At 69.7% G+C, this 112,376-nt stretch carries 110 protein-coding genes (1 of these 110 running past the window's edge); 69 read left to right on the forward strand and 41 right to left on the reverse strand.

The window, feature by feature from the left end; genetic code table 11:
* Positions 1-60: 60 nt before the first annotated feature.
* Together ASF71_RS00005 and ASF71_RS25630 are read left to right on the forward strand one after the other, a co-directional pair.
* Positions 61-1,110, forward strand: a 1,050-nt coding sequence (locus tag ASF71_RS00005) for a transposase (protein ID WP_235514054.1), incomplete at its 3' end; no start/stop codon positions are given.
* Between the two features lie 242 nt (positions 1,111-1,352).
* Positions 1,353-1,589 carry a transposase gene (locus ASF71_RS25630; RefSeq protein ID WP_056292992.1) on the forward strand — a complete coding sequence of 79 codons (237 nt, stop codon included), beginning with the start codon at positions 1,353-1,355 and terminating at the stop codon, positions 1,587-1,589.
* Between the two features lie 128 nt (positions 1,590-1,717).
* Here the strand turns inward: ASF71_RS25630 and ASF71_RS00015 are convergent, their stop codons facing one another.
* Both ASF71_RS00015 and ASF71_RS00020 read right to left on the reverse strand, forming a co-directional pair.
* Complete coding sequence (locus ASF71_RS00015) at positions 1,718-2,392, reverse strand: HAD family phosphatase (RefSeq protein ID WP_056292995.1); 675 nt, start codon at positions 2,390-2,392, stop codon at positions 1,718-1,720.
* Entirely contained in the window at positions 2,389-2,742 is a 354-nt protein-coding gene (locus ASF71_RS00020; protein WP_056294935.1) for a histidine triad nucleotide-binding protein, read from the reverse strand. The genes ASF71_RS00015 and ASF71_RS00020 overlap by 4 nt, the downstream gene beginning before the upstream one ends.
* 48 nt (positions 2,743-2,790) lie before the next feature.
* Between ASF71_RS00020 and ASF71_RS00025 the strand changes: the two genes are divergently transcribed.
* Both ASF71_RS00025 and ASF71_RS00030 read left to right on the forward strand, forming a co-directional pair.
* Entirely contained in the window at positions 2,791-3,792 is a 1,002-nt protein-coding gene (locus ASF71_RS00025) for an SDR family oxidoreductase (protein WP_056292997.1), read from the forward strand.
* Positions 3,793-3,997: 205 nt separating this feature from the next.
* Entirely contained in the window at positions 3,998-4,933 is a 936-nt protein-coding gene (locus tag ASF71_RS00030; protein ID WP_056293002.1) for a ferritin-like domain-containing protein, read from the forward strand.
* A gap of 67 nt (positions 4,934-5,000) precedes the next feature.
* Here the strand turns inward: ASF71_RS00030 and nadE are convergent, their stop codons facing one another.
* The 3 genes from nadE to ASF71_RS00045 form a co-directional block, all read right to left on the reverse strand.
* Positions 5,001-5,837 (reverse strand): ammonia-dependent NAD(+) synthetase, encoded by an 837-nt coding sequence (gene nadE / locus ASF71_RS00035; protein WP_056293006.1) that lies wholly within the window; start codon positions 5,835-5,837, stop codon positions 5,001-5,003.
* A gap of 31 nt (positions 5,838-5,868) precedes the next feature.
* The gene (locus tag ASF71_RS00040) at positions 5,869-6,603 is read right to left on the reverse strand and encodes a hypothetical protein (RefSeq protein ID WP_235514055.1); all 735 of its coding nucleotides are present in this window, start codon (positions 6,601-6,603) and stop codon (positions 5,869-5,871) included.
* 65 nt (positions 6,604-6,668) lie between these two features.
* The gene (locus tag ASF71_RS00045) at positions 6,669-6,872 is read right to left on the reverse strand and encodes a helix-turn-helix domain-containing protein (protein WP_056293009.1); all 204 of its coding nucleotides are present in this window, start codon (positions 6,870-6,872) and stop codon (positions 6,669-6,671) included.
* Between the two features lie 238 nt (positions 6,873-7,110).
* Here ASF71_RS00045 and ASF71_RS00050 point away from each other — a divergent pair, with 238 nt between their 5' ends.
* On the forward strand, positions 7,111-7,884 hold the full coding sequence (locus ASF71_RS00050) for a DUF554 domain-containing protein (protein ID WP_056294940.1): 774 nt from the start codon (positions 7,111-7,113) through the stop codon (positions 7,882-7,884).
* A 154-nt stretch (positions 7,885-8,038) separates the two neighbouring features.
* Positions 8,039-9,322 (forward strand): DUF4384 domain-containing protein, encoded by a 1,284-nt coding sequence (locus ASF71_RS00055; protein WP_056293013.1) that lies wholly within the window; start codon positions 8,039-8,041, stop codon positions 9,320-9,322.
* A gap of 207 nt (positions 9,323-9,529) precedes the next feature.
* Here the strand turns inward: ASF71_RS00055 and nspC are convergent, their stop codons facing one another.
* The 5 genes from nspC to ASF71_RS00080 form a co-directional block, all read right to left on the reverse strand.
* Complete coding sequence (gene nspC, locus ASF71_RS00060) at positions 9,530-10,750, reverse strand: carboxynorspermidine decarboxylase (protein ID WP_056293015.1); 1,221 nt, start codon at positions 10,748-10,750, stop codon at positions 9,530-9,532.
* A gap of 134 nt (positions 10,751-10,884) precedes the next feature.
* Positions 10,885-12,489: a catalase gene (locus ASF71_RS00065; protein ID WP_056293018.1), complete on the reverse strand. Its 1,605-nt coding sequence runs from the start codon at positions 12,487-12,489 to the stop codon at positions 10,885-10,887.
* Positions 12,490-12,763: 274 nt separating this feature from the next.
* Positions 12,764-13,117: a hypothetical protein gene (locus tag ASF71_RS00070; RefSeq protein ID WP_056293022.1), complete on the reverse strand. Its 354-nt coding sequence runs from the start codon at positions 13,115-13,117 to the stop codon at positions 12,764-12,766.
* Positions 13,118-13,157: 40 nt separating this feature from the next.
* Entirely contained in the window at positions 13,158-14,015 is an 858-nt protein-coding gene (locus ASF71_RS00075; RefSeq protein ID WP_056293025.1) for an SDR family oxidoreductase, read from the reverse strand.
* A gap of 72 nt (positions 14,016-14,087) precedes the next feature.
* A complete protein-coding gene (locus tag ASF71_RS00080; protein WP_056293030.1) occupies positions 14,088-14,516 on the reverse strand; it encodes an Rrf2 family transcriptional regulator in 429 nt (142 codons plus the stop codon).
* A 99-nt stretch (positions 14,517-14,615) separates the two neighbouring features.
* Between ASF71_RS00080 and ASF71_RS00085 the strand changes: the two genes are divergently transcribed.
* The 7 genes from ASF71_RS00085 (at position 14,616) to ASF71_RS00115 (ending at position 20,887) form a co-directional block, all read left to right on the forward strand.
* Positions 14,616-15,833 carry a saccharopine dehydrogenase family protein gene (locus ASF71_RS00085; protein ID WP_056293034.1) on the forward strand — a complete coding sequence of 406 codons (1,218 nt, stop codon included), beginning with the start codon at positions 14,616-14,618 and terminating at the stop codon, positions 15,831-15,833.
* Positions 15,834-15,992: 159 nt separating this feature from the next.
* On the forward strand, positions 15,993-16,865 hold the full coding sequence (locus ASF71_RS00090; protein ID WP_056294943.1) for a glycerophosphodiester phosphodiesterase: 873 nt from the start codon (positions 15,993-15,995) through the stop codon (positions 16,863-16,865).
* On the forward strand, positions 16,862-17,437 hold the full coding sequence (locus tag ASF71_RS00095; protein ID WP_056293036.1) for a DUF1572 family protein: 576 nt from the start codon (positions 16,862-16,864) through the stop codon (positions 17,435-17,437). Before ASF71_RS00090 ends, ASF71_RS00095 begins: the two co-directional genes overlap by 4 nt.
* 49 nt (positions 17,438-17,486) lie before the next feature.
* Positions 17,487-17,933: a hypothetical protein gene (locus ASF71_RS00100; RefSeq protein WP_235514056.1), complete on the forward strand. Its 447-nt coding sequence runs from the start codon at positions 17,487-17,489 to the stop codon at positions 17,931-17,933.
* Positions 17,934-18,102: 169 nt separating this feature from the next.
* On the forward strand, positions 18,103-19,428 hold the full coding sequence (gene aroA, locus ASF71_RS00105; protein WP_056293043.1) for a 3-phosphoshikimate 1-carboxyvinyltransferase: 1,326 nt from the start codon (positions 18,103-18,105) through the stop codon (positions 19,426-19,428).
* An 84-nt stretch (positions 19,429-19,512) separates the two neighbouring features.
* Positions 19,513-19,743 carry a hypothetical protein gene (locus ASF71_RS00110; RefSeq protein WP_056293045.1) on the forward strand — a complete coding sequence of 77 codons (231 nt, stop codon included), beginning with the start codon at positions 19,513-19,515 and terminating at the stop codon, positions 19,741-19,743.
* A 52-nt stretch (positions 19,744-19,795) separates the two neighbouring features.
* Positions 19,796-20,887, forward strand: coding sequence for a sorbosone dehydrogenase family protein (locus tag ASF71_RS00115; protein WP_056293048.1), 1,092 nt, complete (start codon positions 19,796-19,798; stop codon positions 20,885-20,887).
* Between the two features lie 23 nt (positions 20,888-20,910).
* On the opposite strand, the gene ASF71_RS00120 is transcribed toward ASF71_RS00115, so the two are convergent.
* Positions 20,911-21,300: an Hsp20/alpha crystallin family protein gene (locus tag ASF71_RS00120; RefSeq protein WP_056293051.1), complete on the reverse strand. Its 390-nt coding sequence runs from the start codon at positions 21,298-21,300 to the stop codon at positions 20,911-20,913.
* A gap of 48 nt (positions 21,301-21,348) precedes the next feature.
* Between ASF71_RS00120 and miaA the strand changes: the two genes are divergently transcribed.
* The 3 genes from miaA (at position 21,349) to ASF71_RS22205 (ending at position 24,051) form a co-directional block, all read left to right on the forward strand.
* Positions 21,349-22,287: a tRNA (adenosine(37)-N6)-dimethylallyltransferase MiaA gene (gene miaA, locus ASF71_RS00125; RefSeq protein WP_056293054.1), complete on the forward strand. Its 939-nt coding sequence runs from the start codon at positions 21,349-21,351 to the stop codon at positions 22,285-22,287.
* A gap of 176 nt (positions 22,288-22,463) precedes the next feature.
* Positions 22,464-23,705 carry a glucose-1-phosphate adenylyltransferase gene (glgC, locus tag ASF71_RS00130; RefSeq protein WP_056294947.1) on the forward strand — a complete coding sequence of 414 codons (1,242 nt, stop codon included), beginning with the start codon at positions 22,464-22,466 and terminating at the stop codon, positions 23,703-23,705.
* 172 nt (positions 23,706-23,877) lie between these two features.
* Entirely contained in the window at positions 23,878-24,051 is a 174-nt protein-coding gene (locus ASF71_RS22205; RefSeq protein ID WP_082505255.1) for a DUF1540 domain-containing protein, read from the forward strand.
* 116 nt (positions 24,052-24,167) lie between these two features.
* Here the strand turns inward: ASF71_RS22205 and ASF71_RS00135 are convergent, their stop codons facing one another.
* Complete coding sequence (locus ASF71_RS00135; protein ID WP_056293058.1) at positions 24,168-25,814, reverse strand: methylmalonyl-CoA mutase family protein; 1,647 nt, start codon at positions 25,812-25,814, stop codon at positions 24,168-24,170.
* Between the two features lie 121 nt (positions 25,815-25,935).
* On the opposite strand from ASF71_RS00135, the gene ASF71_RS00140 reads away from it, so the two are divergent.
* The 3 genes from ASF71_RS00140 (at position 25,936) to ASF71_RS00150 (ending at position 29,226) form a co-directional block, all read left to right on the forward strand.
* On the forward strand, positions 25,936-26,403 hold the full coding sequence (locus ASF71_RS00140; RefSeq protein ID WP_082505257.1) for a phospholipase A2: 468 nt from the start codon (positions 25,936-25,938) through the stop codon (positions 26,401-26,403).
* 65 nt (positions 26,404-26,468) lie between these two features.
* Positions 26,469-27,725, forward strand: coding sequence for an aspartate aminotransferase family protein (locus ASF71_RS00145; RefSeq protein ID WP_056293064.1), 1,257 nt, complete (start codon positions 26,469-26,471; stop codon positions 27,723-27,725).
* 94 nt (positions 27,726-27,819) lie between these two features.
* A complete protein-coding gene (locus tag ASF71_RS00150) occupies positions 27,820-29,226 on the forward strand; it encodes an MATE family efflux transporter (RefSeq protein ID WP_056293068.1) in 1,407 nt (468 codons plus the stop codon).
* 78 nt (positions 29,227-29,304) lie between these two features.
* Here the strand turns inward: ASF71_RS00150 and ASF71_RS00155 are convergent, their stop codons facing one another.
* The 8 genes from ASF71_RS00155 to ASF71_RS00190 form a co-directional block, all read right to left on the reverse strand.
* Positions 29,305-30,186 (reverse strand): alpha/beta fold hydrolase, encoded by an 882-nt coding sequence (locus tag ASF71_RS00155; RefSeq protein WP_056293071.1) that lies wholly within the window; start codon positions 30,184-30,186, stop codon positions 29,305-29,307.
* Between the two features lie 190 nt (positions 30,187-30,376).
* Complete coding sequence (locus ASF71_RS00160; protein WP_056293075.1) at positions 30,377-31,147, reverse strand: ABC transporter ATP-binding protein; 771 nt, start codon at positions 31,145-31,147, stop codon at positions 30,377-30,379.
* Positions 31,144-31,980 carry an ABC transporter permease gene (locus tag ASF71_RS00165; RefSeq protein ID WP_056293079.1) on the reverse strand — a complete coding sequence of 279 codons (837 nt, stop codon included), beginning with the start codon at positions 31,978-31,980 and terminating at the stop codon, positions 31,144-31,146. The genes ASF71_RS00160 and ASF71_RS00165 overlap by 4 nt, the downstream gene beginning before the upstream one ends.
* Position 31,981: 1 nt before the next feature.
* Positions 31,982-32,926, reverse strand: coding sequence for an ABC transporter substrate-binding protein (locus tag ASF71_RS00170; RefSeq protein WP_056293082.1), 945 nt, complete (start codon positions 32,924-32,926; stop codon positions 31,982-31,984).
* A 134-nt stretch (positions 32,927-33,060) separates the two neighbouring features.
* Positions 33,061-34,227 carry a sulfate adenylyltransferase gene (sat, locus tag ASF71_RS00175; protein ID WP_056293084.1) on the reverse strand — a complete coding sequence of 389 codons (1,167 nt, stop codon included), beginning with the start codon at positions 34,225-34,227 and terminating at the stop codon, positions 33,061-33,063.
* Positions 34,228-34,317: 90 nt separating this feature from the next.
* Positions 34,318-35,025: a phosphoadenylyl-sulfate reductase gene (locus ASF71_RS00180; protein WP_056294949.1), complete on the reverse strand. Its 708-nt coding sequence runs from the start codon at positions 35,023-35,025 to the stop codon at positions 34,318-34,320.
* A gap of 29 nt (positions 35,026-35,054) precedes the next feature.
* Positions 35,055-35,594, reverse strand: a complete 540-nt coding sequence (cysC, locus tag ASF71_RS00185) for an adenylyl-sulfate kinase (protein ID WP_056293087.1) — start codon at positions 35,592-35,594, stop codon at positions 35,055-35,057.
* A complete protein-coding gene (locus ASF71_RS00190; RefSeq protein ID WP_056293092.1) occupies positions 35,591-37,168 on the reverse strand; it encodes a nitrite/sulfite reductase in 1,578 nt (525 codons plus the stop codon). The genes cysC and ASF71_RS00190 overlap by 4 nt, the downstream gene beginning before the upstream one ends.
* A gap of 300 nt (positions 37,169-37,468) precedes the next feature.
* On the opposite strand from ASF71_RS00190, the gene ASF71_RS00195 reads away from it, so the two are divergent.
* Positions 37,469-38,893 (forward strand): YdgA family protein, encoded by a 1,425-nt coding sequence (locus ASF71_RS00195; RefSeq protein WP_056293096.1) that lies wholly within the window; start codon positions 37,469-37,471, stop codon positions 38,891-38,893.
* 38 nt (positions 38,894-38,931) lie between these two features.
* Here ASF71_RS00195 and ASF71_RS00200 read toward each other — a convergent pair whose 3' ends face one another.
* The gene (locus ASF71_RS00200) at positions 38,932-39,399 is read right to left on the reverse strand and encodes an RrF2 family transcriptional regulator (protein ID WP_056293099.1); all 468 of its coding nucleotides are present in this window, start codon (positions 39,397-39,399) and stop codon (positions 38,932-38,934) included.
* Between the two features lie 61 nt (positions 39,400-39,460).
* The gene (locus tag ASF71_RS00205) at positions 39,461-40,315 is read right to left on the reverse strand and encodes a DUF1028 domain-containing protein (protein ID WP_056293102.1); all 855 of its coding nucleotides are present in this window, start codon (positions 40,313-40,315) and stop codon (positions 39,461-39,463) included.
* A gap of 52 nt (positions 40,316-40,367) precedes the next feature.
* On the opposite strand from ASF71_RS00205, the gene pyrF reads away from it, so the two are divergent.
* A complete protein-coding gene (gene pyrF, locus ASF71_RS00210; RefSeq protein ID WP_056293105.1) occupies positions 40,368-41,180 on the forward strand; it encodes an orotidine-5'-phosphate decarboxylase in 813 nt (270 codons plus the stop codon).
* Between the two features lie 37 nt (positions 41,181-41,217).
* On the opposite strand, the gene ASF71_RS00215 is transcribed toward pyrF, so the two are convergent.
* From ASF71_RS00215 to truD, 5 genes are all read right to left on the reverse strand, one after another.
* Entirely contained in the window at positions 41,218-41,868 is a 651-nt protein-coding gene (locus ASF71_RS00215) for a GDSL-type esterase/lipase family protein (RefSeq protein ID WP_162243066.1), read from the reverse strand.
* 464 nt (positions 41,869-42,332) lie between these two features.
* A complete protein-coding gene (locus ASF71_RS00220; RefSeq protein ID WP_235514110.1) occupies positions 42,333-43,928 on the reverse strand; it encodes a helix-turn-helix domain-containing protein in 1,596 nt (531 codons plus the stop codon).
* A 189-nt stretch (positions 43,929-44,117) separates the two neighbouring features.
* A complete protein-coding gene (locus tag ASF71_RS00225) occupies positions 44,118-44,594 on the reverse strand; it encodes a DUF3293 domain-containing protein (protein ID WP_056293113.1) in 477 nt (158 codons plus the stop codon).
* A 7-nt stretch (positions 44,595-44,601) separates the two neighbouring features.
* Positions 44,602-44,976 (reverse strand): hypothetical protein, encoded by a 375-nt coding sequence (locus tag ASF71_RS00230; RefSeq protein ID WP_056293115.1) that lies wholly within the window; start codon positions 44,974-44,976, stop codon positions 44,602-44,604.
* Entirely contained in the window at positions 44,973-46,076 is a 1,104-nt protein-coding gene (truD, locus tag ASF71_RS00235; protein ID WP_156372524.1) for a tRNA pseudouridine(13) synthase TruD, read from the reverse strand. Before truD ends, ASF71_RS00230 begins: the two co-directional genes overlap by 4 nt.
* A gap of 99 nt (positions 46,077-46,175) precedes the next feature.
* Between truD and ASF71_RS00240 the strand changes: the two genes are divergently transcribed.
* From ASF71_RS00240 to ASF71_RS00285, 10 genes are all read left to right on the forward strand, one after another.
* On the forward strand, positions 46,176-46,415 hold the full coding sequence (locus ASF71_RS00240; protein WP_056293121.1) for a KH domain-containing protein: 240 nt from the start codon (positions 46,176-46,178) through the stop codon (positions 46,413-46,415).
* Positions 46,412-47,008 carry a ribosome maturation factor RimM gene (gene rimM, locus ASF71_RS00245; protein ID WP_056293124.1) on the forward strand — a complete coding sequence of 199 codons (597 nt, stop codon included), beginning with the start codon at positions 46,412-46,414 and terminating at the stop codon, positions 47,006-47,008. The genes ASF71_RS00240 and rimM overlap by 4 nt, the downstream gene beginning before the upstream one ends.
* A 7-nt stretch (positions 47,009-47,015) precedes the next feature.
* Positions 47,016-47,852 carry a tRNA (guanosine(37)-N1)-methyltransferase TrmD gene (trmD, locus tag ASF71_RS00250; RefSeq protein ID WP_056293127.1) on the forward strand — a complete coding sequence of 279 codons (837 nt, stop codon included), beginning with the start codon at positions 47,016-47,018 and terminating at the stop codon, positions 47,850-47,852.
* 188 nt (positions 47,853-48,040) lie between these two features.
* Entirely contained in the window at positions 48,041-48,637 is a 597-nt protein-coding gene (locus ASF71_RS00255; protein ID WP_056293130.1) for an LON peptidase substrate-binding domain-containing protein, read from the forward strand.
* An 81-nt stretch (positions 48,638-48,718) separates the two neighbouring features.
* Positions 48,719-48,943 (forward strand): preprotein translocase subunit SecG, encoded by a 225-nt coding sequence (gene secG / locus ASF71_RS00260; protein ID WP_056294954.1) that lies wholly within the window; start codon positions 48,719-48,721, stop codon positions 48,941-48,943.
* A 403-nt stretch (positions 48,944-49,346) separates the two neighbouring features.
* On the forward strand, positions 49,347-51,104 hold the full coding sequence (locus ASF71_RS00265; protein ID WP_056293132.1) for an ABC transporter substrate-binding protein: 1,758 nt from the start codon (positions 49,347-49,349) through the stop codon (positions 51,102-51,104).
* Between the two features lie 115 nt (positions 51,105-51,219).
* Entirely contained in the window at positions 51,220-52,200 is a 981-nt protein-coding gene (locus ASF71_RS00270; protein WP_056293136.1) for an ABC transporter permease, read from the forward strand.
* Positions 52,197-53,315 carry an ABC transporter permease gene (locus ASF71_RS00275; protein WP_056293139.1) on the forward strand — a complete coding sequence of 373 codons (1,119 nt, stop codon included), beginning with the start codon at positions 52,197-52,199 and terminating at the stop codon, positions 53,313-53,315. Before ASF71_RS00270 ends, ASF71_RS00275 begins: the two co-directional genes overlap by 4 nt.
* 155 nt (positions 53,316-53,470) lie before the next feature.
* Positions 53,471-54,520 carry an ABC transporter ATP-binding protein gene (locus ASF71_RS00280; RefSeq protein WP_056293142.1) on the forward strand — a complete coding sequence of 350 codons (1,050 nt, stop codon included), beginning with the start codon at positions 53,471-53,473 and terminating at the stop codon, positions 54,518-54,520.
* Entirely contained in the window at positions 54,517-55,548 is a 1,032-nt protein-coding gene (locus ASF71_RS00285; protein ID WP_056293144.1) for an ABC transporter ATP-binding protein, read from the forward strand. Before ASF71_RS00280 ends, ASF71_RS00285 begins: the two co-directional genes overlap by 4 nt.
* 133 nt (positions 55,549-55,681) lie before the next feature.
* Here ASF71_RS00285 and ASF71_RS00290 read toward each other — a convergent pair whose 3' ends face one another.
* A complete protein-coding gene (locus ASF71_RS00290) occupies positions 55,682-55,930 on the reverse strand; it encodes a hypothetical protein (protein WP_056293147.1) in 249 nt (82 codons plus the stop codon).
* A 321-nt stretch (positions 55,931-56,251) separates the two neighbouring features.
* On the opposite strand from ASF71_RS00290, the gene icd reads away from it, so the two are divergent.
* From icd to ASF71_RS00340, 10 genes are all read left to right on the forward strand, one after another.
* A complete protein-coding gene (icd, locus tag ASF71_RS00295; protein ID WP_056293150.1) occupies positions 56,252-57,511 on the forward strand; it encodes an NADP-dependent isocitrate dehydrogenase in 1,260 nt (419 codons plus the stop codon).
* 78 nt (positions 57,512-57,589) lie between these two features.
* Entirely contained in the window at positions 57,590-57,883 is a 294-nt protein-coding gene (locus tag ASF71_RS00300) for a hypothetical protein (RefSeq protein WP_056293153.1), read from the forward strand.
* Entirely contained in the window at positions 57,880-58,644 is a 765-nt protein-coding gene (locus ASF71_RS00305) for a class I SAM-dependent methyltransferase (protein WP_056293156.1), read from the forward strand. The genes ASF71_RS00300 and ASF71_RS00305 overlap by 4 nt, the downstream gene beginning before the upstream one ends.
* Before the next feature lie 100 nt (positions 58,645-58,744).
* Complete coding sequence (locus ASF71_RS00310) at positions 58,745-59,218, forward strand: hypothetical protein (protein ID WP_056293158.1); 474 nt, start codon at positions 58,745-58,747, stop codon at positions 59,216-59,218.
* Between the two features lie 64 nt (positions 59,219-59,282).
* A complete protein-coding gene (locus ASF71_RS00315) occupies positions 59,283-59,996 on the forward strand; it encodes an SDR family oxidoreductase (protein ID WP_056293164.1) in 714 nt (237 codons plus the stop codon).
* Between the two features lie 99 nt (positions 59,997-60,095).
* A complete protein-coding gene (gene smpB / locus ASF71_RS00320) occupies positions 60,096-60,518 on the forward strand; it encodes an SsrA-binding protein SmpB (RefSeq protein WP_369814938.1) in 423 nt (140 codons plus the stop codon).
* A gap of 11 nt (positions 60,519-60,529) precedes the next feature.
* Positions 60,530-61,903, forward strand: coding sequence for an N-acetylmuramoyl-L-alanine amidase (locus ASF71_RS00325; protein WP_056293171.1), 1,374 nt, complete (start codon positions 60,530-60,532; stop codon positions 61,901-61,903).
* A gap of 5 nt (positions 61,904-61,908) precedes the next feature.
* A complete protein-coding gene (locus tag ASF71_RS00330; protein WP_056294957.1) occupies positions 61,909-62,457 on the forward strand; it encodes a GerMN domain-containing protein in 549 nt (182 codons plus the stop codon).
* A 16-nt stretch (positions 62,458-62,473) separates the two neighbouring features.
* On the forward strand, positions 62,474-65,767 hold the full coding sequence (locus ASF71_RS00335; protein ID WP_056293175.1) for a chromosome segregation SMC family protein: 3,294 nt from the start codon (positions 62,474-62,476) through the stop codon (positions 65,765-65,767).
* Positions 65,768-65,918: 151 nt separating this feature from the next.
* Positions 65,919-67,379, forward strand: a complete 1,461-nt coding sequence (locus ASF71_RS00340; protein ID WP_056293178.1) for an alpha-amylase family glycosyl hydrolase — start codon at positions 65,919-65,921, stop codon at positions 67,377-67,379.
* 81 nt (positions 67,380-67,460) lie between these two features.
* Here ASF71_RS00340 and ASF71_RS00345 read toward each other — a convergent pair whose 3' ends face one another.
* On the reverse strand, positions 67,461-68,528 hold the full coding sequence (locus ASF71_RS00345; protein ID WP_056294960.1) for a peptidylprolyl isomerase: 1,068 nt from the start codon (positions 68,526-68,528) through the stop codon (positions 67,461-67,463).
* A gap of 213 nt (positions 68,529-68,741) precedes the next feature.
* On the opposite strand from ASF71_RS00345, the gene ASF71_RS00350 reads away from it, so the two are divergent.
* Entirely contained in the window at positions 68,742-69,815 is a 1,074-nt protein-coding gene (locus ASF71_RS00350) for a peptidoglycan bridge formation glycyltransferase FemA/FemB family protein (protein ID WP_056293180.1), read from the forward strand.
* Between the two features lie 42 nt (positions 69,816-69,857).
* Positions 69,858-70,301 (forward strand): hypothetical protein, encoded by a 444-nt coding sequence (locus ASF71_RS00355; RefSeq protein WP_056293183.1) that lies wholly within the window; start codon positions 69,858-69,860, stop codon positions 70,299-70,301.
* A 302-nt stretch (positions 70,302-70,603) separates the two neighbouring features.
* Here ASF71_RS00355 and ASF71_RS00360 read toward each other — a convergent pair whose 3' ends face one another.
* On the reverse strand, positions 70,604-71,593 hold the full coding sequence (locus ASF71_RS00360) for an NADPH:quinone oxidoreductase family protein (RefSeq protein WP_056294963.1): 990 nt from the start codon (positions 71,591-71,593) through the stop codon (positions 70,604-70,606).
* Positions 71,594-71,736: 143 nt separating this feature from the next.
* On the opposite strand from ASF71_RS00360, the gene ASF71_RS00365 reads away from it, so the two are divergent.
* The 6 genes from ASF71_RS00365 to ASF71_RS00390 all read left to right on the forward strand — a co-directional run bounded on the left by ASF71_RS00365 (position 71,737) and on the right by ASF71_RS00390 (position 80,453).
* Positions 71,737-73,815, forward strand: a complete 2,079-nt coding sequence (locus tag ASF71_RS00365) for a 3-hydroxyacyl-CoA dehydrogenase NAD-binding domain-containing protein (RefSeq protein ID WP_056293185.1) — start codon at positions 71,737-71,739, stop codon at positions 73,813-73,815.
* Between the two features lie 91 nt (positions 73,816-73,906).
* On the forward strand, positions 73,907-74,395 hold the full coding sequence (locus tag ASF71_RS00370; RefSeq protein ID WP_056293188.1) for a hypothetical protein: 489 nt from the start codon (positions 73,907-73,909) through the stop codon (positions 74,393-74,395).
* Positions 74,396-74,451: 56 nt separating this feature from the next.
* Complete coding sequence (locus ASF71_RS00375; protein ID WP_056293194.1) at positions 74,452-75,120, forward strand: response regulator transcription factor; 669 nt, start codon at positions 74,452-74,454, stop codon at positions 75,118-75,120.
* Between the two features lie 16 nt (positions 75,121-75,136).
* Complete coding sequence (locus ASF71_RS00380; protein WP_235514057.1) at positions 75,137-76,444, forward strand: HAMP domain-containing sensor histidine kinase; 1,308 nt, start codon at positions 75,137-75,139, stop codon at positions 76,442-76,444.
* A gap of 166 nt (positions 76,445-76,610) precedes the next feature.
* Positions 76,611-79,991: a glycosyltransferase gene (locus ASF71_RS00385; RefSeq protein ID WP_056293197.1), complete on the forward strand. Its 3,381-nt coding sequence runs from the start codon at positions 76,611-76,613 to the stop codon at positions 79,989-79,991.
* A 144-nt stretch (positions 79,992-80,135) separates the two neighbouring features.
* Positions 80,136-80,453 carry a helix-hairpin-helix domain-containing protein gene (locus tag ASF71_RS00390; RefSeq protein ID WP_056293200.1) on the forward strand — a complete coding sequence of 106 codons (318 nt, stop codon included), beginning with the start codon at positions 80,136-80,138 and terminating at the stop codon, positions 80,451-80,453.
* 72 nt (positions 80,454-80,525) lie between these two features.
* On the opposite strand, the gene ASF71_RS00395 is transcribed toward ASF71_RS00390, so the two are convergent.
* Positions 80,526-81,869 (reverse strand): glycosyltransferase family 2 protein, encoded by a 1,344-nt coding sequence (locus ASF71_RS00395; protein WP_056293203.1) that lies wholly within the window; start codon positions 81,867-81,869, stop codon positions 80,526-80,528.
* Between the two features lie 125 nt (positions 81,870-81,994).
* On the opposite strand from ASF71_RS00395, the gene ASF71_RS00400 reads away from it, so the two are divergent.
* Both ASF71_RS00400 and ASF71_RS00405 read left to right on the forward strand, forming a co-directional pair.
* Positions 81,995-82,366, forward strand: a complete 372-nt coding sequence (locus ASF71_RS00400; protein WP_056293206.1) for a hypothetical protein — start codon at positions 81,995-81,997, stop codon at positions 82,364-82,366.
* A 113-nt stretch (positions 82,367-82,479) separates the two neighbouring features.
* Positions 82,480-83,661 carry an acetyl-CoA C-acyltransferase gene (locus tag ASF71_RS00405; RefSeq protein WP_056293210.1) on the forward strand — a complete coding sequence of 394 codons (1,182 nt, stop codon included), beginning with the start codon at positions 82,480-82,482 and terminating at the stop codon, positions 83,659-83,661.
* A 71-nt stretch (positions 83,662-83,732) separates the two neighbouring features.
* Here ASF71_RS00405 and ASF71_RS00410 read toward each other — a convergent pair whose 3' ends face one another.
* The 3 genes from ASF71_RS00410 to ASF71_RS00420 form a co-directional block, all read right to left on the reverse strand.
* On the reverse strand, positions 83,733-84,446 hold the full coding sequence (locus ASF71_RS00410) for a 2-phosphosulfolactate phosphatase (protein ID WP_056293213.1): 714 nt from the start codon (positions 84,444-84,446) through the stop codon (positions 83,733-83,735).
* Entirely contained in the window at positions 84,443-85,156 is a 714-nt protein-coding gene (rpe, locus tag ASF71_RS00415) for a ribulose-phosphate 3-epimerase (RefSeq protein WP_369814939.1), read from the reverse strand. The genes ASF71_RS00410 and rpe overlap by 4 nt, the downstream gene beginning before the upstream one ends.
* Before the next feature lie 75 nt (positions 85,157-85,231).
* Entirely contained in the window at positions 85,232-85,879 is a 648-nt protein-coding gene (locus tag ASF71_RS00420) for a YbhB/YbcL family Raf kinase inhibitor-like protein (RefSeq protein WP_082505261.1), read from the reverse strand.
* 157 nt (positions 85,880-86,036) lie between these two features.
* Between ASF71_RS00420 and ASF71_RS00425 the strand changes: the two genes are divergently transcribed.
* The 3 genes from ASF71_RS00425 (at position 86,037) to ASF71_RS00435 (ending at position 89,541) form a co-directional block, all read left to right on the forward strand.
* Entirely contained in the window at positions 86,037-86,486 is a 450-nt protein-coding gene (locus tag ASF71_RS00425; RefSeq protein WP_056293216.1) for a PPC domain-containing DNA-binding protein, read from the forward strand.
* A gap of 308 nt (positions 86,487-86,794) precedes the next feature.
* Positions 86,795-88,951: a methylmalonyl-CoA mutase gene (gene scpA, locus ASF71_RS00430; protein WP_056293219.1), complete on the forward strand. Its 2,157-nt coding sequence runs from the start codon at positions 86,795-86,797 to the stop codon at positions 88,949-88,951.
* Positions 88,952-89,001: 50 nt separating this feature from the next.
* Entirely contained in the window at positions 89,002-89,541 is a 540-nt protein-coding gene (locus ASF71_RS00435; protein WP_235514058.1) for a gluconokinase, read from the forward strand.
* Between the two features lie 28 nt (positions 89,542-89,569).
* Here ASF71_RS00435 and ASF71_RS00440 read toward each other — a convergent pair whose 3' ends face one another.
* Positions 89,570-90,343, reverse strand: a complete 774-nt coding sequence (locus tag ASF71_RS00440; protein WP_235514059.1) for a YkgJ family cysteine cluster protein — start codon at positions 90,341-90,343, stop codon at positions 89,570-89,572.
* Positions 90,344-90,379: 36 nt separating this feature from the next.
* Between ASF71_RS00440 and ASF71_RS00445 the strand changes: the two genes are divergently transcribed.
* From ASF71_RS00445 to ASF71_RS00470, 6 genes are all read left to right on the forward strand, one after another.
* Positions 90,380-91,411, forward strand: coding sequence for an HD-GYP domain-containing protein (locus ASF71_RS00445; RefSeq protein WP_056293224.1), 1,032 nt, complete (start codon positions 90,380-90,382; stop codon positions 91,409-91,411).
* A gap of 40 nt (positions 91,412-91,451) precedes the next feature.
* On the forward strand, positions 91,452-92,312 hold the full coding sequence (locus ASF71_RS00450; protein WP_056293229.1) for a phosphotransferase: 861 nt from the start codon (positions 91,452-91,454) through the stop codon (positions 92,310-92,312).
* 75 nt (positions 92,313-92,387) lie between these two features.
* Positions 92,388-93,011: a uracil phosphoribosyltransferase gene (upp, locus tag ASF71_RS00455; protein WP_056293232.1), complete on the forward strand. Its 624-nt coding sequence runs from the start codon at positions 92,388-92,390 to the stop codon at positions 93,009-93,011.
* Between the two features lie 68 nt (positions 93,012-93,079).
* Positions 93,080-94,228, forward strand: coding sequence for an MraY family glycosyltransferase (locus tag ASF71_RS00460; protein ID WP_056293235.1), 1,149 nt, complete (start codon positions 93,080-93,082; stop codon positions 94,226-94,228).
* 2 nt (positions 94,229-94,230) lie between these two features.
* The gene (wecB, locus tag ASF71_RS00465; protein WP_056293238.1) at positions 94,231-95,367 is read left to right on the forward strand and encodes a non-hydrolyzing UDP-N-acetylglucosamine 2-epimerase; all 1,137 of its coding nucleotides are present in this window, start codon (positions 94,231-94,233) and stop codon (positions 95,365-95,367) included.
* 40 nt (positions 95,368-95,407) lie between these two features.
* On the forward strand, positions 95,408-96,340 hold the full coding sequence (locus tag ASF71_RS00470; RefSeq protein ID WP_056294978.1) for a diacylglycerol kinase family protein: 933 nt from the start codon (positions 95,408-95,410) through the stop codon (positions 96,338-96,340).
* A gap of 45 nt (positions 96,341-96,385) precedes the next feature.
* On the opposite strand, the gene ASF71_RS00475 is transcribed toward ASF71_RS00470, so the two are convergent.
* A complete protein-coding gene (locus tag ASF71_RS00475) occupies positions 96,386-97,108 on the reverse strand; it encodes a hypothetical protein (RefSeq protein WP_056293241.1) in 723 nt (240 codons plus the stop codon).
* Positions 97,109-97,282: 174 nt separating this feature from the next.
* Here ASF71_RS00475 and ASF71_RS00480 point away from each other — a divergent pair, with 174 nt between their 5' ends.
* The 4 genes from ASF71_RS00480 to ASF71_RS00495 are packed head-to-tail and all read left to right on the forward strand — an operon-like array spanning position 97,283 to position 101,531.
* On the forward strand, positions 97,283-100,285 hold the full coding sequence (locus ASF71_RS00480; RefSeq protein ID WP_056293244.1) for a hypothetical protein: 3,003 nt from the start codon (positions 97,283-97,285) through the stop codon (positions 100,283-100,285).
* Positions 100,286-100,345: 60 nt separating this feature from the next.
* Entirely contained in the window at positions 100,346-100,744 is a 399-nt protein-coding gene (locus tag ASF71_RS00485; RefSeq protein ID WP_056293247.1) for a DUF3208 domain-containing protein, read from the forward strand.
* Positions 100,741-100,938 (forward strand): hypothetical protein, encoded by a 198-nt coding sequence (locus ASF71_RS00490; protein ID WP_056293251.1) that lies wholly within the window; start codon positions 100,741-100,743, stop codon positions 100,936-100,938. The genes ASF71_RS00485 and ASF71_RS00490 overlap by 4 nt, the downstream gene beginning before the upstream one ends.
* A gap of 20 nt (positions 100,939-100,958) precedes the next feature.
* Positions 100,959-101,531 (forward strand): transcriptional regulator, encoded by a 573-nt coding sequence (locus tag ASF71_RS00495; RefSeq protein ID WP_235514060.1) that lies wholly within the window; start codon positions 100,959-100,961, stop codon positions 101,529-101,531.
* A 145-nt stretch (positions 101,532-101,676) separates the two neighbouring features.
* On the opposite strand, the gene ASF71_RS00500 is transcribed toward ASF71_RS00495, so the two are convergent.
* From ASF71_RS00500 to aspS, 5 genes are all read right to left on the reverse strand, one after another.
* Positions 101,677-102,852, reverse strand: coding sequence for a class I SAM-dependent rRNA methyltransferase (locus ASF71_RS00500; RefSeq protein ID WP_056293257.1), 1,176 nt, complete (start codon positions 102,850-102,852; stop codon positions 101,677-101,679).
* A gap of 353 nt (positions 102,853-103,205) precedes the next feature.
* Positions 103,206-104,810, reverse strand: coding sequence for a phosphoenolpyruvate carboxykinase (ATP) (pckA, locus tag ASF71_RS00505; RefSeq protein WP_056293260.1), 1,605 nt, complete (start codon positions 104,808-104,810; stop codon positions 103,206-103,208).
* Between the two features lie 211 nt (positions 104,811-105,021).
* The gene (locus tag ASF71_RS00510; RefSeq protein ID WP_056293263.1) at positions 105,022-105,762 is read right to left on the reverse strand and encodes a S9 family peptidase; all 741 of its coding nucleotides are present in this window, start codon (positions 105,760-105,762) and stop codon (positions 105,022-105,024) included.
* Positions 105,763-105,877: 115 nt separating this feature from the next.
* On the reverse strand, positions 105,878-107,002 hold the full coding sequence (locus ASF71_RS00515) for a diguanylate cyclase (RefSeq protein WP_082505263.1): 1,125 nt from the start codon (positions 107,000-107,002) through the stop codon (positions 105,878-105,880).
* 58 nt (positions 107,003-107,060) lie between these two features.
* Entirely contained in the window at positions 107,061-108,377 is a 1,317-nt protein-coding gene (aspS, locus tag ASF71_RS00520; protein WP_056293270.1) for an aspartate--tRNA(Asn) ligase, read from the reverse strand.
* Between the two features lie 286 nt (positions 108,378-108,663).
* Here aspS and ASF71_RS00525 point away from each other — a divergent pair, with 286 nt between their 5' ends.
* From ASF71_RS00525 to ASF71_RS00545, 5 genes are all read left to right on the forward strand, one after another.
* Positions 108,664-109,701, forward strand: a complete 1,038-nt coding sequence (locus tag ASF71_RS00525) for a 3'(2'),5'-bisphosphate nucleotidase CysQ (RefSeq protein ID WP_056293272.1) — start codon at positions 108,664-108,666, stop codon at positions 109,699-109,701.
* Positions 109,701-110,282 (forward strand): GNAT family N-acetyltransferase, encoded by a 582-nt coding sequence (locus ASF71_RS00530; protein WP_056293275.1) that lies wholly within the window; start codon positions 109,701-109,703, stop codon positions 110,280-110,282. The genes ASF71_RS00525 and ASF71_RS00530 overlap by 1 nt, the downstream gene beginning before the upstream one ends.
* A 36-nt stretch (positions 110,283-110,318) precedes the next feature.
* Positions 110,319-111,236 carry a D-isomer specific 2-hydroxyacid dehydrogenase family protein gene (locus ASF71_RS00535; RefSeq protein ID WP_056293279.1) on the forward strand — a complete coding sequence of 306 codons (918 nt, stop codon included), beginning with the start codon at positions 110,319-110,321 and terminating at the stop codon, positions 111,234-111,236.
* A 79-nt stretch (positions 111,237-111,315) separates the two neighbouring features.
* On the forward strand, positions 111,316-112,200 hold the full coding sequence (locus ASF71_RS00540) for an NAD(P)-dependent oxidoreductase (RefSeq protein WP_056293283.1): 885 nt from the start codon (positions 111,316-111,318) through the stop codon (positions 112,198-112,200).
* Positions 112,197-112,376 carry the 5' portion of a DegV family protein gene (locus ASF71_RS00545; protein WP_056293286.1) on the forward strand. Its footprint extends 696 nt past the window's final position, so only the first 180 of its 876 coding nucleotides appear in the window; the start codon lies at positions 112,197-112,199; its stop codon lies beyond the right edge, outside the window. Before ASF71_RS00540 ends, ASF71_RS00545 begins: the two co-directional genes overlap by 4 nt.

A 112,376-nucleotide genomic window follows, 5' to 3' on the forward strand; every position in this document is an offset into this window, starting at 1 on the left:
GTATCTGATTAGCGACACCGCGAGCCGGACGGCCCCGTCACGTTCGCTAGGATGAGCAGCATGGCCGCCCCACTGACGGAACAGGATCTCTACGAGATCATCCGCAAGCAGGCCGAGCAGATCGAGCAGCTCCAGAAGCGCATCGAGCAGTTGGAGCGTCAGCAACGCAAGTACGCCGCTCCTCACAGCCGGGGGAGTCGGAAGGCCGACCCGAAGACCGCAGGTCGCCGCGCCGGGGAAGGCGTCTTCACGTACAMACGTCCTCCTGCTCGGGAGCAGGAGGACATCGTCATCGACGTCCCAACGCCCAATACCTGCATGGCCTGTGGCTACACAGGCGAGTTGATCTTCACGCGTCACGACCGCGCCTGGATCAGYGATCTGCCCGCTCAGACCGTGCAGATCACGGCGTACCACGTGCCCGTGATGGCCTGCCCGCACTGCGGGCAGGCCGTGCGTGGCGCGCATCCCGACCTTGGGCCCGACCAACGTGGGGCGACGGCCCACCGGTGTGGTCCCCGACTGGTGGCCACCATCCAGGCGTTGCACCATGAGGTCGGTCTCCCACAGCGTCGCATTCCACGGGTGCTGGGGTTGACCACTGGCCTCCAGGTGTCTCAGGGGGCGATAACCCAGGCCGCCCAGCGCCTGGCACGTGACGGAAGTCCACTGGCGATGCACATCGCGTCGCTGGAACAGGAGCTGCGCGCAGCTCCTTACGTTCACCACGACGACACGGGCTGGCGAATGAACGCGACTCAGGCTTGGGTGAGCACCTTTCGCTCGGCCGAGACGGTGCTGTTCCGAGCCAATCTTCAGCACACCAACGTCGAGCTGCGTGCGGTCCTTGGCGACGCCTTCCGCGGAGTTCTGGTGTGCGACCGCTTCAAGGTGTACGACAGTTCCACCCTGGCAGGGGTCGGGCAGCAAAAATGCCTGGCCCACGTCCTGCGGAACGCCCAGATGGCGAGTGAGCAGGCTCAGGGGAAGCGGGGACGAGGCCGGGAGTATGGGCAGCGCCTGGCCGAGGTGTGCCGAGCGTTGATGGCGCTGCATGCCCAGCACCGTCGTGGGGGATGCAACCGGGACGAATATCGACAGCAGGGTGAGNGGGCAGCGCCTGGCCGAGGTGTGCCGAGCGTTGATGGCGCTGCATGCCCAGCACCGTCGTGGGGGATGCAACCGGGACGAATATCGACAGCAGGGTGAGKSMCTCACCCTGCGCCTGGACACGCTCTTGAACAGGCAGCCACTGAAGACCCCGGGGAACGAACGTCTGCGATTGGGGTTGCTGAAACAGCACCGGCAGGGCGCCACTGAAGACCCCGGGGAACGAACGTCTGCGATTGGGGTTGCTGAAACAGCACCGGCAGGGCCGGTTGCTGCGCTTCCTGGTGGACCCGGATATCCCGCCGACGAACAACGCGGCGGAACGCAGCCTGCGGTCGGTGGTGATCGCGCGCAAGGTCTCGCAGTGCAGCAAGAACGCCCTGGGCGCGCAGACGTACATGCGCATCAAGTCGACGGTGGAGACCGCGCGGTTGCGCGGTCAGGACCCCGTTGATGTCCTGATCAGCCTGCGTCGCTAATCACGTACGCAGACGTACATGCGCATCAAGTCGACGGTGGAGACCGCGCGGTTGCGCGGTCAGGACCCCGTTGATGTCCTGATCAGCCTGCGTCGCTAATCACGTACGAAAAAACCTTTGGACTGGTCCTAACCGAGGCCCAGGGCTCCGCGCAGCTCGGTGTGCGAGGCCAGCGTGCGCGTGGCCCCGGCGCTCCGCAGCCCCGCCGCCGTGTCGGGGTGGACATGCCCCCCGGCCAGCAGACCCCAGACGGCAGCGCCCGCTGCCGCGCCTGCCGCCGCGCCGGGCGCGCTGTCCTCGACGACCAGGCAGCGGGCCGGGTCCATGCCCAGCGCCGCCGCCGCGTGGAGGTACAGGTCCGGCAGGGGCTTGCCGCGCCCGCCCACGTCGGCCGGGCTGAAGGCGTACGGGACCAGATCGGCCAGGCCCGCTGCTCCCAGTTTGAGGTGCAGCCGCTCCTGGGCGCTGTTGCTCGCCACCGCCAGCGGCACGCCCGCCGCGTGCAGGCGCTCCAGGGTCAGCCGGGCGCCCTCGATGGCCTGCACGGCGCCCAGCGCCTCGTTCAGCCGCCCGCCCAGCCGATCCTGAAAGTCTGTGGGGGCGGCCCAGCCGTAGGCGAGGCGCAGTTCGTCGAGGACCGGCCCGAAGGTGCGCCCCACCGTGCGGGCGGCGACCTCGGGGGCGGGCAGGTCCAGGCCGTGCTCGCGCAGCACCTCGTGCCACAGTCCGCCGATGAGGCCCTCGCTGTCGATCAGGACACCGTCGAGGTCGAACAGGACCGCTCCGAAGGGAAAGGCGCTCAAAGGTCGCCCCCGGGGCCGCCGTCCCAGCCGGCCAGGATGTGGATGTGGGTGTGGAATACGACCTGCCCGCCGCCGGCGCCGCAGTTGGCGACGAGGCGGTAGTCGGGGGCCTGCTGCCGGGCGATCTCGGTCGCCTTGAGCCACAGCCGGCCCATCTCGCCGGGGTCGGTGATCTCGTCCACGCGGGTGGTCACGCGCTTGGGAATGACGAGCAGGTGAATGGGCGCCTTGGGGGCGATGTCGCGGATGGCGATGTAGTCCGCGTCCTCGTAGACCACGTCGCTCGGCAGCTCGCGGCGAATGATGCGTTCGAAGAGGGTGGGTGGGCGGCCTTGGGCCAGGTTGTCCATGTCTTCACTGTAGGGCGGCGCGTGGGCGCGAGCGGGCACACTCGGTCTATGCGAGTGCCCCGACGAGTGATGCTTCTGGCTGCCGCCGCCGCCCTGGCCGCGCGCCGGACCGTGCAGGCCCCCTACGAGCTGACCGGCCGCAGCGTGCTCATTACGGGCGGGTCCCGTGGCCTGGGCCTGGCACTGGCCCGCGAGTTCGCCGCGCGCGGCGCCCGCCTGACCCTGACCGCCCGCGACGCGGCCGAGCTCGAGCGCGCCGCCGGCGACCTGCGTGCGCGCGGCGCCCAGGTGCATACGGTGGTGGCTGACGTGACCGACGCCGCCGACCTGAACCGCCTCGTCGAGGAGACGGCGCGGGTGTACGGCGGCCTCGACGTATTGGTGAACAACGCTGGCCTCATCCAGACCGGGCCGCTGGAGAACATGACCGAAGGAGACTTCCGCGACATCATGGAGGTCAACGCCTTCGCGCCGCTGCGCCTCACGCGCTGCGCCCTGCCGCTGCTGCGCGCGCGCCGGGGCCGGGTGCTCATCGTGTCGTCAGTGGGGGGCAAGGTCGCCGTGCCGCATCTGGCGCCATACTCCATGAGCAAGTTCGCCTCGGCGGGGCTGGGTCAGGCACTGCGTGCCGAACTTGCCCGCGACGGCGTGGGGGTGACCACCGTTCTGCCGGGGCTGATGCGTACTGGCAGCGCGCGTAACGCCCAGGTCAAGGGACAGCACCGCAAGGAATACGCCCTGTTCGCCACGCTCGACAACCTGCCGGTGCTATCACTGGACGCGGCCGAGGCGGCGCGGCGTACCGTGAACGCCCTTGTGCGAGGTGACGCCGAGGCCATGATCGGCGGCCCCGCCCAGGTGCTGCGCTACGCCCAGGCCCTTGCCCCGCAGCTCACGGCCGACCTGCTGGCCCTGGGTACCCGCTTTCTGCCGGGCCCGACCACCAGCGACCGCGCCGTACCGGGCCGCGAGGTCGAGAGTCCCGTGACGCGCCGCAACCGCATCAAACGTGAGGCCGAGGCCGAGTTCAACGAGGGCGGCCCACTCTAGGATTCGGAGCCGGGTTTCCAGGCGGGCGGGGGAGTCATCCAATCCCGCCTGCCTTGCTTATAGGTGGGTGAACAAGGAAGGGCGCGGTACGGAGACACGTCTCCTACGCCGCCTCACATTCTCCCGCAGGGCGTTTTGCCGGGTACGGTCCGTTCGGGGCCGGCTCAGGGGAACCGTCTGCCCATTGTTCAAGGAGCCAAGGACCATGACCGATCTCAAGAACGCTCAGCCCGCCGAACACCTGACCGACACCACCACCGACGCCGTCCTGAACCGCCGCGCCGCTCTGGGCCTGCTGGGCAAGGTCGGCCTGGGGGCGGCGCTGGGCACGGCTGCCCTGGGCAGCGGCGCGCTCGCGGCTCCGGCCAAGAATATCGACGGCGACGTGCTGAACTTCGCGCTGAACCTCGAATACCTCGAAGCGGCCTTCTACCTCGCGGCTGTGGGCCGGGTGGACGAACTGCGCGCCATCGGCGGCGCCGCCGAGATCCGGCTGCCCGCGAACCTCGACCGCATGCGCGGCATGCAGTTCAAGAACAGCAACGTCGAGGCCCTGGCCCGCGACATCGCCGACGACGAACTGGCGCACGTGAAGTTCCTATACGGCGCGCTGGGCAAGGCGGCGGCTCCCCGCCCCGTGCTCGACCTCTCGGGCGCTTTCGACGCGGCCGGGCGTGCGGCGAGCGGCGGTAAGATCGTGGGCTTCAACCCGTACGCCAACGACCTGTTCTTCCTGCACGGCGCCTTCATCTTCGAGGACGTGGGCGTGACCGCCTACAACGGCGCGGCCACCCTGATCACCAACCCCGCCTATCTCCAGGCGGCAGCGGGCATCCTGGCAGTCGAGGCCTACCACGGCGGCGTGGTGCGCGGCATGCTCTACGAGCAGCGTCAGGTGACGGCGGCGGCCGGGCTGTACGTCGGTCAGGTCATCGACGCCATCAGCGCTCTGCGCGGCAAGGTCGGCGGCGGCAAGGACGCGGGTCTTTCGGACGCGCGCGGCGCCGTCTTCGCGCCTGCCGACCGCAACGCCGTGGCCTACCCGCGCACCACCCGCGAGGTGCTCAACATCGTCTACCTGGCCCCCGGCGCCAGCAAGGGCGGGTTCTACCCCAACGGCCTGAACGGCTCGATCAGGTAAGATCCACTGAACCGAGGGGAAGGGACGGCCAGGGGGTCGTCCCTTTCCCTGCTGTAGGGGATGGCGTCTAGCTGCGCTGCCACCAGGTCTCGAAGGGCGTGACCGGCGTGGCGCGTTTGTGACGGGTGTTCAGATAGAAGCGCTCTAGCGTGGCGGCGGCCTGGACCGGGACCTCACGGCCCTCCAGGTAGTCGTCGATCTGGGCGTAGGTCAGGCCCAGCGCCACCTCGTCGGGGAGGCCGGGGCGGTCGTCTTCGAGGTCGGCGGTGGGCACCTTGCGCCAGGTGCTTTCGGGGGCCCCCAGGTAGCGCAGCAGGGCCGCGCCCTGGCGCTTGGTCAGGCCGGTCAGGGGGGTCAGGTCCACGCCGCCGTCGCCGTACTTGGTGAAAAAGCCCGTCACAGCCTCGGCGGCGTGGTCGGTGCCCACGACCAGCAACCCTTCCTGTCCGGCCAGGGCGTACTGCGCCGCCATGCGTTCACGGGCCTTGAGGTTGCCGCGCACGAAATCGCGCAGCGGCGCGCCCAGTGCAGCCTCAGCGGCGCGCACGCCCGCGTCGGCCGCTTCCTTGATGTTCACGGCCACCGAGCGGTCGGGACGGATGAAGTCCAGCGCCACCTGGGCGTCGGCCTCGTCGGCCTGCACGCCGTAGGGCAGGCGCACGGCCAGGAAGGTCGCCTCTCCGCCGCTGGTCCGCACTTCCTCTGCAGCAAGTTGGCACAGCCGCCCGGCGAGGGTGCTGTCCTGCCCCCCGCTGATGCCCAGCACAAAGCCGCGCGCCGGGGTCGAGCGCAGATACGCGGTCAGGAAGGCGACCCGGCGCTCCACCTCGGTGGCCGGGTCAATGTCGGGCTGCACCTGTAATTCGCGCCGGATTTCGTCACGCAGAAGGGTGGACACGGTCATGCGCGGAGTATGCCACGCCTGCCCGGCGCCCTCAGGTGCGGGGCAGGAAGGCCCACCACAGCGGCGACAAGTCACCGGCCGCCGCCTGGGCATGGGCGTCCTCGGGGCAGTTCAGGGCCAACAGCGCCAGGACCCGTGCCGGGCTGCCGGGGGAGCTGCGGTCCAGTGCCTTCGCAGCGGTGCGTTGTCCCTTCGGGCCCCCCTGCGCGTGTGCCAGCACCGCGAGCAGGTGCGCGTCGGCCGCCTGACCCCCGATCTCGGCCACCTTGAGGCCCTCGGCCAGAGCGCGCAGCGCGGCGAAGCGTTCGCCCACCTGCACGAGCGCCTCGCCGCGCAGGGTGACGGCGACCATGAGCGCGCCGGCGTCTCCTTCCTGCCGGGCGAGATGCAGGGCGGTCTCCGTCGCCGCTCCGGCTTCCGGACCCCTGCCTAGGGGGTCAGCTCCCAGAAAACGCTGCCAGTGGGCGCGGGCCCGCAGCGCCGCGTGGCGCGCAGAGGCCCCCTGGGAAGCGTCCAGCTCGGCCAGGGCGGACCCCGCCTCGCCCAGTCGCAGCCACGCGGCGGCGCGCACGAGGGGACCGTTTCCCCAGGCCAACACCTGCTGGGGCCGCCCCAGTCGCAACGCCAGTTCGGCCGCCTCGGCGCGCTCGTGGGGCAGGGGAGACAGGGCCTCCAGCGCCTGCCGGGCCCCGAGTTCATCGGGACCAGTCAAAGCGGCGCGGCAGGCGGCCAGGGTGTGGGAGGCGCTGGGGGCGGAATGAACCACGCCCGGCAGCATAAGGCGGCCAGGGCCGGGTGGTGGGGAGGGACGGTTGGTGGCGTACCCGGGTTCTACGCGCTCAAGGGGAGTTCCAGGCCCAGGAAGCGCCACAGGGCGCGGCGCGGCACACGCAGGCCGCTCGGATGCTCGACGGCGCTCAGGCGGCCGTCTCTGATCCAGCGGCGCACAGTGCGCTCGTGGGTACTCGTGAATTCGGCCACCTCACTGACCTTGAGCAGCGTGGGCATATTGCGGAACTGATCGGCTAGGGTCACGTCACACCTCCAAAAAGCGCGCGGGGCCGCCACACGGCAGCCCCCACACGGAGTTTCAGATTTTCGCGGTCGGTCTCGCGCCCCTCACCACACACGCCGCCGAGAGGGGGCGCGTATTCACGGAGACAGGGAAGTCGCTTCAACTTGCGCGGAGTGTAACACGGGCACCGTCAGGCGCCCGTCAAGCCTAAACGTTGCCCTACGGGGGCCTCACGCCATGCTCTACAGTCGGCCGAGCATGTCCCTTCTCTCGCAACTGTCCGGTACGTTGATCAACGTCGCCGCCGTGCTGGCGGGCACCCTGGCCGGGCTGCTGGTCGGCGGCCGCCTGCCCGAGCGCACGCAGCGCACGCTGCTCCAGACCCTGAGTCTCGTGACGGTCTATATCGCGCTGGACATGGCCGGCAGCCTGAACCGGGTGAGTGGCGGCAGTGTGCCGGGGGTGATCATCGCCCTGATCGGCCTCGCAGCGGGGGCCATCGTGGGCGAGGCGCTGAAGATTGAGGAGGGCCTGGAGAGGCTGGGCGAGGTCCTGCGCCGCCGCTTCCGGGGCGGGGGCCGCTTCACCGAGGGGTTCGTGGCCGCCAGCCTCCTGTTCTGTATCGGGCCGCTGACGATCATCGGGGGGATTCAGAACGGCCTGACTGGCGACTCGTCGGGCTATGTCCTGAAAAGTACCCTCGACGGCATCGCGGCGCTGGCCCTCTCGGGGGCCTACGGCATCGGCGTCGGTTTCAGCGCCCTGACCATTCTGGTGATCCAGGGGGGCATCAGCCTCGCGGCGGGGGGATTCGCGGCTGGACTGCTGGGCGGAGCCGACCCGGCCATTCTCAAGACGAACCCCTACGTGCTGCTGGTCACGGGGGTGGGTGGCCTGACCATCGTGGGCATCAGCTGGAACCTCATGCTGGCCGGCTTGGGGTTCGAGGACCGCCGCGTGCGGGTGGGTAGTCTGCTGCCGGCGCTGCTCATCGCCCCGGCGCTGCTGTGGTTCCTGAGCCGTTTTTTCTGAACCCCCACGCCGGGCCACACGGCGCATCAGTGGCCGGTCAGGCCGGGTTCATCCGGGCACCATCTGGCGGCCGCTTTCTTTAATTGCTCTTGAGAAGCCGCGCCTGCACGCCAAAATTCAGTTCTTCGTCAGCTTGAGGGCCTAGCGTGACCCCATGAACAAAGTCCTCACCGTGACGGCCCTGCTGGGCCTGAGCAGCGCCGCCTTCGCTGCCCCGCGCATCAGCGCCCAGAGCATCATCGTGAACCCGGCCTCGACGGGGCCGCAGGTGCGCGTGTGGGTCAACCGTGATCCCGACGGGAACGGCAACCCGGTGTACCGCAAGGGTGAGGCGTTCCGGGTGGGCGTGCGGACCTCGCAGGACGCCTACGTGTACCTGTTCAACGTGAACGCCGACGGCCAGATCGACCTGTTCTTTCCCAACGGGTACGAGGCGGGCGACAACGGGCGGAGCAATTTCGTCAAGGCGAACACCAACCGCGTCTTTCCTGGAGCGGGCGCCGACTACTCGCTGAGCGTGGGCGGCCCGAACGGCCAGGACAAGCTGCTGGCGCTGGCGAGCACCCGCGAACTGAACCTCGACGACATCGCCCGCTTTGCCGGCGAGCAGGGCTTCGCACAGGTTCGCTTCCAGGGGCAGGACAACCTCGCCCGCGCCCTGAGCACCCTCGTGACCCCGCTGCCCGGCGACGCCTGGGGCACCGACGTGGCGCTGTTCCGCGTGGGCAACGGCGGCAACGCGAACGCGGGCGGCACCACCGCTACTGGCACCATTACCGAGACGCCCAACACGGTCACGCCCGTCCCCGCGCCGTCCACGCAGCCGGCCCAGCCCGTCACCCAGCCGGTGCCTACGCCGCAGCCCACCGCGCGCATCCAGCCGGGGCAGCGCCAGGACGGCACCTTCGATGGGGCGATGGTCGAGGCCTACGCCCGCCTGCAGGGTGAAAAGAGCCTGGGCAACGCCACGACCTACGCCGTGCCCTGGAGCGACGGCTGGTGGCAGAAGTTTGCCGGCGTCGGTGCCTACGGTCAGGCCGCCTTGCTGCACGCCAACGGGTCGAGCCGCAGCTACGCGGTTCACGGGCGCCTGTTGGAGCGTTACCTCGCCCTGGCGAACGCCGAGAACGGCGCGACCCGCCCGCCCAGCCGCCTGGGCTGGGCTGCCGGCGACGAGAAGGTCATTCCGCGTAACCCCTACGGCACGACCGGCCTATACGGCTTTTTCCAGAACGGAGCGCTGTACGGCACCGAGAAGTTCGGCACCTTCTGGCTCCAGGGCGCGGTGCTCAAGACCTATCAGGGGTTGGGCGGCTCGGGCAGCTTCCTGGGCTTCCCCACCCGTGACCAGTACCAGATCGGCGGAGCCTGGGCGGCCGACTTCGAGGGCGGCACCGTCCGCACCGTGAACGGCGTGCCCAAGGTGTACCGCAAGTAAGCCGTAGCCGGCTGGAGGGTCGTCCACTTTCTAGCTGGGCGGAGCAAGTGGGCAGTTCCCGCCCCTCTCCCTCCGACTTCCCTGCTGGGGGCACAGGCTCCCACCTCTCCCGCTGCCGGCCCGCATTGTGCGCGGGCCGGCCGGGTCAAGAATTGCGGGCGCCCTGGCCGGAAAGTGGCCAGGGCGCCCGCCTGCTGTGCCGGAGCCTCAGCTCAGCTTGGCCTTGAACTCCTCGTAACCGAAGGTCTTGACGCGCTCGTAGTGGCCGCCTGTGTGCAGGATGCCGATGTCAGGGTGCTTGACGCCGTTGAAGAAGGTCGTCTTGACCATCGTGTAATGGATCATGTCGTCAAAGACCACGCGGTCCCCGATGCCCAGTTCCTGTTCGAAGACGTACTCGCCCACCACGTCGCCCGCCAGACAGGTCGTGCCGCCAATGATGTAGGCGTGGCCCGGCGGGGTGTCCACGGCCTCACGGTGGTCGTCCTGCGGCGGGTCGCCCGCGCCCAGAATCCGGGGGCGGTAGGGCATCTCCAGCACGTCGGGCATGTGGGCCGAGACCGACACGTCGAGCAGCGCCGCGTTCTTGACGTTGTGGACCACGTCCAGCACGCTGCTCACCAGCCAGCCGGTCTGCCAGCCGAAGGCGCTGCCGGGTTCCAGGATCACGTGGACATCCCACTTCTCGCGGAAGGCCCGGACCACCCGGATCAGGCGCGCGGTGTCGTAGCCCTCGCGGGTCATGAGGTGCCCGCCGCCGAAGTTGACCCACTTCATGCGGCCCAGGAATTCGCCGAAGTTGCGCTCGACGACCTCCAGCGTACGCTCCAGCGTGTCGGAGTCCTTCTCGCACAGGGTATGGAAGTGCAGGCCGTCCACGCCGTCGAGCAGGTCCTCGCGGAATTCGCGGCGCGTCACGCCCAGGCGCGAGAAGGGGCCGGCAGGGTTGTACAGGTCGGTCTCGACCTCGGCGTACTCGGGGTTGATGCGGATGCCCACGTGCACCACCTTGCCTGCCGTCCGCGCGGCCTGCACCTGCGGCCGGAACCGTTCCCACTGGGAGAACGAATTGAACACGAGGTGGTCGGCCAGCTCCAGAATCGGCCCGAAGTCCTCGTCGCTATAGGCCGGGGCGTAGACGTGGACCTCGCCCTGCATCTCCTCCTTGGCGAGGCGGGCCTCGTTCAGGCTGCTGGCGGTCGCGCCAGTGATGCCGTACTCGCGCAGCCACCCGAAGGCGCTCCACATCGAAAAGCCCTTGAACGCCACGATGATCTGCGCGCCGCTCTCACGCTGCACCTGCGAGATCAGGGCGAGGTTGCGCCGCAGCCGCGACTCGTCGAGTACGAAGGCGGGGCTGGGAATGGCGGCCCAGTCCACCTCGCTCACGGGGGTCACGTCGGGCAGCCGGAAATCGGAGACAGTCACGCCACACAGCCTAGCGGGTTATGGGGCCTGCGGGAAAAGGCCGCGCCTACAGTCGGGCGGGGTAGCCCAGCCTACCGGGAAGGGCGGCGCAAGGTCCGCAGACCTTGCGCCGCCCTGTCTGGAAAGTCAAGCGTTCAGTCGTCCGCGCCGACCGCGTCGCGCTGGGGCCGCAGCGTACCGCCCGCCGCATTGGTGTGCTTCTCGGTCAGGATGGTCCTGAGCTCCGGCTCGGCGGTGAATTCGGGCTTCTTGAGGCTAACGCGCACACCCGCGCCGAGACGGGCATCCACCTTGTCGAGCAGCCCGAGGTACCGCTGCTGGATAAATTCAGGCGCGCCGCCGAGGTGCCGGGCGAAGTTGTCGTACATACGCCCCTGCTCGGCCTCGTCCAGTAGGCGGAACAGTTCGCCGGGCTGCGCGAAGTAGTCCTCGTCGGTCCCCGGCCAGTCGTAGCGCGCCGCGTCGCCGCCCAGGCGCAGGGCAGGCTCGGTAGGTCGCTGGTCGTCCTGCACCGGGCCGCCGAAGGAGTTGGGCTCGTACACCGGCTGACCGCCCTGGTTCAGGTCGAAGTGCGTCTGGCCGTCCTTGTGGTAGGTGTGGACCGGCGAGACGGCGTGGTTGACCGGCAGGGCCGCGTAGTTCACGCCAATGCGGTAGCGGTGGGCGTCGGCGTAGCTCATCAGGCGGGCCTGGAGCATCTTGTCGGGGCTGAACCCGAAGCCGCGCGGCGCGTTGCTCGGCTCGAAGGCCGACTGCTCAATCTGCGCGAAGAAGTTCGTCGGGTTCTCGTTCAGCTCGAACTCGCCCACTTCCATCAGAGGGTAGTCGGCGTGCGGCCACGTCTTCGTGAGGTCGAAGGGATGGATGTGGTACGTCTCGGCGTCGGCCTCGGGCATGACCTGAATGCTGACCTTCCACTTCGGGTAATCGCCGTTCTCGATGGCCGTGAACAGGTCCTGGCGGTGGAAGTCGGGGTTCTTGCCCGCGATCTCGGTCGCCTCGTCCTCGGTCAGGTTCTGGACGCCCTGCTGGGTATGGAAGTGCCACTTGACGTAGTAGCGCTCGCCCGCGTCGTTCCACAGGCTGTAGGTGTGGCTGCTGTAGCCGTTTATGTGGCGGTAGCTGCGCGGAATGCCGCGGTCGCCGAACATGTACACGACCTGATGCATGCTCTCGGGGCTCAGGCTCCAGAAGTCGAACATCATCGTCTCGCTGCGGCGGTCGGTCACGGGATGGCGCTTCTGCGAGTGGATGAAGTCCTGGAACTTGATGCCGTCCCGCACGAAGAACACCGGCGTGTTGTTGCCGACCATGTCCCAGTTGCCTTCCTCGGTATAGAACTTCAGCGAGAAGCCGCGCGGATCGCGCACCGTGTCGGCGAACCCCTGCTCGCCCGCCACCGTCGAGAAGCGCGCCAGCATGCGGCACTGCTTACCTACCTCGCTGAACAGTGCGGCGTTGGTGTACTTGCGGATGTCAGCCGTCACCGTAAAGGTGCCGAAGGCCCCGCTGCCCTTGGCGTGCACCACGCGCTCGGGCACGCGCTCGCGGTTGAAGATCGCCATCCGCTCAAGCAGGTGGTGGTCCTGTAGAAGCACCGGACCACGCGGCCCGGCCGTCACCGAGTTCTGGTTGTTGGCGACCGGATTGCCCGCGCTGTTGGTGAGGGTGGTGCTGCTGGACTTGGGGGCCTGCATGTCGCCGGGTTCGCTGGGTTTGAAGACTTTTTCGCTGCTCATGGGGCTGCTCCTTGAAGAGGAAGGGAGGATGGGCTCTTACCTAACCTACCGGTCAGCAGTTTTCGCCCCGTGAGAAGGAGCTTTACGGATGCCCCTACGAAGGTCCCGCTTTTCTCACGCCTTCCTGGAAAAAGCTCCCCGAGTCTTCATCTCCGGGAGGAGGGCCGTTTCAGGGCATGCTGGTGTCTTTTTAGAGTGTCCGTTCTGCCTGAACTACACCCCGCTGCTCAGAAAGCGAGTACGGCGAAACGGGCCCGGACCGGCGCACGGCTGCTCAGCGGGGCACGCGGTATTGCCGGCCGCTGCCGGTCGACAGCACGACCGCCACCTGACCGCCGCGCACCTCGGCCACGCAGCTCTGGACGCTGCCAGGAGCGCTCCGGGCCGGCAGCACCTGAGCACAGGGCACGTCGTAGGACACGCCCGTCTGGGGCGGCGCCTGGAGGGCGGCCGTGTAGACCGCCTGACCGTAGTCGCGCACCTGCCGCCCGCCCCAGGCCACATACGCGGTGGCCGCGCTCACGAGCGTGACGAAGCCCAGCAGAATCATCCAGAAGGTGCGGGCGGAGCGTGCCCGTTCCTCGGGGGTCACTTCACGGGGGGGCAGCTTGGGTTTCAGACCGGTCACGTGCCCCAGCCTAGAGCACGGCTGGGGCACGCGGCCGGGTTCAGTTGCCGAGTTGCGCGGCCACGCCCTGGGCCAGCGTGGTCGTGGGACGGCCGATCAGGTTGCGCAGGTCACTGCTGCTGGTCGCCAGTTCGCCGCGCTTGACGCCGCCGTCGCTGCTAGCGAGCATCTGCGCGACGGGGGTCGGTAGGCCAAAGCCTTCCAGGGTCTTTTCGTATTCGGCCTCGGGCAGGTCGTGGTAGGCCACGTCCTTGCCGCCTTGGCGCCCGATCTCGGCGGCTAGTTCGGCGAGCGTGAAGCCCTCGTCGCCGCCCAGTTCGTAGGTCTTGCCGGCGTGGCCCTCCGTGCTCAGGACGGCGGCGGCGGCCTCGGCGTAGTCGCGGCGCGCGGCGGCGTTGATCCGGCCCTCGCCGGCCGCGCCCAGCACCGCGCCCGCGCCCAGTGACTGCGCCGCGTTGTAGTTCTCCAGGTACCAGCCGTTGCGCAGCAGCACGTAGGGCACGCCGCTGGCCTTCAGGATCGCCTCGGTCGCCTGGTGGTCGGCGGCCAGCGACATCCGCGCCGTGTCGGCCCCCAGCAGGCTGGTGTAGGCCAGCAGCTCCACGCCCGCCGCCTTCGCGGCCTTGATCACGGTGCGGTGCTGCCCGGCGCGGTCCTCCATGCTGCTGCTGCTGATGAGCAGGAGGCGGTCCACGCCCGCGAGGGCCTGCGCCCAGCCCTCAGGCTGCGTGTAGTCGGCCTGGCGCACGTCCACGCCCTGTGCGGCGAGCGCCTGCGCCTTCTGCGGGTCGCGGACGACGGCGACGATGTCGCCCGCCCGGACGCCCCGGTCCAGCAGGGCCTGCACGGTGAGGTGGCCGAGGTGGCCGGTGGCGGCGGTAACAGCGATCTTGGTCATGGGGAACTCCTGGGCCGCGTGGGGCGGCGGGGAATGGTGTAGAGAAAAGATCTACACCTGGGCGAAAAAAAGTCAGGCGGGAGAGGGCATCTGTTCTATGCGGGTCTGGAGGTCGCCCAGCACGCCTTCGAGGGTATGCGCCGCGAGTTCGGCCTCCAGGGCATCCTGCGCCCGGCGCGAGGTCACGTCGAGCACCGCCTGGATGTTCGCGCCTACCGGACAGGCGATATTCGGCCGGGGGTGGTGCTTGAGCATCTGCTCGGGGGCATTCACGGCGCGGTACACGTCGAGCAGCGTGATGTCGCGCGGGGGACGGGCGAGCCGGGCCCCCGGCACCCCGCGGCGCGTCTCCAGCAATCCGGCGCGGCGCAGCAGACCTGTCACGGTCCGGATCACGACCGGGTGCACGCCCACGCTGCCGGCCAGTTCCTCCGAACTGGACGCGGGCTGGGAGTCGAGCAGCGACAGGATATGCACGGCGACGGCGTACTGGTGATTCACGGGGAGGCCTCCTGACCTGTCATCAATTTAGTGACACCTGAGCGGCGTGTCAAGTCCCGGCTGACGGTCTCCGGGGGCGGGTCGGGTAGACTGCCCCCCATGAGCAAGGTCATCATCATCGGGGCGGGCGGCGTGGCGAACGTCGTCGCCAAGAAGTGCGCGCAGAACGACTCGGTCTTCACCGAGGTCCTGATCGCCACCCGCACGGTCAGCAAGGCCGACAAGATCGTGGCCGAAATCCACGAACACATGCCGAACAGCAGGGCCGTCTTCACGACCGCCACGGTGGACGCCGACAACGTGCCCGAACTCGTCAAGCTCATCCAGGGCTTCGGTCCCGAACTCGTCATCAACGTGGCGCTGCCCTACCAGGACCTCACGATCATGGACGCCTGTCTGGAAACCGGCGTGCACTACCTCGACACCGCCAACTACGAACCCAAGGATGTGGCGAAGTTCGAGTACTCGTGGCAGTGGGCCTATCAGGACCGTTTCCGCGAGAAGGGCCTGACGGCGCTGCTGGGCTGCGGGTTCGACCCCGGCGCCACGCAGGCCTTCACCGCCCACCACGCCAAGCACCACTTCAAGGAAATCCACTACCTCGACATCGTGGACTGCAACAACGGCGACCACGGCAAGGCGTTCGCCACCAACTTCAACCCCGAGATCAACATCCGCGAGATCACCGCGAACGGGCGGTACTGGGAAAATGGCGAGTGGGTCGAGACGCGTCCCCTCGAAATCTCGCAGGACATCTACTACCCCAAGGTCGCTACGCGCAGGAGCTACGTGCTGTACCACGAGGAGCTCGAATCGCTCGTCAAGCACTTCCCGACCATCAAGCGCGCGCGCTTCTGGATGACCTTCGGTGAGGCGTACATCAAGCACCTCAGCGTCCTCGAGGGCATCGGCATGACGAGCATCGAGCCCATCGAGTTCCGGGGCCAGCAGGTCGCGCCCATCGAGTTCCTCAAGGCCGTGCTGCCCGCGCCCGAGTCGCTCGCTGAGAACTACACCGGCCAGACCTGTATCGGCGTGCAGGCCAAGGGCATCGGCCACGACGGCGAGGAGAAGGTCCACTTCGTCTACAACGTCAAGGACCACGCCGAGTGCTACCGCGAGGTTCAGGCGCAGGGCGTCTCGTACACCACCGGCGTGCCCGCCATGATCGGCGCGATGCTCATGCTGCAGGGCAAGTGGCTGCAGCCGGGCGTCTGGAACGTCGAGCAGCTCGACCCCGATCCCTTTATCGCCGCCATGAACACCTGGGGCCTGCCGGTGGACGAACTGGCCGGGATCGAACTCGTCAAGGCCTGAGGCCGGGTGACGGGGGGCGCCGGGGCGAAGGCCTGCGGCGCCCCCCGTCTGCCCGGTGGGAAGGGCGCTGCGGGCTTCCGGGTCGGGGCCGGGTCCCTGCGCCCGAAGTCTCACGGGGTGCCTGTTGCGCTGCTGACCGCCACGCGCCACAGTGGGGCCATGCGTCCATTCCTGCGCGTGGCCCTGCTGGGCCTGGGCACGTTGCTGGCCGGCTGCTCGGCGCCGAAACCGGAGGCGGCGGTCAATCCCTATCTCCGTGCGCGGCCCCTGAACATCGCCCACCAGGGCGGCGAGGCCCTGTGGCCCAGCAACACCCTGCTGGCCTACCGCAACGCCGCCGCGCTGGGCGTGGACATGATCGAGACCGACATGCACGCCACCCGTGACGGCGCGCTGGTCCTCTCGCACGACGAGATGCTGGACCGCCTGACCGACCGCGCTGGCCGTATCGCCGACCTGACCCTGGCGCAGGTGCGGGAAGCCGACGCGGGCTACCGCCTGACGCCCGCCGGGGCCAGCGGGTTTCCCTTCCGGGGCCAGGGCGTGCGCGTGGCGACGGTGGACGAACTGCTGGAGGACGTGTCCCCCCTGCCACTGACCATCGAGATCAAGCAGGTGTCACCCAGCCTCGCCGCTCCGCTGTGCCAGAAGCTGCGGAACGCCGGAGCCATGCGGCGGGTCATTGTGGCGAGTTTCAGCGACGAGGCCCTCAACGGGTTCCGCACCGAGTGCCCCGGGGTCGTGACGAGCATGACCGAGCGCGAGTTGCGGCCCCTGGTCCTGCTGAGCAAGGTGGGCCTGTCGCGCCTCGCCCGCGCGCCCGGACAGGTCGCGCAGGTGCCGGTGCGCGGCGGCGGAATCACAGTGGTCACGCCCGCCTTCGTGCGCGCCATGCACGCACGCGGCGTGGCGGTACAGGTCTGGACCATCGACGACCCGGCCGAGATGCGCCGGCTGGTGGGGCTGGGCGTGGACGGCATCATCACCAACCGGCCCGACCTGCTCAAAGCGGTGCTGGAGGAGACGAAATGAGTGAACTGGGGACAAGTGATGTAGGCGAGCTGTACCTGCAGGACGTGCGCGCGCGGATGCGCGGAGTCAAGGCGCTGGGGGAGGGGGCGCTCGCGCAACTGCGCGCCGACGAGTGGCACACCCCGCTGGCCCCGGAGGGCAACTCGGCGGCGGTGCTCGTCACGCATCTGGCGGGCAACATGCACTCGCGCTGGGGAGCGCTGCGCGGCGGGTACGCGCCGGGCGCTGAGGGCGAGACGCCGGGGCGCGACCGCGACGCCGAGTTCGCCGAGGGCCAGGACATGCCCGCCGAACTGCACGCGCTCTGGGAAGCGGGCTGGGCCACCTTTCTGGACGTGCTCGACGCCCTGACGCCCGGCGACCTCTCGCGTGAACTGACCATCCGGGGTGAGGCCCATAGCGTCCTGGCAGCCATTCAGCGGCAGGTGGCGCATTACAGCGGGCACGTCTACCAGCTCATCTTCCTCGTCAAGACACTGCGCGGTCAGGACTGGCAGACCCTGAGCATCGCGCGTGGCGGTTCGGCGGCCTACAACGCAGGGATGACTGAGGGGCAGGAGTCTGCGCGGTAGGTGGGGAGCAGGTCTGCTGCTCCTCCTCCTGAGCAGCTGCGCGCCGCAGGTGTGGAGTGCGCCCGGCTGGACGGTCAACCTGGGCGACCCGCCGGAAACCAGCGTCACGGTGCGGCTCGTCTCGCCGCGCGAGTACGGCGTCTGCTCACCCCGGCTCTCGGGCTGCGCGGTGCCGGTCGGGCATGTCTGCCTCGTGATGCTGGACCGCGCCGCCTTCCTGAACGGCACGCCCCGCCAGCGCACGCTGCTGCTGGCCCACGAGGTCGGGCACTGCCTGGACGCCTCGCGGCTGGAGTACACCCACGGCGATTTCCGGGACGAGGGCCGCGTCTACAGCGCCTACCACGCCTCGCCGGTCGAGGGCTTCGCGGAAGCCTACGCCCACGCCTACCTCGCGCGCTGCGGACCCAACGCCGCGCCGCTGGGCTGGGGCCAGGGGCCGCCTTGCGTGCTTCCCGACCCACACGGGGTCCGGCCGGACCGCTTGCTGCGCTGATGCCGAATCCGGGTTGTCCTCGGTAGGCTCCGATGCCTCGTCCAGCTGGCCGAGGGATGCAGACGGAGGCGGCGCGCGGCTGGCCGCGCCGAAGCAGAAGCTGGACGCCGCCTGCCCCCGCTAAGCAGCCCGGCGCGCCCCGGTGGCTGCGCGCGCTAGCCTCCAGCCCATGAGTACGGACGGCCTGCCGGAGACTTTCGATGTGCTGGTGCACCCGGTACGCGAGCTGAGGGGCGAGCTGCGCGCCCAGCCCAGCAAGAACTACACCACCCGCTACCTGCTGGCGGCGGCCCTCGCCCCGGGCGAGACCCGCGTGGTGGGCGTCGCCACCAGCGAGGACGCCCAGGCGATGCTGCGCTGCCTCGCGGACTGGGGGGCAGGGATCACCCATGTCGGGGAAGACGTGGTCGTGCGGGGCTTCGGAGACTCGCCCCGGTCCGGCGTCACCCTGAACCCCGGCAACGCGGGCGCGGTGGCGCGGTTCCTGATGGGCGTAGCGGCCCTGACCACCGGCACCACCTTCGTCACCGACTATCCCGACTCGCTCGGTCGGCGACCCCAGGGCGACCTGCTCGAAGCCCTGTCGCGGCTGGGCGCGCGGGTCGAGAGCGAGGGCGGTCGCCTGCCCCTGTCCATCGCGGGCCCGGTGCGCGGCGGTGCCGTGGAGGTAAGTGCCGAGCGCAGCAGCCAGTACGCCTCCGCCCTGATGTTCCTGGCCCCACTGCTGCCCGGCGGCCTCGACCTGCACCTGACCGGCGATATCAAGAGCCACGCGCCGCTGCGCCAGACTCTCGGCACGCTGGAGGCCTTCGGGGTGCGCGCCACGGCGAACGAGGATCTGAGCCGCGTCTCCATTCCGGGCAACCAGACCTACCGGCCGGGGCGGGTCCTCGTGCCCGGCGACTACCCTGGCTCAGCGGCGATTCTCGCGGCGGCGGCGCTGCTGCCCGGCGAGGTGCGGCTCTCGAACCTGCGCGAACACGATCTCCAGGGCGAGCGTGAGGCGCTGGACGTGCTGCGGGCAATGGGCGCCGACCTCACCCGCGCGGGAGACGCGGTCACGGTGCGCGGCGGGCGGCCCCTGCACGCGGTGACGCGCGACGGCGACGGCTTCACCGACGCGGTGCAGGCCCTGAGCGCCGCCGCCGCTCTCGCCGGGGGCACGACCACCTGGGAGAATGTGGCGACCCTGCGTCTCAAGGAGTGCGACCGCATCAGCGATACCCGGCGCGAGTTGCAGCGTCTGGGCCTGGAGATCTCCGAGACGGCCGACAGCCTGAGCATCACAGGCGCGCCCCGGCTGGCCGGCGGGATCACGGCCGACGGCCACGGCGACCACCGCATGATCATGCTGCTAACCCTCCTGGGCCTGAAAGCCGACGCGCCCCTGCGGATCACCGGCGCGCACCACATCCGCAAGAGCTACCCGCAGTTTTTCGGGCACCTGGAGACGCTGGGGGCACGGTTCGACTACCTGCCGGCCGAGCGCCACTGAGTCGGCCGGCAGCGGCCTGGAACAGGGAGGCGGATGCGCAAACTCTAGGGGCAACTCCGGGGCCAGCAGCCCCGGAGTCTGGGTATGTTCTCCTCCGAAGACGCGCCCCTGACCTCTGGACAGAAGTTCGCGCTGTTGCTGGCGACCTGTGTCTGTCCGCCGCTGCTGCTCGCCTGGGGGCTGGCGACCCTGTGGTTCGGGCAGACGCACCCCCAGCGGGCGCGGGGGTTCGGGTGGGTGGGCCTCACCTTCCTTCAGGGCGTGCTGCTCGTGGCGGTCGTCGGCGTCTCGATTTCGCTGCTGCTGAGCCGCTGAGTCTTTACCCGCTTCCCGGCCCCCTCTCACCGCTGCGTGATCAGATGGGAGGATGCGAAAACTGCTGTGGATGGCGGCCGCCCTGGCGGCTTCGGGTCTGGGCGTGGCGAGTGCCCAGACTCCCGACCTCAAGGTTCCGGACGGCTTCAAGGTGTCCCTGTACGCCGAGGGACTCTCGCAGCCTCGGTTCATGGCGGTGGCCCCCAACGGCGACATCTTCCTGAGTGAGCCGCGCTCGGGCGCCGTACTCGTGCTGGCCGACCGTAACAAGGACGGCCGGGCCGACGGCAAGGTGACCTTCGCCTCGGGCCTGAATCAGCCGCACGGGCTGGCCTTCCACAATGGGTATCTGTACGTCGCCAATACCGACGGCGTGGTGCGCTTCGCCTACAAGACCGGCGATACCAAGGCAACGGGCAGCGCCCAGAAACTCGTGAGCCTGCCGGGCGGCGGCGGCCACTCGACGCGCACGGTCGAATTCGGCCCCGACGGCAGGATGTACGTGGCGACCGGGAGCACCTGCAATGTGTGCGAGGAGAGCGACCCCAAGCGCGCCGCAGTGTGGGTCTACGACGCCGACGGCAAGAACGGCAAGGCCTACGCCACGGGCCTGCGCAACCCCGTGGGCATCGAGTGGAACGGGGGTACCCTGTACGCCACCAACAACGGCCGCGACCAGCTCGGCGACAACATCCCGCCCGAGGGCTTCTACAAGCTCAAGGCCGGGGGGTTCTACGGCTGGCCCTACTGCTACACCACGCAGGCCGGACAGCCGCAGGTGTGGGATAAGGACTTCGGGCGCAAGACTGCCGCTGCGTGTGCGGGCGCCACCCCCGCCTTCGCGCTCACCACCGCGCACTCGGCGCCGCTGGGGCTGGCCTTCTACGACGGCAAGTCTTTCCCGACCGCCTACCGGGGCCAGATGTTCGTCGCGCTGCACGGCAGCTGGAACCGCAGTACCAAGAGTGGTTTCAAGGTGGTGCAGGTCGACCCCCAGAGCGGCAAGGTCAGCGACTTTCTGACCGGCTTCCTGAGCGGTCAGAACACCCTCGGCCGTCCGGTGGACCTCGTGGTGGCCCCCGACGGCGCCCTGCTGATCACCGACGACGGCGCGGGCCGCGTCTGGCGGGTGCAGGCGCAGTAGACCGCGGGAGAGGGAACCGGCCGTCAGTCTTCGGCCTCGCTACGCACGTCTATCGTCGGATAGCGCTTCTCGAAGCGCACCGTCAGGACACCGCTGGCGAGGCTGGCCTGGCCGCTCTGGGGCAGCACTTCCTCGGGAAAGGTCAGGGTGAGGCTGAATGAGCCGCCCGGCCGATCCCCGGAAATCAGTCTGGTCAGGGGCTCGCGCTCGCCGGACACCGTGACGTCCCGGCCCTCCTCGCTCAGGGTCAGGGTCTCGGGGGTCACGCCCGGCACGTCCACCCACAGTTCGAGGTGGGTGCCCGCGTCGCACCAGTCGGCGGCCGGTACCCAGCGTCCCCCCCGGCTCAGCGTCTCGACCTCCTCGCGCAGGGTCATGAGGTGTTGCAGCCTGGACAGCACGGGCTTGTTCATGCTCCCACCGTAGCACTGCCCCGCCGCCAGCGGGCACAATGCGCTGGCGTGCCTCCGCTTCCTTCTACTCCCATTCCCGTTCTGACTGCGCCCACCGCCTCGGGCAAGACGGCGCTGGCGCTGGCCCTGGCCCAGGAAAGCGCCGCCGCTGGCTGGCCGGTCGAGATCGTCGCCGCCGACGCCTTCACGGTGTACCGGGGCCTGGACATCGGCACGGCCAAGCCGGACGCGGCCGAACGCGCCGCCGTGCCGCATCACCTCCTGGATGTGGCTGACGTGACCGAGGACTACAGCGTGGCGGCCTACGCCCGCGCCGCCGAGAGCGCCGTCGCCGACATCCTGGCGCGCGGCGCGCAGCCCATAGTGGTGGGCGGGACCGGGTTCTACCTCACGGCCCTCACGCGCGGCCTGCCCCTGACGCCTCCCGCCGACGTGGGGGCCCGCGCCGTGGTCGAGGCCGAGCTGGAAGCGCGCGGCCTAGACGCCCTGCTGGCCGACATCGCTGCCGAGAATCCGGGCGAGGCGGCGCGGATGGAACGCAACCCCCGCCGCGTGGTGCGCGCCCTGGAGATCCGGCGCCGCACGGGGAGGTATCCCGGTGAGTTCGGGCACGCGCCGCCGGCTTTCTCTTACCGGGTCCTGGCCTTTTCGCCCCCCGAACCCGAGCTGCTAGAGCGGGTCGAATCTCGGACCCGCGCCATGCTCGCGGGCGGCTGGCCGGAGGAGGCTCTCTGGCTCGCCGCGCAGGTAGACCCGCAGCGTGAGCCGCGCCCGACCGCGTGGCAGGCGCTCGGCTACCGCGAGGCCTTCGCCGTGGCCCGCGGTGAACTGCGCCCCGAGGAAGCGGCCGCCCGCATCGTGCTCGCCACGCGACAGTACACCCGGCGCCAGCTCACCTGGACCCGCCGTCAACTCGGAGCCGAAGTGCTCTCGCCTGCCGGGGTAGAGGCGCACCTGCGGGCTGCCCTGGGGCTCGGAGCACGTTAGACGGACGGCGTCAAGACTGGCAAATTTAAACAGGGCTTAAATGTTTTGCGGAGGCGTCAGAGTAGAGTAAGCGGGAACAAGCCCGTTTCTACACGCCGTTGCCCGGTCCGGAGGCTTGGCCTCCCAGGTCCTGGTTCGGCGGTGTGTTCTCTCTTCTTTTTCCGGAGGTCTTTCAGATGAAACCACGTGTCCTCGGCATGATTCTCGCGGGTGGTCAGGGGTCGCGCCTCGCCCCGCTGACCCAGAAGCGCAGCAAGCCCGCCGTTCCCTTTGGCAGCAAGTACCGCATCATCGACTTCGCCATCAACAACTTCATCAACAGCGGCGTGTTCTCGGTCTATGTCCTGACGCAGTACAAGGCCCAGAGCCTCACCGAGCACATCCAGCGCGGCTGGCGTTTCGGCACCTTCCTCAGCGACTACTTCATCACGCTCGTGCCCGCGCAGATGTACCGCTACGAGGAACTCGGCGCGGTGTGGTACCGCGGCACCGCCGACGCCGTGTACCAGAACATGCATCTCATCGAAAACTACGACGCCGACTACGTGGCCGTGTTTTCGGGGGACCATATTTACAAGATGAACGTCGAGCACATGCTCGAAAAGCACATCGAGTCGCGCGCCGATATCAGCATCGCCGCCTATCCCATGCCGCGCAACGAGGCGCACCGCTTCGGCGTGATGCAGGTGGACACGCGCGGCCGCGTCACTGAGTTTCTGGAGAAGGTCAAGGACCCGCCCGGCGTTCCCGGCGACCCCGACACCAGCCTGACGAGCATGGGCAACTACATCTTCTCGCGCCGCGCGCTCGAGGAACTCCTCGAAGCGAGCATCAGTGGCCAGGAAGACGGCTTCGACTTCGGGCACAACGTGATTCCGCGCGCCCTGGCCGACGGCTATCACGTGCAGGCCTACGATTTCCACCGCAACCCCATTCCGGGGCAGACCGGCGCGAACCTGTACTGGCGCGACGTGGGCACGCTCGACGCCTATTTTGAGGCGAGCATGGACCTCGTGAGCGTCAATCCCGAGTTCGATATCTACAACCCGCAGTGGCCGCTGCGCACGAGCAGCGAGTTCTCGCCGCCCGCCAAGTTCGTTCACGAGAGCGACGGCCGCAAGGGCCAGGCGTTCAACTCGATCATGGCCGGGGGCACCATCATCAGTGGGGGGACTGTGCGTGACTCAGTGCTGGGGCGTAACGTCCGCACGCACTCGTACTCGCTCGTCGAAAACTGCGTGATCTTCGATGACGTGGAGGTGGGGCGCCACTCGCACCTGCGCCGCGTGATCGTGGACAAGGACGTGACCATTCCGCCCGGCACGACCATCGGCCTGAATCCCGAGCAGGACCTGGACCGGGGCTTCACCATCACCGAGAACGGTGTGGTCGTGGTTCCCAAGAGCTACGTGTTCTGAGGTCGGCGACAAGATCGGAGTGGTGAGAAAAAGAGGACCGTCATCTCAGGACGGTCCTCCTTTTTGCCAAAGCTGTAGACCTGAGTATGCCGGTATGTTTAAGTAGACCACTCGGAATACATGACGGAGCGGCCTACTTTCAAGAGAACGCAGGCCATTTAGAGTGACAGGCATGAACGACACGACGACCGTTTCCCGCTGCGACGCCACCACCTGCCGCTTCAACAGCGAGATGAAGTGCACGGCCGGCCAGATCGAAGTGAGCCTGAGCGCCCAGCAGGCGCAGTGCCTGACCTTCAGCCCGGCCGACGACGCCCAGGGCCAGCGCCCCGCCGCCCAGCAGTAAGGTCACGGTACCACAGCGAAAACCCCTTTGGGACAACTCGGAGGGGCTTTCGCTGTGGCTGGACTGAAAGCAGAAGTGGCCGAGAGGGCGCGCTCTGCCTCCAGACGGGTCTCCACCTAGATCAGCACCGGCTCGGTGTATTCGCCGTAGACGGTTTTCAGGATGTCCATCTGCTCGCCCAGGGTGCAGTAGGCATGGGCGCACTCCAGGAAGGCGGGCATGGAATTGGCACCCGTGACGGCGGTGCTCCGCAGGTCGGCCAGGGCGGCCTCGGCACGTTTCGGGTCACGCTCACGCCGCACCTGAGCCAGCCGCGCGGCCTGCAGGGCCTCAACCTGCGGGTCAATATTCTGGATGGGCACGCTGACCGGGTCCTGCACGAAGTCGTTGACGCCCACGATGATGCGTTCGCCGCGCTCGACCTCACGCTGGTAACGGTAGGCGGCCTCGGCCATCTCCAGCTGGAAAAAGCCGCTCTCGATCCCAGCTTCGACTCCGCCCAGCGCGCGAATCTGCTCGATGTACCCCAGCGCGGCGGCCTCAATGTCGTTCGTCAGCTTCTCGACGTAGTAGCTGCCGGCCAGCGGGTCTACCACGCCGGCCACGCCCGTCTCGTAGGCGATGATCTGCTGGGTGCGCAGCGCGATGGTCGCGGCTTCCTCTGTGGGCAGGGCCAGCGCCTCGTCGAAGGAGTCGGTGTGCAGGCTCTGGGTGCCGCCCAGTACGGCGGCGAGGGCCTGAATCGCCACCCGCGCGATGTTGTTCAGCGGCTGCTGCGCCGGCAGCGACACCCCGGCGGTCTGCGAGTGGGTACGCAGCATCAGGCTGCGGGGGTTCTTCGCGCCGTAGCGGTCCCGCATCTGCCGCGCCCAGATGCGGCGGGCGGCGCGCATCTTGGCGATTTCCTCGAAGAAGTCGTTGTGGATGTCCCAGAAAAAAGAGATGCGCGGCGCGAACTCGTCGATGTTCAGCCCGCGCTCCAGCGCCTTTTCGACATAGTGGAAGCCGTCGGCCAGCGTGAAGGCCAGTTCCTGCACGCCGGTCGCCCCCGCCTCGCGGATGTGGTAGCCGCTCACCGAGATGAAGTTCCACTTCGGCAGCACCTTGGGCCCCCACTCGAAGGTATCGATGACGAGTTTCACGCTGGGCGCAGGGGGGTAGATGAACTCTTTTTGCGCGATGAATTCCTTCAGGATGTCGTTCTGGATGGTGCCGCCGACCTGACCCAGATCCTTGCCCTGCTTCTGCGCGTTGGCGATGTACATGGCCCAGATGGCGTTGGCCGGGCTGTTGATGGTCATGGACGTCGTGACGGTCGTCGGGTCGATGCCCGCGAACAGCAATTCCATATCCGCGAGGCTGCTCACCGCCACGCCGCACTTGCCGACCTCACCGCGCGAGAAGGGGTGGTCCGAGTCGTACCCCATCAGGGTCGGCAGGTCGAAGGCGGTCGAGAGGCCCGTCTGGCCCGCGCTCAGCAGCGCGTGAAAGCGGGCGTTCGTCTGCTCAGCGCTGCCGAAGCCCGCGAACATCCGCATGGTCCACAGCTTGCCCCGGTACACCGAGGGCTGCACGCCGCGCGTATACGGAAACTCGCCGGGGTAACCCAGTTCTCGCCCGGCGTCCCAGTCCTCCAGGTCGTCGGCGGTGTAGATCGGCTCCGGGTCCATGTCGGACAGGTTGGTGAAGTTGTACTTGCGCTCGGGGAACTTCTGGGCGGCGGGCTGGTAGACGCTGCTCAGCCACTCGTTCTTGGTCTTCATGGGTGGGCCTCCGGTGGGGGAGAAGAAAAACAAACGCTCGTTAGGTTGACCACAGGGTAGCAGACGGGACCGGCTGCCTTTCCGGGGCGCTCCCGTCCGGCGGCGAGCCTAGACTGGCCCCGTGTCTGTGCCTCGCCTTCTGGTCTGCGCCGCCGTTACCGTGCTCGGCCTAGTGGCCTGCGCGCCGCGCCTCGACGTGCCGCCTGCTCCGGAAGTGTCGGCGCGACTGGCCTATATCGGACGGGTGGCCTGGGGCGAGGTCGCTGCCTACGACGCCGAGTACGCCGCGCAGGCCGGGGCGCCGTTCGCCGGGCTGGACTGGTCGCGCAACGGGTGCAGCGCGCCCACCGGGCTGGGCCTGGGCTACCGCGAGCTGTTCCGGCCCGCGTGCAACGTCCACGACTTCGCCTACCGCAACCTGGGACGCGAGGCCCGCACAGCGGACAACCGGCTGCGCAGCGACGCGGCTTTATTACGCAACCTCCAGACCATCTGCCGTTCGTTGGCCCGCGCGCAGCGTCCGGGCTGCCTTGCTGCAGCGTCGGCCTATGTGCGGGCGGTGAGGTGGCGCGGCGATGAGCGCTTCTGAGGACGGGTCCGCCGGACTGGACACCGGCCTGCCCCGGCCCGCCGTTAGCCCCTACACTGAAGTCCATGACGACCCAACCGCAGCAGAGCAAGTGGCTCGAGGCCGAACAGAAGTACGACAGCGGTGTGTACAACAAGCACCAGGTCGTGATGGTGCGGGCCAAGGGCGCGACCGTCTGGGACGAAACGGGCCGCGAGTACATCGACTGCGTGGCTGGATACGGTGTGGCGAACATCGGGCACGGGCACCCGGACGTGGTCAAGGCCATCAAGGACCAGGCCGACCGCCTCATCGTGATGCCGCAGACGCTGCCCAACGACAAGCGCGCCGAGTTCCTGACCGAGCTGGTCGGCGTGCTGCCGCAGGGCCTGGAGCGCGTGTTCCTGTGCAACTCGGGTACCGAGGCGATGGAGGCGGCCAAGAAGTTCGCCATCACCGGCACCGGCCGCAAACGCTTTGTGAGCATGAAGCGCGGCTTCTCGGGCCGCTCGCTGGGCGCGCTCGCCTTCACCTGGGAGCCCAAGTACCGTGAGCCCTTCGGCGACGCCGTGGACAACCGCAACGTGGACTTCATCACCTACGGCGACATCGAACAGCTCCGCGCTGCCGTGACCGATGAAACGGCCGCCGTCATCCTCGAACCCGTGCAGGGCGAGGGCGGCGTGCGACCAGCCAGCATCGAGTTCATGCAGGAAGCCCGCCGCATCACGAAGGAAAAGGGCGCCCTCCTGATCCTCGACGAGATCCAGACCGGCTTTTGCCGCACCGGCAAGATGTTCGCCTGCGAGCACTCGGGCGTGATCCCCGACGCCATGACGCTCGCCAAGGCGATGGCGGGCGGGCTGCCTGTCGGCGCGCTGGCGATGACGGCCGAGGTGGCCGACCGCATGCCGGCCGGCGGCCACGGCACCACCTTCGGCGGCAATCCCATGACGATGGCGGCCGGGGTCGCGGCCATCCGCGCTATGAAGCGCGAGCAGATGGCCGAGCAGGCCCGCGAAAAGGGCGCGTACTTCATGGAGAAGCTGCGCGCCATCGGCTCGCCCAAAATCCGCGAGGTGCGTGGACTGGGCCTGATGATCGGCGTCGAGCTCAAGGAAAAGAGCGCGCCCTACATCGCCGCTCTGGAACACGAGGAGAGCGTGCTGACCCTCCAGGCCACGCCGCTGGTCGTGCGCTTCCTGCCGCCCGTGACCATCAGCAAGGAGCAGATCGATCAGGTGATCGCCGCCTTTGCGCGCGTGCTGGAAAGCGTCAATCCGCGTGAGGGGCGCGTGGCCGAGCTGGCCGCCGAGATCAAGGAAGACAAGCAGACCGAGTAGAGGATGGGGGTCAGGTCGGGGGCCGCTGCCTGGGCCGGCCTGACCCCGCCAAACGGCTGACGTCAGCGCAGCGCACCGGGTGTAGCCTGAGACAATGTCTGCGCCTCCCCTCACCAGCCTGCCTTCTGAATCGATTCACCCCTCGCCCAGACGTGAGATCGCGTCCATTGCCGTCCCTGTGAGCCTGGAAATGGTCATCCAGCTTCTGCTCACCTTCATCAATCAGATCATCGTGGGCACTCTGGGGGCCGTCGCGGTGGCGTCGGTGGGTCTGTCGGGCAGCCTGACCTTCCTGTTCTTCGTGACGCTCGGGGCACTCGGCTCGGGCACCAGCATCCTGGTTGCGCGGCGTACGGGTGCGGGCGACCAGGCCGGGGTCGACCACACCCTGACCGTCACGCTGCTCTCTTCGGTGGTGTTGGCGGTCCTCGTCTCGGTGCCGGTCATCCTGGGAGCAGGCACGCTGCTGCATCTCGCGGGCGGCGCTGAGGACGTTACACAGGCTGCCACTCCCTACATGCAGGTCGCCATGCTGGCCCTCGTGCCAGGGATGCTGGGCTGGATCTTCAGCGGAGCGCTGCGCTCGCTGGGGCACGCCCGCACCCCCCTGATCGCCACGAGTATCTCAGTGGTCGTCGAATGCGTGGTCGCGGTCGGACTCGTCTTCGGAACCGGTCCCTTTCCGGAGCTGGGTGTGGTGGGGGCCGCGTGGGCACTGGTGGTTGCCAATACCCTCAAGGCCGCCATCCTCGCCTATCAGATCTACGGGCCGCGACGACTCGCCTCGCTGAGGTTCCCGGCCCGCCCCGACTGGGGCCGGATCGCCCGCCCGCTGCTGGCCCTCTCGGCGCCGCTGGCCTTCACCGAGTTCGTCTGGAGCCTCGGGGGATTCATGTACGCCGCCGTGTTCGCGCGGGTGGGCACCGTGGCCCTGGCGGCCAGCCAGATCGTGCAGACCCTGGAGGGCATCTTCGTGGTCGGGTCATTTGGCCTGATGAGCGCGGCGACCGTCCTCATCGGGCGCTCGCTCGGCGCGGGGGACGCTCCCGGCGCGCAGCTGTGGCTCCGGCGCATTTCACGTGCCGGCTTGGCGACCGGACTGGGCTTCGGGCTGCTCTTCGCACTCAGCGCTTTGCTGCTGCCGGTCCTGTTTCCCCGTGTGGGGACCAGCGTGCAGGAGATTGCGGTGCTGGGCATCCTCATCAACGCGGCCACGCAGGTCTTCAAGGTGCGCAACATGATCGTGGGCGGCGGCGTGCTGCCCAGCGCGGGGGACGGTAAGGGCGTCATCACGGGAGACGTGGTCGGGGCCTTCGTGGTAGGGCTGCCGCTCGCCATCGGGCTGGGACTGTACAGCCCGATGGGCGTCTGGGGGGTGTTCCTGGCGCGCGGCCTGGAGGAGATCGTCAAAGTGCTGATCTTCGAATGGCGCCACCGCCGCGTGAACTGGCCGCGCTTGGCCGAGGAGCAGCGCGGACGTGAGGTCGTGGCCGCCCACTGAGCTGGGTGCCCTTGAAGGGACAAACAGAGAAAGGCGGGGGCGCAATGGCCCCGCCTTTCTCTGTTTGTCCGTGGCGGCTCAGCGTACCGTGCGCAGCCACTCGACCATCGCGGCGTTCGCGGCGGCGGCCTTCTCGAAAACGGCGGCGTGACCCGCACCCGGAATCAGGGCCAGTTGGCTACCCGCAATGCCCTTCTGCATCTTCATGGCGAGTTCAGTGGGTGTCACGTTGTCCTCGACCCCGAAGACGAGCAGGGTGGGCACCTTGATAGTCGGCAGGACGGGGTTGGCGTCGGGGCGGGCGGCCAGGGCGTTGCCGCCGCCGATCGCGCCGTTCAGACTCGCTCCCTTGACGATGTTTGACAGGTGCGTGACCTGGTTGGGCATCTTCATGCGGCTCTCGCCGGTGAGCATCCGGGGCAGCAGACCGGGGACGAGGCTGGCGACGCCCATCTGCTCGGCCTGCTGGGCGTTGCCGCGCCAAGTGGCCGCCTCGGCGACGCCGGCCGGGTCGGCAGTCGTGTCGATGAAGATGAGGCCCCTAAAGCGTTCGGGGGCCATCTTGTACATCTGGAGCAGGGTCATGCCCCCCATGCTCATGCCGCCGACGACCGCCTTGTCGATCTTCAGGGCGTCCATGAAGCCCACCATCGTCATCGCGTAATTCTCGATGCTGGCCTCGCGGCTGGGCGCCTTGCTCATGCCGAAGCCAGGCAGATCCACCGTGATCACGCGGTAGCCGGGAATGTTGCGGTTGTTCTTGAACAGCTCGCCGCTCAGCGGGTAGCCGTGAATGAGCAGCAGAGGCTGGCCCTGGCCCTGGGCTTTGTAAAAGACGGTCGCGCCGTTCACGCTGACGGTGCCCCGGTCGGGGAAGGTGGAGGACATCTGGGCCTGGGTGCCCCCGGCAAGGGCGGTGGACAGCAGCAGGGTGGACAGCATAGGAAGCGTTTTGTTCATGGGTAAAACCTCTCTTCGTTGAAGTGAAGGGAGTCTAGAACGCCTTCTGTGCGGTGCTTCCCTCTCCCAAGATGAGGTAGGGAGGGGCTGTGCAAAGTCCTAAGACCCCCTGTGATCCAGTTCGGGCCAGGGGGCATAGTGGAAACGGACGGCCGGATTCATATCCGCCGCCCGCCGGAGAACCGGGGCTTCAGTCCAGCGTGGCGCGCAGGGCCCCCACGGTCAGGTCGCGTGCCGGGGCGTCGAGGGCCACCTGACCGTCCTTGAGGGCCACCACCCGTTGCCCGAGGTGCAGGGCTTCTTCGAGCTGGTGGGTCACGAAGACCACCGTCACCTTCTGCGACCACCAGATGCCGAGCAGTTCGTCGGCCAGGGTGGTGCGCGTCTGTACATCCAGCGCGCTGAAGGGCTCGTCGAGCAGCAGCAGGCCCGGCTGCACGGCCAGCGCGCGGGCGATGCTCACGCGCTGACGCTGGCCCCCTGAGAGCTCGTGGACGCGACGGGTGGCGTAGTCGCCCAGGCCCACCAGTCGCAGCGCGTTCTCGATCCGGGTCTGGCGTTCGGGGCCGCGCAGGCGCTGGCTGTCGAGGCCGAACGCCACGTTACCGGTCACGGTCAGCCAGGGAAACAGCGCCGCTTCCTGCTGCACCAGGGTCAGCCGGGGGTCGGGGCCGTTGACGACCCGCTCGCCCAGCAGAATCTGGCCCTCCTGCGGCCGCAGGAAGCCCGCGAGCAGGGAGAGCAGCGTGCTCTTGCCGCTGCCCGACGGCCCCACCACACACAGGAACTCGCCCCGCTGCACCTGCAGGTGCAGTGGCCCGATGCCCGCCGCGCCCTGGCCGTCCCGGCGCTGGCCGTAGCGGTAGGTCACACCGTCGAGGGTCAGGCTGGTGCCCTGGCCTTGGCGCGGCGCGGCGGTGGGAACCACGTTGGAGGTCGGTTCGGGGGCCACGGCCGTCATTGTGTCACCTCCAGGCCGTAGTCGCGCCGCACCCGGCCCTCGACAGTGCGCAGCACGGCGTCGAACAGACCGCCGATCAATCCGATGATGATGATGGTCGCCAGGACGAGCGCCACATTGGCGGTGTTGCGCCCGACCTCGAGCTGCGAACCCAGGCTCTGCACGCCCGCGATGAGCAACTCGCCCCCCACCAGCGCGCGCCACGCAAAGCTCCAGCTCGTGCGCAGGCCGGTCAGGATATTGGGCACCGAGGCGGGCAGCAGCACCCGCAGGGTCAGCCCGGCCCCCCGCGCGCCCAGCGTTCGTCCGGCGACCCGCAGCGCAGGCGGAACATTGAGCAGCGCGCCCGATACGGCCAGCGCGATGGGAATGAACGCCTCCAGAATCACCACGAACAGGACAGCCTTCTCGTTGAGACCCAGGAACAGGATGGCGAAAGGAACGAAGGCAATGCTCGGCACGCTCTGAAGGCCGGTCAGGTAGGCCCCGAGCGTGGCCCGCAGCGGCAGCCAAGCGCCCATCAGAAGGCCGATGACGCCGCCCAGCAGCAGCCCCGCCGCGTAGCCGGTCAGGACCCGGCGCAGGCTGCCGCCGATGGCCGAGAGCAGCTTGCCGTCCTGCGGTCCGGTGCCCCACAGGCCGTAGCTGATCTCGGTCCACACGGCGCGTGGGCTGGGAAAGACGTAGGAGGGATAGAGCTTCAGGATGTCGGTCGCGAGCCACCATAGGCCCACGATGATGGCTAGGCCGATCAACTGCCACGCAATGACCTGCGCGCGGCCGGGACCACGGCGTCCTGGCCGCGAGAGGTCGGATTGAACACGGAACGTCACGTTACTTCCGGAAGAACGGCGTGAGATCGGGCGCGCTACGGGCGTATCCGGCTTCCACGTTCAGCGCCGAATATTCCTTCATGGCCTCGGGGTCGAGCGCAGTCGTGAACCGGGTACGCGCGAAGGCCCGCTGCAATACCCGCAGGTCGAGTTTCGCGCCGGTCAGCTTCTGGAGTTTGGCGTTCACGACCGTCTGCGCGGCGGCCGGCGACTTGGTCAGGTAGCTCACGGCGTCGGTGTGGGCCTTCAGGAACGCCGCCACCAGGGCCGGGTTGGCCTGAGCGAACTTGGCGTTCACGATCACGATAGCGGTCGGGTAGCGGCCGTCGCGCCACACGGTCTTCTCGGTACCAATCACGCGGTGGCCCTGGGCTTCGAGAGCCGCGCCCCAGGGCTCGGGCACGAGGGCGGCGTCCACCCGCTTGCCGGCGAAGGCCGCGATCACGTCGGTCGGGGGAATAGGCGTGATGGTCACGCTGCCGCCATCGGTCTTGGACTTGAGGCCTGACTCGTTTAGGATGTGCCGCAGACTGATGTCCTGCGTGTTGCCCAGGCTGGGGACGGCCACGTTCTTGCCCGCGAGGTCCTTGTACGTCTTGACCGTGCTGTCCTTGCGGGCGACGAGCACCGCGCCGGCTTCGGCCGCGCCGGCCAGGAACTGTACGGGCATACCGCGGCCCGCCGCGCTGATGGCCGGCCCCGGCCCGACATACGCGATGTCGATCTGGCCGGCGGCGAAGGCCTCGGTCAGGGTGGTGCCCGAGACGAACTCGCGCGGATCAAGTTTCACGTTGCCCAGTGCCTTCTGAAAGGTGCCGCGTTCGAGTCCCACCAGGGCGGGGGCGTGGGTCAGGTTGGGAAAGAAGCCGAGGCGGACGGTGGTTGCGGCCTGGGCCGAGGCGGCGGAGGCGGTCAGGGCAAGCAGCAGGAAAAGAGTCCGGTTCATGGGGTCCTCCATATCAAAAGAAATCAAGGTCACAAAGTGGCGAGGATAGGCCATCTTCCTCGCCAGCAGAGTGAGAGTCGTGATGTGAAGGTCAAGACCACCTGAACAGTGCGGGGACCAGGCCGGGGACGCGCTCAGTCGTGCGCGGTGTAGGCCCGGCGCAGCACCTCGGCGACGGGGGGACGGGTGAATTCGGGGGGCAGATTCTCGCCGGCGCGCAGCTTCTCGCGGACCTTGGTGCCGCTCAGGACGAGGTGATGGGAGGCGTCGTGTGGGCAGGTACGCGGGCTAACGAGCTGCCCGCAGGTCTGGCAGTAGAAGGTGTGCTCGAACTTGAGAATCTGAATCCCCAGTTCTTCTTTCGTGAAGGCTCCGAAGATGTCCTGGGCGTCGTAGGTGCCGTAGTAGCTGCCCACTCCCGCATGGTCGCGGCCCACGATGAAGTGCGTGGCGCCGTAATTGCGCCGCGACAGGGCGTGCACGACCGCCTCACGCGGTCCGGCGTAGCGCATGGCGGCCGGATACACGCTCAGGAGGGTCCGGGCCTGGGGGTAGTAGCCGCTCAGCAGGACCTCGTAGGCCTCCACGCGCGTTTCGGCGGGCACGTCGTCACCCTTGGTGGTGCCGACCAGCGGATGCAGCAGCAGGCCGTCCACGAGTTCCAGCGCGACCTTGTGCAGGTATTCGTGCGCGCGGTGGATGGGGTTGCGGGTCTGGAAGGCCACCGTTGAGCGCCAGCCGCGCGCCTCGATCACGGCGCGGACCTCGGCTGGAGTGCGGTGATGACGCGGAAACTGGCCGCGGGGCACCGTGAGCAGCGTGACCGGTCCGGCTAGGTTCACGTCTCCCTGGGCATACAGCGCCGCCACGCCCGGGTGCGCCGCATCCTCGGTGCGGTAGACCTCGCGGGCTTCGTACGCCTTGCGCGCTGCGTATTTCTCCTGCACCTCGATCAGCCCGACCGCCTCACCGCCGCGCGTCACGACCACCGTGCCGCTCAGGTTCCCGGCCTGTCCGGCGTCCACGGGCAGCGTGATCGGCAGGCTCCAAGGCGTGCCGTCCGCCAGACGCAGATGCTCAATGACCGACAGATAGTCCGCCTCGCCCAGAAAGCCTGTCAGCGGCGAATAGGCCCCCGTCGCCAGCATTTCCAGGTCGGCGTGCGTGCGGTCGCCGATCTCCAGGTGGGGCCGCCCGGCGAACTCGGCGGGGTCGGCGTGCCGGACGCCCTGGACGAGCGTGCCGCCCAGCGGCGCGGGCAGAAGAAGAGGAGCAGCAGCGGGCGTGGTTAGGATGGTCATGGTGGAATCCTCGAAATGTGACGGAGATTAATCTCGATGAAAAAGGTCAACTATTGCGGCCAAAAAAAGAGCTGGGGCAGGGGGCGGCGTCTAGAGCCTGCCCTCGCCGGCCCACAGGCCACACTCGGTCTTGCCCTGACCGGCCCAGCGGCCCGCGCGGGCGTCCTCGCCAGGACGCACGGCCCGCGTACACGGCCAGCACCCCACGCTGAGAAACCCGTCGAAGTACAGCGGATTGACCGGCAGGTCATGCTCGGTGGCGTAGGCCTCCAGCCGCTCACGCGTCCAGTGGGCCAGCGGGTTGACCTTGACGCGCGCGCCGGATTCGACGAACGGGATATCCGCACGGGTGCTCGCCTGATCGCGGCTGCGGGCGTTGAGCACCGCCGAGGGCGCGCGGTCTTTCAGATACCGCTGGAGGGGCGCGACCTTGCGGGCGGCGCAGCAGGCGTCGGGGTCGCTGGCATACAGCGACGGACCGGTCTGGCCGTCGTCAGGGCTGGCCCCCGCGTTCAGGGTCACGAACTTGAGTTCGGGGTAGCGCGCGGCGAGGCGGTCACGGGTCGCCAGCGTCTCGGCGAAGTGGTAACCCGTGTCGACGAACACCACCTCGCCCCGGTAGCCTGCGCGCACCGCGAGGTCGAGCAGCACCACGCCGTTGAGGTTGAACGCACTGGGCATGAGCAGGTCGGGATGCGCCGCCAGCGCCCAGCGGATGACCGCGAGAGGATCGGTCTGGGGGGAGAAGTCATTCGGACGACTCTGGGCCGGGTCGGGCGTCACCTGCCCGGCAGCCAGGGGCCGGTGGGGCCCGGAGTGCGTGGCGGTCACGCGCCCACCACCTCGCGGTCCAGACGCGCGAGCAGCTGCCGCAGGCCTTCGTGCACACTGATCTGGTCGGTGCGCAGGTGCAGGTCCGGCGCGGTCGGGGCCTCGTAGGGATCGCTGACGCCCGTGAAGTGCGTAATCTCGCCGCGGGTGGCCTTCAGGTACAGGCCCTTCACGTCGCGTTCGGTCACGACCTCCAGCGGAGCGTCCACGAAGACCTCCAGGGCGTTCGGCAGGTCGGCCAGAACTTCGCGCCGGGTGTCGGCGTAGGGGCTGATGGCGCTGACCAGCACAGTCACGCCGTGCCGGGCGAGCAGTCCGGCCACGAAGGCGATGCGCCGCACGTTGGTGTCACGGTCGGCCTTGGAAAAGCCCAGGCCTTTGCTCAGGTTCTCGCGCACGGCGTCGCCGTCGAGCAGTTCTGCGGCCTCGCCCCGTGCCAGCAGTTCGGCGTACAGGGCGCTGGCGAGCGTACTCTTGCCCGCGCCCGAGAGCCCGGTGAACCAGACCACGCGGCCCTCCTGCCGGGCCGCGCTCACGCGGTCACCAGAGTCCGGTCGGCGGCCAGTACGGTGTCGGGCAGAAAGCGCTCCTGGCCCACGCGATCGGCGTACTCGACGAAGCTCTCGCCCGCTTCCTTGTGGGCCTTGAAGTCGCCCAGCACGCGGTCGGTGTACTCGGTGAGGCGCTCGGCAGGCACGACGCCGCGCAGCTTGGTGCCGGTGCGCTGCGCCTGACCGATGCTGCCTGCGAGATGCACGTTGTAGACCTCGTCCTCGGTGCCGGTTTCCTTGTTGGTGCGGTTGGCGCCCATGAACCCCAGATCGGCCACCTGATAGCGCGTGCAGGCGTTGGAGCACCCCGTCAGGTTGATGACGAACGGCACGTCGAGGTCGCTGTGCAGCGGCTCGAGGACGTCGATCATGCCTGCCACACGCGCCTTGGTCTCGGTCAGGGCCAAGCGGCAGAACTGTGTGCCGGTGCAGGCGATGGTCGTGCCACGCAGCGTGGCCTTGGGGGCCAGTTCCAGCCGCTCCAGCTCGGCCACTAGGGCGTCCAGATGCTCGGTCGGCACGTTGGGAATCATCATGTTCTGGAAGGCAGTGGTACGCAGCATTCCGTTGCCGTACTTCTCCGACAGGTCGGCCAGGGCGCGGGCCTTGTCGGGGTTGATGCGCCCGACGGTCGTGGTCAGGACGACGTAGTTCAGGCCGTCCTTCTGCGGATTCACGCCCAGCACGTCGCTGCCGCCAAAGCGGGCCACCGGGGCCGGGGGACCGTCGCGCAACTGGCGGCCCAGGTACTCGGTCTCGACGATCTCGCGGAACTTCTCGACGCCGAGGTCCTTGATCAGGAACTTCAGGCGGCTCTTCTTGCGGTTCTGGCGGTAGCCGTGGTCACGGTAGGCGCCGGCGATCGCGCGGCCCACCTCGACCACCTCGCCGGGGGTCAGGAACACGCCCAGGCGTTTGGCGAGGTGCGCGACCGCGCCCAGGCCGCCGCCCACCCACACGTCGAAACCGACCTCGCCGTTCACCTCATGGGCCAGGAAGCCAATGTCGTTGATGAGGTGGATGCCCTCGAGTTCTGGCGTCCCCGTGATGCTGATCTTGAATTTGCGCGGCAGGTCCTCGAAGTCGCGGTTGCCGCTCAGCGTGCCTTCCATCGCGGCGGCGATGGGGCGCACATCGATGCGCTCACGGGCGTCGAGGCCGGCGAGCGGCGAGGCGATCACGGCGCGCACGGTGTCGCCGCACGCGCCCCGGGTGTGCAGGCCCACAGTCTGCAGCCGGTCCAGGATCGCGGGGATGTTCTCGATCCGCAGCCAGTGGAACTGGAAGGCCTGGCGGTCGGTCACGTCCAGCAGCCCGCGCCCGAAGTCCTCGGCGATCCCGGCCACCACGCGCAGGGTAGCGGCGCTCAACTCGGCGGTCGGCACCTTGACGCGCATCATCAGAAAGCCGTCTTCCTGGGGGCGCTGGGGGTACACGCCCGCCCATTTCAGCAGATCGAGCTTCTCGGGGTCGATGGCCCCGGCCGCCGCGTACTGCGGAATGAGGTCGAAGATCTCGAAAGGGGGGAGCTCTTTTTTCAGGGTTTCGATATCGGACATGGGATCGCCTCCGGCGCGGAAGATCGGGGTGCGGGGTGCTGCGGTGTTAGGACAGGGGAAGGCGGCGACAGCGCGGACACGGAGCGGGGGCGGGCGCAATCATTGACCAGAAAGGTAAACTATTCGATCCCTGCACACAAGGGCGCAGCCCTCCATAGCGACCGTCCACAGGGGTGATTGTCTGGATAAGCGGCGCGGCGAAGCCCCCCACAGATGACGGAACTTTCCTGACGCCGGAGCCGTACCCTGGGTCGAAACGTTCTCACTTGCCGTTCATCCCTGCCCCAGGAGGCCAACCAGATGACCCAGCCCAACCCGATCCGCACCCGTAAGGCCGCCGCCGCGCGCCGCCGCCGTTCTCCGTGGCCCGCCCTCGCGGTGGGGGCCGTACTCGTGGTCGGGGCCTATGCCGGGGCCACCGCCGTCTTCTCGGGCCGCGCGCAGGGCATCACCCAGGAGTTCGGCCGGGGGCTGGCCTCGCAGGTGAACGCCTCGGGCGTGGCCACCCTGCGCGAGACCGGCTACAGCAAGGGCCTGACCGACAGCACCCAGACCATGACCCTGACCCTGACCCTCAAGGAAACGGAGTCGGACGCGGGTAAACCCCTGACCCTGCTCATCATCAACCACATCCGGCATGGGCCGCTGCCGGGATTGCAGGGGGTGGGGCAGGCGACCGTGGACACCACCTTCCGCTTTGGCGATGCTGCGATGCAGGCCGAATACGACAGGCTGTTTCCCGGAGAAAAACCGGCCATTCATACCCTGGTGGGGCTGGCGGGCGGCACCGAGAGCCGCGTCAGCGTGCCGCAGGGCCAGACCACCCAGGACGGCCAGACGGTCGCCTGGAAGGCGCTGGGCGGCACGGTCCAGGTCAGCGGCAGTCGCGTGAGCACCGACATGAGCTGGCCCGGCCTGACCTCGGCGGGGCCGGAGGGCAAGACGGACTTCAGCGGGTTCAAGCTCTCGGGCACCACGCTGCGCAGCGGCCCGGACGACCAGCTCGGCACGGGCGACATGGCCTTCACGGCCGAGCGCCTCAGCTTTTCGGGCGAGGGGCAGGAGGTCTCGCTCGGCGGCCTGAAGGTGTCGTCCCAGGCCACCCAGAGCGGCAACTTCTACGACTCTGTGGTGAAGTACGGCGTCGCCGAGGTCAAGCTGGCCGGAACCGGCCTGAAAGCCGACCTCAAAAACGTGCAGCTCGACCTCGGGCTGCGCCACCTCGACCGCGCGGCGTTGCAGCGGCTCCTCGCCGTGTCCCGCGAGGCCCAGGGCAGCGCGGGGGCTGCGGATACGCCCAGCCTGACCGAGACCCAGAGCAAGGAGCTGGAGGCAGCCGGGCTGGCGCTACTGCGCGGCAATCCGAAGCTCACGCTCGACCGCCTGAGCGTCACCCAGCCGTCCGGCGAGATCGTGTTCACCGGCGAGGCCTCGGCCCAGCGGCTGGCCGACCGGCTCGCGCAGGGGGGTGCCGAGGACCTGCGGAGGATGGCGGCGGTGCCCGCCGCGCTGCTGGGCCTGCTCGACATCCGCCTCGAAGGCCGCGCGCCCCGGCAGGCCCTGGAAGATCTCGCGGGTCTGGGGGGTGGGGCGGGCGACCTGACCGGGAACATTGAGGCCCTGGTCGGCAACGGTTATGTCCGGGAGGAGGGAGGCCAGCTCTCGGCCGAGCTGAACCTCACGGACGGGCGGCTCACGCTTAATGGGCAGGCGCTGGGCGAGTAGGCGAATGGGACTGGGGCGCCGCAGCGGGCGCGGGCTGCCTACGCGCCCGGCTTGAGCAGGTGCCCCAGGCAGTGGCCGTAGCCCACGCCCTGCCGGGCGTCTTGCACGAGGTCGTCCACGCTGAACTCCTGGAGGACCGCCAGCATCGCGTCGCGCATCCGGGTATAGACGGTGGCGCGGACGTGGCAGCGGCCCTCCTCGGGGCAGGCCTCGTGCCAGTTCAGACTGATGCACGACAGCGGCGCTACGGGGCCGTCGATGGCCCGCACGACCTCACACAGCGAGATGAGCTGCGGCCTGCGCGAAAGCGCATAGCCCCCGCCAATGCCCTTCTTGCTCTTGACGACGCCCTTGGCCGAGAGCGCCGCGAGAATCCGCACGAGGTAGGGCCGGTGGATGCCGGTCGCCTCACTGATCTCCTCGCTGGCGATCCAGCGCCCGGCCTCCTGCAGCCCCAGGAAACCCAGCGCCTGAAAGGCGTACACGTCGGTGGCGGAAAGGCGCATGGGCTGAGTTTAGTGCAGGGGGCGTATGAGACGCCAACTGGCCCCGGGGCCAGCAGCGGCGCTACCGGCCGAACTTTTCCTGGAGATAGGCCAGGGCGGCCGGGTCCACCTCGCCGCCCGGCACCCAGCGTTCCTCCAGGTTCTCGGTGCCGTACAGCGCCCAGGCCGCCGCCTCGGTCTCGGCGTTCCAGGCGCCGCCGGGCAGCGTCGCGGCGTAGCCCCCGCGAACCAGCAGGGCGCGCAGCCAGCCCAGTTCGTCCGGCGTGAGGGGACGGGTCGTCTCCGGGCGGCCGAACAGGAGCTCGTGGATGCCCAGCAGCCGCTCCAGCTCGGCGCAGGGATCGGCGTGGTCGTCCGCGCGCAGATTGACCCAGTCGTCGTTCAGGCCGCTGTAGCCGCGCCCCGGCCCGGCGCACAGCAGCGCGGCCGACTGCCGTCCACGCCGGTCGCCGCCCGCCGCGTCGCCTGCCCGCAGCGCCGCGAGGAGCCGGCGGGGGAGAGGCTGGCCCTGCGCGCCCTCCCACGCGGCGAGCATGGCGTCCACGACCTCCGGCCCGGTCAGGATGTTGCCCTGAATCGCCACATCGGCGCGCGCCAGGCCCCCGGCCCAGGCGTGGCAGCGCTGGCCGGTGTGGGTCACAGCCCGGCCGTCCGCCGCCACCAGCCCGAACTGCCGCTGCTCGAAGCCGGTGTCCTGCGCGCCGAAGGTCGCGGCGACCTCCTGGGGCGAACGGCCCGACGCGAGCAGATGCAGGCCGTCCGGGCCGTAGTTCGGGTTCACGTAGCTCTGGGTCGCCACCGCGCCTACACCCACACGCACGAAGGGCACGAGTGCACCGACCGCCAGAAACTTGCTGGCGACCGCCACGCCCAGGTCGCCGGTCAGGGGATCACGGCCCACGATGGAAAAGGTCATGGCCGCAAGGTAGCAGCGCCCGGGCGGCGCGCACCGTGTTAGCCTCGCGCCGATGACTTTCGCCCAGGCCGTGACCGACCGCACCCGCCGCCTCCAGACTCGGCTCTGCGTGGGCCTCGACCCCCGCCTGTCGGAGTACCGCGACCTGGGCGCGCTGCGCACGCATACCCTCGACGTGCTGGAGGCGGCCGCGCCCTTCGCTGCGTGCGTCAAGCCGCAGCTCGCCTTTTTCGAGGCGCTGGGACTGCCGGGTTTCACGCTGCTGGAGGAGGTCTGTGCCCAGGCACGCACGCTGGGACTACCGGTCCTGCTCGATGGCAAGCGCGGCGACATCGGCACGACGGCCGCGGCCTACGCCCAGGGCTGGCTTGCCGGACCGCACGCCGGGGACGCCCTGACGGTCAATCCCTTCCTGGGGTTCGCCACCCTGACGCCCTTCGTCGAGGCCGCGCGGGCGAACGGCGGGGCCATCTTCGTCCTCGTCAAGACGAGTAACCCCGACCAGGCCGACGTGCAGGGCGGAGGCATCAGCGAGCGCGTGGCCGCCGAGATCGCCCGGCTGAACGCCCAGGACACCGGGCTGGGCGACGGCGACTACGCCGCCGTAGGGGCTGTGGTCGGGGCGACGCACCCGGGCGATCTTGCCCGCTTCCGCGACGCGATGCCGCGCGCGCTGCTCCTGCTGCCGGGTCTGGGCGCGCAGGGCGCGCAGGCGGCCGAGCTGGCCCCCGCCTTCCACCGGGGGGGCACCGGCGCGCTGGCGAGCGCGAGCCGCGCCGTGCAGTACGCCTCGGGACTGGACGTGACGGCCAGCCGGGAAGCGGCGCGGACGCTGCGTGACGAGCTGAACGCCGCGCTGGCCTGAAGGGGCGCTACCGAAAAGGGGAATCTGGCCGCCAGGATCAGCTTGTTTCCTGGTTGTTCTTCCGGAGCAGGAGGGCCCGCTCCAGCTGCGCTGGGTACGTCTCGTCCGAGTCGTCTGCCGCCGTCCGGAGCGGTACACCATAGGTCAGGCTGTCGCCGAGACAGACCACTCCCCTGGGCAGCTCTGGGGGCATCACCTGCAGGAAGGTCTGGGCGAGCAGGCGATTGCCCAATGCGGTCAGGTGTAACCCGTCGGTACTCATAGCCGGAGTTGGGCCTCCTGCTGCGTCGAGTGCCTGTGCGAAGTCGGCGACAGCCACCTGCCGTTCCCGGGCCACGGAGAGCAGCGCCAGGTTGTACCGGTCGATCAGATCATTCGGCGCCTCCTGCGGCTCGTTCGTCTGGTGCTGCGCCCTCAGCCGTTCCGTGTCGACATGGAGGACCGTAGCCACGACAGGCACAATGCCGTGTGCAAGAGCCTGATCGACCATCCAGGCCATATTCGCTGCGTAGTCGTCCAGGGAAACGAACGCGCCCGGATTCAGAGCGTCGTTGCCACCGAAATACAGCAGCAGCACCGAGGGCCGGACTTCCAGCACGGCAGACCTGAAACGGGCGCGCCCGTCTGAGCTGTTCTGGCCTGGGATGCCGGCGTTGATTACCTGTGGACCAGCCAACCGTGGCGACATCATCCGCATTGTCCCGTGCACTGACACAGCCCCGTGGGGGGGAAAGCGATGGATTCGGCCAGTAGAGGTCGACTGGACCGGTGATGCAGAGGGTCAACTTTCATTGAGGCTCTACCTAGGGAGGAAATGAGTGTAGACACTAAGGTTAGGCGCCTAAGACTCCGAGCGGCTGTGGTCATGTGTCCAGACTAGAGGGCCGGTTTCGCCGCACACTTGTAAAAACACGACAAGCCGACCCAGGCCTGTTTGCCACCGTAGCTCAATGATCTTCGACGAAAGTCCTGCGTGATTCCCTGATGGGCGCAGCTCTTCACTATCGGTTGGCTGAAACGGTTCTGGCGCGTGGCAACACACAAGGATAAGAGACGCCGTCATGACAAAAGCGTGGCTCGAAGGAACAATAGCAATGACGTGGATCCGTCGATAGAGTTCTTCCGAGAGTTTTATGACCGTGAGCACACGCCCTAGTTCAGCTCGTAATAGGCGTCGCGCGTGCCGTTGCCGCGCTTGACCAGCAGGCCGTCCTGCACCAGACGCCGAAGCACGCGCCAGGCCTGCTGGGTCTTGAGTCCACAGGTGTCGCGCAGTTCGGCGTTGCGCACCTGCCCGCGCTCGCGTGCCAGCGTCAGCGCGACCGCGCGGATCTCGGCGGTCGTCAGTGCGGAGGGGTCGGGGGTGGGCGCCGGGCGCCGGGGCTTTTCGGGAAGAGGCGCGGTGCTCTGAGCCGCTGGGGCCGGCTCGGGTGACGCAGGGGCACTGTGGGCCGGTGCCGGCTGACCCAGGGGTACCCTGCCCAGCGCCGCGCAGACCTCCGCCGTCAGGTGGTAGGCGATGCCGCGCCCCGGTCCCGCGCGGACGATCAGGCCGTGCTCCTCCATGCTGCGCAGCAGCCGGGGCGTGCGGTCCTCGGGCAGTTGCAGGGCGCGGGACAGGTGGGCGCGGGTCGCTTCGCCCTCGCGCGCCAGCAGGCTGAGCACGATGAGCATGTCCAGCGAGAGGGTCTGCATCTCTTCTTGCTTGCGCGACACGAAGCGCACGAATTCGGCGTCGAAGCCGGGGCTGTGCAGGGTCAGGGTCACCGCGTCGGGGTAGGTCAGGAACTCGGGCGGTTCCTTGCCGTGGCGCAGCATCAGGCTGAACATCTTGTCCACACCGACCCCGGCGCGCTCGACCAGCCCTAGGCGAGCCAGTACCTCGGCCAGCAGGGGATTTCGCCGCTTGGGCTGGTGGCGTAGGATGTTGCCCGGCGTGATGCCGCCTGTCAGCCCACCCGGATTCATGATCTCCAGCCGGTCGGGATAGTGGTGCACGTGCACCACGTCGCGCAGCGTGTAGTCGCGGTGCGTCAGGGCATTGAGCAGCGCCTCGCGGTACACCGCTTCGTCCTGGTCCCAGACCTCGATACGGAACAGGCCCACCTGCACGGGCGTGAAGCGGTTGCGTGCCTGGATGAGCTCCGCAAGCCGCGTGAGCAGTGCCGGGATGGGCCGCAGCAGGTCTTCACGGAACTGGAACTCCACGTCGGCGGTCGCGTGGTGGTAGAAGCAGACCTCTGACTGGGGCACGTGGGCCCGCAGCGCCGCCGGGGTGCCCGCCAGCAAAATCCCCGCCAGCGTGGGCCGCAACGCTCCGCCACTGGGCACGAGCAGCCCCAGTTCGCGCAGAAAGTCGAGGTCCGGCAGGTTCGCCGCGCCCTGGCGCCGCCCCAGCGAGCGCAGCCGCGCCACCTCGGCCGGGTCGAGGTCGGCCAGCGAGGCGTCGGGGGGCACAACCGCCGTGTAGTCCTGGTCGGCCACCGGCTCGCTCTCGGCGGGCGTGACCGGCACGAGGTGCGCGCCGTCCCAGGCAATGACCGCGCCGTCGGGGGCGGCCAGAACATAGGGCGCCTGCGGCACGAACACGGCCAGCACCCGCGCGCCGCCCGGCAGGCGGTGATGTTGCACGTTCACGGTCAGGCGTCCCCCCGAGAGCTCGAAGATGGCGTGCGTGACCATCAGGGGATGCAGCTCGCCTGCGTCGCCGTGGCGCCCGCCTGCCCGGCCCGCGCCGCCCTCCAGCATGTCCACGCCCACAAGGACCGTTCCGCCGCGCGCGTTCGCCAGCCCAACCGCGTACCGCGCCAGTTCCTGCGGGGTCACGTTCAGGGGCAGGTGCACGCAGTTCGGTCCCGGCGGCGGCAGCACGCCCAGCGGCGAGATCGCGTCCGGGGCGGGGGGCGTGGGGGGAAAATCGAACGTCACAATCGGGCACTATACCCGGTCCAGGTTGTCCGGCACCGGCCATAGGGGAACGGTCCAGCACCGGTCTTCCGCGGCCGGGCCATCCGTGCCTGGCCAGACGAGCGCCGCCCGCGCTCCCTGCCCCCATAGCGCCGCCGCCTGCTCAAATTCAGCTGCCCAGTCGCGGGCCTGGGTCCAGGACGCGCCGAGAACGATCAGACTCGGCTCGGCCCACTCGCCCTCACCGTTGACGCCATGCAGGAAGGCTTGCCCTTCCCAAATCACCCGCAGTTCCAGCCGCCGCTGATCGGTCTCGTTGGCGGCGCGGTCCCGCTGCGCCGCCCCTGGATTCCAGGCGGTCAGAATGGCCCAGGTTTCGCCGCCCTGCGCCCAGCTTGGCGGCGCGGCGCCCACGGCGGTCCGGCTCAGGCCAAGGCGCTCCCGGGCGGTGCCGTAGCTGGCCGCCAGAAAGACGGCGCGCAGTTCGTCCCGCCGCTCCGTGCTCATGGCCAGCTCAGGGCCGACTGACGACCGCCTGGGCCACGACCACGCCCTGATTCTGGAACTTCAGGGTCACGCTGACCTTCTGTCCCGCCTGGAACTGTCCGGCCAGGGCCACGCGGTAGGCCGAGTCGCCACTCAGGACGAGCAGGCCCTGCACCGGTACGCTGGTCACGACCGTACACAGCGGCGAGCAGCGCATCAGCCGTGCGCGGCCGGGGCCGGCCCACACGCCGGTCAGGGCGTCGCTGCGGGCGGCCGAGACCCGGCCCTCCAGGACCGCGCCACCGTAGGACGAGCGCAGGCTCAACTGGGTTTCGGGCGCCTGGAACGCCAGGGCGAGGCTGGACAGCAGCGACGCGAGTGCGCCCAGAGTGCGTTTTCTCATGACTCCTCCTGATCGGTGGTGGCCCCGTCGGCAGCGCCTTCGTCGGCCGGGCTGCCCGGCGTGTCCTCCAGGGCCGTGAAGTCCACGTCCGACTTCATGATCTCGCGCAGCACGCTCGTCGCGAAACTGCCCTTCGGGAGGGTAAACGCCACCACGAAACCGTCCTCGGTGGCCTCCACCGCCGCGTCCTCGGGAAAGACCCGCGTGAAGCGGCGGTCCCCCAGGCGCGACTGGAAGGCCGCCGGAGTCAACCCGAAGGAGGCCAGGGCCTCGGCTTCCAGTTCGCCTGCGTCCTGGGTCAGGGGCCGCGCCTTGCGGCCGAGGAGGGTGCCTGTCGCGCTGATCTCTCCGGCGGCGGCGCGCAGGGACTCGGCCGCCGCGTCCTCAACCAGAAAGACGCCGCCCGTCGCGTGCTTCTTCGCCATGTCGCCGGCCAGCACCGCCGCGAAGATGCCGCGTTCCAGCCGCAGGCTCAGGGCGGCATTGAACACCGCGCTCTGTACGCTGCTCGTCAGGAAGCGGCGCACGCGCGGGTCACGCAGCGCGGATTCGCCGCGCAGCACCCGCAACCCCTCCTCGGCGTTCAGGCCCCCCAGCCCGAAACGCTGCGGCCCGAAATAGTTCGGCACGCCGCCCTCCACCAGGGTGCGCAGCGTGGCCTCGGCCGCCGGGGCCTGCCCGGCCGCGTCCCGCACCCGCACCACGAACCGGTTGCCGCGCAGGTGGCCCATCCCCAGTTTGTTGCCGTGCCGGATGGTCTCCAGAATCTGCACGCCGTCCAGCGCGAAGGTGCCCAGGCGCGCCTCGTGCTTGGCGGGTACGCTCAGCCACTGGGTCGTGACCGCGTGCCGGTCCTTGAGCCCCGCGACCCCCACGTCGCGGTCACGCAGGCCGAGCTGCGTACACAGCTCACGCACGACGTGGGCGGTGGTGTGCCCGGTTTTTTCGACATGTAAGTAGAGGTGCGATCCCTCGCCCGAGAAGGCGTAGGCCGGCACTTCCTCGACCCGGAAGTCCTGCGGCTCCCGGCGCAGCGTGCCGCCGGTTCCCGGTCCCTCGCTCCGCTGCCCGAGGGCGGCCCAGTTGAACACTAAACTCACGATTAAGGCACCATACCGCCGATGCATTGGCCCAGGGTGAGAGCCGGGGCCCGCCCCCCGGTCGCCCGGCCGGGTCACGTCTCTACTACAATGCGCGCCATGAAAAGCGATCCGGCCGAATTGACCCTCTTTCTGGCGCAGTGCGTGGTGGACCAGCCCTCACTCGTGCGCGTGAGCCGGCGTGGGCCGACGGTCGTCGTGCGTGTCGGTCCTGGCGAGGAAGGCCGGCTGATCGGTCGTCAGGGCCGTGTGATCCAGGCGATCCGCACGCTGGTCCGCAGCGCCTCCGACCCCCGCGAGCGGCTGAACGTGGACCTCGACGCGCCGCGCAAGGCGTGAGCCGCCCCGGTGCTCGGGCGCCCGGTGAGGGCCCGGCCGACTCCACCCGTCTGGGCCACCTGCTCGGGCCGCACGGCGTTCAGGGGGGCGTCAAGCTGTACGTGCTGGGCGACCCCGCACAGGTCATGGCCCTGACACGGGTCTACGTGACCGGGCGCGGTTGGCTGCGGCTGCGGCGCACCGACGCCCTGGCTCCCGGCGTGGTGCTCCACCTCGCGGGGTTCGCGACCCGTGAGGACGCCGAAGCGGTACGCGGCGCCGAGGTCTACGCTGCCGACGCCGAACTGCCCGCGCTGGAGGAGGGGAGTTATTACTACCATGACCTGCGCGGCCTGCCCCTCGTGGCCCCGGACGGGGAGGTGCTGGGTGAGGTCCGTGACGTGTTCGACGGCGGACATCAGGACCTGCTGGTAGTCACGCACCCCGGCGGCGAGGCCTTCTTACCCCTCCAGGCGCCGTATGTGCTGATCGAGAACGCCGAGGGCCGTCCCGTGCGGGTACGGCTGGCCGAGGACGCTCCGGAGGGCCTGCTGGGCGATCCCGAAGAGAGTGGGCTGGGGGCCGGGGAAGCGGCTCCGGAGCGGGAGGCCTGAAGGGGCCATGCTCACCTTCTCCTTTCTGACCCTGTTTCCCGAACTGCTCGCGCCCTTCGCCTCGGAGGCCATCGTCGGAAAGGCGCGAGCACGGGGCCTGATCGACGTGAACCTCGTGCAGATGCGCGACTTCTCGGAAAACCGGCATCTCAAGGTGGACGACACGCCTTACGGCGGCGGCGCAGGCATGGTGATCCGTGTGGACGTGGCCGCGCGGGCGCTGGAGTCACTCTCGGTCCACCCGGACCGTCCGCCCCCCGACGAGGTCATCCTGTTCAGCCCGGCGGGCGAGCGCTTCACGCAGGCGGTGGCCGAGGAACTGGCCAGCAAGTCACACCTCGCTTTCCTGTGCGGCCGTTATGAGGGTTTCGATGCGCGCACCGAGGGTCTCGTGACCCGCGAGCTGAGCATCGGGGACTTTGTGATGATGGGCGGCGAGGCGGCGGCGGCCTGCGTCCTCGAGGCCGTCTCGCGCCTCGTGCCGGGCGTGCTGGGCGATGAGGCCTCGCATCAGGCCGATTCCTTTTCCAGCGGCCTGCTCGACTACCCCGAGTACACCCGCCCACCCGAATGGCGGGGCCAGGACGTGCCCGAAGTGCTGCGCGGCGGCAACCACGCGGCCGTGGCGGCATGGCGGCGCTCCCAGGCCCTGGCGCGCACGCTGGCGCGCCGCCCCGACCTGTTGCCTGCCGCAGGACTGACGCCGCAGGACAGCGCCGCACTGCTGGCTCTGGGTGCGTCGCCCACCGACCTACAGACGTGGGGCGCACCGAATCCTCCGGCATCCAGAAAACCCAGGCGTCACCGCTCTGCACAGGCACAGACCGGCGCCGACCCCGAATGAACGCGTGAGCGTCTGGTCACCGCCGGGCTGCCCGCGCCGGGGTCGCTGAAGCGCCGATCTAAAGGACTGGCCTTCATGAATCTGTACGAACAGATACAGTTCGACCGGTCAGAAGGTATCTTTTGGGGCAGTGTCCCTGTGGCGCAGGCGAGATGCTGAGTCCGGCGCCCAGGAGATCGCCTACATCCATGTCTGTTCCTCTGTTTCCTCTACCGAACGTCGTCCTGTTTCCGGATCAGCGCCTACCGCTCTATATCTTCGAGCCGCGTTACCGGGAGCTGCTCAGGCGTGTGCAGGAAACCGGTGAACCCTTCGGTGTCGTGCGGATCCTGCGGCCCGGCGCAGCGCAGGGTGAGGCACTGACGGGCCGGGTCTCTCCTGTAGGGACGTTGGCGCATCTACGCTGGGCCGAGACGCATGACGACGGCACGAGTTCGGTCGAGGTCGAGGGCGGCGAGCGCTTCCGGGTGCGGTCTTTCGACACGTCTCAGAGCTATCTGGCCGCCGATATCGAAGCGTGGCCGCTGGAACAGCCGGCGGCCGACTCGCAGGCCATATCCGGCGACAGCGTGCGTCTGCTCGCAGGACTGATGCGCGTCTACCCGCAGGAGGCCGAACTCATCCGCGAACATGCTCCGGCGGGCGCCCTGCGACTAGCAAGTTATGCGGCTGCCCTGCTGCCCCTGAGTGCCGAACAGCGGGAAGAGGCCCTCGAAGCTCTCAATCTCAGGGCGCGTATCGCGGCTCTGCTCGCGGCGTTGCCCCCGGCCCCCGAGCTGAACTGAGCCGGAACGTTCGTGTATACTGCCGCCTCGAAGAGGTGCCCAGTGTTCGACTACCGGGGCGCCGCGAGGTCTGAGATGAGTGTGATCCTGACGATTTTTCTGGTGCTGTTCGCCCTGGTGTGCGTGGGGCTGGTCTTTTTCGTCCTGCTTCAGGTTCCCCGGCAGGCGGGTCTCTCGGCCAGCATGGCTTCCGGTGGTTCACTGCTGGGCGGGCGCGGCGTCGAAGGCGGCCTTGTGCGCCTGACGAGCGTGGCCGGCGCCCTGTTCATGCTGTTGGCCTTCCTGATCGGGCTCGTCTCGCGCTGAGGCGCTGGGCCGGACTGTAAACCAGACAAAGAGGGCCGCCCAACGGGTGAGAGGTTGCCTACCCAGGGTGAGGGTGGTCATTTTTTGTTACTTGCTCTCTTGGTTTGTACAGCACAGATTTGAAAGCGCATCACGAAGTCAAGGCGCGCTTCGCTACAGGGGGCGCCTTTCACATTGTTACTGACAACCCTTTCAAGACGCAGATGTAAAGTCTGCGTCTGCTTTGCTGTTGATCTGACAGCTGTGTATAAAGATGCGCCCTCATGCTTGGGCTATACGCTTGACCACACATAAGCAAAAACCTATATTGACATTGCTGGAAATCCCCAACACCTATACGCTGTGACGCTGGCCGCGAGTCAGGCCGTCGCCGTATTTCCAGATCCCACCCCGGAGGTTTCGAATGAAAAAAGCCCTGTTCCTCGCGCTCGCCCTGAGCGCCGGTAGCTCGCTCGCCGCACCCTTCGTTCTGCCTGCTGCCTGGATGGCCGAAAACCCCTCGCAGGCCAAGGCTGGCGGCGAAGTCCGGACCTACTCGCTCAGCGACTACAAGACGCTGAACCCGTTCACCAGCTCGGAAGCCGACAGCCTCCCGACCCTGATGGCCTCGGTGGGACTGTTCACCCAGGATCCCAGCACCGACAAGTTCATTCCCTATATGGCCGACGCCATGCCGGTCGTGAGCAACAACAACAAGCGGTTCGTCATCAAGATCCGCCAGGGCATGAAGTTCAGTGACGGTCAGGCCATCACGGCCGACGACTTCATCACGACCTTCAAGATCCACACCGACGACAAGGTCGGCAGCAACTCCTACGACTCCTACTTCATCAACGGCAAGCCGATCACCCTGAAGAAGCTCGACAACTACACCCTTCAGTTTGACTTCCCGCAGGCCAGCGCCAGCGCCTACAGCCGTATGGGCGGCTTGACCCCCTGGCCCGACCATGTGTTCGGTCCGGTCTACAAGAGCAAGGGCGCCGAAGGCATCAAGGCGATGTGGAGCGTCAGCGCGAATCCCTCGACCATCGTCTCGCCTGGTCCCTGGGTCATCAGCAGCTACCAAGCCGGCCAGCGCGCCGTCCTGAAGAAGAACACCTACTTCGGTGAGTGGGCCAAGGACGGGGCCGGTAAGCCCCTGCCCTACCTCGACACCATGAGCATCCGTCTGCTCAAGGACCTGAACGCCGGCCTGGCCGCCTACCTCGCAGGTCAGACCGACACCTTCGCAGCCAGCAAGGCCGATGACCTCGCGCAGATCAAGCGCGCCATTGACGGCGGCAACCTCAAGGCCAACCTCGTGCCCAACGTCAGCCCCAACGCGACGAGCAGCTGGATCGTGTTCAACTGGAACAAGTCCGGCGACGTGGCCAAGCAGAAGATCTTCCGTGACGTGCGCTTCCGTCAGGCCATGAGCCACATCGCCAACCGTCAGGCCATGATCCAGCTCGCGCTGGGCGGCCTCGGCAGCGAGGTGTACACGGGCGTGTACCCGGTGTTCAAGAACTACCAGTTCGACAGCACCCCCAAGTACAAGTACGATCTGGCGGCCGCCACCAAGCTGCTCGCGCAGATGGGCTTTTCCAAGAAGAACGCTCAAGGCTACCTGACCAACAGTGCTGGGCAGGTGCTGGAATTCAACATGGCGACCAACGCAGGCAATACCGTGCGCGAGCAGCTCGGCCGCATCTTCACTGACGAGGCCAAGAAGGTCGGCGTGAAGGTCAACTTCACCCCCATCGACTTCAACAACCTCGTGGACCAGCTCAACTCCAAGGGCGCCAACCGGCCCTTCGACGCGATCCTGCTGGGCCTCTCGGGCGGCGACAACATCTGGCCCTACGGCAGCAACGTGGTGCCCTGTGGCGGCAACCTGCACTCGTTCAACGTGCCCAGCGACGGCAAGTGCCTCACGCCCCAGGAAAGCCTGATGACCAAGCTGTACTTCCAGGGTGACCAGACCCTCGACGACGACGCCCGCCGCAAGATCGGTGAGCAGCTCTCGAAGGCCGAGGCGCAGAACCAGGGCTTCATCTACCTCGTGGGCACGAACTACCACGTTACGTACAGCAGCCGTCTGGGCGGCGAGTACAAGCGCAACCTGTGGGACGCCTACAACCAGGCGCGACCCTACGCCCACCTGACGACCTACATCAAGTAAGCGTCCACCAGCCTAGGGTTGCTGCGCGCAGCCTGAGTTCCGGGGCGGCTTCATCACGAGGCTGCCCCGCCTGCTTGGACCACAGACCGGCCCACAGGAAAGGAGACTTCCCGCCTTGATCAACTTTCTGCTCCGGCGTCTGCTGAACGCCGTTCCGACCCTGCTGCTCTCCAGCATCCTGGTCTTTTTCATCATTCAGCTCGCTCCGGGCGACTTCCTGACCCCGGCGAGACTAAACCCCAACATTTCTGCCGAGCGCATCGCCGACCTGCAACGCAACCTGGGTCTCGACCGCCCGGTCGTCGTGCAGTATTGGCTCTGGCTGACCAACATGCTGAAGGGTGACTTCGGCCTGTCCTTCGCCTACCAGCAGCCTGTGCTGGACGTAGCGTGGCCGCGCATTGTCAACTCTCTGTATCTCGTGCTGCCCTACTTCGTGCTGTACTACCTGATTTCCATTCCCCTGGGGGTCTACGGCGCGCTGCGTCAGAATTCCTTCGGTGACAAGGCGCTCAACGTCGTGATGTACATCCTGCTCGGCTTTCCGAGCTTCTTCCTAGCGCTGCTGGTCATCTTCGGTCTGCTGCAACTGCGCTACAAGACCGGGTGGGACATTCCGATCAATGGCCTGACCAGCGACAACTACACGTCTCTGAACCCACTGGGCAAGTTTCTGGACATCGCCAAGCATGTCGCTGTCCCGGCCCTGGTGCTGGCGATTGGTGACGCGGCGGGCCTGACCCGTGTGATCCGGGGCCAGATGCTCGAGTACATGAGGGCGGATTTTGTGCGCACAGCGCGCTCCAAGGGCGTCAGCGAGTTCTCGACCGTCTACCGCCACACCCTGCGCAACGCCTTGGTGCCTATCGTGGCGGGCATCGGTGGACTGCTGCCGGCGGCCATCAGCGGCGCGGGCTTCATCGAAGTGGTGTTTGCCTACCCCGGGATCACGCCCATGATCCTGGACGCCATCAATACCCAGGACCTATTCCTGATTGCCGGATTCACCATGCTGACCGTCTTTCTCCTCATCATCGGGAACGCCCTCAGCGACATTCTGCTGAGCGTCGTAGATCCCCGGATCAGGTACGCATGAGCGCCCCTGCCCTCAAAGTCCAGCGGCCCCCCGCCCAGTCCCAGTTCTCCGTGGCGTGGCGGCAGTTCCGCAAGAACTCGTTGGCCCGCTTCGGCGGCTTCGTCCTCATCCTGCTGTATCTCACGGCCCTGTTCGCAGGTTTCCTGGCCCCCGACGGCCTATCGAACTACAGCACGACCAACCTCACGCCCTACCACCCACCGACCCCTATCCATATCCGGACCGAGCAGGGATTTACGCGGCCGTTCGTGTACCAGTACACCCAGCAGCTCAACCCGGACACCTTCGTCAACGAGTACCGCCCGACGGCTGAGCGCTGCCCGCTGTACCTGGGAGTACGCGGCGATAGTTACCGCATCCTGGGCCTTATTCCCAGCTCGCTGCACCTGTTCGGCACGGGCAGCGACACTTGCAAGGTCTATCTGTTCGGCGGCGACTCGCTGGGCCGCGACCTGTTCTCGCGCACGCTGTATGCCGGGCAGATCTCGCTGACCATCGGCGTGCTGTCGGTGCTGCTCTCGACCCTCATCGGGATGCTGATGGGCGCGATGTCGGCCTACTTCGGCGGCTGGGTGGACAATGTCATCCAGCGCCTGATCGAAGTGATCGCCTCGATTCCCTACCTCTTTCTGGTCATCCTGCTGCGTTCCATCTTTCCGCAGAACGTCAACCCGATCCTGGCCCTGTACATCATCCTGGGCATCCTGGCGTTCATCAGCTGGGGTGGGCTGGCGCGTGTGGTGCGTGGGCAGCTCCTGAGCGTGCGTGAACAGGACTACGTGGCGGCAGCCACATCGCTGGGCGCCAGCAACAGCCGCATCATGTGGCGTCACATGCTGCCTTCGATGACCACCTACCTCATCGTGGGTCTGAGCCTCTCGATTCCGGCGACCATCCTGCTCGAGTCGGGCCTGAGCTTCGTGGGTATCGGCGCGGTCGAGCCTTACTCCTCTTGGGGCAGCCTGCTGAACAAGGCGCAGGAAGGCGGCTTCGCCAGCATCACCCAACGGCCCTGGGTGCTGATCCCCGGCTTCTTCATCGTGCTGACCGTGATGTGCTATCAGCTCCTCGGCGACGGCCTGCGCGACGCTTTCGACCCGCGCAAGCGCCAGTAGCTCTAGGCACCGCAGGCCTCCTGGAAGGGGGAGGGCCTGTGGTGGCAGGGGCGCTCTCCCATTGCGGGACACTTGGCCCCCTGCTCCAGGGCTCCGTCCAGACAGGGTTGTATGATGACCTACATGTTTCAACAGGGAATAGACAAGGGAGAACAATGACCCACCAGAACGACGTTCTGCTCGCCGTCAACAATCTCAAGACGTACTTCAACACCGACGACGGTGTGGTCAAGAGTGTCGACGGCGTGACCTTCCACATCAAGAAGGGCGAGACCCTGGCCGTCGTGGGCGAGTCGGGTTCGGGCAAGAGCGTGACCAGTCTCAGCGTCATGCGCCTGATCCCCATGCCCCCCGGCAAGATCGTGGAAGGCGAGATCCTGTTCACCGGTAAGGACGGCACCCAGAAGAACTTGGTGACGATCTCCGAAGCCGAGATGCGCAAGATCCGCGGCAACGACATTTCCATGATCTTTCAGGAGCCGATGACCAGCCTCAACCCGGTGTACACCGTGGGCGACCAGATCGCCGAGGCGGTCATGCTGCACCAGAACAAGAACCGCAAGGACGCGATGGGTGTGGCGACCGACATGCTGCGCTTCGTGGGCATTCCGGCTCCCGAAAAGCGCGTGAACGAGTATCCCCACCAGCTCTCGGGCGGGATGCGTCAGCGCGTGATGATCGCCATGGCCCTGTCGTGCAACCCGGCCCTGCTCATCGCCGACGAGCCGACCACCGCACTTGACGTGACCATTCAGGCGCAGATTCTGGACCTCATGCGCAAGCTTCAGACCGATATCGGCATGAGTATCCTGTTCATCACGCACAACCTGGGTGTGGTGGCCGAGATGGCCGACCGCGTCGTCGTGATGTACGGCGGCCGCGTGGTCGAGGAAGGCGACGTGGTCGAGATCTTCAAGGCCCCGCGTCACCCCTATACCATGGGCCTGCTCAACAGCATCCCGCGTCCCGGCGGCGAGCACGAGTACGTGGCCGGCCAGCCCAAAAAGCGCCTGGAAGCCATTCCCGGCAACGTCCCCAACCCGCTCAACCTGCCGCCCGGCTGTTCCTTCGAGCCGCGCTGTAAGTTCGCCGTTCCCGAGTGCAGTCAGGCTGTGCCGCCCCTGGAAGATACGGGAGGCGGACATACGGCCCGCTGCATCCGCTGGCGCGAGTTTGAAACCGTACAGCAGGAGGTGTCCGCATGACCGCCACGACCACCCAGAACACGCAGCCGCGCAACCGCAGCGACATCGCCGCCTCCGGACAGACGCTGCTCGACGTGCAGAACCTGGAAAAGTTCTTTCCCATCCGGGGCGGGCTCATGTCGCGCGTGGTGGGCAACGTCAAGGCCGTCAACGACATCACCTTCAGCGTCAAGCGCGGTGAGGTCGTCGGCTTGGTCGGCGAGTCGGGGTCGGGCAAGACGACCGCCGGGCGCGCCATCCTGCGCCTGATCGAGCCGACGGGCGGCCAGGTGATCTTCAACGGCACCGACATCACCAAGCTGAGCAAGAGCCAGATGCGCGATTACCGCCGGGAGATGCAGATCATCTTCCAGGACCCCTTCGCGTCGCTCAACCCGCGCATGACGGTCTCGGACATCATCGGTGAGGCCATGCAGATCCATAACCTGCACCCCGGCAAGGGGCGTGTGGACCGCATCGCCGAACTGCTCCAGCGCGTGGGTCTGCGCCCCGAGCACATGGGCCGCTACCCGCACGAGTTCTCGGGCGGGCAGCGGCAGCGCATCGGGATCGCGCGCGCCCTGGCGGTGGACCCCAGCTTCATCGTGGCCGACGAGCCGGTCTCGGCGCTCGACGTGTCCATCCAGGCGCAGGTCGTGAACCTCATTCAGGACCTCCAGGAAGAGCTGGGCCTGACTGTGCTGTTTATCGCGCACGACCTGCACGTCGTTGAATACATCTGTGACCGCATGATCGTGATGTACCTCGGCCGCATCATGGAGATTGCGCCCAGCCACCAGCTCAACCGCAATCCCAAGCACCCCTATACCGAGGCCCTGCTCTCGGCTGCTCCGGTGCCCGATCCCACAGTCAAGCGCCAGCGCATCATTCTCGAGGGCGACATTCCCAGCCCGATCAACCCGCCGTCGGGGTGCGTGTTCCGGACCCGCTGCCGTTACGCCATCGCCGACTGCGCCAACATCGTGCCGGAACTGCGCGAGATCAGCCCGAACCACTTCAAGGCCTGCATCCGCGACGATATTCTCTAATCGGCTGCATCTGGAGGGTGGGGGAGGGGCGACTAAAGCCCTTCTCCCACTCTTTTGTTCAGCAGAATGACAAAACGCCCCGGCATCCACTTCAGGACGCCGGGGCGTTTTCGGAGGGGGTTATGCAGGACCCTTAGTGACCGTCGCCGTCCTTGGCTTCGCGCTTGCCTTCGTTGTACTCGGCGTGGGCTTCGCGGTTGTGCAACTCGGCCTTGGCACGGTCCTCAGTGGCCTTGAGCTTGTCGGCCGCGTTGTCCACGTGGTCGTCGCCCACTTTCGAGGCCACGTCGTGCCCGGCGGCCCGGAGGCGGTCGGCGCCCTCGTTGATCTTGGCCTTGGCCGCGTCGGCCAGGTTCTGCAGTGTGTTCTTGTCGTCACTCACAGTGATTTACCTCCTGAGGTTGGATTCCCGGTTTGGGTGCCCTCAGCATTCCCCGCTGACCTGCCGTACAGATGAAACGAAGCCCAGGACCGCCTTTAAAAAGTGGGGGAGTCAGTTGGAGCCGCCCCCAGTCTGAGGGCGCTTAGACCGTTGCCTGGCCCCGTGTAGCACGCCTCGGCTCTGGCGCCCGGACGAACCGGAGCCTCCTTGGGGTTGCGCTTCCGGCGAGCGTAAAGGGGGTCCCATACTAGGGAGAGGAGGACGGCCTGTCAGATATCGGCTGGCCTTTTTTCGCCTGACGGGGGTAGAGTGTTCCCCGATATGACCAGCCACATCAAGGTGCCCGCACAGGGCGAGAAGATCACCATGCAGGGCGATCAGCTTCAGGTGCCCGATCAGCCCATCATCCCCTTCGTCGAGGGTGACGGCACCGGACGCGACATCTGGAAGGCCAGCGTGCGCGTCCTGGACGCAGCGGTCGAAGCGGCCTACGGCGGCAAGCGCAAGATCGAGTGGCTCGAAGTCTACGCGGGCGAAAAGAGCACCGAGGTCTACGGCGAGAACGAGTGGCTGCCCGACGAGACCGTCAAGGCCTTCGACGAGTACCTCATCGGCATCAAAGGTCCCCTGACCACGCCGGTCGGCGGCGGCATCCGCTCCATCAACGTGGCGCTGCGCCAGCTTCTCGACCTGTACGCCTGCCTGCGCCCCGTGCAGTACTTCGCGGGCGTGCCCAGCCCCCTCAAGCAGCCCGAGCTCGTGGATATGGTCATCTTCCGCGAGAACACGGAAGACATCTACGCGGGGATCGAGTACAAGGCCGGCACTCCCGAGGCCAACAAGCTGCGCGACTTCCTCATCAACGAGATGGGCGTCACGCAGATCCGCTTCCCCGACAGCAGCAGCCTGGGCGTCAAGCCGGTCTCGAAGGAAGGCACCGAGCGCCTCGTGCGCGCCGCCATCCAGTACGCCATCGACAACGGCCGCAAGAGCGTGACGCTGGTGCACAAGGGCAATATCATGAAGTTCACCGAGGGCGGCTTCCGTGACTGGGGCTATGAGCTCGCCAAGCGTGAATTCGGCGGTGTGGAACTCGACGGCGGTCCCTGGCTCAAGCTGCCCGGCGGCATCGTGATCAAGGACGTGATCGCCGACGCCTTCCTCCAGCAGATTCTCCTGCGTCCCTCCGAGTACGACGTGATCGCCACGCTGAACCTCAACGGCGACTACGTCTCCGACGCCCTCGCCGCGCAGGTCGGCGGCATCGGCATCGCTCCTGGCGCCAACATCAACTACGTGACCGGCCACGCCATCTTCGAAGCGACCCACGGCACCGCGCCCAAGTACGCCGACAAGAACGTCATCAACCCCAGCTCGGTCATCCTGTCGGGCGAAATGATGCTGCGCCACATGGGCTGGTCCGAAGCGGCCGACCTGATCCTCAAGGGTCTGGACCAGACTATCGGGCAGAAGTTCGTGACCTATGACTTCGCCCGCAGCATGGAAGGCGCGCACGAGGTCAAGACGAGCGAGTTTGCCGACAAGATCATCGAGAACATGAAGGCGATGCCCCAGGCCTGAGCCCCGCGCTCTGAGGGTGGGCGGCGTTTCCCGGTAACGGGGGCGCCGCCCGCCCCGTTTTGCCGTATCCTGCGCCGCATGACCCGCGTGGTGTTTTTCCTGCTCGGCGTGGCGCTGCTGGCCGTCACGGCGTTGGGCGCCCTGTGGCTGCTGGGGCAGCTGCTCGCCGGCCTGGGGGCCTTCATCGCCGGGACGGCGGGCGTGATGCTGCGGCTGCTGTGGTTCCTGGCCGTGGCCGGGGTCCTGGGCGGCGTGGCCTTCTTTCTGTCGAGCGCCTGGCGACCGGCGGGCCGGGGCCCCGGCCCCCAGCGCCGTGTGACTCCAATGGCCGCGTCCGTCCCCGCTCCAGTGCCCACCGAGAAGGCCCGGTGAGCACCAACCCCGACCGCTTTCTGGGCCGCGCGGCGGTGTATGCGGCAGCGCGCCCGCCCTACCCGGCGGCGCTGGGCGAGTGGCTGACGGCCGAGGGCCTACTGCGTGGCAATGTGGCCGATCTCGGCGCGGGGACGGGGCTGTTCACGCGCCTGCTGCTCTCGGCGGGGGCGGCGCAGGTGGACGCTGTGGAGCCCAACCCCGAAATGCGCGCCGAGCTGGAAGCGGCCCTCGCGGCGCAGGTGGCCTCGGGGACGGTGCGGGTGCACGCCGGGACCTCCGAGGCCACCGGGCTGCCGGACGCCTCGCTGGACCTGATCACGGCGGCGCAGGCGGCCCACTGGTTCGCTCCGGAGCCGACCCTACGCGAGCTGCGGCGGGTCCTGCGCCCTGGCGGACGCGTGCTGCTCGTCTGGAACGACTGGCGCGGCGTGGACGCGCCCCTGAACCGGGCCTACGGCGAGGTCGTGGCGCAGTTTACCGAAGCGGACGTGCCGGTACTGGCGACCCGCGTGCCCGAGGCCGAGTTGCCGGGGCTGCTGCCGGGCGGGTTCGAGAAACGCCTCTTCGACCACGCCGTGCCCTTTACCCGTGAGCGCCTGCGGGCCCTGGCCGGCAGCGTCAGCTACCTGCCCTCGCCGGGCGACCCGGTCTACCCGGACATGGCGGCGGCGTTGGACCGGGCCTTCGGGGACCCGGAGGGGGGAGAGGCGCCGCTGGTGTACCGCACCCACGCCTACCTGGGCCGGATAGAGGACTGAGCCCCGGCTCGTCCCGTTCCTGGCCCTCAAATGTGACGAACATGACGCGGCTCAAGCTCTCCTCACGGCGCATCAGGAAGGGTGTGGTGCACTACGTGGCATGAACCGTTTCCAAGTGTCTGCCCTGGCCCTCACCGCCGCCGCCCTGCCGGTCCTCGCCGCTGCGCAGGCTCCGGCCCTGCCCGCCGGCTGGACGAACGCCGCTCTGGCCGGCGCGACGTACGTGATTCTCGACCCGCGTCTGGAGGGCAACCCCGGTCTCCTGAACGCCGAGCAGCAGGCGGGAATCCTGAAGGCCATGCGTACCGACTCGGCCGGAGCGATCTCGCGTCACTACCCCAGCGCGAAGTTCGTGACCGATCCCGCCACGCCCGGCGCCGTGAAGGTGTCTCCCGTGCTCGTGACTCCCAGTGCGCTCGTGCCCTGGGCCAAGCTCAGCGCCCGGATGGACCTGCAACTGGCCGACGGCAACACGGTATCGCTCAACGAGAGCTTCGGGCTGCTCACGCTGTGGCAGCAGGGCGCGCAGGCGGCCAACTACGCCTACGACCGCATTGCTCAGCGCCTGCCCTAAAAGCGCGTTTAAGTCCTCTTGAGACGGCCCCTGCCCCGCGCGGGGGCCGTGTTAGCGTGGCCGCATGACCGATCAGAAGAAAAGTGCGTTCGTGACGGGTGCCAGCAAGGGCATCGGCCTCGCCGTGGCGCAGGCGCTCGCCGCTCAAGGCTACGGCGTGACCCTGACCAGCCGCAAGCAGGACGAGGTGGAGGCGGCCGCCCGGGAAGTCGGCAGCGGCGCGCGCGGTGTGGTGTGCGACGTGCGTGACCCGGCCGCCGTGCAGAGCGCCGTGGACGCCCATGTGGAGACCTTCGGCGGCCTCGACGTGCTGTTCGTAAACGCGGGTGTGGGTGTGTTCGGCAACGTCGAGGACCTGAGTATCGAGGACTGGCAGGCCATGATCGACACCAACCTCAGCGGGGCGTTCTATACCGTCAAGGCGGCGATTCCGGCCCTCAAGCAGGGGGGCGGATACATCTTTACCCTCAGCAGCCTTGCGGGGCGCAACGCCATGCCCGGCGGCGGCGGGTACAACGCGAGCAAGTTCGGTCTCAACGGCCTGTCGGAAGTCATGAACCTCGACCTGCGCCAGCACGACATCAAGGTGACGCAGATCATGCCTGGCAGTGTGGCGACCGAGTTCGGCGGCCATCAGCCCTCGGACGCCGACGCCTGGAAGATCCAGCCCGAGGACCTCGCGCAGCTCACGGTGGACCTGCTGAACATGCCCGCGCGCACGTTGCCCAGCCGCGTCGAGGTACGCCCCGCGCGCCCGGATAAGAAGCCCAAGAACTGATTTTCCCACGTCGTGCGCGCCCCCGGCCCCTGTCGCCGGGGGCGCCTGCGTTGACCGGACTGCTGCGGCTCTCAGGATCGCCCTGCTAGAATATGGGGCGTGTACACCAACCGCCGCGCGCATTACGAGTACGAACTGTTGGAGCGCTACGAGGCGGGAATCAGTCTGACCGGAAGCGAGGTCAAGAGCATACGCGCCGGCGGCGTGGACTTCCGGGACGCCTTCGCGCGCCTGACGAACGGCAACGTGGACCTCGAAGGGCTCTACATCCCCGAATACACGGAAGCCAGCTACAACAACCACACCCCCAGACGTACCCGCCGCCTGCTGCTGCACAGCGAAGAGATTGCCAAGCTGCGCCGGGGCCTGGAGCAAAAGGGCCTGACCCTAGTGCCCACCCGCCTGTACCAGAAGGGCCGGTATTTCAAGGTGGAACTCGCCCTGGCGCGCGGCAAGAAGCTGCACGACAAGCGCCGCGCCGAGGCCGAGAAGACCGTGCGCCGGGAGCTGCGCGACCTGTGAGGCGCCTGGGAATGGGGGCGCGCTGGCCCCGGTTGCTGCTGCTCTCAGCGGCGCTCATCGGCGCGGGGCTGGCCGGCGCGCAGCTCGCCTTCAGCCGCCTGAATCTGGCCGGGCGCGACGTGCAGAGCATCAACCTCTACGGCGCCGAGTACGCCAGCCAGACCACCCTCTCGGGGCTGCTGAGCGTGGTGCGCGACGGCGGTCTGGTGAGAGTCGAGGGGCTGGGGCACGTGCTGCTGCTGCCTATCGACGAGGACCAGGCGCGCGCCGTGACCGACTTCAATACCGTGCAGCTCGACGCTGAGCGCGTCAAGGCCCGCTCGGCCACCCTGGTCAACGGCAATCTGTACCTGCCGCTCGACACGCTGGCGCGCGGTCTGGGCGCGACCTACGCGCCGGGGCAGTTCACGGTGGCCGCGCCGACCCTCCAGGGCGTGAGCAGCCGTGCGGGCCGCAGCAGCGACCGCCTGGTGCTGGACCTGAGCCGCGACGTGGAGGTCAGCGACGAGCTGCGCGGCACCGAGGTCCGCATCACCCTGAGCGGCCTGAAGGGCGATACGCGGCGCTACACCACGCGCGGGGCCTTCCTGCCCTCGGCGCAGGTGACGCAGTCGGGCCAGAACCTCGTCGTGACCTTCCCCCTGCCGCAGAGCAGCGGCTACCGGGTGTACCCGGTGGTGCGGGCGGGCGGCGCGCGGCTCGTCGTTGACGTCGGCCCCGGCATTCCCGTGACCGTACCTGCCCTCACGCAGCGCATCGGGCGGCCCCTGATCGTGCTGGACCCCGCGCGGGTGCAGGGCCTGGGCCGCGACGTGACGCTGGAGGTGGCCCGGCGCGCGGCCGAACTGCTCACGCAGGCGGGTTGGCAGGTGCGTCTGACGCGCGAGCAGACCTCGGCGCTGGGGCAGAACGACAAGCTCGCGCTCGCCCGCCAGAGCGACGTGTACCTGGCGCTCGACCTAGGGCGCTTTCCCGGCAGCCCGCGCGGCGGCGTCACGGTGTACGAGCAGAGCGGCGAGAGTCCTTCGCAGTACGTCAATGCCCTGCGCGGCGCCTCGACCGCGCCCTACGGCAGCCTCGCGGTGGGGGACGGCGGCGGCACGCGGCGCCTGAGTGAACTGCTGCGCGGCGAGCTGCGCGGCGGCGGCGTGACTGCCAAGCAAGGGAGCATCAGCCGGGTGCTGACGCTGGGCGAGACGGCCCAGGCCGCCCTGCTCATGGAACTGGGCTGGACCGGCAACGCGCAGGACCGCACCAACCTGGGCACCGACGCCCGGCTTCAGGCCTTCTCGGTGGCGGTGGCGCGCAGCGTGGCGACCTACCTCACCGCCCGGGCCAATAACGCCTCGCAGGTCGCGCAGGGCAGCAACGGGAGCACGCCGTGATTCCGCTGCGCCGGTTCCTGTCGCTGTTCAACGTGGTCACGCTGGCCCTGCTGCTCGTGTCGGCCTACGCCTACGAGGTCGTGCAGCGTCCCCCCGCCCTGCCCACACCCCCCAAGCTGGAACTGTCCGAGCGCCGGGCGGTCAAGGTCACGGTGTACTACCCCGACACCCAGGTCCAGAACCTGCGGGCCGTGCAGCGTACCGTGCAGGTCACCGAGGAAAACCCCACTGCGCTGGCCCAGGCTGCCGCGAACGCCTGGGCGCAGGGGCCGGCCGGCAGCGGGACAGGACTGCTGCGCGCCGTGCCGCAGGGCACCGCCGCTCCGCGCGTCTACCTGCGCGGGACCCACTACTACGTGGACTTCCCGCAGGCGTACACGGGCCTGAACTACGGGGCCAGCGGCGAGCGGATGCTCCTGTGTACCCTGACCCGGACGCTGCTCGACAAGCGTGGGCAGGACGTGACCTTCCTCGTGGGGGGGCAGATGACCGATACCCTGGGCCGCATGGACCTGCGCGAGCCGTATACCCGCCAGGACTGCACCGACCGGTAAGGCCGGGCACACGCGCGTGATCCAGACCATCACCCTTCAGGGGTTCAAATCCTTCGCCGAGCGCACCCGCCTCGAATTTTCGAGCGGAGTATGCGCCGTCATCGGTCCCAACGGCAGCGGCAAGAGCAACGTCGTCGAGGCGATCCGCTGGGCCACCCACGGCGCGCGGGCCCGTGAACTGCGCGCCGGGCGCGGGACCGAGCTCATCTTTCACGGCAGCGGGGGCAAGGCGCCGCTGGGGCTGGCCGAGGTCTCGCTGGAACTCTCGACCGCGCAGGGCCGCCTGAACCTCACCCGCCGCGTCTACCGCGACGGCACAGGCGAGCAGGACCTCGCGGGACGCCCGGTACGCGCGCGCGACGTGCAGGCGGCGCTGCGCGGTACTGGCCTGGGACCGGGTGGGCTGGCCGTCATCGGGCAGGGCGAGGTGAGCGGCGTGGTGCAGGCCGAGGGCCGTACCCTGCTGGGTTACCTGCAGGAGGCGGCCGGGCTGTCGCGGGCGGTCAGCGCCCGTCAGGAGGCCGCCGCGCGGCTGCTGGAGGCCGACAGTCACCTCAAGCGCCTGCGCCTGCTGCTGAACGAGCGTGAGTCCGGCGTGGCCCGGCTGGCCCAGGCCGCCGCGCAGGCCCGGCAGCACCGCGACCTGAGTGCCCGGGTCCTGACCCTGGACGACGCCCTGCGCCGCGAGCGCCAGGCTGCGCTGCGCCGGGAGCTGGACACGGCCGCCCGCGAGGCCCGCGCCGCGGCGGCACGCAGCGCCGAGCTGGCGCTTGCCGTGGGGGAGGGGGCTGCCCGCGTGGAGGCCTCCCGCGAGGCCGCCCAGGCTGCCCGCGCTCGCCAGGAGGCCCACGCTGGGGCACTGGATACCCTGCGCGCCGCGCGGGAGGCCCATGCCCAGGCGGCGCGCTACCGGGAGCACTTCGCCGCCGAGGCCGCCGCGCTGAGCGCCGAACTCGCGTCACTGCCGGATACGCCGCCGGTGGCGCCCGCTCCAGACCTCGTGGCCCTGGCCGCAGAGGCGGCGCAGGTCCGCAGTGGGGCTGAAGCCGCCGAGGCCACGGCGCGCCGGCTCGACGCCGCGCTGAGCCGCGCGCGGCAGGAGGCGGCCCGGATCGCCGAGGCCGTCACACGCCGCTCCGCGAGCCTGGACACTCTGAGGGCCGAGCTGGAGCGCGCCGAGGGCAATCTGGACACCGCGCGGGCGGCCCTGCTGCCGGCCCGCGCCGAACTGGAGGCCGCCGCGCAGGCCCGGCAGGAGGCCGAGGGCGCCTTCACGGCCCAGGCCGATACGCGCGCCGCCGTACAGGCCCACGAGCGCCACCTTGCCGGCGAGCTGACCCGGGTGTCGGCCAGTCTCGCTCCGCTGCGGCGTGAACGCGAGCGCCTGGAAAGCGCATTGAACAGCTACGCTCGCTACGGCGAGGGCGCCCGCAACGCCCTGCGCCTGGAGCATCCCGGAATCGTCGGCTCAGTGGCCGATCTGCTGAGCGTGCCCGCCGAGTACGAGACAGCGGTGGGCGCGGCGCTGGGCCGGCGTCTGGAGCAGGTCGTGGTGGCGCGCGGCGACGACGCCCGTGAGATCATCGAGGAACTCCGTCGGGTGGGCGGCCGGGCGACCTTCCTGCCACTGGACCTGCTGCGCCCCCGCCCCCGGCGTGACGCGGCGCTGCTGCGTGAGGACGGCGTGGTGGGCAATCTCGCCGACCTGTGTCCCACCGATCCCACCCTGGTGGGCGAGGCCATCCTGGCCGATACGCTGCTCGTGCGCGACCTGCGGGCCGCCAATCGCCTCGCGCGCGCGCATGTCAGCCGGCCCCGCCTGGTCACGCTGGACGGCGAACTCGTCGAGCCGGGCGGCGCGATCACGGGTGGCCGGCTGCGCGACAGCGGCGGCGCGGTCCTGGCCGACCAGCGGCGGTTTCAGGAGCTCGACGCCGAGCTGGGAGAGGCCGCCGCCCTTCAGGCCCGCCTGGAGGCCGAGCTGGCGCGCGCGCGGGGAGCCGCCGGCGCCTCCGATCCTGCGGCGCTCAGAACCGCGCTCGACGACGCCCTGCGCCGCGAGCTGGACGCCGAGCGCCGCGTGACCGAACTGGGCGCGCAACTCCGCAGTCTGGAGACGAACCGCAGCAGTCTCCAGACCCGGCTGGCCGAGGCCGCGCCCACGCCGGAGCCGGTGCACGCGGCGCCGGACCTCACCACCCTCGAGAGCGACCTGCTCGCCGCCCGCCAGGGGGCCGAAGCCGCCCGCGCCGCCGAGCGGGACGCCGCCGAGGCCTGGGGGCTGGCGCGTGAGCTGGCGGCCGCCTGGACCGCCTACCACGCGGCCGGGGTCCGGGCCGACGCGCTGCGCGGGCGCCTGGCCGCGGGCGCGCAGGCCGCCGCGACCCAGCAGGCGCACCTGGAAGCCGCTGCCGCCGAGGTCGCCCGCCGTGAGGCCGCGCTGGGCAGCCTCGACGAGGGCGAGTTCCCCCGTGCCGAGGCCGCCCGCGAGGCCGCCGCGCTGGCCTACAGCAACCTCATCGGCGAGCAGAACCGCGTGCGCGCCCGCCTGGACGAGCTGCGGCTGCTTATCGCCCGGCGCGAGGGCACGCTGGAACAGGTGCCCGACGGTTGCCTGCCCCCCGGCACCCCCCGCGAGTGGTCGGCCGAGCTGGCCCGCGCCCGCGCCGCACTCGAGACCCTGGGGCCGGTCAACGCCCGCGCCGAAGCCGACCATGCCGCCGAGCGCGCCGAACTGGAGACCAGCCGCGCCGAACTGGCCGACGCCGAGGACGCGGCGGGCGAGCTGCGCGGGCACCTTTCCGCGTTGGAGGACGCCGAGGGAACTGCGACCCGACTCGCCTTCGGGCGCGTGAACGAGGCCTTCCGCGAGTACAGCGCCGAGCTGCTGGGCGGGGTGGGCGAGCTGGAGGCCGAGACGGGCGAACACGGCCGCCTCACGGGCCTGCGCCTCGCCGTGCAGCCCCGCGGCAAACGTACCCGCTCCATGACCTTGCTCAGCACGGGCGAGCGCACGATGGCAGGGCTGGGCTTTCTGTTCGCGCTGAACCACGCCGGGGGCGAGGAGGGCATGGGCGGGCTGCCGCTGGCGGTGCTCGACGAGGTGGACGCCCCGCTTGACGAGGCCAACATCCGCCGCTTCACGGCCTTCCTGGAACGCTTCGCCGCACGCGGCACCCAGTTCATCATCGTCACGCACCAGAAGGCGACCATGGAGGTCGCTCAGGCGCTCTGGGGCGTGACCACCGACCAGACCGGAGCCAGCCGCGTCCTGAGCATCCGCCAGGAGGGCGAGGGCGTAGGGGCCTGAGCCGGAGATGGCCGGCGGAGTTTCGGCGGTCTTCAGGTTATGTGAGCCGCATCGTGGCCCGCCTCCCTGCCGAACAGGGGCTTACTGACACGGCGGGTCCAGATCACCGGGTTGGGTGGCCTAGCCTGCTCGGGGCCGTAGCATGGGCCGGATGCGACCCTTTCTCCTGTCTGCTCTGTTGGTGGGGGCGGCGTCGGCCCAGAGTGCTCCGGCCGGCGTGCCGGGCCAGCCCAGTTTCGAGGGCCAGATCGTCTATCAGGTCATGCCCGACCGTTTCTTTGACGGTGACCCGGCGAACAACGCGGGCGTGGACCGCGCCGACCCGCGCGCGTGGCACGGCGGCGACCTCGCGGGCCTGACGCAAAAACTCCCGTACATTCAGAAGCTCGGCGCGACGGCGCTGTGGCTCACGCCGGTGTACCGCCAGCAGCCGGGCAACTTCTCCGACACCTCGCCCTATCACGGGTACTGGCCGGCCGACTTCCGTAAAGTGGACCCGCATTTCGGGACGCTGGCGACCTTCGGCGCCCTGATGGCGGGGGCCAGGGCGGCGGGGCTGCCAGTCGTGCTCGATCAGGTCATCAACCATTACGGGTACATGGCCCCGGCGGTGACGGAGCATCCTGGCTGGTTCAACGGTCCGGCGCAGTGCGGCGCTTCGCGGAACAAGGACGTGGACTGCTCGCTCGCCGGCCTGCCTGACCTGCGCCAGAGTGTGCCGGCGGTGCGGGACCTGCTGCTGGGCAACGCCGACTTCTGGCGTGCCCAGGGCGTATCGGCCTTCCGCTACGACGCCATCAAGCACGTTGAGGGGCCGTTCCTGAAGGAGCTGCTGGCCCGTGACCGCGCCGCCGGCACCTGGACGCTGGGGGAGTGGTACGACGCCGACACCGGCACGGTGGCCGACTGGCAGAAGGCTGGGTTCGACAGCCTCTTTCTGTTCAGCCTGCAGGCAGCCCTGCGCCAGAGCGTGATGGGCGGCCAGAGCCTGAGCGGCGTGGCGAACGTCCTCGCGCGTCAGGGCGAGTTGCCGCGCCCCGGCGAGGTCGCGCTGTTTCTCGACAACCACGACGTGCCCCGCTTTGCCAACGGCACGCTGTTCGAGGACGAGGGGCAGACCCGCACCCGCTATGGCCTGCGCGCCCTGATGACCCTGCGCGGCGTACCAGTGCTGTGGCAGGGTACCGAGATCGCCCAGCGCGGCGGCCCTGACCCCGATAACCGCCGCGACATGCGTTTCGAGGGCCAGTGGACGCCCGCCGAGGCGCAGACCTTCGCCGCCGTGCAGGGCGCCGTCGCCGCCCGTAAGGCGAGCGCGGCCCTGAGCCGGGGCGAGCAGCGGCTGCTGAACGTACCCGCCGGCTTACAGGACGACCTGTTGCTCTTCACCCGCCAGCAGGGCGACCAGACGGTGCTGGCCGCCTGGCACAACGGCCGCGAGCGACGTACCTTTTCCGTGCCGCTCGCGGCGCTGGGGCTCGGTGCAGCCACGCAGGCCCTGACCCGCAGTCTGTTTACCAGTCAGAACGCGGGCCTGAGCGTCAGCGGCGGGTTCCTGCACCTCAGCCTGCCGGGGCGGGATGCGGCGGCCTTCGAGTTGGGCAGGAAGTAGGGCCGGATTCAGGGAACCGGGCGCAGGTGGTGCAAAGCGGAAAGCGGGGCCACCTGCGCACCCGCTTTCCGCTTTGGGAGCTCAGGGCTGCGAGGGCGCGGTCGTGGGAGCCGGGGCAGGCGCCGCGGCCGGGGCCGCGACCGTCACCAGCTCGGGAAAGCTCTGGGGGGCGAGGCGGGTGAGCTGCGCGTCGAGGTACTTCTGCGCCGCGTCGCCCGCGAGCTGCTGACGGATCAGGGGCGCGGCCTCGGCCAGCGGCAGGGTGCCGGCCTGGGTGCGCTTGGTCACGATCAGGACGTGCCAGCCGAACTCGGTCTGGACGGTCTGGGGAACGTTGAGCGGGCCATTGAAGCTTGCCTGGTCGAAGGCTGCCACGGTGTCGCCCGAGTTGATGCAGCCCAGGTCGCCGCCCTGCGCCGCGCTGCCGGGGTCCTGGCTCTTTTCCTGGGCGATCTTGGCGAAGTCGCCGCCCGCCGCGAGCTGGGCCGTCACCGCGTCGGCCTCGGCCTTGGTCGGCACGAGGATGTGCTTGACACAGGCCTCGCCGGGGCGGTTGAAAGACGCCCGGTTGAGGTTGTAGAAGCCGCCTACCACGCTGTCACCGAAGGTAAAACGCTTCTGGAGGGTGTCGAGATAGGCGCGCACTACCGTCTGGCGCTCGAGCGCCGCGCGGAAGTCGGCGACGTTCGCGTAGCCGCGCTGGCCCAGCGCCTCGGCGAAGGCCTCGTCGGTGGGGAACCCGGCGCGGGCCTCCGCGACCTGCGCGTCGAGGGCGGCCGCGTCGGGCTTGTTGGCGACGCGGGCCAGCTGATAGGTCGCGCGCTCGCGCACGTACTGCTTGAGGTAGTCGGCGCGCGCCGGGGCGAATTCTTCGAGCAGCGATTCCTCGAACGGCGCGCCCTGACCATTGACCACCCGCGCGACCGCCTGCCGGAAGTCGCGGTCGAACTCGGCCAGCGTGACCGTCTCGCCGCCGATGCGCGCCACGACCGCCGCCGGGTCCTGGGAAGCTGCGGGGGTAGCCGCTGGTGCAGGCTGTGCGGGCGCGGTCTGGGCCGGCGCGGCCGGGGTCGTCGGCGTGGCCGGTGCGGTCTGGGCGAGGGCCGCGCCGCCGAGCAGCAGCGTGAGGGTCAAGGCAAGTCTGTTCATGCTGCTGCCCACTGTAGCGCTCTGTGCATGAGCGCGCGGTCCACCGCCCGCCTGCGGAGCAGAGCGCACGTTCAGGGACAGGGAGACCGGGGCTAGGCTGCGGGTCGCCGCACCGGGGCAATAGCCTTCCGGCCTACACGTTCCACGTCCTGACCGCCCAAATACACCGCCTCGTCCCGGCCGCTTTGTGACAAATGCTCTAGAATCCGCCGCGTGCGCCTGACCCTTGAGGAAACGACCGACCCCCGCGTGTACGACGACGCTGTGAGCCACCTGCCCATCACGAGTGCCCTTCAGGGCTGGGGCTACGGCGAGGCGAGGCGGGTGCTGGGCCAGACGCCCGCGCGGTACCTCATCAAGGGAGATGGCCGGACGGTGGGCGCGCTGCAACTCATCCGCAAGCGCCTCGTGCCCGGCTTCTCGACGCTGTACGCCCCGCGTGGCCCGGCACTCGAGTCGCTCGACCTGCTGCCCGACCTCGCGGGAGCGGTCCGGAAGGTGGCGCGGCCCACCGACGCCCTGCTGAAGATCGAGCCGCCGTATCCGTACCTCGCGGGCGACGGCGACTCGGAGGCGCACGTGCCCCCCGCGCTGGGGCCGTTCACGCGCGCCGACACCGAGCAGCCCGAACACACCATCATCGCTGACCTGCGCCCGACCGAAGCCGAGCTGCTCGCGGGCCTGAGCAGCATGGCGCGGCGCAACGTGCGCGCGGCCGAGAAACTGGGTGTGGTGGCGGGCCGGGACGACGATTTCGACGCCTTCTGGGAGATCTTCACGGCGACCAACGAGCGTGCCAAACTCGGGGCCTTTCCGCGCGCCTACTACGAGACCATGCTGCGCGAGGGCAACGCCCACGGCGGCGAGGCGTACATCGTGCTGTCGCGCTACCGGGGTAAGGCTCTGGCGGGCGGCTTTTTCGTCACGATGGGCAAAGGAACCTACTACCTCTTCGGCGGCAGCGTGCGCGACGACCGCGTGGGTGACGACGGCCAGCCCCTCAAGGACAGCAAGGCCCCGGATGCCTTCTACTGGAACGCGATGCTCGACGCCAAACGGCGTGGCTACGAGCTGTTCGATTTCTGGGGCATTCCGCGCGTCCTGGACGAGAGCAAGCACAGTTACGGCGTGTTCAAGATGAAGCTCAAGTTCAGCGAGCAGCGCGTGTGGTACCCGGCCTACGACCTGACCCTCAACCCGGCTGCCCCGGCCATCATCAAGGCGATGCGCTGGCGCAAGACCCAGAACAACTTGCGCAAACGCGGCAGCGCCGACGACGTGTTGTGACCTGACCTAACGGTCGGTCAGGCGGCATGGTAGGCTGAGGTCGTGGCTACCCTGTATGTCGTCCTGCTGACCCTGCACAACCTCAACCGCTGGCTGGTGCTGCTGACCGGCATCTGGGCCCTGGCGCGGACACTGCCCGGCCTGGGTGGCGCGCGCCCCTGGACCCAGGACGATCGGCGCCCGGTCGCGGCCTTCATGGGCACGCTGCACCTTCAGGTCGTGCTGGGGCTGCTGCTGTACGCTTTTCTGGGCATGCAGGGCGCGCCCGTCTTCGCCGGGGCTCCGCGGCCCAGTTTCCAGTGGGAACACCTGGGTCTGGGTGTACTGGCCGCCGTTTTCGCTACCCTCGCCAGCATCCAGAGCCGCCGCGCCGCTACCGACCCGGCCCGTTTCCGCGCCGCCGCGCTGTGGTCGGGTCTGGCCATGCTGACCGTCCTGGCGGCGATTCCGTGGTGGCGGCCCCTGATCCGGCTGTTTGGCATGTGAAATGGAAGTGGGGAGTGGGTTGTAAAGAGTGGTAAAGGTCTGAGTTTCTACGTGCAGTGATGGAGCTCAAGACGCCACTGCCCGATGCCCCCGAAGGCCGTCGTGCGCAAAGCGCACTGGCCATTCCAGGTGGGCTGAGGCTGGCCCAGGCCTTAGCCGTCACGCCGCAGGGCAGAGCAACCCCGCCACTCTTCGGAACGGCTGTTGCCGAGCGCAGCAAAAAAGATCCTCCCTCCCACCGGGCGGGGGGCTGGGGGGAGGGAAACCGAAGGGGCTGACCTTCCAACTCGGAGGTCAGCTCCTTACCGCCCCGGCTCGATAATCACCTTGCCCGTCGTCTTGCGGTCGAGGATGTCCTGAAACGCCCGCGCACTCTCGGCCAGCCCATAGGTGGGCCCGACCTGTGGCGTGACCTGCCCACTGGCGACCAGCGGCGTCAGCGCCTGCGCGGCCTCGCGGGTCAGGTCAGCGTCGGGCATCAGGCTGCTGAGCCACAGGCCCGTGACCGTGACGTTGCGCTTCATCAGTTCGACCGGGCGCAGGTTCGCCGGCTCGCGGCTGGCGTTGCCGATCACGATGATGCGCCCGAGGTTGGCCGCCATCTCCAGGCTCTCCTGAAAGCGCGCACCACCCACGACTTCCAGGATCAGGGGCACGCCCTTGCCGCCGGCAGCCTCACGGACCTTCTTCACGCGGTCGGGATCGTCCTGAAGCAGGGTCACGTCGGCGCCGAGGTCGCGGGCGATCTGGAGTTTCTCTTCGGTCGAGGCCATCGCCACGACGTGCATCCCCATCGCCTTGGCGAGCTGGATGCTCGCGGTGCCCAGTGCGCCGGCGGCCGCCTGCACCAGCACCCACTCGCCGGCCTCGCCGCGCCCGAGGGTCTTGAGGCCGTGGTAGGCCGTGAAGTACGACACCGGAAAGGCCGCCGCCTGCGCGCCCGACAGGCCCTGCGGCACCGGGATGAGGGCGGCGGCGGGCGAGAGGGCGTACTCGGCCAGGCCGCCGCGTCCGCCCAGGCTGGCGACGCGCGTGCCGACCTCCACGCCCTGCACGCCCTCGCCCACAGCGTCCACCACGCCGGCAAATTCCATGCCCGGCGTGTAGGGTACGCGGGTGCGCGTGAGGTACTCGCCCGCGACCGCCAGCACGTCGGCGAAGTTGATGCCGACCGCCTCGACCTTCAGCCGGACCTCGCCGGGGCCGGGTTCGGGGCGCGGCACCTCGCGCAGTTCCATCACGTCGGGAGGGCCCAGTCGCTCGACCACCATCGCTCTCATCGTGTCGCTCATGACCCGCAGCATACGCCTGCGCTCCCCGGAAGTGAACGTCAACGGACACTCTGAACGTCAGCGGATTTGACCGGGGCCGCCCGCGCGTGGAACCATGCGCGCATCAACAATTCCCCGAGCACCACCGCCAAGGAGGCACAGCTGTGAGCATCGTCGAACAGGCCCGCGAGGGCGACATTCTGGTCCTGACCATCAACAATCCCCCCGTGAACGCCTTTTCGCCGGGCGTGCCCGAAGGCCTGCACGCGGGCCTGGACGCCGCCGAGACCGACGCGGGTGTGCGCGCAGTGGTCATCATCGGTGGGGGGCGCACCTTCATCGCCGGGGCCGACATCAAGACCTTCGACCTGCCGCGCGAGCAGGCGCCCGACCTGCGCGGCTTCATCACGCGGCTGGACGCCTTTTCCAAGCCCACGGTCGCGGCCATCCACGGCACGGCGCTGGGCGGCGGCCTGGAGGTGGCCCTGGCCTGCACCTACCGCGTGGCGACCGCCGACGCCCGTCTGGGCCTGCCGGAGGTCAAGCTGGGGGTGCTGCCCGGCGCGGGCGGGACGCAGCGCCTGCCCCGCGTGGTCGGCGCGCAGAAGGCCCTGGAGATGATGCTCTCGGGGAGCCCGGTCAAGGCGACCGAGGCCCGCGACCTCGGTCTGGTGGACGAACTGGTGGGCGGCGACCTGCGCGCGGCGGCCGTCGAGTTCGCCCGTGCCCACGCCGACGCGCGTCCCCTGCCCCGCATCAGCGAGCGCGGGGTAGAGGGCGCCTCGCCCGAGCTGTTCGCGGCGGCCCGCGCGGGCCTGGGCAAGACCCATAAGGGCCAGTTCTCGCCCGGCCTGATCGTGGACCTCGCCGAGATGGCGGCCACCAAGCCCTTCGCCGAAGGCTGGGACGCCGAGGCGCGGCTGTTCATGCAGGCCAAGGACAGCCCGCAGTCGCGCGCCCTGCGTCACGTCTTTTTCGCCGAGCGCGAGGCGGGCAAGGTACGTGGCCTGGGCAAGGACACGCCGGTCGGGGACGTGCGCCGCGTGGGGATCATCGGCGCGGGCACGATGGGCGGCGGCATCGCCATGAACTTCCTGAATGTCGGGTTGCCCGTGACCATCGTGGAAACGGCCCAGGAGGCGCTTGACCGCGGGCTGGCAACCATCCGGCGCAACTACGAGAACAGTGCCAAAAAAGGCCGCCTGACCACTGAGGATGTCGAAAAGCGCATGGGGCTGCTGACTCCCGCGCTCGATATGGGTGCGCTCGCGGACGCCGACCTCATCATCGAGGCCGTCTTCGAGAACATGGATGTCAAAAAGGACATCTTCACGCGCCTGGACACCATCGCCAAGCCCGGCGCGATCCTGGCGAGCAACACCTCGACCCTGAACGTCGACGAGATCGCGGCCGTGACCTCGCGCCCCGAGCAGGTCATCGGCCTGCACTTCTTTAGCCCCGCCAACGTGATGAAGCTGCTGGAGATCGTGCGCGCCGACAAGACGAGCGACACGGTGCTGGCGACCAGCCTCGCGGTCGCGCGCAAGATCGGCAAGGTGGGCGTGGTGGTCGGCGTGTGTGACGGCTTCGTCGGCAACCGCATGGTGCACCGCTACGGCGACGAGGCCCGCAAGCTCGTCGAGGAGGGCGCCGACCCGCAGGCTGTGGACGCCGCCATGCACGCCCTCGGCCTGCCGATGGGGCCGTTCGAGATGAGTGATATGGCCGGCCTGGATATCGGCCACGCCATCCGCCAGCACCAGGCGAAGGAGCGCGGACAGCCCAAGCCCGACGGCTGGCTCGACCGCATCGTCGAGACGGGCCGCAAGGGCCAGAAGACCGGCGGGGGCATCTACGACTACGGCGACGACCGCAAGGCCCGCCCGAACGCCGAGATGGGCCAGCTCATCGCCGATTACCGCACTGAGAAGGGCCTCACCCCGCGCGAGATCGGGCAGGACGAGATCACCAAGCGCCTGGCCTACTCGCTGGTGAACGAGGGCGCGCAGATTCTGGAAGAGGGCATCGCGCAGCGTGCGGGCGATATCGACGTGATCTACCTGTACGGCTATGGGTTCCCCGGCTACCAGGGCGGGCCGATGGGCTACGCCAGCGAGCAGGGCCTGGGCAACGTCGCCGCCGATCTGGAGAAGTACGGCCAGACGCCCGCGCCGCTGCTCCGGCGCCTGGCCAACGAGGGCAAGACCTTCGCCGATTACGACCGCGAAACCGCCAGAGGCTGAAGCCCGGGCAGGGAAGAGGGCCGGGTGGGGGCGTTGTCGGCCCCCGCCCGGCTTTCATGTCCGCCTGAGCTGCCCAGCGCACCCTTGCGCCATGACCCCTGCGCGCCGTTTCGCCCGCCCGGCCCTCGTTCTCGTCACGCTCGGTCTCGTGGCTGGGCCGCTGAGTACCTCGCACGCGCTGCTCGACAAGACGCGCTTCGCGGCGCACCTGGGCGTGGCCTACTACGCCTTTCACCACTGGGTGCTCTCGCCCTACCAGAGCGGCCAGTTCGCCTCGGGCAGTGCAGGACGGACCGGGCGGCTCGTCAAGGGCGGGCTGGCCCTGCTGTTCGCCGCGCACGAGGTCAATGTGGCCCAGAAGGTCGCGCACGGCAGCCACGACCCCCTGCTCCAGAAGCTCGACGCGCAGCTCGTGAATCTCAAGGATTCGATGGGCCGCGTGGGCGCCAGCCTCAAGAGCGGGCAGCTGAACGCCGCCGACCTTCAGAGCCTCGACAGCGCCACCACTTCCATTGGGTCGGCCTCGGCAGCGGCGGGGCAGCCCATCCGCGACGTGACCGCCCCTATTCCGGGTCTGTAACGCCGCCTGCCCCGGCCTTCCATCTTCTCCTGATGCGGGGCCGTTAAGCTGCGCCTATGCGTTTTCTTGTCGTGGAGGATGAAGCGGCCATCCGCCGCCCGCTGGTCGCCAGTCTCCGTGAGGCCGGCTACGCCGTGGACGAGGCCGCCACCGCCGCCGAGGCCCGTGACCTCGCCTCCGACTTTCCCTTCGACGCCCTGATGGTGGACGTGGGGCTGCCCGAGGGACCGCAGGCGGGATTTGACCTTGTGCGGGACCTGCGTGGGCGCGGCGTGGGGGCGCCGGTGCTGTACCTCACCGCCCGCGACGCCGTCGAGGACCGCATCGCCGGGCTCGACGCGGGTGGGGACGACTACCTCGTCAAGCCGTTTCACCTCGGCGAGGTGCAAGCGCGGCTGCGCGCCCTCGTGCGCCGCAGCCGCGCGGAGGTGCAGGTCGAGCGCCACTGGCACGACCTGCGCCTCGACTGGACCGCCCGCGCCGTCTACAAGGCGGGCGAGCGCGTGGCCCTGACCGCCAAGGAGTTCTCGCTGCTCGAGGTGCTGGCCTCGCATCCGGGCCGGGTCTACACCCGTGAGGAACTCATCGACCGCGTGTGGGATGGCCGCTTCGACGCCGAGTCGAACGTCGTGGATACCTATGTCCGTAACCTGCGGCGCAAACTCGGGGACGACGTGGTGCGGACCCTGCGTGGCGTGGGCTACAGCTTTCCCGAAGGCGACTGAAGCGGGTGCAGCGTTCTTGACGCTACGGACCCGCCTGACGCTGCTCACCTTCAGCGTGCTGCTGCTGACCATGCTGGCCTTCGCCGGGGTGGCCGGCGCGGTGCTGTGGCGCGTGGAACTCGCCGCCATCACCCGGCAGGTCAGCGCGCAGGCCGACGCCCTGTTGACCGTCGCGCGCCAGTCTCCCGGCCCGCCCGAGGGCGCGACCGAACTGCTGGAGACGGAGGGGGTCACGGCCGTCGCGCGGGTCTACCAGGGCGCGGCCCTGCGCTGGAGCGGCGGCGCGCTGGGGCCGGACGTGCTTGACCCGGCCTTTCTGACCGATCAGGAACTCCGGCGCACTGGTGAGGTCGCGGGTTACCTCACTGCCTCGCGCCGCGTCGGTGAGGTGACGGTGCAGGTGGGGCGTAGCCTCACACCCCTGCGCGGGTTGCTGCGCCGCTACGCCCTGGTGGCCGCGCTGACCCTGCTGCTGCTGAGCCTGCTGGCCGGAGCGCTCGTGGCGCGCGAGGTGCGCCGGGCGCTGCGGCCCCTGGAGGCGCTGGTGAGCCGCGTCGGGCACCTCGATACACCCGAGCCGGTGCCGGCCGTCTCCGAACGCGGCGAGGTGGGCGCCCTGGCCCGCGCCCTGGACACCAGCCTGGGAGCGCTGCGGGCCGAGCGCGAGCGCGAGACGCTCTTCCTAGCGAGCGCCTCGCACGAACTGCGCACGCCGGTCACGGCGCTGCTGGCCGACCTGCAATACACCCTGGCCCGCGAGCGCCCGCCGGAGGAACTGCGCGCGGCGCTGCGTCGGACCGAGCGCACAGCCGCGCGCCTGCGCCAGCTCACCGGCAACCTCATGACCCTGACCCGTGCCCAGCGCCTGCCCGGTGTGCCCGGCGCCGGGGCCTGGCCGCAGGTGGACCTGCTCGACCTTGCGGGCGAGGCGGTGGACCTGCTGCAACCGCTGGCGTCGCGCCGGGACACCGACCTGTGGCTCGACGGCCAGCCCACCCCCCTGCGCGGCGACAGTGCCCTGCTGGGCAGCGTGCTGGAAAACCTGATCGGCAACGCCATCAAGTTCACGCCGGCCGGCGGGCGCGTGCAGGTGCAGGTCACGCCCCTGCGCGGCGGCGCGGGCCGCCTGGTCGTCGAGGACACCGGCCCCGGCTTTCCGCCCGGCACCCTTACCGAGGCGTTCGTGCGGGGCCAGGCCGACGTCGAGGGCTTCGGGCTGGGGCTGGCGGTCGTGCGCGAGGTCGTCGAGGCGCACGGTGGAACCCTGCTGCTCTCGGCTGCCGGGGGCGGGGGGGCCCGCGCCGAGGTCGTGCTGCCCGCCTGAGATCGGCGAACCGTTCGCCTAGGGGGCCGTCGTCTTTCAGAGACGGCGGTGGCAGCACCCGGCCCGCTCCCGGCCTGAGCCGCCCATTCTTGCCGAACGTTCGGTCGTATCGCTGGGGTAGGCGGCATTCCTGGCAGTCCTTAATCGTGCTCTTTAGCGTGAGTTCATGTCCGAACTTCCCCCCTCGGTGCCCGTCTTCTACGATCCGGCCGGCCGGCGACGGCGAAATCTCAACGGGCTGGCGGCCGTGCTGGGGGCCGGGGCGCTCCTGGCCGGGGCCGCCCTGCTGACCGCGCTGTGGCACCCCGCCGCCCTGCCCGCTCTGCCCCTGCAAGGCGGCGCGCCGGGGCTGCGGGCCCTGACCGGGGTCGTGCAGCACCCCGGCCGAGATACGGGCGGGCCGGAAGAGGGCTACGCCCGCGTGGCCGGGGACGCCTCCACGTGGGCTGCCCCTCTGAACGTCACCGGCTTTTTCGTCGCCTGGGACGACAACAGCCTGTCGTCGCTGAAGCGCAACCTGGGCACGCTGGACGTGCTGGTGCCCGAGTGGTGGCACCTGGGTACGGGCGGTGCGCTGTTGGCCGAGTCGCCCGGCAAGAACGCGGCCATGCGCGCCTATGTCACGGCGCAGCGGCCCGCGCTGCCGGTCATGCCGCTGGTCAACAACTACGACTCCCAGACGCAGACCTGGGCCTCGGACCGTCTGGGCGCGGTGGTGGGCGACCCGGCGCAGCGGGCCAGGCTCGTGCGCGGGCTGCTCGCCGGCGTCGCGGAGAACAACTTCGCCGGCCTGAACGTGGATTTCGAGAATGTCCCCGACGCCTCGGAGGCGGCCTATGTCACTTTCATCGGTGAGCTGGCGAGTGGCCTGCACGCGGCCCACAAGAAACTGACCCTCGACGCGCCGCTGGACGATCCGGCCTTCCGGTACGCCGACCTGGGCCGCCTGGCCGACAGCCTGGTCCTGATGGCCTACGACGAGCACGAGGAGACCTCGGCCCCCGGCGCCATCGCCGCGCAGGGCTGGCTGTCGCGCAGCGTGGCGACGCAACTGCGCGCCGTGCCCGCCGCACACCTGACGGTCGCGCTGGGCAGTTACGGCTACGACTGGGCGCCGGGCGGGCAGGCGGCCGAACTGACCTTTCAGGAGGCGATGTCGCTGGCCCGCGACTCGGGGGCGCACCCGGCACTCGACCCGCGTACCCTGAACCCGACCTTCCGCTATGGGAGCCAGGACGGCCGAGCGCACACGGTGTGGTATCTCGATGCCTTGAGCCTCTACGACCAGGCGCAGGCGGTGCGCGCCCTGGGCATCCGCAACGTCGCCCTGTGGCGCCTGGGCAGCGAAGACCCAGGCGTGTGGCCCGCGCTGCGGCGCACGGGCCAGGAGGCCGTCACGGCGCTCTCGCAGCTTCAGGCCGGCTACGACATCGACTACCGGGGCCAGGGCGAGCTGCTGCGCGTCAGCGGCCAGCCCCGCAGCGGTCAGCGTACGGTCACGCTCAATCCGCACACGGGCCTCCTGAGCGCCGAGCACGTCACCACCTTCGCCACGCCCTATACCATCGAGCGCTGGGGAGAAAGCGACCACAAGGCCCTGGCCCTGACCTTCGACGACGGCCCCGATCCGCTGTACACCCCGCGCATCCTCGACATCCTGAAGCGCGAGCACGTGCCCGCGACCTTCTTCGTGGTGGGCCTGCGCGGTCAGGCCGATCCGGGCCTGCTGCGGCGCATGGTGGCCGAGGGCGACGAGATCGGCAGCCACACCTACACCCACCCGGACCTGGGGCTGGTCTCGGCGCGGCAGTTCGATCTGGAACTCGGGGCCACGCAGCGCCTGCTGGAAGGCGAGACGGGTCGGCGCACCGTGCTGTTCCGCCCGCCCTTCGCCGAGGACGTGGAGCCCGAAACCCCGGACCAGGCGGGCATCGTGGCGCGGGCCAGCGCGCAGGGCTACTACATCTCGGGCATGGGCGTGGACCCCAACGACTGGAAGCGCCCCGGCGTGGCGGCCATCATTCAGGGCGTGCTGTCGCAGGTGCGTGACGGTGACGGACAGGTCGTGCTGCTGCATGACGCGGGCGGCGACCGTGAGCAGACCGTGGCGGCCCTCCCGACCATCATCGGGCGCCTGCGCGCCGAGGGCTACCATTTCACGACCGTCTCGCAGCTCGCGGGCATTCCGGTCGCGCAGGCCAACCCTCCGGTGTCGGCGGGCGAGCGCTGGCTGGCGCGGGTCATGGGCGTGGACTTCACGGCGCTGGGGGTCTTCGGCACAGCGCTGGGCTGGCTGTTCAGGGTCGGCGTGACCCTCAGCGTGGCGCGGCTGCTGCTCATCACCGTGCTGGCGCTGCGCGAGGCCCGCACCCGCCGCGCTCCCGGCGAGACGGCGCCGGAACAGGTCCTGCCCAGCGTCACCGTCATCGTGCCTGCCTACAACGAGGCGCGGGTCATCGGGGGCGCGGTCGCCTCGCTGCTCGCCTCGGACCTCCCGGACCTGCGGGTGTACGTCGTGGACGACGGCTCGTCCGACGACACCGCCGGGGTCGTGCGCACCCTGTACCCGGACCACCCCCGACTGACGGTCGAGCGCGTCGCCAACAGCGGCAAGTCGGGCGCCCTGAACCACGCCCTGCACCGGGTGGACAGCGAGGTCGTAGTCGTGCTCGACGCCGATACGCACATCAACCCGGAAGCGGCGCGGCGGCTGGCGCGGCACTTCCTCGACCCGCGCGTGGCGGCCGTCGCCGGCAACGCTAAGGTGGGCAACCGCGTGAACCTGCTCACGCGCTGGCAGGCGCTGGAGTACATCACCGCCCAGAACCTGGAGCGCCGGGCCATGAGTCAGCTCAACGCCATCAGCGTAGTGCCGGGGGCCATCGGGGCGTGGCGGCGCACGGCGCTGCTCTCACTGGGCGGCTTCACGCACGACACGCTGGCCGAGGACGCCGACCTCACCATGCGCGCCCTGCGGGCTGGGCACCGCGTGACCTACGAACTCGGTGCGGTTGCCCGCACCGAGGCTCCCGAAACCGTGCGCGCCTTCCTGAAGCAGCGCGACCGCTGGATGTTCGGCACCCTCCAGGCCACCTGGAAGCAGCGCGGCGCCCTGCGCAGTTCGGCGCGCGGTCTGGGCCTGTTCACGCTGCCCAACGTGCTGCTGTTCCAGGTGCTCTCGCCGCTGCTGGGGGCGGTGCTCGACCTCACCTTCGTGACCTCGCTGGCCTGGGCGCTGCTCCAGTGGCACTACCACCCGGACGGCGGCTTCACTCCGGCGGGGCCGGTGCTGCTGTTTACGCTGCTGTTCATCGTGGTGGACTTTCTGGCGGCGGCCGTCGCCTTCGCCCTCGAACCCGGCGAGGACTGGCGGCTGCTGCCGCTCCTGCTGCCCCAGCGCCTGATCTACCGCCAGCTCATGTCCTACGTGGCTATCCGCGCGGTGATCGGGGCACTCCAGGGCCAGCGCCGGGGCTGGGGCAAGCTGGAGCGCACCGCCAACGTGGTCCCTGTTGCCCCCCGCCCGGAGGCGCAGCCCGGCACCTGAGCGGCAGTAGGGCGCGGCTCGGACTCTCTCCCGGTCTGGGTCGTACCCTACTGCCAAAAATGCCGTCCTAGACAGAGTTTTGGCCTGCGCTCATTTCATCTGACCCTGAGTCCTCCTGCCTAGCCTTGACCTCGGAGGTTTCCCATGACCAAGTCCCTGCTGTCTGCCCTTGCCCTGAGCCTGTTGCTGCCCGTGAGTGCCTTCGCCGTGACCGCCAAACCGGCGGCCACCATGCCCATGCCCGCAACGGCCAAGCCCGGTGCCATGCCCGCCATGCGTAAAGTCCGTATCAACACGGCGGCCGCCGCCGAACTGACCACCATTCCGGGCGTGAACACCAAGCTCGCCGCCGAGATCATCAAGGCCCGCCCCTTCAGGAACAGCGCCGAGCTCGTCAAGAAAGTGAAGGGGATCGGGGCGAACAACGTCAAGAAGATGCTGCCTATGATCGACTTCAGCTGAGCCTGTCCCGTCCTCCAGTCCTGCCTCCCCCAGCAGGACTTTTTTCACGCCCGTACCCCTACCCGAGCGGCGTCAGGGCCGACGGCTGAGTTTGCCGGGCGTCTCGGCCGCCTCGCCTTCGTGCACATCCGGCGCGGCGGCCGGGCTCTCGGCGTGGCGCTCGCTCTTGTACCAGGTGTTCTGGCCGGTGAAGAAGTTGCGGTACGCGCGCGGCAGGCTGGCGAGCAGCGCGGCGCTGTAGGCCGGCAGGCTGGCGAGGGTGTAGGGCACGCTCCACCAGCCCAGGCGGCGGTCGAGGCGGTAGCGCAGCGCCCAGTTGAGCTGCATGGCGAGCGGCAGCACGGTGAGCAGCAGGCCCACCCAGCCTGGCAGCGCCAGCCCCTGCCATCCGAAGATGCGGCGCAGCGGCTGGCTGACAATGCTCAGGATCAGGATGAGGTTGAGCCACGGCGCCAGCACGAAGTAGCTGAAGTCCAGCCGCACCACCGGGTGCATCGGGTGGGTCCACAGCCCACGCAGATAGGGCAGGCACTGCATGGCGCCCTGGGTCCAGCGCGACCGCTGTTTGATGAGCGACGGCAGGTCGAGCAGCCCCTGCTGCCCCACCTGCGCGGTGAGCAGCGCGATGCGGTAGCGCGGGTCCGCGAGACGGATCTGCACGGCGCTGGCGAAATCTTCGAGCAGGACATCGGGCCAGGGCGGCGTGCCCGCGCGCAGTTGCGAGTCGAGGTAACTGATGCGCATACATTGGCCGTTACCGGTCAGCGAGGCGGCGCCGCCCCAGGCCCGCGCCCGCTGGATGTGCCCGGTGATGAAGGTCTCCAGATCCTGCTGGAACAGCAGCATATGCGCCAGCACGCCGCCCCGCCCACGCGGAATGCCGGTGTGCCGGAAGCGCATCCAGCCCTGCGCGGCCATCACGTCCGGGTTCAGGAAGGCTCCGCGGACCTGCGGCGCGAAGTCCTCGCCCACCCGGCCGTCGGCGTCCATGACCACGAACACCTCACGCGTGAGGTCGGCTGAGGCCCAGGGCTCCAGCTTGAGTAGCCGGGCCACCGCCCAGTTCATGGCCTTGCCCTTGTTCTGGCGGGCCTCGGGAAACTCGCGGCGCAGGTGCAGCACGCCGGAGTCTCGCCGCGCGTGCGCCGCCACGATCTGCGGGGTGGCGTCGTCGCTCGCGTCGTCGATGACCACCACGCGGGCGTCCGGGACCACGGCACGCAGGTTTTCCAGCGTGTCGGCGAGCACGTCCTGTTCGTTCAGGGCCGGAATGAGGAAAGTGATGCCGATTCCCGATTCGGGACCGGCGAGGGTGGGCCGTGGCCGGGGCATCAGGGCACTCACGATCTGCTGCACGATGTACAGCACGAACAGCACGAGGCCGGCCACGTCGATCACGCTCAGCAGGGTGTTCAAGCAGATTCTCCTGGGGTGGAGGGGGCCGGATCGCCGCGTGGGCGGGGCCGCCTTCTCTCGGAGAGGCACTATATCCCCTGTGCGCCGGGGCAGTCGGCCCATGCCAGGGGTGCACACTGGGAGGCATGGCCTCTTCCAACCTTCAGCTCCTGTCGGTCCGGCGTAGACGCCTGAGGCCGTACGTGGACCTCGGACCGTTCTTTCTGTTCTTCGGAATTTCCGGCGTGGACCGGGGCAAAGACGCCCGCGTCCAGAAGCGCTTCGATCTGGAGTACTACCCGCACATCGTGACCGTGTTGGTCTCTCCGGCGCCCGCGCCGGGCCGCTACGCGCTGCGCGGCCTGCCTGTCGAGGCCAACAAACGCGGCTGGACCGCGCAGTCCGGTGGCGCCCTGCAAGGAGAACTCAGCGACGACGGCCTCGCCGAACTGCGCGCGTGGCTCGGGGCAGGCGGGGGAGAGGTGCGGGCCGAGGCCCTGGCCCCGGCGGGCGCCTGAGCTCCCGGCGGGTCTCCGGGCCACCGGGCCGGGCGGCCCCGCTTGCCCAGGGCGGCCAAATCTCTATACTCGGTCCAACCCAAACCCGCTGTACCGACCAACGGAGGTCTCTCATGCCCGAAGCCGTCATCGTCTCGACCGCCCGCACCCCCATCGGCAAGGCCTACCGGGGTTACCTCAACGACACCCACGGCTCGGACCTGGGCGCGCACGCCGCCCGTCACGCCGCCGAACGCGCCGGCCTGGACCCCACCGAGATCGAGGACGTGATCATGGGGGCCGGCAACCCCGAGGGCGCCACGGGCAGCAACATCGCCCGCCAGATCGCCCTGCGCGCCGGATTTCCGGTAAGCGTCAGCGGCGTGACCGTCAACCGCTTCTGTTCCAGCGGCCTGAACGCCATCGCGCTGGCGGCCAACCACGTCATGGCGGGGCAGGGTGGCATCTACGTGGCGGGCGGCCTGGAAAGCATCAGCCTGACCCAGAACGAGCACGCCAACAAGTACCGCCTACGCGGCGAGTGGCTGCTGGAGCACAAGCCCGACATCTACATGCCCATGCTCCAGACCGCCGAGATCGTGGCGGCGCGCTACGGCATCGGCCGCGAGGCTCAGGATGAGTACGCCCTCCAGAGCCAGCAGCGCACGGCGGCGGCGCAGCAGGCCGGCAAATTCGACCATGAGATCGTGCCCATGACGGCCACCATGAAGGTGCAGGACAAGGCGACCGGCGAGATCTCGGACAAGGAGGTGACCCTGAAGCTCGACGAGGGCAACCGTCCCGAGACCACCCTGGAAGGGTTGCAGAAGCTCAAGCCCGTCATCGAGGGCGGGGTCATCACAGCCGGCAACGCCTCGCAGCTCAGCGACGGTGCGGCGGCAGTGGTCGTCATGAACGCCGACACGGCGCGCGAGCGTGGACTGGCGCCGCTGGGCCTCTTCAAGGGCTTTGCCATCGCCGGCTGTGAACCCGACGAGATGGGCATCGGCCCCATCTTCGCCGTGCCCAAGCTCCTGAAGCGCCACGGCCTGACCGTAGACGATATCGACCTGTGGGAGCTGAACGAGGCCTTCGCCGTGCAGGCGCTCTACTGCCGCGACACGCTGGGCATTGACCCCGAGAAGTACAACGTGAACGGCGGTAGCATCAGCGTGGGGCACCCCTACGGCATGAGCGGCGCGCGCCTGACCGGCCACGCCCTGCTGGAAGGCAAGCGCCGGGGCGCCAAGCACGTCGTCGTGACCATGTGCGTGGGCGGCGGCATGGGGGCGGCCGGGCTGTTCGAGGTGCTGTAGGCCTGGAGCCCTCAATACAGAGGCAGACCGGACGGGGAAAGCCCTGTCCGGTCTGCCTCTGTTCGCCCGCCCTACCCGGCCACGAAACGCAGCGCGCCCTCTGGCGTCTCTAGCCCCGGCGTGAGGACCGGTACCACCGTGCTCGTGCTCAGGCCGGCGGCGTACTGCACGTCGGCCTCCAGGCCCAGGCGTTCGAGGTACTGGCCGTGTCCACTGCCGCGCAGGGCGTCGAGCGGGTTGGCCTGGCTACGCCGCAGGGTCAGTGCCAGGCGGGCGCCGTCGTCGAGCGTGAACTCGCCCATCGCCAGCAGGTACTCGGAGATAACCCCGGCGGCGTACACGTCCTCCAGGCCCACGTGGCCGTCGGTGCCCGCGCACACCACGGCGATCTCCTCAGTCGCCAGAGCGCGGGCGCGGCGGGCGGCGGCGTGGGCATTCGTCAGCGCGGCCAGAAAGACGTGCTTGCCGGTCTGGGCCGCCACGTGCGCGGCTCCGGTACCGTTGCTGGTGTTCATGACGACCACCCGTCCGGTGAAGTTCTGGCCCGACTGCACGGGGCTGTTGCCGAGGTCGAAGCCCGGAATGGGCAGGCCGCCGCGCTCGCCCGCCAGCACCCGGCCCTCGGTGCGCAGGCCCAGCGCCACGTCCGGCGAGGCGGTGAGCCACAGGGCCTCGGCTCCGTGTTCCAGATAGGTGACGGCGGTCGTGGTCGCGCGCAACACGTCGATGACCAGCACCACGTCCGGGTAGCCGCCGTGCGGCAGCAGGTCGGTCCGCAGCCTCATGTCTGCGGTACCCCAGTCAGACTGGTCCGCAGGCGTTCCAGACCCGCCGCGCCGCCGTCCGCTCTGAACACGGCGCTGCCCGCGACCAGGCAGGTCGCCCCGGCCTCCGCCAGGGCATGCGCGTTGGCGGCCGACACGCCGCCGTCCACCTGCAGGACGGCTTCGCTGCCCAACTCGTCCAGCCAGCGCCGCAGGGTCCGCACCCGCTCCAGGCTTCCGGACAGGAACTTCTGGCCGCCGAATCCGGGGTTCACGCTCATGACGAGGACGGTGTCCACGTCGCCCAGCACGGGCCGCACGGCTTCCAGCGGCGTGCCGGGGTTCAGGGTCACGCCCGCGTGCTTGCCCAGTTCATGGATCATCTGCACGGCGCGGTGGATGTGCCGCGTGGATTCGACATGCACGGTCAGGCCGTCGGCGCCCGCCTCGGCGAAGTCGCGCAGGTAACGCTCGGGCGACTCGATCATGAGGTGAACGTCCATGTACAGTCCGCTCGCCCGCCGCGCCGCCGCGAGAATAGGCAGTCCGAAGCTGATGTTGGGCACGAACTGGCCGTCCATCACGTCCACGTGCGCCCAGTCGGCCTCTTCGATGGTCCGGAGCTCCTCGCCCAGACGCGTGAAGTCGCACGCGAGCAGGCTGGGCGCGAGTTTCACGGCGCGCTGAGGACCGGTGTGGGGTTCGCTGGGCAGCGGGGTTTTGGGGATCACCCCGGCATTCTACCCGTCCCCGCCTGCCCTCATGAGAAACCCCCGCCCATGCGGCGGGGGAGCATGTCCGGGGCCTCAGCGCCCGTAGGTGGCGGTCAGGCTGGTCTTGGCGATGACCTTGCCGTTCAGGTTGAACCCCAGGATGGCGGGGGTCACGGTCGTGGGCAGATCCAGGGCACTGCTCAGGGCGTACAGCGTGTAGACGTAGCGGTGCGGCGCGTCCCCGACCGGCGGGCAGGCCCCGACAAAGCCCGGCTGGCCGCCCTCGTTGTTGAGCTGCGAGGCGCCGGCCGGTAGCGTGCCGCCGGGGTTGCCCGCGCCCTGCGCCAGACCGGTGGCGGCCGCGGGGATGTTGAACACCGACCAGTGCCAGAAGCCGCTGCCGGTCGGAGCGTCGGGGTCGTACTTGGTCAGCACGAGGCTCTGGGTGCCGGCCGGTACGCCGCTCCAGTTCAGGGCGGGCGAGATGTTGGGGCCGGTGCAGCCGAAGCCGTCGGCGACCTGCGCGGCCGGGTACGTCCCGCCGTTCACGAAGCTGGGGCTGGTCAGGGTCAGCGTGCCGGCGGCGCTCATGGGGCTAGGTTGCGCCACGCTCAGGCGCTGGGCCGGGTTCAGTCCGGCGTTGGGGACCAGCGGGCTCATGGCCGTCATGGCGGGGGCACAGGAGGCGAGACTGACGCCCAGAACGGTCAGGGCAGCGGCGGCAAGGGTCTGGTGGGTCATCCGGCTTGACATTGAACGGTCCAGCGTGGGTGGCGGCTCAGGGTCGCCTCACAATATGAGAGACGCCCCAAGGCTGAGCGAAGTCGGTCCTGGGGACTCAGTGTCGCCTAAAGGCCGGCCGTGTCCGGCGGGGCTGGCCGCCGGGTAGCGTGCGGCTATGAAGTCCAAGCTGATCCAGACGGCCCCGGGCGGCGAGCGCACCTTCGTGCTGGTGTTCGACCCTGGCGACGAGGTGCTGGCCGGGCTGGAGGCGTTCGCCACCGGGCAGAACGTGAGTGCCGGGTCGTTTACGGCCATCGGCGCCCTGAGCAGCGTCAGGTTCGGCTTTTTCGACCTGGAGCGCAGGGAGTACGAGTCCATCGAGGTCACGGAGCAGGTCGAGGTCCTGAGCCTGATCGGCAACGTGTCGCGCAAAGAGGACGGCTCGGTGCAGGTCCACCCGCACATCGTCGTGGGGAAGCGGGACGGCACGGCGCTGGGGGGGCACCTCATGCGCGGGTACGTGCAGCCCACGCTCGAGGTGACGCTGGTCGAGGACCCGGCGACGTTGCGGCGTACGTTCCGGCCGGAGATCGGGATTGCGTTGATTGATCTGGACGAGGGGTGAGTTGCGGTTTCCCTGCCAGGGGCGGGGAGTGAGGAGTTGCGCTCGGCCAGAGTCATTCCAGGCGTCGGTGGGGCGGCTCTGTTTGACGGCGTGACAGCTTAGGGGTAGGACACAGGATGTTGGAAGGGCCCGCGCGCTGCGCGCACGACGGCCTTCGGGGGGACTCGGGCGGCGGCGCGGCGGGGATGTGCCGGATCTGGCTCACCTTCCGATCTCCACAGGCCACGGGCTACACGCCTTTTCGCCATCCCTAACGCCCGTTAGCCCCGGCCGTGGCATAGTTGGGCCACACGGAGGCACACCACACCATGAGCGACCTGAACGCCTGGAAGGCGCTGGCCCGCAAGGACCTGAAGGGGGCCGAGCCGGATACGCTGAACCGCGTGACGCCCGAGGGCCTGACCCTGCGCCCTCTCTATACCCGCGCCGACACCGAGGGCCTAGACACCGACACCCTGCCGGGGCTGCCGCCCTACACGCGCGGCCCGCGCGCCACCATGTACGCGGCGCGGCCCTGGACGGTGCGGCAGTACGCGGGCTTCTCGACCGCCGAGGCGAGCAACGCCTTCTACCGCCGCAACCTCGCCGCCGGGCAAAAGGGCCTGTCGGTGGCATTCGACCTCGCCACGCACCGGGGCTACGACTCCGACCACCCGCGCGTCGAGGGGGACGTGGGCAAGGCCGGAGTCGCCATCGACTCGGTCGAGGACATGAAGATCCTCTTCGACGGCATTCCCCTGTCCGAGATGTCGGTGAGCATGACCATGAACGGCGCCGTGCTGCCCATCCTGGCGGGCTTCATCGTGGCGGGTGAGGAACAGGGCGCGGCCCTGGAGCAGCTCTCGGGCACCATCCAGAACGACATCCTCAAAGAGTTCATGGTGCGCAACACCTATATCTATCCGCCCGAACCGTCCATGCGGATCATCGCGGACATCATCGAGTACACCTCGGCCTATATGCCGCGCTTCAATTCCGTCTCCATCTCGGGCTACCACCTGCAGGAAGCGGGGGCCAACGCCGCCCTAGAACTCGCCTACACGCTGGCCGACGGGCTGGAATATGTGCGGGCCGCGCTGCGCAAGGGCCTGGACGTGGACGCCTTCGCGCCCCGCCTGAGCTTCTTTTTCGCCATCGGCATGAACTTCTACACGGAAGTCGCCAAGCTGCGCGCCGCCCGGCTGCTGTGGGCCGAACTGATGGCGCAGTTCTCGCCCAAAAACCCTATGAGCAGTGCCCTGCGCACCCACTGCCAGACCTCGGGGTGGTCGCTGACCGAGCAGGACCCCTACAACAACGTAGTCCGCACGACTGTCGAGGCGATGGCGGCCGTGTTCGGCGGCACGCAGAGCCTGCACACCAACGCCTTCGACGAAGCGACCAACCTGCCCACCGAGTTCTCGGCCCGCATCGCGCGCAACACCCAGCTCGTGTTGCAGGAGGAGACGGGCATTCCACAGGTCATCGACCCCTGGGGCGGCAGCTTCATGATGGAGCGCCTGACCCACGACCTCGCTGCCGAGGCCAGAAAACTGATCGCGGAGGTCGAGGGCCTGGGCGGCATGACGAAGGCCGTCGAGTCGGGCGTGCCTAAGCTGCGTATTGAGGAGTCGGCGGCCCGAAAGCAGGCCCGCATTGACCGGGGCGAGGACGTGATCGTCGGCGTAAACAAGTACCGGCCCGCCGAGGCGACCGCCGTGGACATCCTCGACATCGACAACGCCGCCGTGCGCGACTCGCAGCTCCGGAGGCTGGACGAGGTCAAGGCCACACGCGACCTCGGCGCCGTGACCCGCACCCTGGAGGCCCTGGCCGAGTGCGCCCGCAGCGGTGAGGGCAACCTGCTCGCCCTAAGTGTCGAGGCCATGCGTGCCCGCGCGACCGTGGGCGAGCTGAGCGTGGTGCTGGAGGGTGTGTGGGGCCGCCACCGTGCCGAGGTCCAGACCGTGAGCGGCGTGTATGCCCAGGGCTACGCGGGCGACGAGGGTTTCGCGGCGCTTCAGGCCGATATCACTGCCTTCGCCGAGGCCGAGGGCCGCCGGCCGCGCATCCTGGTGGTCAAGATGGGCCAGGACGGGCACGACCGGGGTGCGAAGGTGATCGCCACGGGGTTCGCGGACCTGGGCTTCGACGTGGACCTGGGGCCGCTGTTCCAGACCCCTGCCGAGGCCGCGCGGCAGGCGGTCGAGAATGACGTGCACGTGGTCGGCGTGAGCAGCCAGGCCGCCGGGCACAAGACCTTGATTCCGCAACTCGTGGCGGCGCTGCGCGAACAGGGCGCGGGCGACATCCTGGTCATCGCGGGGGGCGTCATTCCGCAGCAGGACTACGCGCCGCTGCGCGCGGCCGGGGTGGCCGGCATCTTCGGCCCCGGCACGCCCATCCTGCACTCGGCGCGCGAGGTGCTGGGGCTGCTCACGGCGCGGCAGGCTCAGGCCGCCCCGGAGGCGAGAGAAGAGGTCTAGGTTCGGCGGGGAAGGCCCGCGCAGGGGAGAAGGCCGCTATGCTGCGCGCCATGACGGCGCCCCCGGCCCTTCCCCCCCTGCACCTCGTCGTGATGGGCGTGTCCGGCTCGGGCAAGACCACGGTCGCCCGCGCCCTGGCCGCCGAGCTGGACCTGACCTTCGCGGAGGCCGACGACTTTCACCCGCCCGCCAACATCGTGAAGATGACGGCGGGTATCCCCCTGACCGACGAGGACCGCTGGCCCTGGTTGCGTGCCCTGCGCGACTGGATGGCCGAACAGGGCACGCGCGGCGAGAGCACGGTCGTCACCTGCTCGGCCCTGAAGCGCAGCTACCGCGACCTGCTGCGCGGCGCCGGGGGCCGCGTACAGTTCCTCGACCTGGAGGGCAGCCGCGAGCTGCTCGCCGCGCGTATGAGGGGGCGCAGCGGCCACTTCATGCCGGCGGCGCTCCTCGATTCGCAGCTCGGCGCGCTGGAGCCGCCCACCCCCGACGAGCAGGCCTGGACCTACGACGTGGCGTGCCCGTCGGCCGAGATCGTGGCCGAGGTGGCGGCGCGAGTGCGGCGGGAACTGGGCAGCGGGAAGTAGAGCAGCGGTTCCCCGCGGTTCGGGTGGCTTACTCCATTTCCAGCGTGATGGGGTGCCCCAGCCCGAGCTGCCGTGCCCGCCCCGCCGCGCCCCGGCGGTCGCCTGCCGCGACACGCGTCATGAAGGCGGGGTCGGCGGCCAGCGTGGTCAGGGTCCAGAAGTCGCCCCAGACCTCCAGGCCCCACTGCGCGCGCATGGCGCGGCTGGCCGCCGTCCAGATCGGCTCGCTGAGGTGCTCGAGCGGCGCGATGAAATGCACTTCGCCGTCGGTGCCGGGCGTGCGGGCAACCTTGCGGCGGTACTCGGCGCGCTCGCGCCGGCCCATGCCCTCCCAGGTGCCCACGGCGCAGTAGTGCGCCGAAAAGGCGCTGAAGGTGTCGCGGCAGCGCGTGGGCCGCGCGGCGTACTGAGAGCAGCTTCCCGTCGCGCGGTCGAGCAGCGGGCAGAAGCTCACGGCCTCACGGTGGCGGGCCACGTAGGCGTCCTCGTCGGGGGCCGTGCGAGCATTGGCCTGCACGGCGCGGGCATGGTCCTCAACGCGGCGGGCCTGCTCGGGGGTGATGGCCTGCGCGGTAATGATCGCCTCGGCCAGACTGACCCGGATGGGCATGTCGCAGCACGCGAAGCAGCCCGCGCCGCAGTAGACGTGGCCGCCGCGCGACTCGTAACCGCGGGTCCACTGGGCGGCCTGGGCGGCGTATCGCTCGTAGCCGCGCGTGACCGGGCCCGTCACCGCCGCGTAGGCGGCCGGTCGGGACGGCTGGTCGGGAGCGCCGGGGGCGGATGGGGGAGGGGTAGGCATAGGGAGGCAGAGTAACGCGGCTATACTGCGTTCACCGTGTTCCGACGCCCACGCCCCGCTGCCCCCAATACCCCGCCCGAGGTTCAGACGACCGCTGCCCCCGCCGCGGCGCCGGAGGCCGATCCCGCCCGCGTGCTGGGCGAACTGCTGGCGCGGCCCAACCTGACGGCGGTGCTGGAACAGTCGCTCGCGCAGGCGGCCGCGCTGCTGGGCGGCGAGGTGCGCGGTTTCGCGGTCATCCGCCGGGGTCAGGATCAGGTCGTGGGGGTGCTGGGCTACCCGCGCACGCTGGTCGGCCAAACGCTGGGCGGGCCGTGGTCGGCCATGCGCCCGCGCATCCTCTCGGGGGGCAGCAGCGAACTGTACGCGGCCAACAGCGAGGAGATTCGTACCGTGCTCGACAACGCCGGGATGCGCGAGGTGCCGGTGTCTCTGGTCGTGCCCCTGAGCGAGCGCGGGCGGCAGCTGGGTGCGCTCGTCCTGGACCGCGCGCCGGGCAGCGGGGGCACCGTGACCCCGCAGCAGCAGGAGGCGGTCGCGCGCTGGGCGCAGGCCGTCACGCCGCTGCTGGGTCTGCTCGAATCGCGTGAGGAGTGGCAGCGCACCGCCCGGCAGCTCGCCTCGTCGGTGGTCGAGGCGGTCGAGAGCCAGGAGTTCGAGTCGCTGGGCCACGCCCGCGCGGTCGCTGAGATCAGCCAGGAGCTCGGGCGGGGTCTGGGCCTGACCGAACGCGAACTCGAGGAACTGTGGTTCGCCGCCACCCTGCACGACCTGGGCAAGCTGCACGGCGAGGAAGGGCACGCCCTGGTGGGCGCGAACTTCCTGCACGGCGTGCCGCACCTAGCCGAGGCCCAGAAGGCCATCCGCCACCACCACGAGCGCTGGGACGGTCAGGGAGAACCCGACAAGCTCGCCGGCGAGGACATTCCTCTGTACGCTCGCATCCTGGCGGTCGCCAACGCCTATGTACGGACCGGCGACCTCGAGCGGGTGCGTGCCCAGGCGGGCAAGGGCCTGGACGCGCGCCTCGTGACTGCCCTGGAAAAAGTGGAGAAGCGCGCGCGGTGATCCTGCTCTTTCCGGTCCTGCGCTCCTCGCCGCGTCTCCGATGAGTCTGCGGCCCCCCGCCGCGCAGGGCGAGTCTCCGGCCCACCGCTTTCCGGAACTGGAACGCCGCTACGGTCCCCTGACCCCGATGGATCAGGGTATGCAGAGCCGCGTGTATGTCACGGCCGACGGCGAGACGGTGGTCAAGGTGTACCGCACGCAGCGCGGCGAGCACCGCCTGGAAGCCGAGAACATGCGCCGCGCCGACATGGGCGAGTGGGCGCTCGATGCCGTGGAGGCCGACGGGATCGAGGCCCTCATCATGCGCCGCTTCCGGGGGCATCCGCTGACGCCCGCCGATGTGCCGCGCGCCCTGCCCCGGCTGCGCACCTCGCTCGCGGCGCTGCACCAGGAGCGCCGGGGGGAGGTCAACCTCGACAAGGTGCGGGTCCGGCTGCTGCGTTTCCGGTCGGCGCTGGCGGCCTATCCGCTCGAAGACCTCTTCGACGCCGTCGAGGTGCCCCTGGGGTCGGGGCTGCTAGAGCAGCCAGCGGCGTTCTGCCACCTTGACCTGTGGCACGACAACATCCTGATGGGCGACCGGCGCGGCTCCGACCAAGGCGCCGCCGAAGTCCTGATCATCGACTGGACCAAGGCCGCCTGGGACGACCCCCTGCGGGATCTCGCCCTGCTCAAGACCGGCACCCTGGACCTGTTGCCCCCGGCCGAGAGCCTGGAGGCGGCCCTGAGCTTCCTGCCGGAACGTGATCACGCCGCGTTGCGCCGCTACCGCGCCTATCTTGCGCTGACCACGCTGCATGACCTGTACTGGTTCCTGATGAACGAGCCCTACGAGTTCGAGGAACAGAGCGTCCTGAAGCTCGGGCGCACGCGGCACGCGCTGGCAAGGTTGCCCGAGTAGGGTTGAGAGGCAGGCGCACGCCCCCGCCCCGCGCCCACCTTTCTCGATTTCCCCCGACCCACTATCGTAGGACGCATGGTCACGACTGTCAGCCACCCCCTGGTCCAACACAAGCTGTCCCTCATGCGCGACGTGAGAACCGGTGTCAAGGAATTCCGTGAACTCGCCGGCGAGGTCAGCCTCCTGCTCGCCTACGAGGCGATGCGCGACCTCGAACTGACCCCCGAGCGCCTCAGCACGCCCATCGAGGAGGGCGACTTCCCGATGCTGAGCGGCAAGAAACTGGCGCTGGTCGCCATCCTGCGCGCAGGGCTGGTCATGACCGACGCCATCGTGTCGCTGGTGCCGGCCGCCAAGGTGGGGCATATCGGTCTGTACCGCGATCCCGAGAGCCTGCTGCCGGTGGCCTACTACAACAAGCTGCCCACCGACATCGCCGAGCGCCGCGTGTTTCTCACCGATCCCATGCTGGCGACGGGCGGCAGCGCCAGCGCGGCCATCTCGCGGCTCAAGGAAGCGGGCGCACAGTCCATCAAGCTCATGACCATCCTCTCGGCGCCCGAGGGCATCGCCCTCATCGAGCGGGATCACCCCGACGTGGACATCGTGACGGCCGCCGTGGACCCGCGCCTGAACGACCACGGCTACATCGTGCCGGGGCTGGGCGACGCGGGCGACCGCATCTACGGCACGAAGTAACCCCCAGCAGTCTGCGACTTTGGGCGGAGGCCCGGAACGCCCCAGAGCCTTTAGAATCCCACAAGGTTATGGACTCTTTGCGGGCCTTCGCGGCACAACTCGGCATCTCCGACCCCCTGGGCGCGGGATTTCTCAGCGTCCTGGTCACGTTCGTGGTGGCCCTGGTCTTCACTTGGCTGTTCATCCCGCGCCTGCGGGCCTTCGCGGTGCAGGCGGGCTGGGCCGACCAGCCCAATGCGCGGCGGCTGAACAAGGAGCCGCTGCCCAACGCGGGCGGGCTGGCGATCTTCGCGGGCTTCGTCGTGAGCATCGTGGTGGCCTGGGCGCTGCGGCCTATCGCGGTCGAACTCGTCAATATCCAGGTGCTCGCCATCCTGCTGGGCGCGGCCATCATGGTCATGACGGGTTTCATTGACGACCAGTTCGGCCTCTCGCCCCTGTCGCGCCTGCTCGTGCAGGTGCTCGTGTCGGCCCTGCTCATCGTCAACGGCCTGAAGATCGACTTCAACGCCATTCCCTTTCTGCCGGTGCTGCCCCACGGCGTCAGCGAGCCGCTGAGCGCCGCGCTGACCGTCCTATGGATCGTGGGCCTGACGAACGCCGTGAACCTGATGGACGGGGTGGACGGCGTGGTGGGCGGCGTGGGCTTCGTGGTCAGCATGGTACTGCTCGCCACGGCAGCCCAGTTTCCCGACCGCGCGGCGGCCGTCGTGCTGCTTGCGGGGCTGGGGGGTGCGGCGCTGGGCTACCTGCGCTACAACTTCAACCCCAGCCGCATCATCATGGGGGACGCAGGCGCCTACCTCTTCGGCTTCACGCTCGCGGCCGTGAGCCTGCTGGGCACGCTGAAGTTCAGCGCTGGGGCCAGCTTGATCGTGCCCCTGATCGTGCTGGCGCTGCCGGTGCTCGACACCACCCAGGTCGTGATCGGGCGGCTGGCGCGCGGCATCCGCAACCCGCTGGGGCACCCCGACAAGACCCACATCCATCACCGCGTGCTGGCGCGCACCGCCTCGGCGCGGCGCACGGCCGTGATCCTGTGGACCGTGGCCCTGGCCTGCGGAGTGGTCGGCATGAGTCTCCAGGGCGTGCGGCCCGCCGCCATCGCGGGCACGGCCGTCTTCGTGGGGCTGTGCCTGTGGTTCGTGGCCTACCGCCGTATGCGCGCGCACGGCCTGGAAGCCGGCGCCGTGACCACCGAAGTCCGGGAGGGCTGACCATGAGCGAGAAGAAGATCGTGCTGGCGTTCGGAACCCGCCCGGAAGCGACCAAGATGGCCCCGGTGTACGCCGCCCTGGCGCGCACGCCCGGCCTGAGCCCCCACATCCTCTCGACCGGCCAGCAGCGCCAGATGCTCGACGGCGCCCTCGCCGTCTTCGGCCTCACGCCCGACCGTGACCTCAACGTCATGACCGACCGCCAGACGTTGGCCGACCTCACCGCCCGCATCGTGCCCCAGGCTGGGCGCACCCTGCGCGAGATGGGCGCCGACATGGTTCTCGTCCACGGCGACACCGCCACGTCCTTCTGCGTCGCCCTCTCGGCCTTTTACGAGGGCATTCCGGTCGGCCACGTCGAGGCTGGGCTGCGCTCGGGGTCCCTCAGCGAACCCTTTCCCGAGGAGGCCAACCGCCGCCTGACCGGCGTGCTCTCCACGCTGGATTTCGCGCCCACTACCGGCAGCAAGGCCAACCTGCTGCGCGAGGGTAAGGCGCCGGGCGGCGTGGTCGTCACCGGCCAGACCGCCGTGGACGCCGTGCGCGAGGTCGCTGGCCGGGTGCCGCTGCGTCCCGAGTGGCGCGCGCGTGTAGAGGCCGGGCAACGCCTCGTGACCGTGACCATGCACCGCCGCGAAAATCAGCCGATGATGCGCGAGATGGCTCAGGCGCTCGGCCGGGTGGCGGCCCGGTTCCCCGGCACCCACTTCATCTACCCGGTACACCTGTCGCCCGCCGTGCAGGAGGCGGTGCGCCCGGTTCTGGAGGCCGTGCCCAACTTCGAGCTGACCGCGCCGCTGGACTACAGCGACATGGCGCCGCTGATGGCGGCTTCGGCCCTGATGGCGACCGACTCGGGGGGACTTCAGGAGGAAGGCGCGGCGCTGGGCGTGCCGGTGGCGGTGCTGCGCAACGTGACCGAGCGGCCCGAGGGCGTGGAGGCGGGGGTGCTGAGGCTCGCCGGGAACGATCCGGCCGCGCTGGAGGCGGTGCTGACCGAACTGCTGGGCGACGAAACGCAGCTGGCCGGGATGCGGGCGGCGCGCAACCCCTACGGCGACGGCCTGGCCTCGGGCCGGGTTGCGCAGGCCATCGCCTGGCACTTCGGGCTCGCCGGCCGCCCCGACGACTGGAGCTGACCGCCGCCCGGTGCCCTCCGGCCCGTATGCTGAGCGCACCGTGACTGCTTCTTCTTCTGCCGGCCGCGCCTTCGCGGTCGTTCTCAATTCCCAGGCCGGACGGGGACTGGCGCGGCGGCGCTGGCCCGAACTGGAGGCGCTGCTCCGTGCGCGCGGCTTTTCCTACTCGCTGATCGAGGCGGCCAGTGGCCCCGAGGCCCTGGCGCGTGTGCGGGCGCTGCCGCCCGGGGTCGCCGTGCTGGCGGTCGGCGGCGACGGCACGGTGGGGGCGCTCCTGCCCGCACTCGTGGGCACCTGGCGGCCTCTGGGCGTGGTGCCTCTGGGCAGCGGCAACGACTACGCCGGCATGACGGGCCTGAAGGCCGGCGACTTCGCGGCGGCGCTGGACCGGCTCGCGGGCCGCCCCCGCCCGGTCGACGTCCTGGAAGGCGAGATCGTCGCGGGGGACTGGGCCGGCGAGCGCCGGTTCCTGCTCAACGGCCTGGGCCTGGGGTTCGACGCGCAGGTCAATGAGGCGGCGCTGCGGGCTCCGCCCCGCCTGCCCGGCTTCGGGCGCTACCTGTGGGGAGCCCTGGGCACCCTGGGCCGCCTGCGTCTGGGCCGCGCCGAGGTCACGGTAGACGGCCAAGTGTTGTACGGCGGGCCGAGCTGCCTCGTGGCGGTCATGAACGGCACGCGCTACGGCGGCGGCTTTCTCATCAGCCCCCGCTCGGACGCGGGAGACGGTCGCCTCGACGCGGTGGTCGGCGGCGCGCTGGGCCGGGGCGGCGTGCTGCGGCTCATGGGGCATGTGCTGCGCGGCACCCACCTGGGGCAGCCGGGCGTCTTTTACAGCGCCGGTCAGGAGGTCACGGTGCGCTGGGACCGCCCCACACCTCTGCACCTCGACGGCGACGCGGCGGGCCGGGCCACCGAGGTCCGTGCCCGGGTGTGTCCCGGCGCGCTGCTGCTGTTCGGCCCTGGACAGGACTGAAAACGTCCCCACCCACGGGGGGAGGGGACGGGACGGGCGGCGGCCTTACTTCAGTTTTGCCAGCATGGCCTGGGCGGCGGCCAGGTCGCGCTGCTCCCAGAAGTTCGTGGGGCTCAGGGTCACGGCCTTCTGAAGCTGTGCGGCGGCTCCGGCCTTGTTGCCTGTCAGGGTCAGGGCGTTGGCGTACTCGAGGCGGTGCGTGACGACCGCCGGTTCCAGGGCCACAGCCCGCTCGAAGTAGGGCGCGACGTTGGCCTTGCGCGCGCCGGTCTGCTGCGCGGCGATGGCGCCCTTAAGACCGCCGCTGTCGAGCGTGGCGTTCCACAGGCCCAGCGCCACGTAGGCGCCCGCCAGATTGGGCCGCAGCTTGATCGCCTGATCGAGGTTCTTCTTGACTTCCTTGGCGAGCGAGAGGCTCTCGAACACGCCCGAGAACTGCGCGAGGCGGCCCTGCGCGCGGGCCTTCTCGAAGTAGGCCTCGGCGTTCTGCGGGTCGAGGCGCACGGCCTGGTCGGCGTAGCTCTGCGCCTTCTGGAACAGCGCCTTTTTCTGGGCGTCGGGCGAGAGGCCCGCGCCGGCCGTGGTGGCCTCGGCGGCGAGCGCAAATCCGGCGCTGGTGTTCAGCGCGGCGGCGGCGGCGGCGGCCTCCTGCCAGTTGCCCTGGTTGTAGAGCGCCTGGGCGGTCTGCTGGGAGGCGGCGCCCTGGGCGAGGGCGGGGGTCAGGGCGGCGGACGTCAGGACGAGGGACAGCATCAGGGTACGGCGCATGAACGCTCCTTTGCGGGGGGGGCGACGGGCGTCGCCGGGGGTCGGATTGAAAAGCTGGACCGAGTATACACATCTGCCCCCGCTCTGCCTGACGCGTCCGTCAGGTGGCGGATTGCCGCATTGTTCTGCACCCGGTTCAAGTGGCGCGCCAAATGCTAGGCTGACCCCCAGATCATGCCGGTAAACTGGAAGGCCGCCCTGGAGCAGGTGCGCGCCGCACGGCCCCCGGGCCCGGGGTGCGGCGCGGGCCCGCAGCCCGGCAGCCTGCGCTGGCTGGAAGCTGAACTCGGGCGGCGCGGCGGCAACCCGGCGGCGCTGCGTAACATCGTGTACCGCGACACTGGTCGCCCAGCCGACAAGGCGCATCTGGCCGATATCCTGCGCGAGCTGGCCGCCGGAGCGGGGCTGACCCTGGACCTGGACGTGCCGGGGGTGGCCGCCCCTCTGCCCGACGAACTTGAACTGCTGGGCCGGGCCAAGAAACGGGTCTACAAGGGGTTTCTGGCCGCCCTGCGAGCTGGCCGCGCGCCGCGTATGGTGGTCGCCGGGCGGGCCGGGGCGGGCAAGACGGTCCTGCTCGACCACCTCAGCCGCGCGCTGGAGCAGAGCGGTGTGCTGGTCACGCGCCTGGGCCTGAGTGGCGAGGTCGGCGACGTGTTGGCGCTGGCGCCGGTCGCCGGCCGCTCCTTCGCAGCCCTGGCCGAGCGCCAGCGCGCCGCCCTGCTGGCCGTGGCCCCGGCGCGCGGCGCGTGGCTGGTACGCCTGGCCGGTGAACTGCGTTTTGCCGGCGACCCCCCACGCGGTCCCGGCGGCGAGGTGGTAACGCCGGGGGCCTGGGCCGCGGCGCTACTGCTGGCCGCGCCTCCCGGCGTGGCTGTGCTGCTGGCCCTGGAAGACGCCCGCGGCTGGCCCCCTGACTTGGCCCCCGTGACCGAACTGCGGCCCCCCACCCAGGCCGAGGCCCAGGCCTACCTGATGGAAAAACTGGGCCTGCCCCGCACGGCGGCCGGCGCCCTGGCTCGCGAGACGGGCCGCAACCTCGACCGCCTGACCCTGCTCGCCGGCGCAGAGGCGGCCCGTGGACCGGAAGGCGAAACCGGGCCGGAGCCAGCGGGCGCGGCGGGTCTCGCCGACCCGGACGTGTGCCGGCTGGCGGCTGCCTTCGCCGCCCTGGACGCGGCGTGGCCGGATCAGGTCGGCGGCCGTCCTCATCCCGGGGCGGCCCTAGACGCGGCTCTGGGCGGGGCGCTCGCCCAGTTGCCGCTGCACGCCCGGGCCCACGCGCGGCCCGTTCCCGGCCGCCCCGGTGAATGGCAGGCCGCGTCCTCCCTGCGGGCGCTGCAGCCCCGGCTTGCTCCGGCGGCTTTGGAGACGGCTCGCCTGCGGTTGGCGGGTTCAGCGCCAGAGGTGCCGGGAGCCTACCGCGTCGGCGCGCTGGTGGCTGGGGGGGACTGGGCCGGGCTGCGGGCCTGGCTGCTGGGGACCCCCGACGACGCCCAGTTCCTGCCGCCCTGGTGGCCGGTGGTGCGGGCGGGCTCGCCCCCGCACGGGCGCGAGGCGCTGGCGCGGTTGGTGGTGTCGCACTACGCCGGGCGCGGCGAGTACGGCCACCCGCAGGCGCGGGACGCGCTGTTTCTGCTGCTTGCCTCTGGGGAGGAGGGCGTGCGGGCCTGGGCGCGGGTGAAACTGGCCGAGAGCCGTCTGGACGCCGGCGATCCCGAAACGGCCGCCGCGCAGCTCGCCGGGCCGGAGGTGCGGTTGGCCCTCTCGGCGCAGGCTCCGGCCGATCTCTGGACGCTCTCGGCGCAGGCCGACGCATTGCTTGTGCAGGGCGCGCTGGCCCGCTGGCGCGGCGACCTTGCGGCGGCGACCTGCGCCGTCCACGATCCGCGTACCGCCCGGTCGGGCGCGCGGGCGCTGCTGTGGCGCGGGCTGATCGCCAAGGACGCCGGGCGCTGGGCCGAGGCCCTGGCCGATCTGCGCGCCGTGCCCGACCACAGCCCCCTGCTCTCGGCCCGCGCGCGCTACCAGGAGGGCGACCTGAGACTGCGCCTGGGTCAGCCGGCGGCGGCCCGCGCCCTGCTGCTGGAGGTGGCCGGGCGTCTGGAGCAGGCCGGCGCGCCCCCTGAGGAACAGGCCCGCAGCCTCGCACGCGCCGCGACGGCCCTGCGCCGCCTGGGTCAGCCGGCCGGGGCCATGCGCCTGCTGGAGCGCGCCCTGGCGCTAGTCCCTGCCGCGCCGCCGGGGTCGCCTGGATCAGGGGGCGCCGACGGGGTGGTGCGTGCCAGGCTGCTCTCGGAGGGGGTGCCGGTGCTGCTGGCCCTGAACCGGCACGGCGACGCGCTGGCCCAGGTGGCCGGGGCGCTGGACCTGCTCGGCGCCTCCGGGGCGCGCCGCGCGGAGGCCGCCTACCGAGTACGCCGGACGGTCTACCGCGCTGCGCTGGCCTACCTGACCCGTGGCCTGGGTCGGCGCTATCAGCACCCACTGCTGGGTGCGGGGCGCGATCACCCCGACCTCGCGCACGCCCGCACGCTCCTCGGCGGGCTGCTGCGGGAGACCGGCGGCGCGGGCGACCGCGAACAGGTCCTGACCTTCGACCTGCACCTCGCGCTGGCCCTGGCCGAGCCGGACCCGGAGGCGGCCCTGGGACACGCGGACCGCGCCCTGGCGATGACCGATCACCCCTACGCCGGGGCGCAGGCCCACGCCGCCCGCGCCGAAGCCTCGCTGCGGGCCGGGCGGTCAGGAGCAGTGCTGGCCGACGTGAACCGTGCCCATGCCCTGCTGCGCCGGGTGGGGACGGACCTGGGTGACCGGCCGACGGCCCACGCCGACCCTGGCCTGTACGCCCAGCTTCTGACCCTGGAAGCCTGCGCCCTGGTCGGGGCTCCGGACACTGCTGGCCCGGACGCCGCCCCCCCGGCCTCCTCCGAGGTAACACTGGCCCTCGACTGGCTGCGCGCCGAGCTGAGGCCCCCCGAGCTCGCCCCGTTCCGGGAGGCCGTGTGGCGCGAGGTCGGCGCGGCGCTGGAACGGGGGGGCCGGGCACAGACGGTGGTGCCGGCCGCGCCCTGGCCCCTGCGGCCCGGCGACGTCCTGACGGTCCTCGAAGGTCGCCGGGAACCGGTTCTCGCCGCCGGCGCGGCCCAGGACGCCGGGGACACCCCCTGCTGACCGGCAGCCACCTTGACCGGGACTTGAGGCGGAGCTGTGGTCTGGGCCCTTGCCGTTAAGATGAGCGGCGTGAGTCCCACTGAACCGCAGGCCGGAGGAAGGTCTGCCATCCGGCTGCTCCAGGGATACGTCTGGCATCCCTCGGGCGCCGACGTCGATCTGGAGCACTATCTGCCGCGTGACCTCGACCTCGCGCACGTTCCCAGCATCTCCGAGACGGAGGAAGCCCACGTGCTGTGGGATCAGGTCACGCCGCCCTTCGCCTTTTTCGAGAACGGCGAGCCGACGGCGGGGCAGACCTTCTACCAATTCACGGTGCTGCGCGTGTACGACGAGCGCCCCAGCAACGATGACCTGCACAGCGACGCCGAGAGCGCCAGTCAGTCGCTCGGGCCGCTGCTGGAAAGCACCCCCGAGGGCGTGGGCTGGCAGCTCTGGGAGGATCTGCGCGACCTATGATCGCCTGGCTCGACCTCCTGATCGGAGACGACCCACATCCGCGGCGGTTCGACCGGCCCGGTACGCTCCATGCCTACCTGCTCAAGATGGAGCGCCTGAGTGTCGAGGCGGCCGACGCGCTGATCCGCGACGGCGAGGTCGGGCCGCCCCTGACCCGGCTTGCCTACCGCCTGCGCCCCCTGGCCCGCGAGTGATGGGCACGGCCGAGGCGCCCGTGCCCGACTCTGCCGGCCTGCCCGCTGAGGGGCCCGTGGTGGCCGTGGCGATCTACGCCGGTATTAGCGAGCTCGAGCTCGGCGCGATGGTCACGGTCTGCCGGCTGTGCGGCGGTGAGGGCGTGACCCGTACGGTGAACCGCTCGCGCGCCAGCATCGTCACAGCGGGAGGGCTGGTCATGACGCCGCAGGTGCTGTATGCCGCCCTGCCTGAGGTCTGTGCGCTGCTGCTGCCCGGTGGTCCCGGCGCGGCCAGGGCGGCGCGCGACCCGCTGCTGCGCGCCTTCCTGTCTTCGCACGCGGCGCTGCCCACGGGCGCGAGTGGCAGCGGGCTGCTGCTGGCCGGCGAGGGCGGGCTGCTGCGCGGGCGCGAGGTCGGCGGCCCCCCCGAGCTGGAAGACACCCTGTGGGCCCACGAACCGGCCTCGCTGCACCCCGGCGAGGTGCGGCGCAGCGGTCCGCTGACCTCCGCGCCGGGAGGGGTGGGGGCGCTGCAGGCTGCGCTGGCGGTGGCCGGGACGTTGTGGGGCGAAAACGCCGCTCGGGACGCCGCCTACCGCCTGGGTCTCTGAAGGGCTGTCCAGGCCGCTCAAGGGTGTTGCCCCATGACCCGTCCGGTGTTCTGCACCTTTGCCGGGCGGCGGGATAGGGGATGATTCATGGGATCTCGTCCGGTTGGCAGGGTCCGGGGCTTTCCGACCGGACCCTGCCAACCGGTTACTCCTTGCGCAGCAGGATGCTCTTGAGGTACAGACTCTCGGGAACGCTCAGGAGGTGGGGGTGGTCGGCGGGCTGGTAGGTCACGGCGACCACCTCGGCCCCGGTCTCGGCAGCGCCTGCCGCCACGCGCGCGGCGTCGAGAAGGTCGTCCACCCGGATGTAGTGCGCGCAGGTGCTGATCAGGAGGTGGCCGCCCGGCGTCAGCATCCGCAGGGCGCGCTCGGCCCCCTCGGTGAAGATCCGCTTGGCACGCGGCACGTCGTCCTTGCGCTTGGCGAGGGTGGGCGGGTCGAGGACGATGGCCCCGAAGGTCTTCTTCTCGGTTTCCAGCCGGGCGAGCTGTTCCAGCGCGTCTCCCCAGCGCAGGCCCACCGACACGCCGTTTTGCCGCGCCTCGCGCTCCAGCACCCCCAGGGCGATCTGGTCCTTGTCGATGGCGGTGCTCTTCGCTCCGGCGCGCGCCGCATGCAGCGAAAAGCCCCCGGTGTAGCTGTACACGTCCAGAAAGCCCTCGCCGGGCTGCACGAGCGAGCGCATCAGGCGGCGGTTGTCGCGCTGGTCGAGGAAAAAGCCGGTCTTCTGCGCGTCCATCGGCGAAAAGTGCAGGGCGAGATCGTCCTCGTGGAACTCGACCCGCTCGGGCACGTCTCCCCACAGCGGGCCCGAGCGCAGGTCCAGGCCTTCGCGACGGCGTTCGCCCGTGTCGCTGCGCTCGTAGGCGCTGGTCGCTCCCGTCTCCTCGCGCAGCGCCCGCACGATCAGGTCGCGGTGCCGCTCGGCGCCCGCGTTGCGGAACTGCACACCCAGGACGCCGGCAAACTGGTCTGCCACCACACCCGGCAGGCCGTCGGCCTCGGCGTACACGGCCCGCACGGCGTCGGTGCCGGTAATGCGGCCCTCCCGGCGTTTCAGGGCCGCGCGTACCCGCTCGCGGTAGAAGGCGAGGTCAATGTCACGCTTGTCCCAGGTCAGCATCCGCAGCGGCGTGGCGCCCTCGGGGTTGAAGTACCCACGCCCCACCAGGGGGCCGCCGGGATCGCGCACGTCCACGACCTCGCCCGGGGCGATGCCCGCGTCGGCCGAGGCGACGTCGCCCGTATGGCCGAAAGGGTAGCGCCCGGCAATGCGCCGCACCGCGCCCGGATTGAGGGTGACCGACAGGGACTTCTTCATCGGGGAGCAGGGTAGCAGAGGGGGGTGGGAAAGACAGGTGCGCGGCCCGTGGCGTGTGGCCTGTAGAGGGGGTGAAGGCCACGCCTCGCCACCATTCCCGCCTTCCCATCTTTGCCCCAGTTCCTTCGCCGCCCAAGTCCCCACGAAGGCCGTCCTGCGCGAAGCGTGCGGGCTATTCCGACGCCATGGGACTGGCCCCGAACGGAGCCGTCACACCGCAGAGCCGTGCGAGCCCGCCAACGCCCGGGATGACTCTTGCCGAGCGCAGCAAAAAACCCCCTCCCATCGGGAGGGGGGCTGGGGGGGAGGGCAAGTAGAACCAGAAGCCCTACCACCCAAGCAGGATCAGAAGCTCAGGCCTTCGCGTCCGGGTCCGGCATCGCTGCCGTCACCGCCGCGTCCACTCCACCCTCGAAGCGCACGAAGTTCTCTCGGAACATCCGCGCCAGCTTGCGGGCGGTCTCGTCGTAGGCGTTCTGGTCGGCCCAGGCCCGGCGCGGGTTCAGGACCTCGGTGGGCACGCCCGGCACCTCGGCCGGAATCTCCAGGTCGAAAAAGGGTTCCTTCTCGGAGGCCACGCCGTCCAGTTCGCCGTTGAGTGCCGCGTTCAACAGGGCGCGCGTGTGCCGGATACTCATGCGCGTGCCCTCGCCGTACATGCCGCCGGTCCAGCCGGTGTTGACCAGCCACACCTTCGCGCCGCTCTCCTGCACCTTGCTCGCCAGCAGCCGGGCGTATTCGCCGGGGTGCCGGGGCATGAACGGCGCGCCGAAGCAGGTCGAGAAGGTCGGCTGGGGCTCGGTGACGCCCTGCTCGGTGCCGGGAATCTTGGCCGTGAAACCGCTGAGGAAAAAGTACATGGCCTGTTCGGGGGTCAGGCGCGAGATGGGCGGCAGCACCCCGAAGGCGTCGGCGGTCAGGAACACCACGTTGCTGGGGTGCCCGGCCATACCGCCCGGCTGGATGTTCGGAATCTGCTCGATGGGGTAGGCGCTGCGGGTGTTCTCGGTGAGGCTGCCGTCGCTCAGGTCCGGCACGTTGTCCTCGCCCAGTACCACGTTTTCCAGCACGGTCCCGAAGGTGTGGGTCGTGCGGAAGATGGCCGGCTCGGCCTCGGGGTTCAGGCCGATGACCTTGGCGTAGCAGCCGCCCTCGAAGTTGAAGATGCCGTGGTCGGTCCAGCCGTGCTCGTCGTCCCCGATGAGTTTCCTGGCCGGGTCGGCCGACAGGGTGGTCTTGCCGGTGCCCGACAGTCCGAAGAACAGCGCCACGTCGCCGCCCTCACCCACGTTGGCCGAGCAGTGCATGGGCATGACGCCCGACTCGGGCAGCAGGAAGTTGAGCACGCCGAAGATGCCCTTCTTGTTCTCGCCCGCGTACTGCGTACCGCCCACCAGGATCATCCTGCGGGTGAAGTTCACCACGATGAAGGTGTCGCTGCGCACCCCGTCCGTCTCCGGGTCGGCCTTGAAACTCGGAATGTTCAGGACCGTCCAGTCGGCGCGGAAGTGCTGGCGCTCCTCGGGGGTCGGGCGCACGAACATGTTGTGCACGAACAGCGAGTGGTAGGCCATCTCCTGCACGAACCGCACGCCCAGACGGTGTTCGGGGTCGGCGCCCGCGAACAGCTCCTGCACGAACAGCTCGCGGCCCTCCGCGTGCTCCAGCATTTTGCCGAGCAGGCCGTCGAACACGGCCGGCGTGGTGGGCGTGTTGAAGCCGCCCCACCACACCGCGCCGCGCGTCAGGTCGTCCTCGACGATGAAGCGGTCCTTGGGGCTGCGCCCGGTCTTGTCCGTCCGGACGGCCAGCGGCCCCCCGGCGGCGATCTCCCCCTCGCCCAGGCGCAGGGCATGGGCGTACAGCTCGGGCACGCTGGGGTTGAGATGAACGCGGGCATGGCCCAGGCCCAGGTCGGCCAGGGCGGCGGGAGCGGCAATCAGCGAGGCGGTGGTCATGAGGGTTCCTCCGGTCTGGACTTCGCTTGAATCTCGAATGAATTTGTGTATGTGCTGTCTCTGAAATGTTGCTTGGGGAACCGGTTCCAAGACAACCTTTTGGGTGTTACCGCTCTGGAGACATCACCCCGGGTGTCCGGCGATGCCGACCCACAGGGCCGCCGGATATGGCGCAGTTGTGTTCAGGCCTGAACAGATGGGGCGGTGGGCCTCAGTCGCCCCCGAGAAAGCGGGCCGTCTCGCGGTGCAGCAGCTCGGCCGACTTGAGCGAGTCGAAGGTGTGCCCCGCGCCTGGAATGCCCACGGCCTCGCAGCGCAGCGCCGCCGCGTAGCGCACGCCCCACTCGGGCGGACAGGTCTGGTCGGCGTCCCCGTGAAAGACTCTCGCTTCGCCGCCCCAGGCCGCCGCCGCCTCCAGCGGGCGCAGGCGCACGACCTCCTGCAAAAAGGCCCGGCCCAGGGGCCAGCCGCCGTAATCGCTGACGACCGGCGGCAAAAAGCCCCCGCGGAGCATCGGCAGCCACAGCTCGGGCAGGGCGGGCGCCCACAGCGCGAGACGGTGGGGCCGCACCGTGGCGGCCGCGAGCGCCCCCACCATGCCGCCCATGCTGAAGCCCAGCAGCATGACCCGTTCGGGATCGAGACCCGGCTGGTGGCGCAGGTACGCCGCCGCCGCTGCCGCGTCCTCGACCTCGCGTGAGACGGTCATCTCAGCGAAGTCTCCCTGCGACTCGCCGCTGCCCCGGAAGTCGAAACGCAGCGCCGCGACGCCGCGCCCGGCGAGGTGGCGCGCGAGCAGCACGAAACTCCGGTGGCTCTCGAACCGGTTGCCAGTGAAGCCGTGCAGCATGACTACGCTGGGCCAGCCCGCCGCCGGGGCCTGGCCGTCCGGGGTATGCAGCATCCCGTAGAGCCGCTGGCCGTCCACGCTGAACTGGGCAAAACTTTCCATGACCCGGATTGTGGCAGACCGGGCGCGGCGCCTCGCCGGACCTTCAGAGCGGATGTACCGCGCCAGGCGGGCGGGGGCGGGTGTACGTGACCGTTTCCGAGGCGCCCGCGCCACGTTAACCCGGCGCCGGGGCACCGTCCTCCTCCGGGCGGCCCAGAGTGCTCAGAACCGCGCGGTTGCGGCCCTGATTCTTGGCGGCGTACAGCGCCGTGTCGGCACGCACCGTGAGGCGACCCAGGTCGTCGCCGGGCTGCGCTCCCGCCACTCCCAGGCTGACCGTCACCTCTCCGACCTCCGGGTGGGGCGTGGCGTGCAGCCCGGCGCGCAGGCGCTCGGCCACTGTCCAGGCGTCTACGGGCGACGTGCCGGGCAGCACCAGCAGGAATTCCTCGCCGCCCCAGCGCCCCAGCACGTCGCCCGCGCGCAATCCCGTACTCAGGTGCCGCGCGGCCCAGATGAGCACGGCATCGCCGGTGGGGTGCCCGTAGCGGTCGTTGACCCGCTTGAAATGGTCGATGTCCAGCAGGACCACGCTGCACGGGCCTGCTGCGGCCAGCGCCGTCTCGATGTGGCCGTACAGCGCGCGGCGGTTGGGCAGGCCGGTCAGGGGGTCGGTGTGCGCCTGGGTTTCGAGGAGCAGACGCCGGGTGTACTCCTGCGTGAAGCGCTCCCGGTACCACGCCAGGGCGTAGAGCAGCAGCAAGAGGGGCAGCGCCGACAGGTGGACGCGCAGCAGGTCCAGCCCGCCGCGCGCCAGTCCGCCCAGGCCCAGGGTCAGGGCTGTGCCCAGGGCGTAGGTGCCGAAGCTCAGGGCCGCCGCCCTCAGGGGCAGGGCGAGGTAGGCCAGCATGGAGACGGCCAGCAAAAACCCCCAGTTGCTCGCGGTCAGCAGCAGTTGCGCCGGTCCCGACTCCTCGGCGCCCAGCACGAACTGCGTCAGGATCACGGCCGCGTTGCACACGATCACGACTCGTTCGGCCCACGGCAGCGCTCCGCCGCGCAGCAGCCACACCAGCCCCCACACCGCCATGACGCCCAGCCCGCCGTAGACGCCCAGCGTGGTCATGTCGGGCCGCGGCTGCGCGAGGGTCAGGCCGCCGAGAATCAGGAGGACCAGCAGGCCCAGCCCCATGCTGAGGACATACACCCGCCGCCGCAGCCCCTCCATGATCCGGATGGGGTCGGCGGGGGGCGGGGGCGGCGCGGAAAGGGCCCGGCGGCGCTCCATCGGGGCGTTCATGCCCGTAGTGTAGGCCGCCCCGTGGGCGCTGTTCGGGACCGGCGGCGGCGGCCTGCGCTCAGGGGGTCAGGCGGTGACGGTCCCGCGGGAAGGCGCGGGCGTAGCGCACGTTGGCGATGCCCAGCAGGCGGGCGGTGAGGCGCTCGGCCCCGATGGCGAAGCCGCCGTGCGGGGGCATGCCGTACTTGAAGACCTCGGTGTAGCCAGCGAGCGACTCGGGACTGAGTTTGTACGCGGCGATGGACTCCATGAGCATGGCGTGGTCGTGGATGCGCTGCCCGCCCGAGGTGATCTCGATGCCCCGGAACAGCAGGTCGAAGCCGCGCGTGATCTCGCCGCTGAGGCTGCCGTCGGCGTTGATCTCGGGGTGGGCATAGAAGGGCCGCGCCGCGCGGGGGTACTTCGTCACGAACACGAAGTCGCTGCCCTCGGTTTCGGCGTAGTGCCCCGAGAGCAGCCGCTCGGCCTCGGGGTCCAGGTCCTTGCCGCCGACCGCGTGGCCGTATTTCTCGGTCACGAGCTTGCGGGCGTCGAGGAGTGGAATGCGCGGGATGTGCGCGGGCACCTCGGGAATGGTCGCCCCCAGCAGCGCGAACTCGGCCGCCGCGCGCTCCCGCAGCCGCTCCATGATGGCCGCGAGCAGGCGGTTTTCGAGCGCCATCACGTCTTCCTCGTCCTCGATGAAGCCCATCTCCACGTCTAGGGAGAGGTACTCGTTGAGGTGGCGGCTCGTGGCGTGCTCCTCGGCGCGGTACACCGGGGCCACCTCGAAGACGCGCTCGAAGACGCCCACCATGATCTGCTTGTAGAGCTGCGGGCTCTGCGCGAGGTACGCCGCCTGCCCGAAGTAGTCGATGGGAAAGAGGTTGGCGCCGCCCTCGGCCCCGGCCGAGACGATCTTGGGCGTGCTGATCTCGGTGAAGCCCTCGGTGCCCAGGTGGTCGCGGAAGGCCGAGACGAGTTCAGCCTGGACCTTGAGCGCCGCGCGCTCGCGCAGGCCACGCACCGTCACCACGCGGTAGTCCAGCATGGTCTCGGGGTTCACGTTCCATTCCATCTTGGGAATCTCGACCGGGGCGGCCTCGACCGCCGCCGAGATCACCCGGAAGCTCTCGACGCCGACCTCGTAGCCGCCCGGCGCCTTGGGGTGGGCCTTGACCCGGCCCACGACCTCCACGCTGCTCTCGGGCAGGGGCAGGCTCAGGCCCGAGCCGACGCACTGCGTGATGCCCGATACGTCGCGTAGCACCAGAAACTGCACGCCCCCCAGGTCGCGGCGGGCGTGGATGAAGCCCTGGAGCCGGACGGTCTGGCCGTCGTGTCGGGGCAGGTCGCGGGTCAGGGTACGGGGCAGGGGGGGCGTTGCGGGGGTCATGGGTGTCTCCTTGGGGGTGGGGCGAGCAAAAACCCCCGACTCCGTGTAGGGGTCGGGGGCGCGGCGCACGGAAGAGCGTCCCCTAGCGGGGATCGTCATTCACGTTGTTCAGGGCCGCAGGCATAGGCCGGAGTGTAGTCCCGGCACACTCACGGGGTCAATGCCGGAAACTAGGCAGGAAGGTCGCCCGGCTCCTGCGCCGCTCCCCGCCCGGCGCCGCCCACCTTCCGGCCTGCCCCACCCGTTCCGGCCTGCCGGAACCGCCGACCTCCTCTATGCTCGGGCCATGTCTCCTTCTTCTCTTCTCGCTCCCGAACTGCAGGCCGCGACGCGGCTGGCGCTGGAGGCGGGCCAGTTGCTGCTCGACCACCTGCGCCGGGGGCTCAGCGTCGAGCACAAGACCTCCGCCGACGACCCCGTGACTGCCGCCGACCGCGAGGCCTCCGCCCTCATCATGGCGGGGCTGCACGCCGCCTTTCCGGAGGACGCCCTGCTCAGTGAGGAGGAGACCGACGACGCCCGGCGCCTGGAGCACCGGCGGGTCTGGATCGTGGACCCCATTGACGGCACGAAGGAATTCACGACCGCCAGCCCCGACTTCGCCGTGAGCATCGGCCTGGCGATCGGCGGCGAGGCGGTGCTGGGCGTGGTGTACGCGCCCGCGACGGACGAACTCTTCGCCGGGGCCGTGGGCGCGGGCGTGACCCGGAACGGCGAGCCCGCCGGCTTCAGCACGCGGCCGGAGTACGTCGTGAGCGTTTCCGACACCGAGTACCGCCGCGAACTGCACCTGCACGACCTCCCCGGTCTGGCCCCCAGCGGCAGCATCGCCCTGAAGCTCGCGCGCATCGCGGCGGGCGAGGCCGACGTGACCTTCACCATGAGCCCGCGCAGCGAGTGGGACATCTGCGCCGGAGACGCCCTGGTGCGCGCCTCGGGCGGGCTGCTGCGGCGGCGTGACGGCCGCCCCATCCGGTACAACAGCCCCCACCCCAGCCTGGAACAGGGCATCGTCGGGGGTCGCCCGGAGGCGGTCGCGTGGCTGGAGGGCGAACTCGCGGCGCGCGGCCTGCCCACCGCGCACCTGGGCCTGACCCCGGCCGACCCTGCCTGGGCCGTGCTCACCCCCGCCGATCAGGCGGCGCTGACCGGCCAGAGCGGCGTCTCGGTGCGGCACGCGGGGGGCCGGGCACTCGCGCTGCTCGTCGTGGACCCGGCGACCCGGGAGGTCCGGCGGGCCTCGGGCGACCCCTTTCACCTCGAACGCCTGACCCGCGACGTGACGCGCGCCCTGGGGCCGCTCGCTCCCGCCGCACAGCCGTGATGGCCGAGCGGCCGGGCGGGGGAGAGGGCGGCGCGGCGCCGCAGTCGGGCCGCGTGACCCTGAAACGGGTCGTGGACCTCTCGCCGGGCGAGTGGCGCACGCTGCACTCCTTTTTCCGCAGCCGCGAGCTGGCCGACTGGAACGCGGCCAAGCCCATCCGGCTGCCCGAGTGGCTGTTCCGCAAGATCATGACCGAGGAGGAGCAGACCGGCGAACGCGCGGGCTTCGGCGTGCTGGACGAGGTGGGGCGATTGATCGGCAGCGCCGAGCTCTACGATTTCCGGCCCTCGCCGCCGCTGCGGCCTACGACCGCCACCCTGGGCGTCATGATCGGGCTGCCGGCGCTGTGGGGCCAGGGCTACGGCCGCGAGGCGGTGCGGGCGCTGCTGGCCTGGGCCTTCACGTCCTTCCAGCCGCCGCTGGCGCGCGTGCGCCTGACCACCTTCGGGCACAACCGCCGCGCGCAGCGGGCCTTCGCGGCCGTGGGGTTCACCGAGACCGGCCGCACGGAGCGCGCCGAGCGTACCGAGGTGCATATGGAACTGACGCGCGCGGCTTGGGAAAGCCTTCAGAACCGGTGAAGCCCGGCCCGGCCCGGCGCGCCGCACAGTAGACCCATGCGAGTGCTGCTGCCCGACCTGCCCGAATTCCGCGCCCTGAACGAGTCCGGCGGGGTGCTCGGCGCCGAACTGGCCTTCTACAGCTCCGGCGAGGTGCCGGCCGGGGACGCGCAGGGCGCCGTGCTGTGGATGGTGGACGCCGAGACCCGCGGCCGCCTCCTGAAAACGCCGGGCCTGGAGTGGGCGCTGACGCTGACCGCCGGGATCGACCACGTGCGCGCCGCCCTGCCCGCGGGTGTGGCCCTGTACAACGCCAGCCGACTGCACGACCGCGCGGTGGCAGTACACGTGGTCGCCGGGATGCTCGCGGCCGAGCGGGGCCTGCCCGGGTTCCGGGACGCGCAGCGCCGGGGCGACTGGGCCTCGCCGGTCACACCTGCCGCCTCCGGGCTGCGGACCCTGGACGGACTGAACGTCGTGGTGTGGGGCTTCGGGGGCATCGGGCGCCTCGTGCGCGACCTGCTCTCGCCCTTCGGCGCGCACGTGGAGGGTATACGTTCGGGCACTCCCGACGCCGAGCGCGACCGCCTGCTCGCGGAGGCCGACTGGGTGGTGCTGCTGCTGCCCAGCACGCCGCAGACCCGCGGCCTCGTGAACGCGGAGGTGCTCTCTGGTCTCAAGCACGGCGCCTGGCTGTCGAACCAGGGCCGGGGCAACCTCGTGGTGACGGACGACCTTCTGGCGGCGCTGCGGAGCGGGCACCTCGGCGGCGCGGTCCTCGACGTGACCGACCCCGAGCCGCTGCCCGCCGGGCATCCGCTGTGGGAGGCGCCCAACGTGCTCATCACGCCGCACATCGCCAGCACGACCACCGACCTCGTGGTGCGCGGCGCCGCCCTGACCCGTGATTTTCTGCTCGATCTCACCCAGGGCCGCGAGCCGGAGGGCCGGGTGGAGGAGGGCCGGGCGTACTGAGCGGGCCGGCCGCGCGAATATTGAACCCGGTCCACACCACTGCCCCCCGCAGGGACAGGCGCTCTAGCCTGGGCGCACGATGACCACGACTGCTTTTCTGGGGCTGGGCGCGATGGGCGCGCCGATGGCCGCCCACCTCGCCCGGCGCGCGCAAGACACGGGCGGGCGCGCCCTCGTCTGGAACCGGACGCCGGGCCGCGCCGAGGCCCACGCCGCCGCGCACGGCAGCCATGCCGCCACATTGGACGAGGTGGCCGGCGCCGACCTGATCTTCACCTGCCTGCCCACGAGCGCGGAGGTGGACGACCTGATCGCGGCGCTGGAGGCGCACCTGCGCCCCGGCACGCTGTGGGTGGACTGCACGAGCGGGCACCCGGAGGCGGCGCCCCGCCAGCGTGCGCGGCTCGCGGCCCGCGGCGTGGGCTTTCTCGACGCGCCGGTCAGCGGCGGCACGGGCGGCGCCGAGGCGGGCGCCCTGACCGTGATGGTCGGCGGCCCCGAGGCCGAGGTCGAGGCGGCCCGGCCGCACCTCGCCTTCGCGGGGCTGGTCGTGCGGGTGGGGGACACGGGCGCGGGCTTCGCGGTCAAGGCCGTGAACAACGCCCTGCTGGCGGCGAACCTGTGGGTGGCCGGCGAGGGACTGGCGACCCTGGTGCGCGCCGGGGTGGACGCGGGCGCGGCGCTGGAGGTCATCAACGCGAGCAGCGGGCGCAGCAACGTGTCGCAGAACCTCATTCCCCAACGGGTCTTGACCCGCGAGTTCCCCGCGACCTTTGCGCTCGGCCTGCTCGCCAAGGACGCCGGCATCGCGATGGACCTCGTTCAGACCGGCAAGGGCAGCGCGCCGGTGCTCGCGCAGGTCGCGGGCCTGACCCGCGCCGCGGCGCAGGTGGTCGGACCTGAACAGGACCACACGGCCGCCCTGAAACTCATTGAGGCCTTCAACGGCGTGGAGATCAAATGAGCGTTCCCCAGTTCGGCGTGGCCACGGACGGCGGCATCGACACCTACGCGGGCCTGAAGAACGGCGTGCCCATCGCGCCCTTTTCGGTCAACTTCGGCGCGAAGTCCTACCGCACCTTCGACCTGAGCCGCGAGGCCCTGTTCCGTGAGCTCGAAACCAACCCGGTCCACCCCACC

Origin of the sequence: Deinococcus sp. Leaf326 (assembly GCF_001424185.1) — a bacterium.
Classification (GTDB): Bacteria; Deinococcota; Deinococci; order Deinococcales; family Deinococcaceae; genus Deinococcus.

Bases quoted from the DNA above. Each gene is read 5' to 3' on its own strand.
- upp (WP_056293232.1), top strand. From the start codon at position 92,388: ATGGTCACGACTGTCAGCCACCCCCTGGTCCAACACAAGCTGTCCCTC.
- wecB (WP_056293238.1), top strand. From the start codon at position 94,231: ATGAGCGAGAAGAAGATCGTGCTGGCGTTCGGAACCCGCCCGGAAGCG.
- ASF71_RS00150 (WP_056293068.1), top strand. From the start codon at position 27,820: ATGTCTGCGCCTCCCCTCACCAGCCTGCCTTCTGAATCGATTCACCCC.
- ASF71_RS00310 (WP_056293158.1), top strand. From the start codon at position 58,745: ATGAACCGTTTCCAAGTGTCTGCCCTGGCCCTCACCGCCGCCGCCCTG.
- ASF71_RS00435 (WP_235514058.1), top strand. From the start codon at position 89,002: ATGACGGCGCCCCCGGCCCTTCCCCCCCTGCACCTCGTCGTGATGGGC.
- ASF71_RS00500 (WP_056293257.1), bottom strand. From the start codon at position 102,852: ATGAAGAAGTCCCTGTCGGTCACCCTCAATCCGGGCGCGGTGCGGCGC.
- pyrF (WP_056293105.1), top strand. From the start codon at position 40,368: ATGACTTTCGCCCAGGCCGTGACCGACCGCACCCGCCGCCTCCAGACT.
- ASF71_RS00485 (WP_056293247.1), top strand. From the start codon at position 100,346: ATGAGCGGCGTGAGTCCCACTGAACCGCAGGCCGGAGGAAGGTCTGCC.
- ASF71_RS00115 (WP_056293048.1), top strand. From the start codon at position 19,796: ATGCGAAAACTGCTGTGGATGGCGGCCGCCCTGGCGGCTTCGGGTCTG.
- ASF71_RS00195 (WP_056293096.1), top strand. From the start codon at position 37,469: ATGACCCAGCCCAACCCGATCCGCACCCGTAAGGCCGCCGCCGCGCGC.
- trmD (WP_056293127.1), top strand. From the start codon at position 47,016: ATGCTCACCTTCTCCTTTCTGACCCTGTTTCCCGAACTGCTCGCGCCC.
- ASF71_RS00460 (WP_056293235.1), top strand. From the start codon at position 93,080: ATGGACTCTTTGCGGGCCTTCGCGGCACAACTCGGCATCTCCGACCCC.
- nadE (WP_056293006.1), bottom strand. From the start codon at position 5,837: ATGACCGTGTCCACCCTTCTGCGTGACGAAATCCGGCGCGAATTACAG.
- ASF71_RS00255 (WP_056293130.1), top strand. From the start codon at position 48,041: ATGTCTGTTCCTCTGTTTCCTCTACCGAACGTCGTCCTGTTTCCGGAT.
- ASF71_RS00030 (WP_056293002.1), top strand. From the start codon at position 3,998: ATGACCGATCTCAAGAACGCTCAGCCCGCCGAACACCTGACCGACACC.
- ASF71_RS00385 (WP_056293197.1), top strand. From the start codon at position 76,611: ATGTCCGAACTTCCCCCCTCGGTGCCCGTCTTCTACGATCCGGCCGGC.
- ASF71_RS00095 (WP_056293036.1), top strand. From the start codon at position 16,862: ATGAGTGAACTGGGGACAAGTGATGTAGGCGAGCTGTACCTGCAGGAC.
- ASF71_RS00190 (WP_056293092.1), bottom strand. From the start codon at position 37,168: ATGTCCGATATCGAAACCCTGAAAAAAGAGCTCCCCCCTTTCGAGATC.
- ASF71_RS00440 (WP_235514059.1), bottom strand. From the start codon at position 90,343: ATGCCTACCCCTCCCCCATCCGCCCCCGGCGCTCCCGACCAGCCGTCC.
- ASF71_RS00110 (WP_056293045.1), top strand. From the start codon at position 19,513: ATGTTCTCCTCCGAAGACGCGCCCCTGACCTCTGGACAGAAGTTCGCG.
- ASF71_RS00090 (WP_056294943.1), top strand. From the start codon at position 15,993: ATGCGTCCATTCCTGCGCGTGGCCCTGCTGGGCCTGGGCACGTTGCTG.
- ASF71_RS00020 (WP_056294935.1), bottom strand. From the start codon at position 2,742: ATGGACAACCTGGCCCAAGGCCGCCCACCCACCCTCTTCGAACGCATC.
- ASF71_RS00425 (WP_056293216.1), top strand. From the start codon at position 86,037: ATGAAGTCCAAGCTGATCCAGACGGCCCCGGGCGGCGAGCGCACCTTC.
- ASF71_RS00280 (WP_056293142.1), top strand. From the start codon at position 53,471: ATGACCCACCAGAACGACGTTCTGCTCGCCGTCAACAATCTCAAGACG.
- pckA (WP_056293260.1), bottom strand. From the start codon at position 104,810: ATGACCACCGCCTCGCTGATTGCCGCTCCCGCCGCCCTGGCCGACCTG.
- ASF71_RS00510 (WP_056293263.1), bottom strand. From the start codon at position 105,762: ATGGAAAGTTTTGCCCAGTTCAGCGTGGACGGCCAGCGGCTCTACGGG.
- ASF71_RS00285 (WP_056293144.1), top strand. From the start codon at position 54,517: ATGACCGCCACGACCACCCAGAACACGCAGCCGCGCAACCGCAGCGAC.
- ASF71_RS00480 (WP_056293244.1), top strand. From the start codon at position 97,283: ATGCCGGTAAACTGGAAGGCCGCCCTGGAGCAGGTGCGCGCCGCACGG.
- ASF71_RS00160 (WP_056293075.1), bottom strand. From the start codon at position 31,147: ATGACGGCCGTGGCCCCCGAACCGACCTCCAACGTGGTTCCCACCGCC.
- ASF71_RS00315 (WP_056293164.1), top strand. From the start codon at position 59,283: ATGACCGATCAGAAGAAAAGTGCGTTCGTGACGGGTGCCAGCAAGGGC.
- ASF71_RS00535 (WP_056293279.1), top strand. From the start codon at position 110,319: ATGCGAGTGCTGCTGCCCGACCTGCCCGAATTCCGCGCCCTGAACGAG.
- ASF71_RS00340 (WP_056293178.1), top strand. From the start codon at position 65,919: ATGCGACCCTTTCTCCTGTCTGCTCTGTTGGTGGGGGCGGCGTCGGCC.
- ASF71_RS00515 (WP_082505263.1), bottom strand. From the start codon at position 107,002: ATGAACGCCCCGATGGAGCGCCGCCGGGCCCTTTCCGCGCCGCCCCCG.
- ASF71_RS00390 (WP_056293200.1), top strand. From the start codon at position 80,136: ATGACCAAGTCCCTGCTGTCTGCCCTTGCCCTGAGCCTGTTGCTGCCC.
- ASF71_RS00540 (WP_056293283.1), top strand. From the start codon at position 111,316: ATGACCACGACTGCTTTTCTGGGGCTGGGCGCGATGGGCGCGCCGATG.
- ASF71_RS00200 (WP_056293099.1), bottom strand. From the start codon at position 39,399: ATGCGCCTTTCCGCCACCGACGTGTACGCCTTTCAGGCGCTGGGTTTC.
- glgC (WP_056294947.1), top strand. From the start codon at position 22,464: ATGAAACCACGTGTCCTCGGCATGATTCTCGCGGGTGGTCAGGGGTCG.
- ASF71_RS00420 (WP_082505261.1), bottom strand. From the start codon at position 85,879: ATGACCCACCAGACCCTTGCCGCCGCTGCCCTGACCGTTCTGGGCGTC.
- ASF71_RS00475 (WP_056293241.1), bottom strand. From the start codon at position 97,108: ATGCGCCGTACCCTGATGCTGTCCCTCGTCCTGACGTCCGCCGCCCTG.
- ASF71_RS00525 (WP_056293272.1), top strand. From the start codon at position 108,664: ATGTCTCCTTCTTCTCTTCTCGCTCCCGAACTGCAGGCCGCGACGCGG.
- ASF71_RS00215 (WP_162243066.1), bottom strand. From the start codon at position 41,868: ATGTCGCCACGGTTGGCTGGTCCACAGGTAATCAACGCCGGCATCCCA.
- ASF71_RS00135 (WP_056293058.1), bottom strand. From the start codon at position 25,814: ATGAAGACCAAGAACGAGTGGCTGAGCAGCGTCTACCAGCCCGCCGCC.
- ASF71_RS00345 (WP_056294960.1), bottom strand. From the start codon at position 68,528: ATGAACAGACTTGCCTTGACCCTCACGCTGCTGCTCGGCGGCGCGGCC.
- ASF71_RS00265 (WP_056293132.1), top strand. From the start codon at position 49,347: ATGAAAAAAGCCCTGTTCCTCGCGCTCGCCCTGAGCGCCGGTAGCTCG.
- ASF71_RS00230 (WP_056293115.1), bottom strand. From the start codon at position 44,976: ATGAGAAAACGCACTCTGGGCGCACTCGCGTCGCTGCTGTCCAGCCTC.
- ASF71_RS00530 (WP_056293275.1), top strand. From the start codon at position 109,701: ATGGCCGAGCGGCCGGGCGGGGGAGAGGGCGGCGCGGCGCCGCAGTCG.
- sat (WP_056293084.1), bottom strand. From the start codon at position 34,227: ATGACCATCCTAACCACGCCCGCTGCTGCTCCTCTTCTTCTGCCCGCG.
- ASF71_RS00225 (WP_056293113.1), bottom strand. From the start codon at position 44,594: ATGAGCACGGAGCGGCGGGACGAACTGCGCGCCGTCTTTCTGGCGGCC.
- ASF71_RS22205 (WP_082505255.1), top strand. From the start codon at position 23,878: ATGAACGACACGACGACCGTTTCCCGCTGCGACGCCACCACCTGCCGC.
- ASF71_RS00085 (WP_056293034.1), top strand. From the start codon at position 14,616: ATGAGCAAGGTCATCATCATCGGGGCGGGCGGCGTGGCGAACGTCGTC.
- ASF71_RS00400 (WP_056293206.1), top strand. From the start codon at position 81,995: ATGGCCTCTTCCAACCTTCAGCTCCTGTCGGTCCGGCGTAGACGCCTG.
- ASF71_RS00240 (WP_056293121.1), top strand. From the start codon at position 46,176: ATGAAAAGCGATCCGGCCGAATTGACCCTCTTTCTGGCGCAGTGCGTG.
- ASF71_RS00490 (WP_056293251.1), top strand. From the start codon at position 100,741: ATGATCGCCTGGCTCGACCTCCTGATCGGAGACGACCCACATCCGCGG.
- ASF71_RS00300 (WP_056293153.1), top strand. From the start codon at position 57,590: ATGACCCGCGTGGTGTTTTTCCTGCTCGGCGTGGCGCTGCTGGCCGTC.
- ASF71_RS00025 (WP_056292997.1), top strand. From the start codon at position 2,791: ATGCGAGTGCCCCGACGAGTGATGCTTCTGGCTGCCGCCGCCGCCCTG.
- ASF71_RS00360 (WP_056294963.1), bottom strand. From the start codon at position 71,593: ATGAGCGACACGATGAGAGCGATGGTGGTCGAGCGACTGGGCCCTCCC.
- scpA (WP_056293219.1), top strand. From the start codon at position 86,795: ATGAGCGACCTGAACGCCTGGAAGGCGCTGGCCCGCAAGGACCTGAAG.
- ASF71_RS00275 (WP_056293139.1), top strand. From the start codon at position 52,197: ATGAGCGCCCCTGCCCTCAAAGTCCAGCGGCCCCCCGCCCAGTCCCAG.
- ASF71_RS00375 (WP_056293194.1), top strand. From the start codon at position 74,452: ATGCGTTTTCTTGTCGTGGAGGATGAAGCGGCCATCCGCCGCCCGCTG.
- ASF71_RS00220 (WP_235514110.1), bottom strand. From the start codon at position 43,928: ATGCTGGAGGGCGGCGCGGGCCGGGCAGGCGGGCGCCACGGCGACGCA.
- ASF71_RS00075 (WP_056293025.1), bottom strand. From the start codon at position 14,015: ATGACCAAGATCGCTGTTACCGCCGCCACCGGCCACCTCGGCCACCTC.
- ASF71_RS00050 (WP_056294940.1), top strand. From the start codon at position 7,111: ATGTCCCTTCTCTCGCAACTGTCCGGTACGTTGATCAACGTCGCCGCC.
- aroA (WP_056293043.1), top strand. From the start codon at position 18,103: ATGAGTACGGACGGCCTGCCGGAGACTTTCGATGTGCTGGTGCACCCG.
- ASF71_RS00370 (WP_056293188.1), top strand. From the start codon at position 73,907: ATGACCCCTGCGCGCCGTTTCGCCCGCCCGGCCCTCGTTCTCGTCACG.
- ASF71_RS00065 (WP_056293018.1), bottom strand. From the start codon at position 12,489: ATGAGCAGCGAAAAAGTCTTCAAACCCAGCGAACCCGGCGACATGCAG.
- ASF71_RS00120 (WP_056293051.1), bottom strand. From the start codon at position 21,300: ATGAACAAGCCCGTGCTGTCCAGGCTGCAACACCTCATGACCCTGCGC.
- icd (WP_056293150.1), top strand. From the start codon at position 56,252: ATGACCAGCCACATCAAGGTGCCCGCACAGGGCGAGAAGATCACCATG.
- ASF71_RS00205 (WP_056293102.1), bottom strand. From the start codon at position 40,315: ATGACCTTTTCCATCGTGGGCCGTGATCCCCTGACCGGCGACCTGGGC.
- ASF71_RS00325 (WP_056293171.1), top strand. From the start codon at position 60,530: ATGGGGGCGCGCTGGCCCCGGTTGCTGCTGCTCTCAGCGGCGCTCATC.
- ASF71_RS00410 (WP_056293213.1), bottom strand. From the start codon at position 84,446: ATGAGGCTGCGGACCGACCTGCTGCCGCACGGCGGCTACCCGGACGTG.
- ASF71_RS00450 (WP_056293229.1), top strand. From the start codon at position 91,452: ATGAGTCTGCGGCCCCCCGCCGCGCAGGGCGAGTCTCCGGCCCACCGC.
- ASF71_RS00170 (WP_056293082.1), bottom strand. From the start codon at position 32,926: ATGAACCGGACTCTTTTCCTGCTGCTTGCCCTGACCGCCTCCGCCGCC.
- ASF71_RS00155 (WP_056293071.1), bottom strand. From the start codon at position 30,186: ATGAACAAAACGCTTCCTATGCTGTCCACCCTGCTGCTGTCCACCGCC.
- aspS (WP_056293270.1), bottom strand. From the start codon at position 108,377: ATGACCCCCGCAACGCCCCCCCTGCCCCGTACCCTGACCCGCGACCTG.
- ASF71_RS00145 (WP_056293064.1), top strand. From the start codon at position 26,469: ATGACGACCCAACCGCAGCAGAGCAAGTGGCTCGAGGCCGAACAGAAG.
- ASF71_RS00405 (WP_056293210.1), top strand. From the start codon at position 82,480: ATGCCCGAAGCCGTCATCGTCTCGACCGCCCGCACCCCCATCGGCAAG.
- ASF71_RS00055 (WP_056293013.1), top strand. From the start codon at position 8,039: ATGAACAAAGTCCTCACCGTGACGGCCCTGCTGGGCCTGAGCAGCGCC.